Source organism: Citrobacter sp. A316, assembly GCF_002042945.1.
Classification (GTDB): Bacteria; Pseudomonadota; Gammaproteobacteria; order Enterobacterales; family Enterobacteriaceae; genus Citrobacter; species Citrobacter portucalensis.
Window position 1 is genome coordinate 1 of the sequence record NZ_MVFZ01000003.1, and the last position, 115,343, is coordinate 115,343.

At 51.6% G+C, this 115,343-nt stretch carries 99 protein-coding genes and 2 pseudogenes (1 of these 101 running past the window's edge); 43 read left to right on the forward strand and 58 right to left on the reverse strand.

All coding sequences use genetic code 11. From position 1 onward, the window contains the following. Positions 1-335 precede the first annotated feature (335 nt). Positions 336-1,424 carry a porin OmpD gene (gene ompD, locus BZK41_RS04075; RefSeq protein ID WP_079937272.1) on the forward strand — a complete coding sequence of 363 codons (1,089 nt, stop codon included), beginning with the start codon at positions 336-338 and terminating at the stop codon, positions 1,422-1,424. A gap of 143 nt (positions 1,425-1,567) precedes the next feature. Further along, positions 1,568-1,948: a GFA family protein gene (locus tag BZK41_RS04080; protein WP_103770614.1), complete on the forward strand. Its 381-nt coding sequence runs from the start codon at positions 1,568-1,570 to the stop codon at positions 1,946-1,948. Here the strand turns inward: BZK41_RS04080 and BZK41_RS04085 are convergent, their stop codons facing one another. Beyond that, complete coding sequence (locus tag BZK41_RS04085) at positions 1,949-3,436, reverse strand: MFS transporter (RefSeq protein WP_079937274.1); 1,488 nt, start codon at positions 3,434-3,436, stop codon at positions 1,949-1,951. It abuts the gene before it with no gap. 117 nt (positions 3,437-3,553) lie between these two features. Here BZK41_RS04085 and BZK41_RS04090 point away from each other — a divergent pair, with 117 nt between their 5' ends. From BZK41_RS04090 to BZK41_RS04120, 7 genes are all read left to right on the forward strand, one after another. After that, on the forward strand, positions 3,554-4,132 hold the full coding sequence (locus BZK41_RS04090; protein WP_079937275.1) for a TetR family transcriptional regulator: 579 nt from the start codon (positions 3,554-3,556) through the stop codon (positions 4,130-4,132). Between the two features lie 212 nt (positions 4,133-4,344). Continuing rightward, complete coding sequence (locus BZK41_RS04095) at positions 4,345-5,730, forward strand: NarK family nitrate/nitrite MFS transporter (RefSeq protein WP_079937276.1); 1,386 nt, start codon at positions 4,345-4,347, stop codon at positions 5,728-5,730. A gap of 96 nt (positions 5,731-5,826) precedes the next feature. Then, positions 5,827-9,567 carry a nitrate reductase subunit alpha gene (locus BZK41_RS04100; RefSeq protein ID WP_079937277.1) on the forward strand — a complete coding sequence of 1,247 codons (3,741 nt, stop codon included), beginning with the start codon at positions 5,827-5,829 and terminating at the stop codon, positions 9,565-9,567. Next, positions 9,564-11,108 (forward strand): nitrate reductase subunit beta, encoded by a 1,545-nt coding sequence (narH, locus tag BZK41_RS04105; protein ID WP_003833042.1) that lies wholly within the window; start codon positions 9,564-9,566, stop codon positions 11,106-11,108. The genes BZK41_RS04100 and narH overlap by 4 nt, the downstream gene beginning before the upstream one ends. Next, positions 11,108-11,803 carry a nitrate reductase molybdenum cofactor assembly chaperone gene (gene narW, locus BZK41_RS04110; protein WP_079937278.1) on the forward strand — a complete coding sequence of 232 codons (696 nt, stop codon included), beginning with the start codon at positions 11,108-11,110 and terminating at the stop codon, positions 11,801-11,803. The genes narH and narW overlap by 1 nt, the downstream gene beginning before the upstream one ends. Continuing rightward, positions 11,800-12,480: a respiratory nitrate reductase subunit gamma gene (gene narI, locus BZK41_RS04115; RefSeq protein ID WP_003833047.1), complete on the forward strand. Its 681-nt coding sequence runs from the start codon at positions 11,800-11,802 to the stop codon at positions 12,478-12,480. The genes narW and narI overlap by 4 nt, the downstream gene beginning before the upstream one ends. A gap of 98 nt (positions 12,481-12,578) precedes the next feature. Then, on the forward strand, positions 12,579-13,472 hold the full coding sequence (locus BZK41_RS04120; protein WP_079937279.1) for a PhzF family isomerase: 894 nt from the start codon (positions 12,579-12,581) through the stop codon (positions 13,470-13,472). A gap of 58 nt (positions 13,473-13,530) precedes the next feature. On the opposite strand, the gene nhoA is transcribed toward BZK41_RS04120, so the two are convergent. Continuing rightward, complete coding sequence (gene nhoA, locus BZK41_RS04125; RefSeq protein WP_079937280.1) at positions 13,531-14,376, reverse strand: N-hydroxyarylamine O-acetyltransferase; 846 nt, start codon at positions 14,374-14,376, stop codon at positions 13,531-13,533. Between the two features lie 157 nt (positions 14,377-14,533). Between nhoA and BZK41_RS04130 the strand changes: the two genes are divergently transcribed. Further along, positions 14,534-15,106: a flavin reductase family protein gene (locus tag BZK41_RS04130; RefSeq protein ID WP_079937281.1), complete on the forward strand. Its 573-nt coding sequence runs from the start codon at positions 14,534-14,536 to the stop codon at positions 15,104-15,106. A gap of 214 nt (positions 15,107-15,320) precedes the next feature. Then, positions 15,321-17,297 (forward strand): alkyl sulfatase dimerization domain-containing protein, encoded by a 1,977-nt coding sequence (locus tag BZK41_RS04135; RefSeq protein ID WP_003833056.1) that lies wholly within the window; start codon positions 15,321-15,323, stop codon positions 17,295-17,297. Positions 17,298-17,334: 37 nt separating this feature from the next. Here the strand turns inward: BZK41_RS04135 and pptA are convergent, their stop codons facing one another. Both pptA and BZK41_RS04145 read right to left on the reverse strand, forming a co-directional pair. Further along, complete coding sequence (gene pptA / locus BZK41_RS04140) at positions 17,335-17,562, reverse strand: tautomerase PptA (RefSeq protein ID WP_048227604.1); 228 nt, start codon at positions 17,560-17,562, stop codon at positions 17,335-17,337. Positions 17,563-17,595: 33 nt separating this feature from the next. Further along, positions 17,596-18,600, reverse strand: coding sequence for a LacI family DNA-binding transcriptional regulator (locus tag BZK41_RS04145; protein WP_172313073.1), 1,005 nt, complete (start codon positions 18,598-18,600; stop codon positions 17,596-17,598). Positions 18,601-18,919: 319 nt separating this feature from the next. On the opposite strand from BZK41_RS04145, the gene BZK41_RS04150 reads away from it, so the two are divergent. After that, complete coding sequence (locus tag BZK41_RS04150; RefSeq protein WP_032943493.1) at positions 18,920-20,116, forward strand: L-talarate/galactarate dehydratase; 1,197 nt, start codon at positions 18,920-18,922, stop codon at positions 20,114-20,116. Between the two features lie 74 nt (positions 20,117-20,190). After that, positions 20,191-21,501 (forward strand): MFS transporter, encoded by a 1,311-nt coding sequence (locus BZK41_RS04155; RefSeq protein ID WP_079937283.1) that lies wholly within the window; start codon positions 20,191-20,193, stop codon positions 21,499-21,501. Between the two features lie 70 nt (positions 21,502-21,571). Here the strand turns inward: BZK41_RS04155 and BZK41_RS04160 are convergent, their stop codons facing one another. The 7 genes and pseudogenes from BZK41_RS04160 to BZK41_RS04195 form a co-directional block, all read right to left on the reverse strand. After that, entirely contained in the window at positions 21,572-22,189 is a 618-nt protein-coding gene (locus tag BZK41_RS04160; RefSeq protein ID WP_079937284.1) for a glutathione S-transferase family protein, read from the reverse strand. An 80-nt stretch (positions 22,190-22,269) separates the two neighbouring features. Beyond that, positions 22,270-23,043, reverse strand: a complete 774-nt coding sequence (locus tag BZK41_RS04165; protein WP_079937285.1) for an amino acid ABC transporter ATP-binding protein — start codon at positions 23,041-23,043, stop codon at positions 22,270-22,272. Next, complete coding sequence (locus tag BZK41_RS04170) at positions 23,027-23,953, reverse strand: amino acid ABC transporter permease (protein WP_079937286.1); 927 nt, start codon at positions 23,951-23,953, stop codon at positions 23,027-23,029. Before BZK41_RS04170 ends, BZK41_RS04165 begins: the two co-directional genes overlap by 17 nt. 9 nt (positions 23,954-23,962) lie before the next feature. Beyond that, positions 23,963-24,472 carry a GNAT family N-acetyltransferase gene (locus tag BZK41_RS04175; protein ID WP_079937287.1) on the reverse strand — a complete coding sequence of 170 codons (510 nt, stop codon included), beginning with the start codon at positions 24,470-24,472 and terminating at the stop codon, positions 23,963-23,965. Positions 24,473-24,482: 10 nt separating this feature from the next. Further along, positions 24,483-26,741, reverse strand: a pseudogene (locus BZK41_RS27220) (NtaA/DmoA family FMN-dependent monooxygenase). A gap of 25 nt (positions 26,742-26,766) precedes the next feature. Next, the gene (locus BZK41_RS04190) at positions 26,767-27,888 is read right to left on the reverse strand and encodes an amidohydrolase (RefSeq protein WP_079937289.1); all 1,122 of its coding nucleotides are present in this window, start codon (positions 27,886-27,888) and stop codon (positions 26,767-26,769) included. Further along, positions 27,888-28,886, reverse strand: a complete 999-nt coding sequence (locus tag BZK41_RS04195; protein WP_079937290.1) for an MsnO8 family LLM class oxidoreductase — start codon at positions 28,884-28,886, stop codon at positions 27,888-27,890. Before BZK41_RS04195 ends, BZK41_RS04190 begins: the two co-directional genes overlap by 1 nt. Before the next feature lie 515 nt (positions 28,887-29,401). Between BZK41_RS04195 and BZK41_RS04200 the strand changes: the two genes are divergently transcribed. Further along, on the forward strand, positions 29,402-30,943 hold the full coding sequence (locus tag BZK41_RS04200; protein WP_079937291.1) for a PAS domain-containing methyl-accepting chemotaxis protein: 1,542 nt from the start codon (positions 29,402-29,404) through the stop codon (positions 30,941-30,943). A gap of 280 nt (positions 30,944-31,223) precedes the next feature. Then, the gene (gene ansP / locus BZK41_RS04205) at positions 31,224-32,666 is read left to right on the forward strand and encodes an L-asparagine permease (RefSeq protein WP_079937292.1); all 1,443 of its coding nucleotides are present in this window, start codon (positions 31,224-31,226) and stop codon (positions 32,664-32,666) included. Positions 32,667-32,707: 41 nt separating this feature from the next. On the opposite strand, the gene BZK41_RS04210 is transcribed toward ansP, so the two are convergent. The 4 genes from BZK41_RS04210 to BZK41_RS04225 all read right to left on the reverse strand — a co-directional run bounded on the left by BZK41_RS04210 (position 32,708) and on the right by BZK41_RS04225 (position 36,060). Then, positions 32,708-32,929 carry a YgdI/YgdR family lipoprotein gene (locus tag BZK41_RS04210; RefSeq protein WP_003020157.1) on the reverse strand — a complete coding sequence of 74 codons (222 nt, stop codon included), beginning with the start codon at positions 32,927-32,929 and terminating at the stop codon, positions 32,708-32,710. 137 nt (positions 32,930-33,066) lie between these two features. Next, positions 33,067-34,128, reverse strand: a complete 1,062-nt coding sequence (locus tag BZK41_RS04215; protein ID WP_079937293.1) for a YncE family protein — start codon at positions 34,126-34,128, stop codon at positions 33,067-33,069. 263 nt (positions 34,129-34,391) lie between these two features. Further along, a complete protein-coding gene (locus BZK41_RS04220) occupies positions 34,392-35,426 on the reverse strand; it encodes an NADP-dependent oxidoreductase (protein WP_079937294.1) in 1,035 nt (344 codons plus the stop codon). Positions 35,427-35,484: 58 nt separating this feature from the next. Then, on the reverse strand, positions 35,485-36,060 hold the full coding sequence (locus BZK41_RS04225; RefSeq protein ID WP_079937295.1) for an XRE family transcriptional regulator: 576 nt from the start codon (positions 36,058-36,060) through the stop codon (positions 35,485-35,487). 37 nt (positions 36,061-36,097) lie between these two features. Here BZK41_RS04225 and mddA point away from each other — a divergent pair, with 37 nt between their 5' ends. Next, complete coding sequence (gene mddA / locus BZK41_RS04230) at positions 36,098-36,616, forward strand: L-methionine sulfoximine/L-methionine sulfone acetyltransferase (protein WP_079937296.1); 519 nt, start codon at positions 36,098-36,100, stop codon at positions 36,614-36,616. Next, positions 36,613-37,062: a DMT family transporter gene (locus tag BZK41_RS04235; RefSeq protein ID WP_079937297.1), complete on the forward strand. Its 450-nt coding sequence runs from the start codon at positions 36,613-36,615 to the stop codon at positions 37,060-37,062. Before mddA ends, BZK41_RS04235 begins: the two co-directional genes overlap by 4 nt. Before the next feature lie 80 nt (positions 37,063-37,142). Here BZK41_RS04235 and BZK41_RS04240 read toward each other — a convergent pair whose 3' ends face one another. Together BZK41_RS04240 and BZK41_RS04245 are read right to left on the reverse strand one after the other, a co-directional pair. Further along, positions 37,143-37,376 carry a YdcY family protein gene (locus tag BZK41_RS04240; RefSeq protein ID WP_048211611.1) on the reverse strand — a complete coding sequence of 78 codons (234 nt, stop codon included), beginning with the start codon at positions 37,374-37,376 and terminating at the stop codon, positions 37,143-37,145. Positions 37,377-37,393: 17 nt separating this feature from the next. Beyond that, positions 37,394-38,992 carry an ABC transporter substrate-binding protein gene (locus tag BZK41_RS04245; protein ID WP_079937298.1) on the reverse strand — a complete coding sequence of 533 codons (1,599 nt, stop codon included), beginning with the start codon at positions 38,990-38,992 and terminating at the stop codon, positions 37,394-37,396. Positions 38,993-39,274: 282 nt separating this feature from the next. On the opposite strand from BZK41_RS04245, the gene BZK41_RS04250 reads away from it, so the two are divergent. From BZK41_RS04250 to BZK41_RS04260, 3 genes are read left to right on the forward strand one after another with little or no spacing between them, the layout of a single operon-like run. Further along, positions 39,275-40,582, forward strand: coding sequence for an SrfA family protein (locus BZK41_RS04250; protein ID WP_079937299.1), 1,308 nt, complete (start codon positions 39,275-39,277; stop codon positions 40,580-40,582). A gap of 4 nt (positions 40,583-40,586) precedes the next feature. Beyond that, positions 40,587-43,568 carry a virulence factor SrfB gene (locus BZK41_RS04255; protein WP_079937519.1) on the forward strand — a complete coding sequence of 994 codons (2,982 nt, stop codon included), beginning with the start codon at positions 40,587-40,589 and terminating at the stop codon, positions 43,566-43,568. Beyond that, positions 43,565-45,727: a virulence factor SrfC family protein gene (locus BZK41_RS04260; protein WP_079937300.1), complete on the forward strand. Its 2,163-nt coding sequence runs from the start codon at positions 43,565-43,567 to the stop codon at positions 45,725-45,727. The genes BZK41_RS04255 and BZK41_RS04260 overlap by 4 nt, the downstream gene beginning before the upstream one ends. 19 nt (positions 45,728-45,746) lie before the next feature. Here BZK41_RS04260 and BZK41_RS04265 read toward each other — a convergent pair whose 3' ends face one another. Then, entirely contained in the window at positions 45,747-45,920 is a 174-nt protein-coding gene (locus BZK41_RS04265) for a GhoT/OrtT family toxin (RefSeq protein WP_003020198.1), read from the reverse strand. A gap of 192 nt (positions 45,921-46,112) precedes the next feature. Here BZK41_RS04265 and yncL point away from each other — a divergent pair, with 192 nt between their 5' ends. Then, complete coding sequence (yncL, locus tag BZK41_RS04270; protein WP_071524268.1) at positions 46,113-46,208, forward strand: stress response membrane protein YncL; 96 nt, start codon at positions 46,113-46,115, stop codon at positions 46,206-46,208. 119 nt (positions 46,209-46,327) lie between these two features. On the opposite strand, the gene BZK41_RS04275 is transcribed toward yncL, so the two are convergent. Then, entirely contained in the window at positions 46,328-47,107 is a 780-nt protein-coding gene (locus BZK41_RS04275; RefSeq protein ID WP_079937301.1) for a helix-turn-helix transcriptional regulator, read from the reverse strand. A 100-nt stretch (positions 47,108-47,207) separates the two neighbouring features. Here BZK41_RS04275 and BZK41_RS04280 point away from each other — a divergent pair, with 100 nt between their 5' ends. Next, a complete protein-coding gene (locus tag BZK41_RS04280; RefSeq protein WP_079937302.1) occupies positions 47,208-48,335 on the forward strand; it encodes a multidrug effflux MFS transporter in 1,128 nt (375 codons plus the stop codon). Between the two features lie 194 nt (positions 48,336-48,529). Here the strand turns inward: BZK41_RS04280 and patD are convergent, their stop codons facing one another. From patD to BZK41_RS04315, 7 genes are all read right to left on the reverse strand, one after another. Continuing rightward, on the reverse strand, positions 48,530-49,957 hold the full coding sequence (patD, locus tag BZK41_RS04285; protein ID WP_079937303.1) for an aminobutyraldehyde dehydrogenase: 1,428 nt from the start codon (positions 49,955-49,957) through the stop codon (positions 48,530-48,532). A gap of 21 nt (positions 49,958-49,978) precedes the next feature. Beyond that, entirely contained in the window at positions 49,979-50,785 is an 807-nt protein-coding gene (locus BZK41_RS04290) for an ABC transporter permease (protein WP_003020204.1), read from the reverse strand. Continuing rightward, positions 50,775-51,719 (reverse strand): ABC transporter permease, encoded by a 945-nt coding sequence (locus BZK41_RS04295; protein WP_079937304.1) that lies wholly within the window; start codon positions 51,717-51,719, stop codon positions 50,775-50,777. Before BZK41_RS04295 ends, BZK41_RS04290 begins: the two co-directional genes overlap by 11 nt. Further along, positions 51,720-52,736 carry an ABC transporter ATP-binding protein gene (locus tag BZK41_RS04300; protein WP_079937305.1) on the reverse strand — a complete coding sequence of 339 codons (1,017 nt, stop codon included), beginning with the start codon at positions 52,734-52,736 and terminating at the stop codon, positions 51,720-51,722. Between the two features lie 16 nt (positions 52,737-52,752). Further along, on the reverse strand, positions 52,753-53,898 hold the full coding sequence (ydcS, locus tag BZK41_RS04305) for a putative ABC transporter substrate-binding protein YdcS (RefSeq protein ID WP_079937306.1): 1,146 nt from the start codon (positions 53,896-53,898) through the stop codon (positions 52,753-52,755). Positions 53,899-54,225: 327 nt separating this feature from the next. Next, positions 54,226-55,635 (reverse strand): PLP-dependent aminotransferase family protein, encoded by a 1,410-nt coding sequence (locus tag BZK41_RS04310; RefSeq protein ID WP_079937307.1) that lies wholly within the window; start codon positions 55,633-55,635, stop codon positions 54,226-54,228. Between the two features lie 92 nt (positions 55,636-55,727). Continuing rightward, a complete protein-coding gene (locus tag BZK41_RS04315) occupies positions 55,728-56,084 on the reverse strand; it encodes a type II toxin-antitoxin system HicB family antitoxin (RefSeq protein ID WP_079937308.1) in 357 nt (118 codons plus the stop codon). 389 nt (positions 56,085-56,473) lie between these two features. Between BZK41_RS04315 and BZK41_RS26835 the strand changes: the two genes are divergently transcribed. Further along, entirely contained in the window at positions 56,474-56,689 is a 216-nt protein-coding gene (locus BZK41_RS26835) for a hypothetical protein (RefSeq protein ID WP_139762570.1), read from the forward strand. A 4-nt stretch (positions 56,690-56,693) separates the two neighbouring features. On the opposite strand, the gene BZK41_RS04320 is transcribed toward BZK41_RS26835, so the two are convergent. Continuing rightward, the gene (locus tag BZK41_RS04320) at positions 56,694-57,344 is read right to left on the reverse strand and encodes a hypothetical protein (RefSeq protein WP_079937309.1); all 651 of its coding nucleotides are present in this window, start codon (positions 57,342-57,344) and stop codon (positions 56,694-56,696) included. Between the two features lie 542 nt (positions 57,345-57,886). On the opposite strand from BZK41_RS04320, the gene BZK41_RS04325 reads away from it, so the two are divergent. From BZK41_RS04325 to BZK41_RS04340, 4 genes are all read left to right on the forward strand, one after another. Next, positions 57,887-59,290, forward strand: coding sequence for a cytochrome ubiquinol oxidase subunit I (locus BZK41_RS04325; protein ID WP_079937310.1), 1,404 nt, complete (start codon positions 57,887-57,889; stop codon positions 59,288-59,290). Continuing rightward, entirely contained in the window at positions 59,290-60,300 is a 1,011-nt protein-coding gene (cydB, locus tag BZK41_RS04330; protein ID WP_079937311.1) for a cytochrome d ubiquinol oxidase subunit II, read from the forward strand. Before BZK41_RS04325 ends, cydB begins: the two co-directional genes overlap by 1 nt. Next, positions 60,300-60,425 (forward strand): DUF2474 domain-containing protein, encoded by a 126-nt coding sequence (locus BZK41_RS04335; protein ID WP_003020230.1) that lies wholly within the window; start codon positions 60,300-60,302, stop codon positions 60,423-60,425. The genes cydB and BZK41_RS04335 overlap by 1 nt, the downstream gene beginning before the upstream one ends. A gap of 189 nt (positions 60,426-60,614) precedes the next feature. After that, positions 60,615-60,845: a DUF2554 family protein gene (locus BZK41_RS04340; RefSeq protein WP_079937312.1), complete on the forward strand. Its 231-nt coding sequence runs from the start codon at positions 60,615-60,617 to the stop codon at positions 60,843-60,845. Positions 60,846-60,848: 3 nt separating this feature from the next. On the opposite strand, the gene rlhA is transcribed toward BZK41_RS04340, so the two are convergent. Both rlhA and BZK41_RS04350 read right to left on the reverse strand, forming a co-directional pair. After that, a complete protein-coding gene (gene rlhA, locus BZK41_RS04345) occupies positions 60,849-62,810 on the reverse strand; it encodes a 23S rRNA 5-hydroxycytidine C2501 synthase (protein ID WP_079937313.1) in 1,962 nt (653 codons plus the stop codon). Positions 62,811-62,889: 79 nt separating this feature from the next. Beyond that, entirely contained in the window at positions 62,890-63,426 is a 537-nt protein-coding gene (locus BZK41_RS04350; protein WP_079937314.1) for an XRE family transcriptional regulator, read from the reverse strand. Between the two features lie 104 nt (positions 63,427-63,530). Between BZK41_RS04350 and BZK41_RS04355 the strand changes: the two genes are divergently transcribed. Beyond that, positions 63,531-64,697: a benzoate/H(+) symporter BenE family transporter gene (locus BZK41_RS04355; RefSeq protein WP_079937315.1), complete on the forward strand. Its 1,167-nt coding sequence runs from the start codon at positions 63,531-63,533 to the stop codon at positions 64,695-64,697. Here the strand turns inward: BZK41_RS04355 and BZK41_RS04360 are convergent. Further along, positions 64,680-65,549 carry an AraC family transcriptional regulator gene (locus BZK41_RS04360; RefSeq protein ID WP_079937316.1) on the reverse strand — a complete coding sequence of 290 codons (870 nt, stop codon included), beginning with the start codon at positions 65,547-65,549 and terminating at the stop codon, positions 64,680-64,682. The genes BZK41_RS04355 and BZK41_RS04360 overlap by 18 nt on opposite strands. A 182-nt stretch (positions 65,550-65,731) precedes the next feature. Between BZK41_RS04360 and BZK41_RS04365 the strand changes: the two genes are divergently transcribed. After that, complete coding sequence (locus BZK41_RS04365; protein WP_079937317.1) at positions 65,732-66,640, forward strand: DMT family transporter; 909 nt, start codon at positions 65,732-65,734, stop codon at positions 66,638-66,640. 37 nt (positions 66,641-66,677) lie between these two features. Here BZK41_RS04365 and BZK41_RS04370 read toward each other — a convergent pair whose 3' ends face one another. The 3 genes from BZK41_RS04370 to tehA all read right to left on the reverse strand — a co-directional run bounded on the left by BZK41_RS04370 (position 66,678) and on the right by tehA (position 69,105). Continuing rightward, the gene (locus BZK41_RS04370; protein ID WP_079937318.1) at positions 66,678-67,352 is read right to left on the reverse strand and encodes a DUF3313 domain-containing protein; all 675 of its coding nucleotides are present in this window, start codon (positions 67,350-67,352) and stop codon (positions 66,678-66,680) included. Positions 67,353-67,507: 155 nt separating this feature from the next. Continuing rightward, on the reverse strand, positions 67,508-68,104 hold the full coding sequence (gene tehB, locus BZK41_RS04375) for a tellurite resistance methyltransferase TehB (RefSeq protein ID WP_079937319.1): 597 nt from the start codon (positions 68,102-68,104) through the stop codon (positions 67,508-67,510). After that, complete coding sequence (gene tehA / locus BZK41_RS04380) at positions 68,104-69,105, reverse strand: dicarboxylate transporter/tellurite-resistance protein TehA (protein ID WP_079937320.1); 1,002 nt, start codon at positions 69,103-69,105, stop codon at positions 68,104-68,106. The genes tehB and tehA overlap by 1 nt, the downstream gene beginning before the upstream one ends. 113 nt (positions 69,106-69,218) lie before the next feature. Between tehA and ydcK the strand changes: the two genes are divergently transcribed. Then, complete coding sequence (gene ydcK, locus BZK41_RS04385; protein ID WP_079937321.1) at positions 69,219-70,199, forward strand: YdcK family protein; 981 nt, start codon at positions 69,219-69,221, stop codon at positions 70,197-70,199. Here the strand turns inward: ydcK and rimL are convergent. Further along, positions 70,191-70,736 (reverse strand): annotated as a pseudogene (gene rimL / locus BZK41_RS04390) (50S ribosomal protein L7/L12-serine acetyltransferase). The gene ydcK and the pseudogene rimL overlap by 9 nt on opposite strands. 218 nt (positions 70,737-70,954) lie before the next feature. On the opposite strand from rimL, the gene alr reads away from it, so the two are divergent. Beyond that, a complete protein-coding gene (gene alr / locus BZK41_RS04395; protein WP_079937322.1) occupies positions 70,955-72,181 on the forward strand; it encodes an alanine racemase in 1,227 nt (408 codons plus the stop codon). 66 nt (positions 72,182-72,247) lie between these two features. On the opposite strand, the gene BZK41_RS04400 is transcribed toward alr, so the two are convergent. From BZK41_RS04400 to BZK41_RS04420, 4 genes are all read right to left on the reverse strand, one after another. Then, positions 72,248-72,472, reverse strand: a complete 225-nt coding sequence (locus BZK41_RS04400; RefSeq protein ID WP_003833168.1) for a YdcH family protein — start codon at positions 72,470-72,472, stop codon at positions 72,248-72,250. A gap of 166 nt (positions 72,473-72,638) precedes the next feature. Continuing rightward, positions 72,639-74,294, reverse strand: a complete 1,656-nt coding sequence (locus BZK41_RS04410) for a glucan biosynthesis protein D (protein ID WP_079937323.1) — start codon at positions 74,292-74,294, stop codon at positions 72,639-72,641. Between the two features lie 193 nt (positions 74,295-74,487). After that, a complete protein-coding gene (locus BZK41_RS04415; protein WP_079937324.1) occupies positions 74,488-75,831 on the reverse strand; it encodes a VOC family protein in 1,344 nt (447 codons plus the stop codon). 120 nt (positions 75,832-75,951) lie between these two features. Continuing rightward, positions 75,952-76,854, reverse strand: a complete 903-nt coding sequence (locus tag BZK41_RS04420) for a manganese-dependent inorganic pyrophosphatase (protein WP_079937325.1) — start codon at positions 76,852-76,854, stop codon at positions 75,952-75,954. Positions 76,855-77,085: 231 nt separating this feature from the next. Here BZK41_RS04420 and BZK41_RS04425 point away from each other — a divergent pair, with 231 nt between their 5' ends. After that, positions 77,086-78,009, forward strand: coding sequence for a LysR substrate-binding domain-containing protein (locus BZK41_RS04425; protein ID WP_079937520.1), 924 nt, complete (start codon positions 77,086-77,088; stop codon positions 78,007-78,009). A gap of 40 nt (positions 78,010-78,049) precedes the next feature. Here the strand turns inward: BZK41_RS04425 and BZK41_RS04430 are convergent, their stop codons facing one another. The 8 genes from BZK41_RS04430 to cybB all read right to left on the reverse strand — a co-directional run bounded on the left by BZK41_RS04430 (position 78,050) and on the right by cybB (position 86,064). Then, positions 78,050-79,738 (reverse strand): methyl-accepting chemotaxis protein, encoded by a 1,689-nt coding sequence (locus tag BZK41_RS04430; RefSeq protein WP_079937326.1) that lies wholly within the window; start codon positions 79,736-79,738, stop codon positions 78,050-78,052. A gap of 169 nt (positions 79,739-79,907) precedes the next feature. Then, positions 79,908-81,026: an S-(hydroxymethyl)glutathione dehydrogenase/class III alcohol dehydrogenase gene (locus BZK41_RS04440; protein WP_008784862.1), complete on the reverse strand. Its 1,119-nt coding sequence runs from the start codon at positions 81,024-81,026 to the stop codon at positions 79,908-79,910. A gap of 32 nt (positions 81,027-81,058) precedes the next feature. Further along, on the reverse strand, positions 81,059-81,334 hold the full coding sequence (locus BZK41_RS04445; RefSeq protein ID WP_003833178.1) for a metal/formaldehyde-sensitive transcriptional repressor: 276 nt from the start codon (positions 81,332-81,334) through the stop codon (positions 81,059-81,061). A 94-nt stretch (positions 81,335-81,428) separates the two neighbouring features. Continuing rightward, positions 81,429-82,217, reverse strand: coding sequence for a hypothetical protein (locus tag BZK41_RS04450; protein WP_139762571.1), 789 nt, complete (start codon positions 82,215-82,217; stop codon positions 81,429-81,431). 186 nt (positions 82,218-82,403) lie between these two features. Next, the gene (gene ompA, locus BZK41_RS04455) at positions 82,404-83,450 is read right to left on the reverse strand and encodes a porin OmpA (RefSeq protein ID WP_079937328.1); all 1,047 of its coding nucleotides are present in this window, start codon (positions 83,448-83,450) and stop codon (positions 82,404-82,406) included. Between the two features lie 148 nt (positions 83,451-83,598). Beyond that, a complete protein-coding gene (locus tag BZK41_RS04460; RefSeq protein WP_079937329.1) occupies positions 83,599-84,867 on the reverse strand; it encodes a Y-family DNA polymerase in 1,269 nt (422 codons plus the stop codon). Between the two features lie 2 nt (positions 84,868-84,869). Then, the gene (locus tag BZK41_RS04465; protein WP_079937330.1) at positions 84,870-85,289 is read right to left on the reverse strand and encodes a translesion error-prone DNA polymerase V autoproteolytic subunit; all 420 of its coding nucleotides are present in this window, start codon (positions 85,287-85,289) and stop codon (positions 84,870-84,872) included. 244 nt (positions 85,290-85,533) lie between these two features. Further along, entirely contained in the window at positions 85,534-86,064 is a 531-nt protein-coding gene (cybB, locus tag BZK41_RS04470; protein ID WP_008784870.1) for a cytochrome b561, read from the reverse strand. Between the two features lie 189 nt (positions 86,065-86,253). On the opposite strand from cybB, the gene gap reads away from it, so the two are divergent. Both gap and BZK41_RS04480 read left to right on the forward strand, forming a co-directional pair. Then, positions 86,254-87,255, forward strand: coding sequence for a type I glyceraldehyde-3-phosphate dehydrogenase (gap, locus tag BZK41_RS04475; protein ID WP_079937331.1), 1,002 nt, complete (start codon positions 86,254-86,256; stop codon positions 87,253-87,255). A gap of 126 nt (positions 87,256-87,381) precedes the next feature. Further along, positions 87,382-88,308 (forward strand): alpha/beta hydrolase, encoded by a 927-nt coding sequence (locus BZK41_RS04480; protein ID WP_079937332.1) that lies wholly within the window; start codon positions 87,382-87,384, stop codon positions 88,306-88,308. A gap of 41 nt (positions 88,309-88,349) precedes the next feature. Here BZK41_RS04480 and aldA read toward each other — a convergent pair whose 3' ends face one another. The 3 genes from aldA to hrpA form a co-directional block, all read right to left on the reverse strand. After that, entirely contained in the window at positions 88,350-89,789 is a 1,440-nt protein-coding gene (gene aldA, locus BZK41_RS04485; protein ID WP_079937333.1) for an aldehyde dehydrogenase, read from the reverse strand. A 199-nt stretch (positions 89,790-89,988) separates the two neighbouring features. After that, complete coding sequence (locus BZK41_RS04490) at positions 89,989-90,780, reverse strand: YdcF family protein (protein ID WP_079937334.1); 792 nt, start codon at positions 90,778-90,780, stop codon at positions 89,989-89,991. 85 nt (positions 90,781-90,865) lie between these two features. Next, complete coding sequence (gene hrpA, locus BZK41_RS04495) at positions 90,866-94,768, reverse strand: ATP-dependent RNA helicase HrpA (RefSeq protein ID WP_079937335.1); 3,903 nt, start codon at positions 94,766-94,768, stop codon at positions 90,866-90,868. A gap of 201 nt (positions 94,769-94,969) precedes the next feature. Here hrpA and azoR point away from each other — a divergent pair, with 201 nt between their 5' ends. Next, entirely contained in the window at positions 94,970-95,575 is a 606-nt protein-coding gene (gene azoR, locus BZK41_RS04500; RefSeq protein WP_079937336.1) for an FMN-dependent NADH-azoreductase, read from the forward strand. Positions 95,576-95,618: 43 nt separating this feature from the next. Here the strand turns inward: azoR and BZK41_RS04505 are convergent, their stop codons facing one another. The 4 genes from BZK41_RS04505 to BZK41_RS04520 form a co-directional block, all read right to left on the reverse strand. After that, entirely contained in the window at positions 95,619-95,810 is a 192-nt protein-coding gene (locus BZK41_RS04505; protein ID WP_043016219.1) for a hypothetical protein, read from the reverse strand. A 124-nt stretch (positions 95,811-95,934) separates the two neighbouring features. Further along, positions 95,935-96,261, reverse strand: a complete 327-nt coding sequence (locus tag BZK41_RS04510) for a YdbL family protein (protein ID WP_079937337.1) — start codon at positions 96,259-96,261, stop codon at positions 95,935-95,937. A 7-nt stretch (positions 96,262-96,268) separates the two neighbouring features. Continuing rightward, positions 96,269-96,460: a YnbE family lipoprotein gene (locus BZK41_RS04515; RefSeq protein WP_008784882.1), complete on the reverse strand. Its 192-nt coding sequence runs from the start codon at positions 96,458-96,460 to the stop codon at positions 96,269-96,271. After that, a complete protein-coding gene (locus BZK41_RS04520) occupies positions 96,457-99,096 on the reverse strand; it encodes a YdbH family protein (protein WP_079937338.1) in 2,640 nt (879 codons plus the stop codon). The genes BZK41_RS04515 and BZK41_RS04520 overlap by 4 nt, the downstream gene beginning before the upstream one ends. A gap of 616 nt (positions 99,097-99,712) precedes the next feature. Here BZK41_RS04520 and BZK41_RS04530 point away from each other — a divergent pair. Continuing rightward, positions 99,713-100,702, forward strand: coding sequence for a 2-hydroxyacid dehydrogenase (locus BZK41_RS04530; protein WP_003833196.1), 990 nt, complete (start codon positions 99,713-99,715; stop codon positions 100,700-100,702). A gap of 112 nt (positions 100,703-100,814) precedes the next feature. Beyond that, the gene (gene hslJ, locus BZK41_RS04535; RefSeq protein ID WP_048216300.1) at positions 100,815-101,234 is read left to right on the forward strand and encodes a heat shock protein HslJ; all 420 of its coding nucleotides are present in this window, start codon (positions 100,815-100,817) and stop codon (positions 101,232-101,234) included. Positions 101,235-101,247: 13 nt separating this feature from the next. On the opposite strand, the gene BZK41_RS04540 is transcribed toward hslJ, so the two are convergent. Then, entirely contained in the window at positions 101,248-101,514 is a 267-nt protein-coding gene (locus BZK41_RS04540) for a DUF333 domain-containing protein (RefSeq protein ID WP_003833199.1), read from the reverse strand. Positions 101,515-101,789: 275 nt separating this feature from the next. Here BZK41_RS04540 and nifJ point away from each other — a divergent pair, with 275 nt between their 5' ends. The 5 genes from nifJ to ttcA all read left to right on the forward strand — a co-directional run bounded on the left by nifJ (position 101,790) and on the right by ttcA (position 108,842). Continuing rightward, positions 101,790-105,314, forward strand: a complete 3,525-nt coding sequence (gene nifJ, locus BZK41_RS04550) for a pyruvate:ferredoxin (flavodoxin) oxidoreductase (protein ID WP_079937339.1) — start codon at positions 101,790-101,792, stop codon at positions 105,312-105,314. A gap of 365 nt (positions 105,315-105,679) precedes the next feature. Further along, positions 105,680-106,834 carry a porin OmpC gene (gene ompC / locus BZK41_RS04555; protein WP_079937340.1) on the forward strand — a complete coding sequence of 385 codons (1,155 nt, stop codon included), beginning with the start codon at positions 105,680-105,682 and terminating at the stop codon, positions 106,832-106,834. A 145-nt stretch (positions 106,835-106,979) separates the two neighbouring features. After that, positions 106,980-107,192: a KTSC domain-containing protein gene (locus BZK41_RS04560; RefSeq protein WP_079937341.1), complete on the forward strand. Its 213-nt coding sequence runs from the start codon at positions 106,980-106,982 to the stop codon at positions 107,190-107,192. Positions 107,193-107,273: 81 nt separating this feature from the next. Continuing rightward, a complete protein-coding gene (uspF, locus tag BZK41_RS04565) occupies positions 107,274-107,708 on the forward strand; it encodes a universal stress protein UspF (RefSeq protein ID WP_003833207.1) in 435 nt (144 codons plus the stop codon). 198 nt (positions 107,709-107,906) lie between these two features. After that, on the forward strand, positions 107,907-108,842 hold the full coding sequence (gene ttcA / locus BZK41_RS04570) for a tRNA 2-thiocytidine(32) synthetase TtcA (protein WP_079937342.1): 936 nt from the start codon (positions 107,907-107,909) through the stop codon (positions 108,840-108,842). A gap of 78 nt (positions 108,843-108,920) precedes the next feature. On the opposite strand, the gene dbpA is transcribed toward ttcA, so the two are convergent. The 4 genes from dbpA to BZK41_RS04585 all read right to left on the reverse strand — a co-directional run bounded on the left by dbpA (position 108,921) and on the right by BZK41_RS04585 (position 113,013). Further along, positions 108,921-110,294, reverse strand: coding sequence for an ATP-dependent RNA helicase DbpA (dbpA, locus tag BZK41_RS04575; protein ID WP_079937343.1), 1,374 nt, complete (start codon positions 110,292-110,294; stop codon positions 108,921-108,923). Positions 110,295-110,322: 28 nt separating this feature from the next. After that, complete coding sequence (locus tag BZK41_RS27680; protein WP_003833213.1) at positions 110,323-110,490, reverse strand: hypothetical protein; 168 nt, start codon at positions 110,488-110,490, stop codon at positions 110,323-110,325. A gap of 275 nt (positions 110,491-110,765) precedes the next feature. Further along, positions 110,766-111,749 carry a zinc transporter ZntB gene (zntB, locus tag BZK41_RS04580; protein ID WP_079937344.1) on the reverse strand — a complete coding sequence of 328 codons (984 nt, stop codon included), beginning with the start codon at positions 111,747-111,749 and terminating at the stop codon, positions 110,766-110,768. 154 nt (positions 111,750-111,903) lie between these two features. Then, the gene (locus BZK41_RS04585; RefSeq protein WP_079937345.1) at positions 111,904-113,013 is read right to left on the reverse strand and encodes a methyl-accepting chemotaxis protein; all 1,110 of its coding nucleotides are present in this window, start codon (positions 113,011-113,013) and stop codon (positions 111,904-111,906) included. A 411-nt stretch (positions 113,014-113,424) separates the two neighbouring features. On the opposite strand from BZK41_RS04585, the gene BZK41_RS04590 reads away from it, so the two are divergent. Then, positions 113,425-115,343 carry the 5' portion of an EAL domain-containing protein gene (locus tag BZK41_RS04590; protein WP_079937521.1) on the forward strand. It continues 196 nt past the right edge of the window, so 1,919 of the gene's 2,115 nt are visible here — the first part of the coding sequence; its start codon is at positions 113,425-113,427; its stop codon lies off the right edge, out of view.

A 115,343-nucleotide genomic window follows, 5' to 3' on the forward strand; every position in this document is an offset into this window, starting at 1 on the left:
GGTAATTAATTAACTCCCGAAAATATTTCATATTTACCTATAATCCTCAGTATGCATATATTACACATGCGTGACTAACGCCATTTAAACCATAGTTGCCATAATAGTCCCCTGCGTAAATATACCCATTCAGATTTGTCACATATAAAGATTAATACAATCAGCTATATTATGTAGATCTGGATCACACAACTTCAAATATTTCGCAATATTATGAAACTTATTATTGAACTTATACCACTGCGTCATTTAAAAATAGTTTGCCATTGACGAACCCCTTCGTTTAGCAATGGTTTAGGAAACACACCAAGAAAAAATTATAAGGATTATTTAGAATGAAACTTAAATTAGTTGCAGTGGCAGTGACTAGCCTGTTGGCGGCAGGTGCGGTAAACGCAGCTGAGGTATATAACAAAGACGCAAACAAACTGGACATCTACGGTAAAGTTCACGCTCAGCACTACTTCTCTGACGACACCAGCAGCGATGGCGACAAAACCTATGCGCGTCTGGGCTTCAAAGGCGAAACACAGATCAATGACCAGCTGGTTGGTTTCGGTCAGTGGGAATATGAATTCAAAGGTAACCGTACCGAATCCACCGGTGGTTCTGACAAAGATAAAACTCGTCTGGCATTCGCTGGTCTGAAATTCGCTGAATACGGTTCTTTCGACTACGGTCGTAACTACGGCGTAGCCTACGACATCGGCGCATGGACCGACGTTCTGCCAGAATTTGGTGGCGATACCTGGACCCAGACTGACGTATTCATGACTGGCCGTACTACCGGCGTTGCAACCTACCGTAACACCGACTTCTTCGGTCTGGTTGAAGGTCTGAACTTTGCTGCTCAGTACCAGGGCAAAAACGAAGACAGCCGTAATCCAAATGAAGCTAATGGTGACGGCTTCGGTCTGTCTACCACTTATGAATACGAAGGCTTTGGCGTAGGTGCTACTTATGCGAAATCTGACCGTACTGATTCTCAGGTAAACCGTGCAGGCGACCTGAACGCTCGCGGTAAAAACGCTGAAGTATGGGCTGCTGGTCTGAAATATGATGCGAACAACATCTACCTGGCGACCACCTACTCCGAAACCCGCAACATGACCGTGTTTGGTGATGCTAATAACATCGCTAACAAAACTCAGAACTTTGAAGCTGTTGCTCAGTATCAGTTCGACTTCGGTCTGCGTCCGTCCATCGCTTACCTGAAATCCAAAGGTAAAGACATCAACGGTTACGGCGACCAGGATCTGGTTGAATACGTAGACCTGGGTGCTACTTACTACTTCAACAAAAATATGTCTACCTTCGTTGATTACAAAATCAACCTGCTGGATGACAATGAATTCACTAGCAAAGCTGGCGCGAACATCAGCACTGACAACATCGTTGCTGTTGGTCTGAACTACCAGTTCTAATTTTGTTGTAGTCTGAATACAAAGCCAGTCCTTCCAGGGCTGGCTTTTTCTCTTAATGTGGACTCGGTCATAAGGAGTATGCCGTGCAGACATTCACTGGTCGTTGTCTTTGCGGACAGAGTCATTTTACCGTCGACGTCGAAATGCTGGATGTCTATGCATGCCATTGCACCCTGTGCCAGAAGTGGTCGGGTGGCATCGCTATGTATCTGGAAGCCAGCACTCACCCGCTGATGTCGCCAGATTCAGCAGAACCTTCGCACTTTCCTTCTTCAAATCGTGGTGAACGTTTCTTTTGTTCCGGTTGCGGGTGCCCGCTGTGGTTTACCCTAACGGGTAGCGATCGCTATTTTGTACCGTGGACGCTGTTGGAACTTAACGAGGTGGATCGCCGCCGCCTGGTGTTAGCGGCAGAGATCTATACGGAAACACAGCCTGCGTTCTGGAGATTGACGGGGCAATACGCTCGACTCAGTGGGAAAGAAGTCGAAGAGATGGATTACCCCTGTCATTTAGCCCATTAGTTACTGGCGCTGTACCTTTGCCAGACTGAACCACATTCCTATCGCTAATACGATAAGCATGCTGCCGGCGCTGCTTAAGGCCACGCTATGTGACCAGGTGAACGCTTCTCTGGCAGCCGTCAGCAATGCCTCACTCAGTGACGACGGGAGCGAGTGCGCCAGTTGTACCGCCTCCCCCATTGACGATGAGGCACGTTCCATTTCCTGCGCATTAAGTCCGGCTGGCGGCAGAATCGATGCAGAAAAGCTACGGCTCAACAGTAAGCCAAAGATAGCGATCCCAAGTCCTGCCCCCAGTTCATAAGCCATTGTCTCGATGGCACCCGCGGCCGCAGCTTTTTCGGCCGGGGCTGCTGCCATGATAGCCGCCGTTGAAGCCAGAAGCGCACTGGCGGCGCTGAAGCCGAGCAAAGCCATCAAAATCCAGGCTTGTACCTGTTGGCTACTGAAATCCGTCATCGCCAGGCCGTAAAAGCTAACGGCGCTCAGCGCCATGCCCGCCGTTGCCACACAACGTAATCCCAGACGTGAAACCAACATACCGGCAATCGGCCCGCTGAAACCACTTGCCAGCATCACCGGCAGCATGAACAACCCTGCCTGATACGGTGTTAAACCGTGAACAAACTGTAGCTCCTGCGCCATCAGCAACTCAAAACCCACCAGCGTTATCATCGCGGTCATGGCCATCACTACGCCGCTTAAAATGATGCGATGCGTGAACAACCGCATATCAATCATCGGGCGGGCTGCCGCAAGCTGGATGCGGACAAACTGCCACAACAGCAAAGCGCCGGTTAACAGCGTCAGGGCGATGGCAACGGTCGCCGTATGTCCCTTCAGCGCGGTTTTAGCGCTGTAAACCAGCAGCAGAATGGCGATAATTAGCATTATCGCATGACCAAAATTTAACGATTGATCGCGACGTCCGGCCTGGCGCGGCACTAAGCGTGCGGTTAAGACCATTACCACCAGGACAATCGGCACATTAATTAAGAATACGGAACCCCAGTAGAAGTGCTCCAGCAGCATCCCGCCAACCAGTGGGCCAAACGCCGCACCGCCAGAACCGACCGCGGCCCAGACGCCGAGCGCCATATTACGATGCCGTTGCTCAGCGAATGTGGCGCGAATACCCGCCAGCGTTGCCGGAACAATCATCGCCGCGCCAATCGCCAATACCGCCCGGGTGGCAATCAGCCAGTTTGCGCTATGGGCAAAAGCGGCCGCCAGCGATGCGAGACCAAATAATCCACCGCCTAACAGCAGCAGACGTTTAAAGCCGATGCGATCGCCCAGCGCCCCCATTGGCAATACCATTCCGGCCATTACCAGGGAATAAATATCAATGATCCACAGCAGCTCGTTACCGCTGGCACCCAGCGTCATACTCAGCGTGGGCGCGGCAACGTGCAGCACCGTTGCATCAATCGCAACAGGGATGTAGACCAGCACAATAATGACTAACGTTAACCACTGACGAAACATAAAACTCCCTAACGAAACCAAAACTGGACACATGTCCAGATTCAGCGATCCTACGGAAAATTGAACATATGTCCAACTTTTTGTTAGACTGCGTGATACACGGGTACAGGAGGAAAAATGAGCTATCTGAATCGGGATGAACGTCGGGAAGTTATTCTGCAGGCGGCAATGCGTGTCGCACTTGAAGAAGGATTTTCCGCCATGACGGTTCGACGCATTGCTGCAGAAGCTCACGTCGCGACGGGCCAGCTACATCACCATTTCGCCTCTGCCGGCGAACTCAAATCCCAGGCATTTGTACGTCTGATCCGTACCCTACTCGATGCGGAACTGGTCAGTGAAGACGCCAGCTTCCGTGAGCGACTGCATGCCATGCTGGGCAGTGAAGATGGCGGATTCGAACCCTATATTAAGCTGTGGCGCGAGGCACAGGTTGTGGCGGGTAAAGATCCAGAAATCAAAAGCGCCTACCTGCTGACCATGCGGATGTGGCACGAAGAAACCGCCAACATTATTACCCAAGGGCAGAAAGCCGGTGAGTTTTCCGCCACTCCAGATGCTGCCGACGTCGCCTGGCGCTTAATTGCATTGGTCTGCGGTCTGGATGGGATGTACATCTTAGGCATTGAGGAAATGGCCGATCCTGCATTCGATCGTCATCTTGATCGTATGATAACGCAGGAGTTATTTATTTGATGTAATAGATAGATTAACAATACATCTTTTATATTTACAATTAGTAACACTTGAGTAACGTGTAATTCTCCTATCACGCCGCGTTATTGCACTTTTTTATCTATTCTTTCAGTCAATATTCCTAAAGCTTTTCAATAGTTTCTAAAAAGAAGCCGCGCGGCGCTGCATGCGTTTATTTCTTTTTCATGAACGGCATGTGCATGGAGAATAATATGTCATCATCAAATGAGAAAAATAATCGTTATCTTTTAACGGACTGGAAACCAGAGAACCCCGGCTTTTGGGAAAACAAAGGCAAGCATATTGCACGCAGAAACCTCTGGATATCAGTGAGTTGCCTGTTGCTTGCATTCTGCGTCTGGATGTTGTTCAGCGCCGTTGCCGTCAATCTGAATAAAATTGGTTTTAATTTTACCACCGACCAATTGTTTTTATTAACGGCATTGCCTTCCCTTTCTGGTGCAATATTGCGCGTCCCCTACTCCTTTATGGTACCTATATTTGGCGGTCGTCGTTGGACCATTTTTAGCACGATTATTCTGGTTATTCCCTGCGTCTGGCTCGGATTTGCCGTGCAAAATACCGCTACTCCGTTCGGAGTATTCATAATCATTGCGCTGATGTGTGGTTTTGCTGGCGCTAACTTTGCCTCCAGCATGGGCAATATCAGTTTTTTCTTCCCCAAAGCGAAGCAAGGCAGCGCGTTAGGTGTTAACGGCGGTCTCGGCAACCTCGGCGTCAGCGTGATGCAGTTGATCGCGCCGCTGGTGATCTTTCTGCCCATCTTTACCTTTTTGGGCGTTCAGGGCGTACCGCAAGCTGACGGCTCGTTATTGTCGCTGGCCAATGCCGCATGGATTTGGGTGCCGTTACTGCTGATAGCCACCGTGGCAGCGGGCATGGGAATGAACGACATTGCCAGCTCGAAGGCCTCAGTTGCCTCTCAGTTACCGGTCCTCAAGCGTTTTCATCTGTGGTTATTAAGTCTGCTGTATCTCGCCACCTTCGGTTCATTTATCGGTTTTTCAGCAGGCTTTGCCATGCTGGCGAAAACCCAGTTCCCCGACGTGAATATCCTGCAACTGGCGTTCTTCGGTCCCTTCATCGGTGCGCTTGCACGATCCGCAGGTGGTGTTATCTCTGACAAGTTTGGTGGTGTGCGTGTCACCTTAATTAACTTCATCTTTATGGCTCTGTTCAGCGCCCTGCTGTTTCTCACGTTGCCCGGTTCGGGCGAAGGAAGCTTTATCGCGTTTTACCTGGTGTTTATGGGCTTGTTCCTGACCGCGGGTCTGGGCAGCGGTTCAACTTTCCAGATGATTGCGGTGATCTTTCGCAAAATCACAATTTACCGGGTGAAGCTGCATGGTGGTACTGAAGAGCAGGCTCAACGTGAAGCGGTAACCGATACCGCAGCCGCCCTGGGATTTATTTCCGCTATTGGCGCTGTGGGGGGCTTCTTCATTCCTAAAGCGTTTGGATCATCGCTGGCGTTGACCGGCTCTCCGGTGGGCGCCATGAAAATATTCCTCGTGTTTTACATCGTCTGCGTGCTGGTGACCTGGTTGGTCTATGGCCGTAAATCACAAAAAAAATAACAAAATGGATACCGCAGGAACGGACATTCAGGTAGGCCGGATCCGGCCTGACGTTCGATTCACCGTCGGCAATATTATCGAAGCAGGAGTTATGTCATGAGTAAACTGTTAGACCGCTTTCGCTACTTTAAACAAAAGGGCGATACGTTTGCCGAGGGGCATGGGCAAGTAATGCACACCAACCGGGACTGGGAAGACAGCTATCGTCAGCGCTGGCAGTTCGACAAAATTGTGCGTTCTACCCACGGCGTTAACTGTACCGGCTCATGCAGCTGGAAAATCTACGTTAAAAACGGGCTGGTGACCTGGGAAACGCAGCAAACCGACTACCCGCGTACCCGTCCTGACCTGCCGAATCATGAGCCTCGTGGCTGCCCACGCGGCGCCAGTTACTCGTGGTATCTCTACAGCGCTAACCGCCTGAAATATCCACTGGTGCGTAAACGCTTAATCGAATTGTGGCGCGACGCCCTGTCCCGCCAGCCCGATCCGGTGCTGGCCTGGGAATATATTATGAACGACCCGCAAAAATGCCAAAGCTACAAGCAGGTACGCGGGCGCGGCGGGTTTATCCGTTCCAACTGGAAAGAGCTTAATCAGCTGATTGCTGCCGCCAACGTCTGGACGGTGAAAACTTACGGTCCGGATCGCGTGGTCGGCTTCTCCCCGATCCCTGCGATGTCGATGGTTTCCTATGCCGCTGGCACACGCTATCTCTCGCTAATTGGCGGAACCTGTCTGAGCTTCTATGACTGGTACTGCGACTTACCGCCCGCGTCACCGATGACCTGGGGCGAGCAGACCGACGTTCCTGAATCCGCCGACTGGTACAACTCCAGCTATATCATTGCCTGGGGCTCTAACGTGCCGCAGACCCGTACCCCGGACGCGCACTTTTTTACTGAAGTACGCTACAAAGGCACCAAGACGATTGCCATTACGCCGGATTACTCGGAAGTCGCCAAACTGTGCGACCAGTGGCTGGCACCTAAACAAGGGACAGACAGCGCGCTGGCGATGGCGATGGGTCACGTCATCCTGAAAGAGTTCCACCTCGACAATCCCAGCGATTATTTCCTCAATTACTGCCGTCGCTATACCGACATGCCGATGCTGGTTTTACTGGATGCGCGGGAAGATGGCAGCTACGTGCCTGGACGCATGATGCGTGCTTCAGATCTTGTCGATGGTCTGGGCGAAAGCAACAATCCAGAGTGGAAAACGGTAGCCTTTAACAGCGCAGGTGAACTGGTTGTCCCGAACGGATCTATCGGTTTTCGCTGGGGCGAAAAAGGCAAATGGAACCTGGAACCCCTGGCGGCTGGCGCTGAAACTGAACTTTCTCTTTCGCTGCTCGGTCAGCATGATGAAGTGACCGGCGTGGCATTCCCCTATTTTGGCGGCAACGAAAACCCACATTTTCGCAGTGTAAAACAAGAACCGGTGCTGATCCGTCAACTGCCGGTAAAACATCTTACCCTCGCTGACGGTAGCCGTTGCCCGGTGGTGAGCGTCTACGATCTGGTGCTGGCGAATTACGGCCTCGACCGTGGTCTGGATGACGTTCATAGCGCACAAGATTACAGCGAAGTGAAAGCCTACACCCCGGCCTGGGGCGAGCAAATTACCGGTGTGCCACGCCGTCATATCGAACAGATCGCCCGTGAGTTTGCCGATACTGCGCACAAAACTCATGGCCGTTCGATGATCATTCTCGGGGCTGGCGTCAACCACTGGTATCACATGGATATGAACTACCGTGGCATGATTAACATCCTGGTGTTCTGTGGTTGCGTGGGACAAAGTGGCGGCGGCTGGGCGCACTATGTGGGTCAGGAGAAACTACGTCCGCAAACCGGTTGGTTGCCGCTGGCCTTTGCGCTGGACTGGAACCGTCCGCCGCGTCAGATGAACAGCACTTCGTTTTTCTACAACCACTCCAGTCAGTGGCGTTATGAAAAACTCACCGCGCAAGAACTCCTCTCTCCGCTGGCCGATGCGTCGAAGTTTAGCGGACATTTGATTGACTTTAACGTACGTGCAGAAAGGATGGGCTGGCTGCCGTCTGCGCCGCAGCTTAACCTCAACCCTCTGACTGTTAAAGCAAAAGCCGAACAAGCAGGGCTATCTCCTGCGCAATACACCGCACAAGCGCTGAAGTCGGGTGATATTCGTTTTGCCTGCGAACAGCCGGATAACGGCAAAAACCATCCGCGCAACCTCTTCGTCTGGCGCTCTAACCTGCTCGGTTCCTCCGGTAAAGGGCATGAATACATGCTCAAATATTTACTGGGTACCGAAAGCGGGATCCAGGGGGAAGCGCTCGGTTCAAGCGAGGGTATTAAACCTGAAGAGGTTGAATGGCAGTCCGCGGCGATAGAGGGCAAGCTCGATCTACTGGTCACGCTCGATTTCCGTATGTCCAGCACCTGTTTGTTCTCCGATATCGTTCTGCCAACCGCTACCTGGTATGAAAAAGACGATATGAACACCTCGGATATGCATCCGTTTATTCACCCGTTGTCCGCGGCGGTCGACCCGGCATGGGAATCGAAGAGCGACTGGGAAATTTATAAAGGCATCGCCAAAGTATTCTCTGAGGTATGTGTGGGACACCTTGGACAAGAAACGGATGTTGTGTTGCAACCGCTGCAACACGACTCTCCGGCAGAGCTGGCGCAGCCGTTTGACATTCTGGACTGGCGCAAAGGCGAATGCGATCTCCTCCCGGGGAAAACGGCACCGAATATCGCTGTTGTCGAGCGTGACTACCCCGCCACCTACGAACGTTTTACTTCACTCGGTCCGCTCATGGACAAGCTTGGTAACGGTGGGAAAGGCATTGCGTGGAATACCCAGGCGGAAGTCGATTTCCTCGGCAAGCTGAACTACACCAAACGCGAAGGCCCGGCAAAAGGCCGACCGCTGATTGACACCGCGCTGGATGCCTCTGAGGTGATCCTCGCCCTGGCGCCGGAAACAAACGGTCAGGTGGCAGTGAAAGCCTGGGAAGCGCTGGGGGCAATGACCGGACGCGACCATACGCATCTGGCGTTGAATAAAGAAGACGAGAAGATCCGTTTTCGCGATATCCAGGCACAGCCACGCAAAATCATCTCCAGCCCTACCTGGTCCGGGCTGGAAAGTGAACATGTTTCCTATAACGCAGGCTATACCAACGTCCACGAGCTGATCCCATGGCGTACCCTGTCCGGTCGCCAGCAGCTGTATCAGGATCATGCGTGGATGCGAGCGTTCGGTGAAAGTCTGGTGGCGTATCGTCCGCCTATCGATACCCGCAGCGTCAGTGAAATGCGCGAGGTTCCACCAAACGGCTTCCCGGAAAAAGCGCTCAACTTCCTGACGCCGCACCAAAAATGGGGGATCCACTCCACCTATAGCGAAAACCTGCTGATGCTGACGCTGTCGCGCGGCGGACCGATTGTCTGGATCAGCGAGACCGACGCCAAAGAGCTGGGGATTGAGGATAACGACTGGATCGAAGCCTTCAACGCCAACGGTGCGCTCACCGCGCGCGCAGTGGTGAGTCAACGCGTGCCACCGGGAATGACCATGATGTATCACGCTCAGGAGCGAATCATGAATATCCCTGGCTCAGAAGTGACCGGGATGCGTGGCGGGATCCATAACTCGGTGACCCGCGTTTGCCCGAAACCGACGCACATGATCGGTGGCTATGCGCAGCTGGCATACAGCTTTAACTATTACGGTACGGTCGGCTCTAACCGCGATGAGTTCATCATGATTAGAAAAATGAAAAATATTAACTGGCTGGATGATGAAGGTCGCGATCAGGTTCAGGAGGCGAAAAAATGAAAATACGCTCACAGGTAGGCATGGTTCTTAATCTGGATAAGTGCATCGGCTGCCACACCTGCTCCGTTACCTGCAAAAACGTCTGGACCGGGCGTGAAGGGATGGAATATGCGTGGTTTAACAACGTCGAGACTAAACCGGGGATTGGGTATCCGAAGAACTGGGAAGATCAGGAAGAGTGGCAAGGCGGCTGGGTTCGCGATGTTAACGGCAAAATAAGACCGCGTCTGGGCGGTAAGATGGGCGTGATCACCAAAATTTTCGCCAACCCGGTGATCCCGCAAATCGATGATTACTATGAACCGTTTACCTACGATTATCAGCATCTGCATAGCGCGCCGGAAAGCAAGAATCAGCCCACCGCGCGTCCGCGTTCGCTGATCGATGGTAAGCGGATGGACAAGATTATCTGGGGTCCAAACTGGGAAGAACTGCTTGGCGGCGAATTCTCAAAGCGTGCCCGCGATCGTAACTTCGAGAAGATGCAAAAGGAGATGTACGGCCAGTTCGAAAACACCTTCATGATGTATTTGCCGCGCCTGTGCGAGCACTGCCTGAACCCAAGCTGTGTCGCCACCTGCCCGAGCGGTGCCATCTATAAGCGTGAAGAAGACGGCATTGTGCTGATCGACCAGGACAAATGTCGCGGTTGGCGCTTGTGCATCAGCGGCTGTCCGTACAAAAAAATCTACTTTAACTGGAAGAGCGGTAAGTCAGAGAAGTGCATTTTCTGCTACCCGCGTATTGAATCCGGCCAGCCGACGGTATGTTCGGAAACCTGCGTTGGGCGTATCCGTTATCTCGGCGTATTGCTGTACGACGCCGACCGCATCGAAGAAGCGGCCAGCACCGAGCATGAGACCGATCTCTATGAGCGTCAGTGCGATGTATTCCTCAACCCGCACGATCCGGCGGTCATTGAAGAGGCGTTAAAACAAGGTATTCCGCATAACGTCATCGAAGCGGCCCAACGTTCGCCAGTCTACAAAATGGCGATGGACTGGAAACTGGCGCTGCCGCTGCACCCGGAATATCGCACCCTGCCGATGGTCTGGTATGTACCGCCATTGTCACCGATTCAGTCGGTCGCCGACGCGGGCGGACTGCCGCACAATGGTAACGTTTTGCCTGCGGTTGAGTCGCTGCGAATTCCGGTTCAGTACCTCGCCAACATGCTCAGTGCGGGTGATACCGGTCCGGTGCTGCGCGCGCTGAAACGTATGATGGCCATGCGTCACTATATGCGTGCGCAAACAGTGGAAGGTGTGACGGACACCCGTGCGATTGAGGAAGTGGGTTTGACCGTTGAGCAGGTTGAGGAGATGTATCGCTATCTGGCCATCGCCAACTATGAAGACCGCTTTGTGATCCCGACCAGCCATCGTGAAATGGCGCGTGATGCCTTCCCGGAGAAAAACGGCTGCGGATTTACCTTCGGTGACGGCTGCCATGGCTCAGATACCAAATTCAACCTGTTTAACAGTAGCCGTATTGATGCCATCGACATCACCGAAGTTCGCGATAAAGCGGAGGGTGAATAATGCAAATCCTGAAGGTTATCGGCCTGCTGATGGAATATCCCGACGAGCTGCTGTGGGAGTGTAAAGACGACGCGCTGGCGCTTGTGGCCAGCGATGCCCCCATGCTTACCGAATTTAGCCAGGGGTTGCTCAATGCGCCACTGCTGGATAAACAAGCCGAATGGTGCGAAATATTCGACCGGGGCCGGGCCACCTCTCTGCTGTTGTTTGAGCACGTGCATGCCGAGTCCCGTGACCGTGGCCAGGCGATGGTTGATCTGTTGGCGCAGTACGAAAAGGTTGGACTGCAGCTCGACTGCCGCGAACTGCCGGATCATCTGCCGTTGTATCTGGAGTATTTGAGCGTGTTGCCGGAGGCACAGGCCAAAGAAGGACTGCAGAACGTTGCACCGATTCTGGCTCTGCTGGGTGGGCGCTTAAAACAGCGCGATACGCCGTGGTATCAACTGTTTGACGCACTGCTGCTGCTTGCCGGAAGCCCTCTTTCAAGTGACAGTGTCACTAAACAGGTTGGCGCGGAAACCCGAGACGATACCCGTCAGGCGCTGGATGCGGTGTGGGAAGAGGAACAGGTGAAGTTTATCGAGGATAACGCCACCGCCTGCGACAGTTCACCGTTACAAAACTATCAACGACGCTTTAGCCAGGACGTGGCGCCGCAGTATGTCGACGTCAGCGCGGGAGGCCCGAAATGATACAGTACCTGAACGTCTTTTTTTACGATATCTATCCATACCTGTGCGGCACGGTGTTTATCCTCGGCAGTTGGCTACGCTATGACTACGGGCAATACACCTGGCGCGCCTCTTCCAGTCAGATGCTGGACAAACGCGGCATGGTGTTGTGGTCAAATCTGTTCCACATCGGCATTCTGGGGATCTTTTTCGGTCACCTGTTCGGCATGTTAACGCCGCACTGGATGTATGCCTGGTTCCTGCCGATTGCGGTCAAACAACAGATGGCGATGATTGCCGGTGGCCTTTGTGGCGTACTGACGCTGGTCGGCGGCGCGGGCTTGCTGGTGCGCCGACTGACCAACCCGCGCATTCGTGCAACGTCTTCCACCGCTGATATTCTGATCCTTTGCGTTCTGCTGATTCAGTGTATCCTCGGCTTAACCACCATCCCGTTCTCCGCACAGCATCCTGACGGCAGTGAAATGCTGAAACTGGTTGGTTGGGCGCAGTCAGTGGTGACTTTCCAGGGCGGCGCATCTGCGCATCTGGATGGCGTGGCGTTGATTTTCCGTGTGCACCTGGTTCTGGGGATGACTATCTTCCTGCTATTCCCGTTCACCCGTCTGGTCCACGTATGGAGTGCGCCGTTTGAATACTTTACTCGCCGCTATCAAATAGTACGTTCCCGCCGATAATTGACTCTGATGCCCGGTAGCGCTTGCGCTTACCGGGCCTGCATCGCTATCCCGCTTTTTGTACGCTATGATGCTTCTCCATTTCAGGGAGAACGCTAATGAAACCACAGGTTTACCACGTCGATGCCTTTACCTCAGTCCCTTTTCGCGGCAACTCAGCAGGTGTGGTTTTACATGCTGATGGACTGAGTGACGCGCAGATGCAGCTCATCGCTCGCGAGCTGCGTCATTCAGAAACCGCATTTCTGCTGACCAGTGACGACAGCGATGTTCGCATCCGCTATTTCACCCCGACGGTCGAAGTTCCTATCTGTGGGCATGCTACCGTCGCCGCGCATTATGTACGGGCCAGGGTGCTGGGTCTGGGTAACTGCACGGTCTGGCAAACCTCGCTGGCCGGTCGTCATCGCGTGGATATTGACGCTACCGGGAACGACTATCGCATTAGCCTTGAGCAAGGCCAACCTGGATTTGAACCTCCGCTGAAGGGCGCTGTTCGTGCCGCAATTCTCGATGCTCTGCACCTGAGCGAAGACGATATGCTGACAGGATTACCGATTCAGGTTGCCACCACCGGGCATTCAAAAGTGATGATTCCACTGAAACCCGAGGTGGATCTCGACGCCCTTTCCCCTGATTTACCGGCTTTGACCGCCATCAGCCAGCAAATTGGCTGTAACGGCTTTTTCCCTTTTCAAATCCGCGAGGGCGAAAACGCCACTGATGGCCGCATGTTTTCACCTGCCATTGGTATTGTGGAAGACCCGGTTACCGGCAATGCCAACGGTCCTATGGGGGCGTGGCTGGTTCACAATGGGCTGATGGCGCATGATGGGAAAACGTTACGTGTTCAGGGGCATCAGGGCCGTGCGCTCGGGCGCGAAGGGGTTGTTGATGTAACGGTGACTATCCGTGAAAACCAACCGGAAAAAGTCACCATTACCGGTTCGGCGGTGATTCTGTTTCACGCAGAATGGGCGATAGATTTTTAATCGTTTCCGTAGGCCGGATAAGGCGATGATGCCGCATCCGGCACTAATTCCGACGCCCCTATTTCCCCGCCTCCGGATGCGTATCAAACGCCGCCATGACCGTCGCCAGCTCACCCTGGGTAAACCCATGCTTCACGTCATCCACGCCCAGTCCAAACCGTTCTTGCAACAAAGCATACAGGCTGGCGACGTCAGGCAAATTAATCTGCTCTACCGCATGCCCATCCTGATAATGGGTAAAGTGAAAATTGGTTAACGTTAATTTCCCGCCGTCGGGCAGATGACGACACATTAGCAGATGATGGCGAAAATGCGATTGCGGCCAGTGTGCGGACCAGAAGTTTCCCATCAGATAATCGCTCTGATGCTGCACGACCAGGTCGAAATGGTACATTGATTGCCAATGTTCATGATGACGGAACTGCAGGATCCAGTCTTCACCGTCCTGAATCAGGCGATATTCACCGTGTGGCGTCTTCTGCTCAATGTTAGCCTGCAGACGAATCGGCGCCGTCAACGTTTGCCCGCCGAAGCCAACGTCGGCAATCCACAACTCTCCCTGCAACTCAACCAGCAACAAGCGATGCGTGCGCGGCGGCAGGCTTGACGGATTTGCCAGTACCACACGACCGAGCAGACTGCGTACGTTAAAACCGATTTCGCGTAACGCGCGCTCAAACACGCCGTTCTGTTCAAAGCAATAACCGCCACGACGCGCCGTTACCAGCTTCTCTTCCAGCGACAAATCGTCAAGCTGCATCTCTCTTGGCAGTAATACATCCAGGTTTTCAAATGGAATTGCGCTGTTGTGCAGTAGATGTAGCGCTTGCAAGGTTTCAAGGTTGACGTTGGCCGAACCTGACCAGCCAATACGGGCAAAATAAGCGGTTAAAAAAGGCGTCATAGGGAGTTCCTGTTCGATTAATGCAGTACTTATAACGTATTTTTCGTTTTACGCTGTCGATTTTGTGCGTTGTTAATTCCTGTAAGGCGACAAAATCGCTAATACCGTTAATATCTATGTTTATTGTGGTGTGTTATCTCTCAGCCAAGGAGCATCCATGAGCCATTTTCGTCCGATCGAATTAAAACATGCCAGTCGGCTACTCAATCACGGCCCAACGATATTGATAACCAGCCGGGATGAGCATACCGAGCGGCGAAATGTGATGGCTGCGGCATGGTCAATGCCCGTGGAATTTGAGCCGCCGCGGATAGCAATTGTTGTTGATAAGACCGCCTGGTCGCGCGAACTCATTGAACGTAGCGGTAAATTCGGCATCGTTATTCCGGGCGTTGCCGCCGTCAACTGGACCTGGGCAGTCGGCAGCGTTTCCGGTCGAGTGGAAGATAAATTCAATTGTTATGGCATTCCCGTGGTACACGGGCCGGTACTGGGTTTACCACTGATAGAAGCGAAATGCCTGGCATGGATGGAGTGTCGCCTGTTGCCAGCCACGGCGGCACAGGAAAAATATGACACTCTGTTTGGGGAAGTGGTCTCCGCTGCTGCTGATGAGCGAGCCTTCGTGGAAGGACGCTGGCAGTTTGATGATGGCAAGCTCAATACTCTGCATCACCTTGGGGCCGGAACGTTTGTCTCCAGCGGGAAACGCATTATCGCAGGTGAATGATAGTATGCTAACGGATGGCAGTTCTGCTCTGTCATCCGCAATTTTTTCTTAAAACTTCTGAAAAACCAGTTAGATAAATTACTCGCCCTTCCTTGCTGAATCATTCATGTGAATTATAGTTAATGTTGCACTAACTCAAATACCTAATCAAAACGCTATCCGTCAAAGCAGCATCCCCCCAACTGTACTTTTGAAGTGTCAGAGAGGTTTTACGATGCAACTTAATAGAATCGCACAAAGTTTTATACTTGCTGGGTTACTCACATCGTTTTCTGTTCCCGTTATGGCCGCTGAAGCCCCTAAAGACGCAACTGCCGCCACGCAACAAGCCAACAACGCGCTTTACAACCAACTGCCCTTCTCCGATAACACCGACTTTACCGACGCCCACAAAGGCTTTATCGCTCCACTCCCGCAGGACGTGATCAAAGGCGAACAGGGAAATGTTATCTGGAATCCGCAGCAATATGCGTTCATCAAAGAAGGCGACAAAGCCCCGGATACGGTAAACCCGAGCCTGTGGCGTCAGTCTCAGTTGATCAACATCAGCGGGCTGTTTGAAGTAACGGATGGCGTTTACCAGATTCGTAACCTCGATCTGTCGAACATGACCATTATTGAAGGTAAAGAAGGCATCACCGTCGTTGACCCGCTGGTCTCGGCAGAAACAGCCAAAGTCGGGATGGATCTTTACTTTAAAAACCGCGGTCAAAAACCGGTTGTCGCGGTAATTTATACCCACAGCCACGTTGACCATTACGGCGGCGTACGCGGCGTTGTTGATGAAGCCGACGTTAAAGCGGGCAAAGTGAAAATTTATGCGCCAGCCGGCTTTATGGAAGCCGCGGTCGCTGAAAATATTATGGCCGGTAACGTCATGAGCCGCCGCGCGAGCTACATGTACGGCAACCTGCTAAAACCTGATGCCAAAGGCCAGGTCGGCGCGGGACTGGGAACCACGACCTCCGCGGGAACCGTTACCCTGATTGCGCCAACAAATATCATAGAGAAAGATGGACAAAAAGAGGTCATCGACGGCCTGACCTATGACTTCATGCTGGCCCCGGGTTCCGAAGCACCGTCGGAGATGCTGTGGTACATCGAAGAGAAGAAACTGATTGAATCCGCGGAAGATGTTACCCACACCCTGCACAACACCTACTCCCTGCGCGGGGCCAAAATTCGTGAGCCGCTGCCGTGGTCCAAATACATCAACGAAGCGATTGTGCGCTGGGGTGATAAAGCCGAAGTGCTGATGGCGCAGCACCACTGGCCAACCTGGGGTAATGACAAGGTGGTCAGCCTGCTGAAAAGCCAGCGCGACCTGTATCGTTACATCAACGACCAGACGCTACGCATGGCTAACGAAGGTCTGACCCGCGATGAAATCGCTGCCAACTTTAAGCTGCCGGACTCACTGGCACATACCTGGGCTAATCGCGGTTACTATGGCTCCGTGAGCCATGACGTAAAAGCGACCTATGTGCTGTATCTCGGCTGGTTTGACGGCAACCCGGCAACGCTGGATGAGCTGCCGCCGGAAGAGTCTGCGAAGAAATTTGTCGACTACATGGGTGGTGCGGACGCCATTTTGCAGAAAGCAAAAGCCGACTATGACCAGGGTAACTACCGCTGGGTGGCACAGGTGGTAAGCAAAGTGGTGTTTGCCGATCCGAATAACCAGGCCGCTCGTAATCTGGAAGCAGATGCGCTTGAGCAATTGGGTTATCAGGCTGAATCCGGCCCGTGGCGTAACTTCTACCTGACCGGCGCGCAAGAGCTGCGTAACGGCGTGGTCAAAGGCCCAACCCCGAATACCGCCAGCCCGGATACCGTTCGTGCTATGACGCCGGAAATGTTCTTCGATTACCTGGCAGTGCATATTAACGGACAAAAAGCGGGCGATGCGAAGTCGGTGTTTAACATCGATCTTGGTAGCGACGGCGGTAAATACAAGCTTGAGCTGGAGAATGGCGTACTGAACCATACCGCCAATGCCGAAGCGAAAGATGCCGACGCCACTGTCACGCTAAATCGCGACACGCTGAACAAAATCATCCTCAAGGAAGTGACGCTGAAACAGGCACAAGACAGCGGTGATGTGAAGATAACCGGTGACGGCGCCAAGCTTGATGCCATGCTCGGTTATATGGATAAGTTCGAATTCTGGTTCAACATCGTTACACCATAAACACAACGAAAACGGGCGGAAATCCGTCCGTTTTTTCTTACATGCTGTAGCCAGGTTTTTTAATCAACCTTGCCATCTGCGGCGCAATTTCCGCATCCCACACACCCTGCCACGCCTCTGGCTCAACTTCATTGAGCGCCACGCTGACTGAACTGTCTTTGCTTTGCAAATGACGAATAATAACCTCGGTAATATCCGCCGCCAGGGCGGTTTTTTGTTCGTCAGTAAGAGCGCGAGGAAAACATTTAATATCAACGTGCGGCATAGCAGATTCCTTATTGTTTTGGTTGCAGGTAACTTATGCGGACTCTCGTTCTACCAGATGAAAACCGACATCAATAATATCGTCTTCACGCGGAATTTGTTCGATACGATCGGCAAGCAGAGAGGCGGCGCGATGCCCGATTGCCCGTCTGTCGACGCTGACGGTGGTGATGGCCGGCCGATTGCTGGCAGCAAAATCCAGATCGCCAAAACCGATTATCGCTAACTCTTGTGGCACGCGTATACCGCGACTCTCGGCCTCCATGATCGCCCCCTGAGCTAACGTATCTGAGCTACAGACAATGACATCAAACTCGCGATCCGCCAATAGCTGCGCCAATCCAGTGCGTCCCAATGCCAGAGAGGCCGGAAGTGGGACATCCACCTGTGCGTCAGCCGCAATACCATGACGACTCAGCGCATCGCACAGCCCTTGTTTACGCTGGCCTGCCCGGCGATCGGCAGTCCATAACAACCCCGGACGGCGATAACCTTTTTTCAGCAGATAGTCTGCCACCGCTTGTCCAACTTTTTCATGCGAAAAACCGACCAGCATATCGATGGGTGTTGGGGTTAAATCCCAGATTTCCACGACCGGGATGGCAGCATTAAGGATCACCTTTTTCAGTTCGGCGGTATGATGAATACCGGTGAGTACTACACCGTCCGGGCGACGAGAAAGTAGCGTCGCCACCAGCTCCGCCTCTGTTTGCGGCGTATAACCCGACACGCAAAGCAAAATGTGGTATCCGCGTTCTGCCAGTTCATCACTTAATGACTGGATGGTATCGACAAACATATTGTTGTTAATTTGCGGAATAACCACGGCGATAAGCTTACTGCGACGCGATGCCAGTCCCCCGGCTAGTGCGTTGGGAATATAGCCGGTGGCGCGCACCGCCTGCATCACTTTTTCCACCGTTTTCGGGCGCACCAGCTGCGGGGTATTCAACGCCCTGCTCACCGTCATGGGTGATAATCCCGCGGTACGGGCAACATCTTCCAGCGTGGGTGCGCGCGAAGGTCTGGAGTTTTTCACTGTCGATGCCCTTGTCAAAAATCGCCGATTTATCCTGGCATTATTCATCATGATTTTGGCTATTGCCAGCGTTGCTCAGTGATAACGCAGGGAAAACAGCAGCTTAGTTAATTATCGCCACTCAAAATGATAGCGCAATCACAATGATTTGTGCATTTCTCCATAAAATATTGGAATGTGACATCGTTTACAGGTTACTGCCCTTTTATCTCAGTATTTGTGAGCAATTGTTCAAATCACAATCAACTCACTGGCGTAATGATTGCGCAAACATTAAAAATGATAGCGCAATCATTTGTTATCACCAGGAGAGAACAATATGTCTTTAAGTGCCAATTCCGATGCCGTGACTTATGCCAAATCGGCCAACGCCAAAACCGCAGCAGAAACCGGTGACCGTATTGAATGGGTAAAACTGTCCCTGGCTTTCCTTCCGCTGGCAACACCCGTGAGCGATGCCAAAGTGCTGACCGGTCGCCAGAAACCGCTAACCGAAGTCGCCATAATCATCGCCGAGATCCGCAGTCGTGACGGGTTTGAAGGCGTGGGATTTAGTTACTCCAAGCGGGCTGGCGGCCAGGGAATCTATGCGCATGCCAAAGAAATTGCCGATAACCTGTTAGGCGAAGATCCAAACGATATCGACAAGATCTACACCAAGCTGCTGTGGGCGGGCGCTTCCGTGGGACGCAGCGGCATGGCGGTACAGGCTATCTCCCCTATCGATATCGCCTTATGGGATATGAAGGCCAAACGTGCAGGATTGCCGCTGGCAAAACTGCTTGGCGCGCATCGGGACTCCGTTCAGTGCTACAACACCTCCGGTGGATTCCTGCATACCCCGCTGGATCAGGTGCTTAAAAACGTGGTTATTTCTCGTGAAAACGGCATTGGAGGTATCAAACTCAAGGTTGGTCAGCCAAACTGCGCCGAAGATATTCGCCGCTTAACCGCGGTGCGTGAAGCACTGGGGGATGACTTCCCGCTAATGGTCGATGCCAATCAGCAGTGGGATCGGGAAACCGCCATCCGTATGGGACGTAAAATGGAGCAGTTCAATCTAATCTGGATTGAAGAGCCGCTGGACGCCTACGATGTTGAAGGCCACGCCCAACTGGCCGCCGCGCTTGATACCCCAATAGCCACCGGTGAAATGCTGACCAGCTTCCGCGAACATGAACAGCTGATCCTCGGCAATGCCAGCGATTTTGTGCAGCCCGATGCACCGCGTGTGGGGGGTATTTCACCGTTCCTGAAAATTATGGACCTGGCGGCTAAACATGGTCGCAAACTGGCTCCACACTTCGCTATGGAAGTTCACCTGCATCTGTCCGCCGCTTATCCGCTTGAGCCATGGCTGGAACATTTCGAATGGCTGAACCCGTTATTTAATGAACAACTTGAGCTGCGCGATGGTCGGATGTGGGTTTCCGATCGTCACGGTCTGGGCTTCAGCATCAGCGAGCAGGCGCGCCGCTGGACGCAATTAACCTGCGAATTTGGCAAACGTCCTTAATTTATTTGGCGGGTAAGTAATACCCGCCCTCCTCCCCTACAAAAACGCTCTCAACCTTATGAAAGGAGTGGGTGATGAACACAATAATAAAGCGCACAAAAGTGCGTTACGGCATTCTGATATTTCTGTTTCTTGCTACCGTATTTAATTACGCCGATCGCGCGACGTTATCCGTCGTGGCGCCGATTATGAGCAAAGAATTAGGTTTTGATCCTGAAGCAATGGGGCTGGCCTTCTCTGCTTTCGGTATTTCTTATGTCATTATGCAACTGCCCGGCGGCTGGCTGCTGGATCGCTATGGTTCTCGTCTGGTATACGGCTGCGCCCTGATTGGCTGGTCGCTGGTGACTATGTTTCAGGGCACCATTTATCTGTACGCCAGCCCGCTTGTCGTATTGATTATCTTACGACTACTGATGGGGGCGATTGAAGCACCGGCCTTTCCAGCCAACAGCCGATTAAGCGTGCAGTGGTTTCCTAATAACGAACGTGGCTTTGTTACCTCTGTCTATCAGGCCGCACAATATATCTCGTTAGGGATTATTACGCCGTTAATGACGATTATTTTGCATAATCTAAGTTGGCACTTTGTTTTTTATTACATTGGGGCGATTGGCGTTATTCTTGGCATTTTCTGGCTGGTGAAGGTCAGAGACCCTATGCATCACCCGAAGGTAAACCAGCAGGAAATTGACTATATCAGGGAAGGCGGTGGCGAACCGTCGCTGGGTAATAAAAAAGAGCCACAGAAGATTACCTTTACGCAAATTAAAAGCGTCTGCGTCAACCGCATGATGATTGGCGTATATATCGGACAGTTCTGCGTAACATCTATTACCTGGTTCTTCCTGACCTGGTTCCCTACCTATTTGTATCAGGCGAAAGGCATGTCGATCCTCAAAGTGGGGTTTGTCGCCAGTATCCCTGCCATTGCCGGTTTTATCGGTGGATTATTAGGCGGCGTTTTCTCCGACTGGCTTTTAAAACGCGGCTACAGCCTGACGATTGCCCGTAAGCTGCCGGTTATCTGCGGAATGTTACTTTCCTGCGTCATCGTTATCGCCAACTACACTTCGTCAGAATTTGTGGTGATCGCCGCGATGAGTCTGGCATTTTTCGCCAAAGGCTTTGGCAATCTGGGATGGTGCGTACTTAGCGATACCTCGCCAAAAGAGGTGCTCGGCATTGCAGGTGGCGTATTCAATATGTGCGGCAATATGGCCAGTATCATCACGCCACTGGTGATCGGCGTCATTCTGGCGAATACCCAGTCATTTGATTACGCCATTCTGTACGTCGGTTCGATGGGGCTGATTGGCCTGATCTCTTATCTGTTTATCGTGGGTCCATTGGATCGTATTACGCTGACCCCTTCCGTCGCGTAATTTAAAACTTATGGCGATAGTTCGCCCGCTGTTCCGGGATTTGCACTCCTGCGGAACAGCGTTTTTTTATTCAAATAATCTTATTGCTTTTCAGTACAGTACGCAGCCTCGGATGCTGACAAACCGCATCGGCGATAGCGCTAATATTCGGGGTGTTGTCCTGAAACCAGTCATGCCCTGGCCCCCAGGTGCGCATAACGGCAATATAAACGTCCAGCAGTGTTAGCTGATCCCCGAATGCGTACGGCTCGGCGCTTAGCTGGTCGTTCAGCCATATATAGAGGGATTTACGGTACTCAATGCAGTTCTTTTTCAACTGCGCCGGGGCGTCCGGTACCCATCGGTTAGGATAATCGGCATAGGTAAACGTGGGATAGACATTTGCCACCAACCATATCAGCAGACGCTGAAACTGCTGGCGCTCAGGGTGTCCAACGGGTGGCGAAAGTTCAGGGCGACGATCGAGTATCATCAGGGCGATCGCCGCCGTTTCCGTCATCACGCTGCCATTTTCCAGTACCAGCGTGGGCACCTGGCATAGCGGATTCATTGTTTTAAGCAACTCTCGCGCAGGACTATCGCTGTCAAAACCGTCCACATCAATAAAGCTGTAAGGGATATCCGCCAGCGTGAGCATCACTTCACTGATGGCCGATCCCCAGCCCGGCACCCCATAGACCTTAATCATGCTGCAACCCCAAAGTTAAAACCCTAAGTGTAGAGCAGCATTCGACGACCTATGCAGACATGTCCATCTTTCCCTGAAACTCACAGCACTTTTGACAAAAACTGCTGGGTGCGCGTGTGGCGTGGATGATTCAATACCTGCTCGCTGCTGCCCTGCTCGACGATTTTTCCATCGACCATAAACACCACCTGATCCGCCACTTCCCGGGCGAAGCCAATCTCATGCGTTACCACAACCAGCGTGGTTCCCGACCTCGCCAGTGCTTTAATGACATCCAGTACTTCACCGACCAGTTCAGGATCCAGCGCAGATGTAGGCTCATCGAACAACATGACGCGCGGATTTAGCGCCAGCGCACGGGCAATGGCGATACGCTGCTGCTGACCGCCGGATAAGTGACGCGACCAGGCATCGGCTTTATTACGCAACCCAACTGCATCAAGCAGAGTTAATGCTCGCTCGGTGGCGGCTTTACGCGATGCCAGTCCGTGCGCAATGGGCGCTTCAATCAGGTTCTCCAGTACCGTTAAGTGCGGGAACAGATAAAAGTTCTGGAACACATAGCCAACGTTAACGCGCTGGCGCAAAATTTCCGCCTCTTTCAACTCATACAGCTTGTCTCCCTGCCGACGATAGCCAATGTAATCGCCATCGATTTGAATAAACCCCTCATCGACGCGTTCCAGATGGTTGATGGTTCGCAGGAGTGTTGATTTCCCTGAACCGGACGGCCCAAGAATGACCGTTACCGTGCCGGGGGGGATCTCCAGCGACACATTATCCAGCGCTTTGTGGCGACCAAAGTATTTGCTGACACCGGTAATAGAAATATGGCCTTCAGGCGAGTGGGACATGGACGGCCTCCTGCTGTGGACGTTGACGACTGCGTTTTTCTGCACGACTCACTCGGGCTGTGTTGATCGCTGAACGTCGTTCGCTGCGTGCCAGCGCGCGTTCAACCAGGTGCTGAATTAACGACAGGACGCTGGTGATCACCAGATACCACACCGCACCCACCATCAGCAGCGGGATCACTTCCTGCGTGCGGTTATAGATCATCTGGATGGTGTAGAACAGCTCCGGCATTGCCAGCACATATACCATCGCCGTCCCTTTCGCCAGGCTGATGATTTCATTGAATCCAGCAGGCAAAATGGTGCGCAGCGCCTGTGGCAGAATAATCCGCAGCGTACGTCGCCCTGCCGGTAAGCCCAGCGCTGCCGCTGCCTCGTACTGACCGTGATCGACCCCTAAAAATCCACCGCGAATAATTTCAGCGGTATAGGCGCTTTGCACCAGCGTCAGGCCAACCACCGCAGTGGAAAACTGACCGAGCACATTGATGGTCTCAAAACTGCCCCACTGAATGGGAGTGAACGGAATACCAATCGTCAACGTGTCGTACAGATAGGAGAAGTTGTATAAAACGATCAGCACCACAATCAGCGGTAACGAACGAAACAGCCAAATATATCCCCATGCCAGACCGTTCAACAGCCAGGAAGATGAAAGCCGCGCCAGCGCCAGCAGACCGCCAATGAAAATACTCAACAGCGTCCCAATAAGCGTCAGTAACAGCGTTTGCCCGAGGCCGGACAAGATAACCGGATCAAAGAACCAGCGGGCAAACACGCCCCATTCCCAGCGCGGATTAAACGCTACGGACTGGAGAATCACCGCCAGGGCAAACAAAGCAATGACCGCGCCTACGGTGCGCATGGGGTAACGTGCCGGTACGACTTTAATGCTATCTGTCGTTTTCATCTTCTCTCCTCAGGCGATTCTGGCCTGACCGGCAATAGTCAGCAGTTTGGTAAAGCGCAGCCGACCATCAAACGGCGGCAGGCTGTACTCTTCGGGATCGCGCGTCGTATCAAATTGCGGATCGTAGCCCTGGCTTAAATAAAGTCTGACGGCCTCCGGCTGGCGAAATCCCGTGGTCAGATAAATCCGGCTGTAGCCTGCGAGCAGCGCTCTACGTTCCAGCTCCTGCACCACGCGCGCCGCCAGCCCCTGCTGACGCAGGCTGCTTTTTGTCCAGATACGCTTAATCTCGGCGGTGTCCTTGTCGTAAGGTTTGTAAGCCCCGGTGGCGATAATTTCGCCGCGGCGCTCCAGTACCACAAAAAGTCCCTGCGGCGCCAGATACCATTCGGTCAGTTCCACTTCAGCGTCGCGAGAAAAGTAATCGCCATAGCGGGCAGCATACTCACCGAACAGACCGTTCAAAATAGGCTGCAGCTCGATAGCTTCAGGTGAGAGCACGCGAAATTGATCGCTCACGATGACCTCCTTAGTCGCCTAAACCGGCCGGGTTGATTTCAGATTGTGGAATGCGTTCCACCCCTTCACCCCAGCGATTCAGCACCTTGTCATAGTCGCCGTTGCCAATCACGCCGTTGAGGGCGGTTTGTACCGGCAGAACCAGACCGCTGTCTTTTTTCAGCGTCACAGCGATGTGTGCCGCTTTTGGCCAGCCGCCATCAACGCTACCCACTAATTGCGTTTTACCGTTGAGTGCAGCTTTCCACGCGCCGATTACATTAGGACCGAAGTAGGCATCGGCGCGGCCTGACTGTAGGGCCAGGGTTTGCGCGGCATCATCTTTGGTATACACCGGCGTAAACGGCTGTAGCCCTTTCTTCACGTTCTCATCGTTCCAGGCCAGCAGGATGGCTTCCTGGTTAGTCCCCGAACCGACGATAATGCGCAGTCCGGCGATATCTTCCGCCTGCTCGATTTTCTTCAGCTTGCTGCCGGTTTTGACATAAAAGCCAAGAGAGTCTTTCCGGTACGTCGCGAAATCGAATTTCTCTTTGCGTGCTTTGGTGACGGTAATATTGCTGATCGCGGCATCGTATTTGCCGGAAGTGACGCCCAGCGGCCAGTCTTCCCATGACGTAGGTACAACGTTGAGTTCCAGTCCCAGGCTGTCCGCCACCAGACGCGCGATGTCCGCCTCGCTGCCGATCAACGTCTTATTGTCATCGGCAAAGACGGTCAGCGGTGGCTGGCTGAGCCCGGCAATCGCCACGGTGAATTTACCCGGTACGGCCAGGTGCAGGTTTGCGGGCAACTGCGCAATCGCCTGCGGATTCTTTGCCGTATTGATCGGCGCTTTATTGGCTTCCAGGCTTACGCCGGTGCCGTTAATCGTCACCTCATTTGCCCAAACGGTCGCGCTGAAAGCCAGTGACAGCGCGAGAAATACTGATTTTTTCTGCATAGCGTTTTTCTCTTATTGTGTGAATTGATTTGCAGGTGTCGCTAATCCCAGGCTTGCGCGCAGGGTCGTACCGGGATATTCATGGCGGAACAGGCCGCGCGTCTGAAGCACAGGGACAACCTGTTCGACAAAACGCGGGAAGGTATCAGGCGTACCTCCCTGGATGATAAAACCGTCTGCGGCTTTTTCGTCGAACCACTGCTGCAGGCCGTCGGCAACCTGTTGTGGCGTGCCGCTGAAACGCGGACGTGGACTGGCCGCTTCCAGAGCGACCTGACGAAGTGTTAAGCCTCGCTCACGCGCGTTGCGCTTGATCTCATCAGTCGTACTGCGAAAGCTGTTTTGTCCGAGGGAACCCAGATCCGGGAACGGTGCGTCCAGCGGATATTGGGCAAAATCATGATGTTCAAAGTAGCGGCCAAGATAGTTCAGCGCGTCAGTAACGGAGACCAGCGCAGCGGTAGTCTGATACTGCTGCTCCACGTCCTCTGCGCTGTCGCCAACAATAACGCTGACACCCTGGAATATATGCAGTTGATCGGGATGTCGTCCGGCGATTTCCAGCTGGCTTTTTACATCCTGATAGAACGCTTTAGCCTCTGCCAGCGACTCCTGATGGGTAAAAATGGCATCAGCATGCTGCGCCGCTAATTTTTTGCCATCTGCTGAAGCTCCCGCCTGAAATATAATCGGACGGCCTTGTGGCGTACGCCCAATATTTAACGGCCCGGCAACCTGGAAATAATCACCATGATGGTTAAGCGTATGCAGTTTTTGCGGATTAAAAAATTCCCCGCTTGTTTTATTACGGGTAAAAGCATCGTCTTCCCAGGAATCCCACAGCCCTTTCACTACCTGTAAATATTCATCAGCAATACGATAACGCTGGGCATGCTCTGGATGCTGAGCGCGAGAATAGTTTTTTGCCGATCCTTCCAAAGGCGACGTAACCACGTTCCACCCGGCGCGCCCCTGGCTGAGATGGTCCAGGCTAGCGAACTGCCGTGCGGTCGTAAACGGCTCGCTGTATGATGTGGACACTGTGCCAACCAGTCCCAGATTCTGAGTGATACTGGCCAGAGCAGATAATACCGTCAGCGGCTCAAAACGATTTAAAAAGTGCGGGATTGATTTTTCATTAATATACAGACCATCGGCGACAAAAATAAAATCCAGCTTCCCTTTTTCCGCAATAAGCGCCGTCTCTTTGACAAAATCAAAATTAATACTGGCATCGGCCTGAGCCGCCGGATGACGCCATGCGGACATATTTCCCGATGCGCCATGCAGAATCGTGCCGAGCCGTAGTTGTCGATTTTCAGCCATAATAACCCCTACCCAACAGGTAAACTTAAAGGTGTGCGAATGCCGTTTTTGCTAACTGCGCAAAGTAATGCGCGGCAGGTTCAATTAAACGCTCGTCCGGATTGAACCCCGGGTGATGTAATCCGTATTCACTGGCGCTGCCAATACTGACAAATGCGCCGGGCGTATTTTGCAGGTAGACGGCAAAATCCTCCCCGCCCATATGCAGGTCGGCATGGTGGGTGGTATAGCCTGACTGTTTCGCCACTGCGGTGGCAATATCGGCCCAACGATCGTCATTTACCAACGCGGTTGGTCCCGCATGCCAGATTACGTCGATTTGTGCGCCAAAGGCGTGGGCAAATCCGGCGGCGATGTCATTAACCCGAGCCTTAACCTGCTGCTGTACCTGAGTCCGGTGCGTTCTGAGCGTCCCTTCCAGCTCTACGGATTCTGGCAGTACATTCCAGGTATTTCCTCCATGAATACGGGTCACGCTGAGCACGACTGAATCCAGCGTGTTAACGTCGCGGCTGGCAACGCTTTGCAGCACTGTTACCAGTTGGCTGGCAAGCAGGATGGCATCCTTACCTTCATGAGGACGCGCTGCATGTGCGCCCTTGCCATTTATGCGCAGCACGAAGCGATCAACATTGGCATAAAATGCGCCGCCACGTGTGGCAAATTCACCCACCGGAAAACCGGGCTCATTGTGCATACCGAAAATAGCCGCTACGTTTTGCAGCGCACCGGCGCGGATCAACGTTTTTGCGCCGCCGAAACTCTCTTCAGCTGGTTGAAATAAAATACGTACTCGCCCCGGTAAGGTTGTTTCCTGTTGTTTTAGCAGCAGTGCTGCACCAAGCATGACGCTGGTATGGACGTCATGCCCGCAGGCATGCATCACGCCCGGCGTGAGGGAGCGAAACGGAACGTCGGCGCTTTCTTCTATCGGTAGCGCGTCGATATCCGCCCGCAGCGCAATGACATCTTCTCCCTGGCCGATTTCCGCGACCAGACCGGTTTTCAGTTCGAACGGCAGAATGTCGACGTCCGCGGCGTGCAACCAGGCGTGAATGCGCGCCGTGGTTGCTTCCTCCTGCAGAGAAAGCTCCGGATGCTGATGTAGTTCACGACGCCAGTCGATAAGCGTTGAGCCGAGAGTCATCAGAGCACCTCCACGGCGTTATGGGCTTGCGCCAACAAACGCAGCGATGTCAGACGCGCATGCCCTTCCGTCACTGGCGTGTCAATAATGAACTCGTCAATGCCAAATTGCGTATGCAGAGCATTTAGCTTTGCTATCACCTCCTGAGCGGTGCCGTATAACAACGCCTGCTCACGGCGCGCAATTTTGCGTGGTGGGCTGCCCGCCTGAGCGGCAAACGCCAGCGCCTGTTCTTCGCTGGCTACCGTGACACGTTGACCATCTTCCAGCTCCACGCCCCAGATTTGTACGTTTTCCGCCAGTCGTGCTGCGGTGTCGTAACCGTCAGCCGCAATCACCTGGACGGCGACTATCGTCGGGCGTGCACTGTGGGTCTGCCAGAAAGACAAAACGTCACGCAATAACGTTTTGTCACCGTTGAGATGCGCTGCGAAGATGAAATCCCAGTCGGATTGCGCTGCTAACTGCGCGCTTTGTACACTGGCTCCCAGTACAAACTTTTCCGGTGGTATCGGTGGAATTGGCGTCGGGAATACCGTTTCCCCGCTTTCAGTTCCGCTCAGCGCCAGCCAATCGTTAAGCTGAGAAAGCTGGTCGGCAAAACTACCTTTTTCTTCCTGATGCAGTCCATGCTGTAACGCCTGGGTCGACAGCGGTAAGCCGCCAGGAGCTTTCCCTACGCCGAGATCGACACGTCCAGGGGCCAGCGATGCCAGAAGATTGAAGTTTTCCGCCACTTTGTACGGGCTGTAATGTTGCAGCATCACGCCGCCGGAACCTACGCGGATATGCTGGGTTTGCCCGAGGATCCAGGCGATCACCAGCTCCGGCGATGGGCTGGCCAGCTGTGGCGTATTATGGTGTTCCGCGATCCAGAAACGATGGTACCCCCACTCTTCTGCCAGTTGCGCCAGGCGCAACGTCCGTGAAAGCGCGGTCGCGGCAGTTTCACCTTCCCCGATGGGGCTTTTATCCAGAATACTCAGGCGATATGACATGTTACGAGCCTATGTTTGTTAACATGTCTTCATTATTAATTTATCAAATAGCCATACTGAAACATTTAATTCACATTTGTTCAGCTAAAAAGTAGATAACAAACCCTGTCGCTGTCAGGGTTAAAATTTGGATCGTCCAGTACTGGTCGTAACGCTAAACTGAAAAACACCCGCAATTAATAGCCTACAAAATATAATAGGGTCGTTGCTATCACGGTAATAACATTAAAATCATTTCATGCCAGTTTTCTTTTTACGAAAAGGTTTTTTAACGCGATTTACGTTAAGTCAGTTTAAACAACTTGTAACGTTATGCGCTTGTGTTAATTGTTTCACTTTTATGACGCAGGGTGAATGATTTACATAGAAATTTTTATTTTAACTACTTCCACAGAAATGATGATTAGTAGAGAATGCACGTTTCTTATTAAAACGGTTTAAAACAGCTTTCTAATATCCCCCTATTTTATTGCGGGGATTTTTGTATGGATTATACATAGCACCATGGGATCTCTATGAAAAGTAACATGCCCGTTACACAAATTGAGCACGCACTTAACGATAAAGCGACGCTGCTTTCTACGACGGATAAAGAAAGTCATATTACCTACGCCAACTCCGCGTTTATTGATGCCAGCGGATTTAACGAACAGCAATTAATGGGCGAACCGCATAATATTATTCGCCATCCCGATATGCCTCCCGCGGCGTTCGCCGATATGTGGTACACGCTACAGCAGGGAGACAGCTGGACGGGGATGGTGAAAAATCGTCGGCAGAATGGCGACCATTACTGGGTTCGCGCCAACGTTACGCCGGTCTGGCACAATGAAAAACTCACCGGCTACATCTCGGTGCGTACCGTTCCTTCGCGCGATGAAATAACTCAAAGCGAAAGCCTATATCATAAAATTAATAATCAGCAGCTTAAAGGATTTCGACTTTTTAAAGGCATTGTCATTCGTCGCGGAATATTGTCATGGGCATCAATGTTTAAATGGCTGAGCATTAGCCAGCGCGTCAATTATTCTTTAGGGGTAATCGCCCTGCTCGCTGTTCTATTTCTCTTCGCTCCTGTTAATCCATTTATTCAGGCGGGAGGGTTGCTGTTCTTATTTCTGATGCTTGCTATTTACCTTAAGTATCAAATTTGTCAGCCAGTTAATACGCTACTGACGCAAATGAAGAAAGTGGTATCCGGGAGAAAACCTGATAACTGTCATTTAAATCGGGTAGATGAAATCGGAATGCTGATGCGTCTGGTTAATCAGTCCGGGCTTAATCTGAATTCACTGGTCGATGATGTCAGTACGCAAATATCCGGTATTCGCGCCATCAGTCAGCGGGTATCAAAAGAAGGTACGGCACTGCACAAGCGTTCAGAAGAAACCTCCGCCGACCTGCAGCAAACCGCTGCCGCCATTGAAGAAATTGGTAGCGCAGTACAGCAAACTGCTGAGACTGCGGCACATACTATGACCATGGCCGATAAAACCAGCGCCAATGCGGCAGAAGGCGGCGACATTATGAAACAAACTATCGCCATGATGCAGGCGATATCGCGTGACAACGGGCAGATCGTCGACATCATCGGCGTTATCGACAGTATCGCTTTCCAGACCAATATTCTGGCGCTCAATGCCGCGGTTGAGGCCGCGCGAGCCGGGGAGTCCGGGCGTGGTTTTGCCGTTGTAGCGGCAGAGGTTCGTAATCTGGCGCAGCACTCGGCGTCTGCAGCAAAAGAGATCAAACAGCTGATTGAGAAGAATGTCGCCAACGTGAATAGCGGCGTCAAAATGGTGGAGCAAACGGAGACGCATCTTACCGGGATGATTGGCGATGTCCTGCAGATGTCGATGATGATCAAAGATATTAGTCTGGCGACGCGTGAGCAAACCCAGGCGCTGGATCTGATTAACGATTCGATTTCCCGCGTTGGCACCATGACACACAATAACGCCGAGATGGTGGAGCGTGTCACCGATGCTACCGCCGATCTGACTCAACGTTCATCGCGCTTACAGCAGGCCGTTCAGGTCTTTGGCGTATCAGCATAACCTTACGGCGCTTATCGGGTGAATGTCTCGATAAGCGCACTCCTCTCCACGTATTTATGCCCTTCTCTTTTACTGGCTGAATCGAGGCCACACCGCGCCAGTGCTGGCTGTACAAAAATGCTGAATTCTTGTTATCGGGGCTTTGCGGAACCGAACAATTGAATGTAGGATGCTCGGCCGGCAGTTTTCCCCCGTAACACAATGAAGGGTAAGGCTGTTTTCGCCGCAGCAGGTGCGGCAAAAAGGATTTTGTATTTTTGTCAGGTCAACAGGAAAAGTAATGAACACAAACAACACGCAAGCCGCGGAACAACATGCGGCGAAACGACGCTGGTTGAATGCCCACGAAGAGGGGTATCACAAAGCAATGGGAAACCGACAGGTACAGATGATCGCCATTGGCGGCGCAATTGGTACCGGGTTGTTTTTAGGAGCTGGCGCACGCTTGCAGATGGCGGGTCCTGCTTTGGCGCTGGTTTATCTGGTGTGCGGTATTTTTTCGTTCTTTATACTGCGTGCGCTTGGTGAACTGGTTTTACATCGCCCTTCCAGCGGCAGTTTTGTCTCCTACGCCCGTGAATTTTTAGGTGAGAAAGCCGCCTATGTTGCTGGCTGGATGTACTTCATCAACTGGGCGATGACCGGCATTGTCGATATCACCGCGGTGGCGTTGTATATGCATTACTGGGGCGCATTTGGTGATGTACCGCAGTGGGTGTTCGCCCTCGGCGCGCTGGCTATTGTCGGCACCATGAACATGATCGGCGTGAAGTGGTTCGCGGAGATGGAGTTTTGGTTTGCGCTGGTCAAAGTGCTGGCGATTGTGATTTTCCTGGTGGTGGGTACCGTCTTTTTAGGCACTGGAAAGCCGCTGGATGGTAACACCACCGGTTTCCATCTGATCACCGACAACGGTGGATTCTTCCCACATGGCCTGCTGCCCGCGCTGGTACTGGTTCAGGGGGTAGTTTTCGCATTTGCCTCCATTGAACTGGTGGGCACCGCTGCTGGAGAATGCAAAGATCCACAAACCATGGTGCCGAAAGCGATCAATAGCGTTATCTGGCGTATTGGTCTGTTCTATGTGGGTTCTGTGGTGCTGCTGGTTCTGTTACTGCCGTGGAATGCCTATCAGGCGGGGCAAAGCCCGTTTGTTACCTTCTTCTCCAAACTGGGCGTGCCGTATATCGGCAGTATCATGAATATTGTGGTGCTCACCGCGGCGCTTTCCAGCCTCAACTCTGGACTGTACTGCACCGGACGTATTTTACGTTCCATGTCGATGGGCGGATCGGCGCCGAAATTCATGGCTAAAATGAGCCGTCAACAGGTACCCTGGGCTGGGATCCTCGCCACGCTGGTCGTCTATGTCGTCGGGGTATTTCTGAACTATCTGGTGCCGTCACAGGTGTTTGAGATCGTGTTGAACTTCGCGTCGTTGGGCATTATTGCGTCGTGGGGCTTTATCATGGTCTGTCAGATGCGTCTGCGCCGGGCCATAAAAGAAGGTAAAACGGCAGACGTCAGCTTTAAACTGCCGGGCGCTCCGTTTACCTCGTGGCTGACCCTACTGTTCCTGCTGAGCGTACTGGTGCTGATGGCGTTTGACTATCCAAACGGCACCTACACCATCGCGTCATTACCGTTGATTGCCATCCTGCTGGTTGCAGGCTGGTTCGGCGTGCGTAAACGCGTCGCGGAAATCCACCGCACCGCGCCATAATGGCTGAAGGCCTGACAGGTTAACCCTTCAGGCCTTCATTTTTAGTTCGCTTCAATCAACTGCGCTACATCGTTGCTGTTAATTTCCCGCGCATTTCCATCCTGATCGGTATAACTGGTCATTCCCGTATCTTTATCCAGTTTTGGCTTACCCTGGGTAGTAATGGTTTGTCCGCTTTTGGTCGTCATGACGTAATCGGTGGTACATCCTGCCAGGGTAAACAGCATTACGCCTGCACACAGACAGATAAATGGCTTTTTCATGGTATTCCCGTGTTATTCAGTTAGCCGTTGAGGGCGTAGTGTAAGTCCCTGAAGTGGGTCGGGCTACTGGCGGGGTGTAACGAGGCGTATCGTGGGGTTTAGAGAAATGACAGGAGGGGTTTCCCCCTCCAGATTTTTTACAGCGCAATACGAATAATATCGTCCGGCTGAGTAGCTTCCTGCTCGCGGGTAGATTTCTGTTTAACGCTGACGTACAGGGTTTTACCGTCGGCGGAGAGCGCCAGGCTATTCGGGAACGTTGGGGTCTCGAATGTTTTGACGACTTTATAGCTTTTCGCGTCGATCACACTCACTTTACCGGCCTGGCGATGAGTTACGTAGGCTTCATTACGCGTTGGGTTGAACAGCACAGCAAGAGATTCCGGCGCGGCGACTTTTGCCAGTACGTTGCCATTACGGGTGTCGATGACCAGCACTTCCGCCGCTTTAGAGTCGGTGACAAATGCGCGGTTGCCAGCGGTGTCCAGGCTCAGGTTGATGAAGAAATGCTCTTTCCCATCATCCAGCAGTTTTTTGCGGCTGATAATTTTGTTGGTGGCGGTATCGATGGTGATAAATTCACCGTCGGCATTGGCGGTGTACAGGCGTTTAGCCTTGCTGTCGACAGCCAGAGCGGTGCTCATTTTGCCGGTATTTTGGATGGTATCCTTCAGCTTGATCGTTTCACCGTCCACCACCCAAATCACGCTCTCTTTACCAATACCGCTAATGTATACCGTGTTGGTAGCATCATCGGCGACCAGCTCACGCGGCTGGAGCGGGCGAACATCTTCAGAGCGCTTACGCGCATCCAGCACCAGACGTCCTTTCACCGCACCCGTTTTGGCATCCATCGCCGTTACCGCGCTGTTTACCGTGTTGCCGAACCACAGCGTTTGCGTGGCGTTGTTGATGGTGGCACCAAACGGTTTGAGATCGTTATGAATAACCTGGGTCACTTCGAGGGTGACCGGGTCAAGACGATAAACCACCCCGCCGGTATCCAGTTTGCGGCTCTGTGAGGTCGCCAGCCACAGCGCGTTCTCTTGCTGGCTGTACGCCATTTCATAGGCGCCTTTGCCGACGGCTTTGCGCAGCAGTTCTTCTGCGGCCTGCGTAGTAAAAGATGATGCAACGAGCAGTGAACCTAACAGTAAAGAACCACGCAGACGCGGTGAAAACAGATGACGTAAAGACATGACGACTCCCTTTGATAAATTCGTTTGTTACTGCTTCACATAGCTTCAATGAGCAAAATCATGGTTTTGCCTTTTTAAGAATGAGAATAGTAATCATTATTTATCTCAATGTGGAGTGTTTATTCGCTTTCGGGTAGTAACCTTCTTATTTTCTCCATGAATAATCGCTTTTCATCCAGATAACGACATTGGGATTTACCAGGCCTACATTTTGTACGAAGCAGGCCTGGTTACAGGCATTCACGGTCTTCCACCTTTACACATCAATCCTCAGCAAGACGAATCACTACCTTGCCAAAGTTTTTGCCGGTCAGCAGACCGATAAAGGTTTGTGGCGCATTTTCCAGACCGTCGGTTATCTGCTCGCGGTAGTGGATTTTGCCCTCTTTAACCCAGCGCCCCATCTCCCGCTGAAACTCATGAATGCGGTGCCCGTAATCCTGACCAATGATAAAGCCCTGCATACGGATACGCTTTTTCAGCAGCGTTGCCATTAACAGCGGTAATCTGTCAGGTCCGGCCGGAAGCGACGTTGCGTTATAACCACTGACCAGGCCACAAAGCGGAATCCGCGCTGAGGTATTGAGCAATGGCAGAACGGCATCAAATACTTTTCCACCGACATTTTCGTAATAAATATCAATTCCCTGCGGGCAGGCTTTTGCCAGTTGTTGCGCAAAATCTTGCGCGTGGTGATCGAGACAGACATCAAAACCCAGGACTTCGGTGGCATGTCGGCATTTCTCTGCCCCACCCGCCACACCGATCACCCGACAACCTTTAAGCTTACCGATCTGCCCAACCGTTGCGCCAACCGGCCCGGTTGCGGCGGCTACCACCAGTGTTTCTCCCGCTTTTGGCTGACCGATATCCAGCAGGCCCATATAAGCGGTAAATCCCGGCATACCCATAACACCCAGCGCCCAGGAGGGATGCTCGGGATGATCGCCAAGCTTCACCAGTCCGTTACCGTCGGAGATGTCATAGTCCTGCCAACCGCTGTAGCTCAATACCCATTCACCAGGCTGGTAGTCCGGATGGTGGGATGACACCACGCGACTTACTGTACCCCCCACCATAACACCACCAATCTCTACTGGTGGTGAGTAAGATGGCTCATCGCTCATGCGGCCACGCATGTAGGGATCGAGAGAAAGATAAACGGTGCGCAGCAAAATCTGGCCTTCACCTGGCGTTGCCACCTCATCTTCTTCAAGACGGAAGTTCTCCGGGACTGGCGCGCCATGTGGACGGGAAGCCAGTACCCAGCGACGGTTACGATTAGTCTGTTGACCCATGATGTGCTCCTCTGCTTTTGGCATGAATCCATCAATAGTAGCAGTCTGCGCCTGCTATTTAGCTGACGATGTGGTTTAACCGCACAACCAGGTAAACGCAGGGGTGCGCGGTTTCATTGATAAACCGACAGTCATTCGGCGGGCCAAGTTCCAGGCAATCACCAGCCTGCATTTCATGACGTACGTCCCCTTCCACAAACACTAATTCCCCCTGCTGTAACCAGATAAGTTGTCTGGCCTGCACATAGGAAGAGGCTGGCATCGGGATGTCGCTTCCGGCGGGTAATTCGATCTGCACCAGATCGATAGGCAGATCGCTGCGCGGTGAAACATGGCGGCGCAGATAGTGGCTTTGCGGGTCGTGCCAGACGGGCTGGTCAGCGAAGCGCAGCAGCTTGCCCTCCTGCATTTCAGCTCGCGCAATCAGAGTAGACATGCTGATGCCAAATGCACCGGAAAGCCTGCCCAGCAGCGTAGCTGTTGGACTACTCTCACCGCGCTCTATTTTATGGATCATCGCCCGCGACACGCCCGCGCGCTCGGCAAGTTCCGTGAGTGACCAACCGCGAGATTCCCGCTCAATGCGAATTCTTGCACTGATCCGTTGATTTATGCTGTCTTCAATAGTATTCATATTGTAATACTATAGTGAACAAGCCCTGAGGTTCAACATGTCAATTCGATTTGCCAGCAAAGAAGACTGCGCCGCCATTGCAGAAATCTACAACCATGCGGTACTGCATACGGCGGCTATCTGGAACGATCAAACGGTCGATGCCGAAAACCGTATTTCCTGGTATGAAGCCCGACAATTGATGGGGTATCCGGTGCTGGTGAGTGAAGAGAATGGCGTGGTTACGGGATACGCCTCCTTTGGCGACTGGCGTAACTTTGATGGCTTCCGTCATACCGTTGAACATTCGGTGTATGTCCATCCTGAACATCAGGGAAAAGGGCTCGGTCGGGCACTGCTCAGCAGACTGATAGACGAAGCCCGCGCATGCGGCAAGCATGTGATGGTGGCAGGTATTGAGTCTCAGAATCAGGCATCACTGCATCTGCACAGCTTGCTGGGCTTTAAAACCACCGCGCAAATGCCGCAGGTTGGCACCAAATTTGGGCGGTGGCTGGATCTGACCTTCATGCAGTTGCAGCTAGACGATCGCCGCGATCCGGATGCCGGCAGATGAACCAGACGCTGACCCTCTCCTTTCTAATTGCGGCGGGTATTGGTCTGGTGGTTCAAAATACCTTGATGGTACGCATCACGCAGACGTCCTCGACGATCCTCATCGCCATGTTGCTTAACTCGCTGGTCGGGATCGTGCTGTTTGTCAGCATACTGTGGTTTAAGCAAGGAGCTGCGGGATTTGGAGAACTGGTCTCCAGCGTGCGCTGGTGGACGCTCATCCCCGGTTTGCTGGGATCGTTCTTTGTTTTTGCCAGTATCAGTGGATATCAAAATGTAGGTGCCGCCACGACGATCGCGGTACTGGTTGCCAGCCAGTTAATCGGCGGGCTGGTGCTGGATATTCTGCGCAGCCATGGCGTGCCGCTGCGGGCGCTGGTAGGCCCCATCTGTGGCGCGGTAATGTTGGTCATCGGAGCGTGGCTGGTGGCGAGACGTTCGTTTTAATTGCCTGATGAAGCTTCGCTTATCAGGCCTACAGAATTTATCCGGCCTGAACATACAGGCCGGATAGCAGTAATAACGAATTAAAGAATAGAGCCGCCTTTGGTCAACTGTTCGCGACGGGCTTCCATATCCTCTTTATGTTGACGACCATGATGTGCGATAGCCGTACGCAAACGCTGTTGCTGGGTATAGCGGTCTTCCCGGCTCAACGCGACATCATCGCTGAGCTCAATCAGCAATTCATTCATATGCGTAATGACGCTCTCTTCAATGGCGGCATCAACACGTGCGCTGACCTCATCCAGATGCGACATAACCTCTCCTTAACTCATTAATTTAATTTTGCTTTTGAAAAATCACTACCCATCAGGCTGACGCTGTATCCGCTGACGTTGCTGCGCGTAGCATAGAACGTTTTACCGTTTGCCAGGGCTATCCACGGAGCCTGCTGGTAGAAAATCTCTTGCGATTGCTGGTAAAGCGCGGCGCGCTCTTCCGGTTTACTCACCAGCTTCGCCTTTTCAACCAGCGAATTATACTCTTTATCGCACCAACGCGCGGCGTTAGATCCGGTTTTTATGCTGTCGCAGCCCAGCAGTACATCGGCGAAGTTATCCGGATCGCCGTTGTCTGACATCCAACCAAACAACGCGGTGTCATGCTCACCTTTACGCATTCCGGAGAGATATTCCCCCCACTCGTACGACACAATTTTCGCCTTCACGCCCACCTTTGCCCAGTCGCTCTGGATCATCTCAGCAATCCGACGGGAGTTCGGGTTGTAAGGGCGCTGAACCGGCATTGACCACAGTGTCGCTTCAAAGCCATTTTCCAGCCCTGCCTGCTTCAGCAGGTCTTTCGCCTTTTGCGGGTCGTAAGCGTAATCCTGCAGATCTTTATTGAATCCCATCATATTCGGTGGAATCGGCGATTTTGCCACCGTACCGGAACCTAAGAAGACGGCGTTAATAATGGCTTTTTTATCGGTCGCGTAGTTCAAGGCCTGACGCACCAGTACGTTATCAAACGGTTTTTTCTCGGTATTAAACGCCAGATACCCAACGTTCAGCGCTTCAACCGAATGCAGCGTCAAATCTTTATTCTTTTTAATCTCGTCAAACTGTACGGGGGCTGGCGCCGGGATTATCTGGCACTCATTGGTTTGCAGTTTTGCCAGCCGCGTCTGGACGTTTGGCGTGATTGAGAAGATCAGATGCTTAGTTGGAACAGCGCCATCCCAGTAGTTCGGGTTAGCGAGATAACGGATTTGCGAGTCCTGCTTGTACTGCTGCAGCACATAAGGCCCGGTGCCAATCGGCCAGTTATCGATGTTTTCCGGAGTGCCTTTTTTCAGCATCGCGTCGGCATATTCCGCAGAAAGGATGGAGGCAAAATCCATACCCCAGTCGGCAAGAAACGCAGCGTTAGGTTCATTGAGGACAAACTGAACGTGATATTCATCGACCTTCTTCACTTCTTTAATCAGTTTATCCAGACCAACATCGTTAAAGTATTCGTAGCTTCCCTGAGAAACCTTGTGATACGGATGATCGGCATCTTTCTGCCGTAATACCGAGAAAATCACGTCATCAGCGTTGAAATCGCGGGTCGGTTTAAAGAATTTATTACTGTTGAATTTTACGCCCTGACGCAGGGTAAAGGTGTAAGTCTTACCGTCCGGGGAAATCGTCCAGTCCGTTGCCAGAGACGGTATCGGGGTATTCTTTACCGGATCAAAGTTGATGAGTCGGTTGTAGAGAACTTGTGAACTGGCCACAAATGAGGGACCGGAACTGGCGATTTGCGGGTTAAATGACTCCGGCGATGCTTCAGAGCAATAGATGATGGTATCAGTATTGGCCGCAAACGCTGCACCTGACGGTAAGACGGCGCTGAGAGCCAGCGCGAGTATCGTTTTCCTTGCAATCATGGTTATAAGCCTTCTTATTTTATTATTAACAGGGATATCAGAGCATAGCTGACAAAAACTGACCAATAACAAATCACTATCAGGTTATTCTAATCCGGTGTATTTCGCTGAATAATTCATCACCCTAAGCGAATTAATTTACCTTAAGTCTTTTTCAAAACGTCAAGATTTTTCCCGGCACTCTATGCCGTGAAAATTAGCCCCTTTTTGCCTCTCTTTCGCCGTTTGCTCGTTTTTATAAAACGTAAAGTAGATACGTGAAGAAGTCTAAGGGGTAACAACGTGGCAAAAACTCTCTTGCGCAGCGGCAATTTGGATGACTATCAGGCCGTGGGCGGCGGTGGTCAGGCCGTGTTTGATTCAGCATTGCAAATTCGTGAAACGCTTCGTCTGCGTAAACAGCAGGCGATGGTGGATTGTCTGGCGATCCCACAAATTAACGACAACGGCGATCGGGTTGACTGGTATTCCCCGATAGAAGGGAAAGCCGTGGCGTGGAAATCCGCTGATGAAGAGGCACGTTTTCGTGCGCTGCGCTATCTGGGAAGCACGCTGGAAAATGCGGCGGTCCTGAGCCGTAAAAGTCTGCAATCGGGGAAAACCTCCCTACAGCTGTTTGGCTCGCTGCTCGAAAAAGCCATCCAGTTTCCCGGTGAAAACCACGTGTTTCTGGTTGATGGCAAACCCGTTATTACGTTCTGGGGCTTCGTCAATCTGAATGAAAATCCTCGCGACGATGTGCTCGACTGCCTGCGCATTGCCGATGTCCCTCCTGTGGTTACCGTAACAGAGCCGGAACAGGAAGAAGAAATCGCACCGGAAATTACCTTTGTCGAGGCCGATGCCCCCTTACTGACTCCGGTCGTTGATCTGCCAAAACCGGCTGAACCTGAACCTCAACCCCCGGTCATTGTTAACGAACCTGAAATCACTGCGCCGCCGGTACAGGAGAAGCCCATACGCCGCCTGCCGCTGTGGAGTCTGCCCGTTGCCGCAGTGATTATTGCAGCCATCGTTGGGCCGCTGCTGTGGAAGCAACAGACCACCCAGCCCGTACCCGCAGCCGCCGCTATTGAAGTCGCTAAGGTTGATATGGCACCGCTGCCAGCACTGACATCTGCACTGCCCCTGCATCGTGCTGAAGTGACTCCAGCAGTAAAGAAAGAGAAACCTGTAGAAGGACCGGTGGTGATTGCCGCGATTCCAAAAGATGCGCTGGTGATGGATGCCAACCAGATGAAGGCAGGAACGACGCGTTTTCTCAACGGTAACTGGCGCGTCATGGTCGATGTTAAAGATCCGGTGAGCGGCAAAGCGCCGTCGCTGCGCTATCAGATCCAGGCCAATAAAGGCACTGCGCGCGTAGTTCATGGTGACAATATTGTTTGTCGTGCCGAGATTTTCTCCGGTTTGCACCAGTCGGGTGAATTAATGATTAAGAGTCGTGGCAATGCCCGCTGTACCGACGGGTCACGTTATCCGATGCCTGAAATTACCTGCAAAGCGGGAACCAATGACGTCGCCGCCTGTACCGCGCGTTATGACGATCACGCGGAAATCCCTCTGACGATCAAAAAGATAGGTGCCTGATTTTATGTTGGTGAATCTGTGTGATTACAAACAGAGCGTGACGCTCATCGCCAATAGCGGTGTGCAATTCCTGGATTTCGGCCTCACGCCGCAGGAATCTGCGCACCATGGACGCTTTGTGCGCAAAACGGCAAACGGTCCACTACTGAGACTAGACTTCGATCTTACGTCAGGACGCTATACCTTGCCGGGCAGCACCGGCGCGCAACCCGAAGTGGTGAAGCCGGAAAGTACTCAGACGCTGCACTATTCGCTGGACGTGCTCGACGGTGTCTGGTTGCCGCTGCCGTTTTTGCGCTTTAACCCGCCGCGTACATTTGTTGAAGGCCCGGATAACTGGGCACGCGTGCAGGTGCGAAAGCTGGCGCAGCCGGACAGCGCGGGCAACACCCACCGTGTTACCGTAGCGCTTGACAGCCAGCTTACTGAAAATGCCCCTGCGGCGTTAACCCCCAACGAAAATGATCTGCTTAACGGTACGCGGTTTGCGCTGGCCTGGCATGACAACGAAATTGCTGATTTCCTCGACCAGACCTGGATTGACGGCTGGTTGCGCGAATCTTTTATGCACCATGTCACCCAACATGAGAACCGCTCAGAACAAGAGATCCAGCAGGCACTGCGAAACTTTGAATACCAGGCGCACTGGCTGAATGTGCTGACCCTGTTAGGCGAGCAGCTCTCTGTCCCGGAAGTGAAACTGGTTACGCACACCCTTAGTACGCCCGCCATTCCCGTCGATCTTATTTTGGATATCGGTAATACCCATACCTGTGGCGTTCTGATTGAAGATCACGGAGATGCCAATGACGGGCTGCGTCAGACCGCTGAATTGCAGGTCCGTTCATTAAGCGAGCCGCAGTTCCTCAACGATCCGCTGTTCACCAGTCGGCTGGAGTTTTCCGAAGCGCGCTTTGGTAAACAGCACTTTTCCGTTGAGAGCGGACGTGATGACGCCTTTATCTGGCCGTCGATTGTGCGAGTGGGTGATGAAGCCCGTAAGCTGGCGATGCAGCGTATGGGCACCGAGGGCAACAGCGGGATTTCCAGCCCACGCCGTTATCTGTGGGATGAAACGCCGGTGCTGCATGACTGGCGCTTTAGCCAGATGAATGGCAAAACCCAGCGCGAACCGCTGGCTACCGCCTTCCCGCTGATGAACCTGATGAACGATGACGGGCAACCGCTGTTCAGCCTGCCGCAGGACGATCGTCTGCCAGTGTTCTCACCGCAATACAGCCGCAGCACGCTGATGACGCATATGCTGTGTGAAATACTGGCCCAGGCGCTGGGGCAAATTAACAGCGTAGCGACGCGTTTGCGCCTCGGATTCCCGGCGTCTCCGCGTCAGTTGCGGACGCTGATCCTGACCCTACCGTCGGCGATGCCCAAACAGGAGCGCGAGATTTTCCGCCTGCGCATGTTTGAAGCTATTGCCCTGGTCTGGAAAGCGATGGGCTGGCACCCGCAGGATGAAGACTTCACCACCCGTAAGCAGCAGGAAAAGAGTGTGGTTCCCGTACCTGAAATTCAGATGGAATGGGATGAAGCCAGCTGCGGACAACTGGTGTGGCTGTATAACGAGGCTATCTCTCACTACGATGGCCACACCGAATCGTTCTTTAACGCCCTTGCCCGCCCGGACCGTTTGCCGGAGCCTGGTGAGACTAAAGGCCGTGCGCTGCGCGTGGCATCGATCGACATTGGCGGCGGGACAACGGATATGGCCGTCGTTCATTACCAGCTTGATGACGGCGTTGGCGCGAACGTCAAAATTACCCCGCATCTGCTGTTCCGCGAAGGCTTTAAAGTTGCGGGCGATGACATGCTGCTGGACGTGATTCAGCGCTGTGTGTTGCCTGCGCTGCAAACCCGCTTACAACAGGCTGGCGTGACCGACGCCGCCGCATTGCTGGCCACGCTGTTTGGCGATTCCGGGCGCATCGATACCCAGGCGATTTTGCGCCAACAAACGGCATTGCAGCTCTTTATGCCGCTCGGTCATGCGGTCCTCTCTGCCTGGGAACAAAGCGATATTAACGATCCAGTCGCCGGTCTGCATGCCACCTTTGGCGAACTCCTGAGCCAACGACCCACGCGCAACGTGATGAACTACATTCAACAGGCTATCGACCATGCGTTACCAGCAGGGTCGCCAGCGTTTGATGTTCTGAGCGTGCCGTTGCAGGTACAGTTCAGGCAGTTACAAGAAGCACTACTAGCGGGGCAATTTACCCTGACCTCCCCGCTGCACGCGGTTTGTGAGGCCATTTCACATTATCGCTGCGATATCTTATTAGTGACCGGCAGGCCCGCGTGCTTGCCGGGCGTGCAGGCGTTGATCCGCCATCTGCAACCTGTTCCGGTTAACCGTATGATCTGGATGGATAACTATCGCGTACATGAATGGTATCCGTTCAGCCAACAGGGGCGGATTGGTAACCCTAAATCCACCGCTGCTGTAGGCGCCATGCTGTGTAGTCTGGCGCTGGATTTGCGCTTGCCGCGTTTTAACTTTAAAGCTGCCGATATCGGCGCTTACTCAACCGTACGCTTTCTCGGTGTGCTGGATAATACGGTCAATACCCTGCGCGATGAGAACATCTGGTATCACGATATCGATCTGGATAAACCCGGTGCGAAGCTGGATGCCCGGTTGCACTTCCCGTTACGTGGCAACGTGACGTTAGGATTCCGGCAACTGGCAAACAGCCGCTGGCCTGCCACACCGCTGTATACGCTCAGCATAAACTCTGCCGAACTGGCAAAAACTATCGCCGGAGATGGCGTGTTGAATGTTCGGTTGCAGCTACGCGGCGGCAGCAAAGAAAATGGCCCGGAATTCTTCGTCCTGAGCGATGCCTGGTTACAGGATGGCACCCCCGTTGCCGCCAATGCCTTAACGTTAAAACTGAATACGCTGGCAGACCGTCGCCATAGCGGTAGCCATTACTGGATTGATAGCGGGAGCGTGTACCTGAAATGAGTAAGATGTTAAATACCGCGCAGGCCGCCATCGAGTGGGTGGTAGATACCCGTCAACGTGCGGCGCGTCTTGATGATGAAGCGGATGCCCTGCTGGCACAGCTTACGCTAGCCGCAGTGAGTGAATCTGCGCTGAAGACGACTTTTTCATCGCAAGGATGTATAGGCTTATACGGACATTCACAATCGGCAAAAGCACATCTGCTTGCGGCATTGTGCAGCAATGCTGCTGGCAAAGTGAATATTGTTACCCCGGATCGTAGCTTTGATTATTTCTCGCATATTAATCCGGGCCATGCACCAACCAATATGGCGATCCGCTTTACGTGCGATGAAAATCCGCATGATAGCGAATGGCCGTTGCGTCTGCGGTTACTCAGTGAAGCTGAACTGGTACAGCTATTTATCGCCCAGTTCAGCGCGCTCCCGGACAACCGACAGGTCGATAAATCGATTATTGAGGCGCGCCTGGAAAAATGGCAAACGCTGCGTCAGCGTCACCCGGTGCCGGGCATTACCGCACATGATGTCGCGGCAATCGGTCGTTTCTGGCGCTCCTGCGTACCGGCAAACCAGCAGCAAATTGACGATGCGCTATGGCATCAGTTTGCCACGTTGCTGCCCGCACTGGATCTGACTACCCGGGCAAACGCCTGGGCGTTACTGTGGGGAGAACAACCAGAGCTGACGCAGCAGTGGCTGGCACTGGCGCACACGTTGCAACAAACTGGACACGCGCAAGAATTAGCGGCCCCGCTGAGCCTGCTGGTTGACCATTTTGGTTTACCTGCCGAAAGCTTCCTGACTCAGGTGGCATTGACCGGCAATAATGAGGCGCAAAGCGATGTGGTGGTTCATCCCATTGAAAACCATCAGTTGCTCAATGCGGTCAGCCTCTCTCAGGCGTCACTGGCGCTGCTCACACGCGAGCTGGTCCTGACGGTTGAAGACGCGGTGCTGGAGAATGTCGATCTGCTCGATATTCCCCTCGCCCCGGATGCTCATTCGCATCCACTGTGGCAGGCAAAATTAGGCTGGATGCTGGAACATTATCGCCAGCACCTGCAACCGGATGTGCTCTTAATCTGCAACGCAGTCTCTACCCGCGCCCAGACGCCCGCCATCACCCGCAAGCTGTTGGGCTGGGTCAACGATACCCAACCCGTTCATGATGCCGCATTACCGGGCGTGGTTTGGGCCATTACCCCGCAGGATGCGCGTTTTAGTACCCAGCAAAACCTTGATGAATCCGTGCAGCAATTGATGGGCAAGCCCGGGCTGCATTGGGGTACATTGCAGGCGCTGGATAAACATAGCTTACAACGCCTTGTCGAATGGCTGACACAGGCAACTTCACCACAACAGCGCCAGGCCAGGTTGACTTCTCTACGCGAGCAGTATCAACAGCGCATCCGCGAAACCCTGATAAGCTGGATTAATCCCGCTCAAGCCGAATCGGGTAGCCACGAGTCGGTGATCCGCCAGTTACAGGCACAAGCGGCAAAACATGGCGAACTGCTGGATGGTTTGCTCCCGCCGATGCGCATTTTTGAGTCGCTGCTGCGTATTCAACAACCGCGCGAGGAGCAGGTAAGCGGTTTATTTAATGAAGAGATTGACCTGTTTGCCGAGGTGCGTGACACACTGCACTCGCCGGAAAGCCAGGAGACCGGATATCAGGCACACAAAATGTGGATTAACCACGTGCGTCAGTGGTGTCGCGATGAAAATAATGCCCGCCGTTTACGACTCGATCCTCGTACGCTAAGGCAGGTTGCCGACATCCTCATCACCACCAGCTATCGACTGGAGATGCCACAGCGCTTACAGCGCATTATGCAGCGTGAAAACGTCTGTGCCGCGCAACTACACGCCGATATTGGTGATTTTATTACCTGGCTTGGATTTGCCGACGTTGCTGAGGAACTGCGCCCTGCCAGCAGGATCCAAAAAGGATCGGCTATTTTTAGCGCGCCGAAGCAACAACCGATGTTACGTCTGACGAAGCTGGATGAACAACCTTCCCACGGTGCAAGCCGGTATGTTTACGACTGGCTGGTTGCCTTGTACACCCGCGCGAATGAGAATGTGGGATATCAGCATCCACAGGATGTCACTGAAACCGACAAAAAACGATTAGATGCCCTGCTTTCCTCCTGAAACGGCGTATACGCCGTCATCAGAAAAGAGAAAACATCAGCGCAACGGGAAAACTCATCGGCCAGGTCGCCCCAACTAATACTGCGCTAAGAAAGCGGATCCGCTTTTTATCGCGGGAAAGAAACCAGGTGATGATTGCCGTGATGACGGCCATCACCGCATAAAAAACCAACATTTTTTGGTATAGGGACATTTAAGGCATCCTGGCCGGAAGGGAAAATCGCGCGCAATATGCTCTTTTTCATGACTCACATCAAGTTTTATTAATTAATTTAAGAAAAACGGCCGTAAAACACCTCATTTTCATTATGTTCAGAATTCGTACTATTGCGGATAGTTATAAGCCGTACTATACCCATAAGGGTTAAAACGAAAGGTGGCAAAAATGAATGTTTCCAGTAAAACTGTGGTGCTGATAAATATATTTGCTGCTGTAGGACTTTTCAGTCTGATATCCGCAAGGTTCGGCTGGTTTGCTTGATGTAACTCTTCTTGATTAATTGCAGCGTCCGCTGGCAGAGAGGATCATCTCTCTGCCATCAGTAAACGATCTTCCCACTCTGTCATCACCGGGTAAATTATCCTTAATATGTAATACCCCTAATCCTTCTGCGGCATTATATTGCCCGAATAACGGCCTGGTGTTGTGCCGGTATGTTGATGAAAGAAAGCAATAAAAGCACTGTCGCTGACAAACTCCAGATATTGCGCGACCTGGCTGATATGGCATCCGTCAGCCAACATCTCCATGGCTTTTAACAGCCTGAATTGCTGCCGCCAGTCCTGATAATTCATCCCGGTATCCCTGATAAATATTCGGCTGATCGTCCTCTCGCATGCTCCAACCTGTCGGGACAATTGATTCAGTCGTGGTGGCAATTCACCCATGCGTAAGCCCTTGAGCCACACGTTAAGCCGCGGATCTGAGGGATACTGCAATGTCCAGTTTTCACTGCGGGCGGCACGGATTTCCTCGCAAAAAACGGTAATGAGGCTGGACTGCTGTGCGGCAGGCATTTCCCATGGCCAGAAGGCCATACGTTCAATCACTTCAAAAAAAAGTGGATTAACTTCAACTATCTGCAGCGGTAACTCAGATAACGGCAATGTGGTTGAAAAGTACAAAGAGCGATAAGCCATGACACCACGCATTATGGCGCGATGTACCGTGCCTGCCGGGATCCAAACCGCACGACGTGGCGGTAGCAGACACAGGGCCTGCTCCAGTTCAATCGTAATGCTTCCCGCTGCCGAAAAAAGTAGCTGATGACGAAGATGACTGTGCCGCCCGGAATCATGTACACCCATATCGGCAGCAATACCGATTACCGGTTTATCAAAGCTATCCGCATCAAAAGCATCATCGGGGGCAATTTTCATTATCTGTCCGATATTTGATATTTAAAGTCCTGACAATGGTAATGCGACATATCCTTTTCAGCAATAATGCCACCTGTTTTATGCCTCTCTGGATATTGCTATGAACACACTTCGTCGCCCACCCCTGTGGCTTCTTACGCTACTGATTATGTTTCCACAACTGGTGGAAACCATTTACAGCCCAGCATTGCCGGGTATCGCTACCTCTTTTCACGTAAGCAGTGAGCGCGCGGCTCAAACGCTCTCCGTTTATTTTGTTGCTTTCGCCGTTGGCGTAGCGATGTGGGGTTGGCTGAGCGACTGCATCGGACGACGTTGGGCGATGCTGGCAGGACTTATCTGCTATGGAACAGGCTGCGCAGCGGCTGTTGTTGCCACCGACTTCAGCGTTTTACTGCTGGCGCGGATGATCTCCGCCATAGGTGCGGCTGCCGGGTCAGTAGTGGTACAGACCATGCTAAGGGACTGTTATGAATCAACTGCACTATCCCGCATATTTTCCGTGATGGGGGCCGCGCTGGCATTGAGTCCGGTTTTTGGCCTGCTAAGCGGCGGTTGGCTGGTAAGCCTGTATGGCCATACCGGTGTATTTGTTACTCTTGTGCTGTTAGCGCTGCTACTGCTAATACTAACAGTGACCATGCTGCCAGAAACCCGGCCCGAACATACGCTCAGCCCGAAACTTGCCGGATTGTTCTCCCGCATGATGCGGGACAATGAGTTGCGGAAAAATGCCTTGCTGGTTGCCCTACTGAACACCATGCTGTTTAGCTATTACAGCCTGGCGCCGTTTCTTTTTGGGCAATTAGGATGGAGCTCCAGAGCCTTTGGCTGGACGGGGTTGCTACTTGCGTTTGCTTCTCTGTCGGGTAGTCTGCTGAACCGAAGACTGTTAACGACAGGTCTGACGCCGGAGCGACTGATACGTTATGCCTGTGTGCTGGCAGCGTTGTCAGGTCTCGTCGCGTGGTGTTTACAGCACTCCGCGTGGATCCTGATCCCGGTGTTCGGCGTGGTGATTGCCTATGGTGTCGCCATTCCCAATGTGCTGAGTCAGGCGCTGCGTCACTACCGTGAACAGGCCGGGGCCGCCGGTGCATTATTCGGATTAAGCTATTATCTGTTACTGGGAATGATGCTGGGTTTAGCAGGCATGGTGCAGCAACTGGGGCTGGTTCTGAGCGTCAGTGCCCTACTCGCCTGGCTTTGCAGCCTGGGCCGCAGATAAACCCGATGGCGCTCCTGAAAGCACAAAGCCCCGGCGATATGCTGGGGCTTTATTTTATCAATTAGCCTGACCTCGCGGATATTTCCAACTTACCGCCGTCCGATGGCGACGAGGCCAGTGGCGCGAAATAGTATAGACACACGCTTGCCAATATTTAGCTATCCGTGCCCCATTTACCGCTCGCGCTTAAGATATTACTCGTGCTTGATCATGACATGGCGAATAACCGTGTAATCCTCCAGCCCATAAACCGACATATCCTTACCATAGCCGGACTGTTTTTGCCCACCGTGCGGCATCTCGCTAACCAGCGTGAAATGGGTGTTGACCCAGGTGCAACCATATTGCAGGCGAGCGCTAAAGCGATGCGCGCGCCCAACATCCCGGGTCCAGACGGAGGATGCCAGACCGTATTTCGAATCGTTGGCCCATGCCAGCACCTGATCTTCATCATCAAATACGGTCACGCTGACCACCGGACCAAAAACCTCCCGCTGTACGATGGCATCTTCCTGCTTCGCCCCAGCGAGCAGCGTCGGGGCAAAATAGTAGCCTGAACCATCCACTTTTTTACCGCCAGTGATGACCTTAATATGGCCCAGCGCTTTAGCCTCATCGACCGCTTTAGTCACGCGATCGAGATGTGCCTGCGAGCTCACTGGTCCCAGCTCGGTCGATTCGTCATTCGGCGGACCGATTTTCAGGCTGGCAACCGCAGCGCCAAGTTTTTCGACCAATGCATCATAAATGCCTTTCTGGGCATAAATTCGGCAAGCGGCGGTACAGTCTTGCCCGGCGTTGTAATAACCAAAGGTCCGTACGCCGCTCACTACTGCATCCAGATCGGCATCATCAAAAATGATCACCGGAGCTTTTCCGCCCAGTTCCATATGCGTACGCTTAATTGACGGCGCGGTGTGCTGAATAATGTGTTCGCCGGTTGCAATGGAGCCGGTCAGCGAAACCATACGCACTTTTTCATGGCCGGTCAGCGGATCGCCCACCGTTTTACCACGACCAAACAGCACGTTGACAACGCCTGCCGGATAAATGTCTTTGGCAAATTCGGCCAATTTAAGCGCCGTCAGCGGGGTAATTTCTGACGGTTTAATCACCACGCAGTTTCCCGCCGCCAACGCTGGAGCCAGCTTCCACGCCGCCATCATCAGCGGATAGTTCCACGGTGCAATAGAGGCCACCACGCCCAGTGGATCACGGCGAATCATCGAGGTATGCCCTTCCAGATATTCACCGGCCGCCTGTCCTTGCAGCGTACGCGCCGCGCCGGCGAAGAAGCGGAAAACATCGACAATAGCGGGAATTTCATCGTTGAGAACGCAGTGCAGCGGTTTACCGCAGTTGAGTGATTCCAGCTCAGCGAAGGTTTGCGCGTTATCAGCAATAGCGTCCGCCAGTTTCAGCAGCAGTTCAGAGCGGACTTTCGGCGTGGTTTGCCCCCAGGTGGCAAACGCGGTGTCTGCCGCACGTACCGCGGCATCAACCTGCACGGCTGAGGCCTCGGCAATTTCCAGAATGAGTTCACCAGTGGCAGGGTTATAGACTGGCTGCTTTTCACCTTCACCGTTGACCAGCTCGCCATTAATCAGTAATTGATGTTGCATAGCAATTTCCCATATCGTCGTTTATTTACCGTTTCCGGCGAGAGTGTCGCCTTCACGCGTTAGCCACCAGGCCCCTAAAATTGGCAGTGTTGTCACCAGCATTACCAGCAATGCCACAACGTTGGTGACCGGCACATCCCGTGGACGGCCCAATTGATTGAGCAGCCACAGAGGAAGTGTTCTTTCATGTCCGGCGGTGAACGTTGTCACGATGATTTCATCAAACGACAAGGCAAACGCCAGCATCCCCCCCGCCAGCAGTGCCGATGCCAGGTTTGGCAGCACGACATAACGAAAGGTTTGCCAGCCATTGGCGCCAAGATCCATAGACGCTTCGACCAGACTCCATGAGGTACGGCGAAAACGCGCCACAACGTTGTTAAACACCACCACCACGCAAAACGTCGCATGGCCCACTACGATTGTGAGAAAACCCGGTTCCAGGTTGATGGTTTTAAACGCCGTCAACAGCGCAAGTCCGGTAATAATGCCCGGCAGAGCGATCGGCAACAGTAGCAACAGCGATATTGCACTTTTGCCAAAAAAGTCCCTACGCCACAGCGCGGCCGCGGCCAGCGTCCCCAGAACAAGGGCAATAGCTGTCGACAACGCAGCAATTTTAAGTGACAACGTCACAGATTCCAGAATATCGCTACGCTGCGCCGCAACGCTAAACCACTTCAGCGTTAATCCCTGCGGTGGAAAACTAAAAGCAGCCTCCTCAGTATTAAAAGCATAGGTGGCGATGATGAGGATGGGAAAGTGCAGGAAAATAACCCCGCCCCATGCCGCCAGTTTGAGTAGCCAGGGTGCGCGTTCAGAGTGCATCGAATGCTCCCAGACGCTTCACGAACGCCAGATACAGTGCGATTAACACAATCGGCACCAGAGTGAATGCCGCCGCCATCGGCATATTGCCGATCGCCCCTTGTTGCGAATACACCATGTTGCCGATGAAATAGCCCGGCGGCCCCACCAGTTGCGGCACAATAAAGTCACCCAACGTCAGAGAGAAGGTAAAGATCGAACCCGCTGCGATACCGGGTATCGCCAATGGAAGCACCACATAGCGGAAGGTTTGACGCGGACGCGCGCCCAAATCAGCAGAAGCCTGTAATAGCGACGGCGGAAGTCTCTCCAGCGCGGCCTGTACCGGCAGGATCATAAACGGCAGCCAGATGTAGACGAACACCAGGAAACGCCCTAACCCTGAAGTCGACAGCGTATTGCCTCCTACCGCAGGCAGCGTCAGGAACGAAAGCAGCAGCGGCTCCAGCCCGAGGTGGGTTAAAAACCACTGCGCCACGCCGTCTTTAGCCAACAGCAGCGTCCACGCATAGGCTTTAACGATGTAGCTGGCCCACATTGGCAACATGACGGCAATGTAAAAAAAAGCCTTCATTTTGCCGCTGGTATAGCGCGCCATATACCACGCCATCGGAAACGCCAGAATCGCGCTGGCGATGGTGACCGCTACCGCCATCGTCAGGGTGCGCAAAATGATGTCGTAGTTAGCGGGATTAAACAGCGCCTGCAAATTCGCCAGCGTCAGCTCTGGTGTGACCGACATGGTGAAATCGTCGAAGGTATAAAAACCTTGCCATAACAGCGTCAGTAATGAGCCGAAGTAGACGATGCCAAACCACATCAGCGGTCCGAGGAGCAGCAAAAACAGCCCCAGCGCCGGATTACGCCAGAAGTAACCTGAGATCCGGTTCAGACTTGTCGACTGTGGAGGCGAATGTAAGACGTTCATAGCCATTCACCTCTCCTCAACCAGCGGTACCATCACGTCGCGTGACCAGGATGCCATCACCTGCTGACCCGGCGACAACGTTGACGGCAGCATATCTCCCGTCAGGTTCGCCTGGCTAACCAGCAATTTTTCCCCTCCGGCGAGTTTTAGTTCAAACCGCGTCGCCGCCCCCTGATACTGCACCGCCTGGATAACACCCCTGGCCTGAACTTCTCCTCCGGTATCATTCAAGCGAATGTGTTCCGGACGCAGGGAGAACATCCCCTGTAGCCCGCAAACGTTCGCCGACATCGTCGCATCGAAGACATTTGACGTCCCGACGAAACTTGCCACAAACGGCGTACGTGGACGCATATACAGTTCACGCGGAGAATCCACCTGTTCGATGCGACCGTTATTAAACACCGCCACACGATCGGACATCGACAGGGCTTCACCCTGATCGTGGGTAACAAAAATGAAGGTGATGCCAAGGGATTGCTGTAATTTTTTCAGTTCCAGCTGCATCTGCTCACGCAGTTTGAGATCCAATGCCCCGAGCGGTTCATCCAACAGCAGAACGCGCGGTTCATTGACCAGCGCCCGGGCAATCGCCACACGCTGCCGCTGACCTCCGGAAAGCTGCGACGGTTTACGTTCATAAACAAAACCGAGCGCGACCTTATCCAGCGCCTCACGTGCTTTCGCGTGGCGCTGTTTTTTATCAATGCCTTTGACCATCAGTCCATAGGCGACATTGTCGAGAATCGACATGTGCGGGAATAACGCGTAATCCTGAAATACCGTATTGACGTCCCGTTCCCAGGGCGGCAATTCACTGGCCTGTTTGCCAAATATGGTGATTGCGCCGCCTGACAGTTGCTCAAACCCGGCAATCAGGCGCAGACAGGTGGTTTTGCCGGAGCCGGATGGCCCCAGCATAGAGAAAAACTCACCGTCGTTAATCGCAATACTCACCCCATCTACTGCACGAACATCCCCATACAAACGCGAGACGTTATGAAACTCCACTGCGTACGTCATAAAACCCCCAGCGGAATTAACGACCGCCCATAATGGCGATGTAATCCTGCGTCCAGCGACTGTAAGGAACGAATTTTCCACCTTCGGCAATCGGCGTTTTCCAGAAGGCAATTTTGTCGAAATAGCTATAGCCGTTGGTTTCACAGCCTTTTTCACCTAACAGAGGGCTGGCTTTACAACCTTCAGGCACCACGGGCAGAGAACCAAACCAGGCCGCTACATCGCCCTGTACTTTCGGGGTTAATGACCAGTTCATCCATTTGTAAGCACAAACCGGGTGCTTCGCTTCACTGTGCAGCATGGTGGTATCAGCCCATCCGGTAACCCCTTCTTTTGGGAAGACCGTGGCAATTGGCTGACCTTCGCCTTTCAAGGCGTTAGCCTGATAAGGCCAGGCGCTTGACGCCACCACGCCTTCGTTTTTGAAATCGCTCATTTGCACGGTGGTATCGTGCCAATAGCGATGGATCAGCGCGTGCTGATCGCTCAGGACTTTGATCACCGCCTGATACTGTTTTTCAGTGAGCTGATAGGGATCGGTAATACCCAACTGCGGCTGAGTGGCTTTAACGAATAACGCGGCATCGGCAATATAGATCGGGCCATCGTAGGCCTGAACGCGCCCTTTATTGCTTTTCCCATCCGCAAGTTTTTGCTCAACAAACACCACGTTCCAGCTATCCGGCGGCGTTGGGAAAATTTTGGTGTTATACATCAGCAGGTTTGGTCCCCACTGGTACGGCGTGCCGTAAACTTTTCCGCCAACGTTAAACCATTCGCCTTTTACCACCCGCGGATCGATGGTTTTCCAGTTAGGGATCAGCGCGGTATTAATGGGCTGAACGCGTTTTCCCATAATCAGGCGCAGTGAGGCATCACCAGAAGCGGTAACCAGGTCGTAGCCGCCTTTTGCCATCAGGCTGACCATTTCATCAGATGTGGCTGCCGTTTTTACATTAACCGCGCAGCCGGTATCTTTCTCAAACTGCGAGACCCAGTCATATTGTTTATCGGTTTGTCCACGTTCGATATAACCCGGCCAGGCAATAATATCCAGGCGGCCTTCCGGTTTATCTAATGATGTGGGGGGTTCGGCTGCCTGCGCAGTCATCAGCGTCATACTGAGTGCGCACAGGCTACTGAGGGCAAACTGCTTGCTCATAACGTCTTACTCCTGTCTAAAAAATATTGAGCGGCAGCCTTGCCGTAAATATATGTCCTTTTCTAAAAATAGTCGGGGTGTTGTAAGCGTTCCTGCTGGCGCAAGGAAATTTAATCAGGTTGTGAGCTAACGCTCATTACGCTACAGACTCTGACCTGGGGGTAATCTTCTGGAGTATAGACAAGGAGTTAGACGCAGAGGTGGCAATAGTATTAACTATTGATATTTTGTATGGTCGCACCCGTTCTAAATAATAACGTGGTTCAGCATTCACTATTTCGAAAATAAGAACGCGCTATTCATTTATATTGAATAGCGCGTTCTGGTTTATTTCATCATTTCACGAATTAATTTGCCAAGCTGTTTTACGGCCTGCTCTTCGCGATCTCCCCAGTGCCATGCAGTATTAAAACGAAAAAAACGTGTCCAGCTTCCCGAGGTCGAGAACATTTTCCCCGGTGCAATGCTGATGTGATGTGCCAGCGCATGGGTACTGAGCACACCGGCATCAAGCGGTTCCGGCAGCTCCAGCCACAGAAAATAACCGCTGTCGTTGTGGTGAATTTTGACCTCCGCCGGAAGATGACGCAGCAACGTTTGCCAGGCCTGTTGTTTACGTTCCGCCAGTTGCCGACGCAAGCGGCGCAGATGCGCGTCATAACGCCGGGTTGAAAGATAATCAACCAGTGCAAGCTGCATGGGGGAACTGGTAGATAAGGTGCTCATTAGCTGGAGTCGCTGAATACGCCGGGCATGTTTCCCTGCTGCCACCCAGCCAATACGAAATCCTGGCACCAGACACTTCGAGAAAGATGAACAATGCAGAACACTGTCGGTACGATCCCAGGCTTTGGCAGGCAGCGGTTTTTCGCGGCCAAAGTACAGCTCGCTGTAAACATCATCTTCAATCAGCATTACGTGGTATTTTTCCAGCAAGGCAACCAGATGCGCTTTTTTCTCTGCGCTGAGCGTAAAACCCAGCGGATTTTGGCTGTTGGTCATTAGCCAGCAGGCTTTTACCGGGTACTCCTGCAACGCCTGCTCCAACGCGGCAAGATCGATCCCCTCGTTAACGTCGGTGGCCACCGACAGCGCCTTCAGACGTAATCGTTCCAGGGCCTGCAACGCCCCGTAAAAACAGGGGTTTTCGACAATCACCCAGTCACCCGGTTCAGTGACCGCTTGCAGGCTCAGGTTAAGGGCTTCCAGCGCACCGGTGGTGATGACGATTTCGTCAGGTGAAATGGTCATCCCCTGTTGAGCATAGCGACGGGCAATGGCATGACGCAACTCAGCATTTCCCGGCGGCAGGTTTTCGATCACGCTCATGGCAGTAGCAGTTTTACTCACCTGCGCCAACGAGCGGTTCAACTGTTGAAGTGGAAACAGACGCGGGTCGGGGAATGCGGAGGCAAAGGGCATCACTGACGCATCCCGGCTGGCCTGCAGCATATCAAAAATATAGGTATTGATATCCACCGCTTCATCGCGCATGACCTGCACCTGCGGCGCTGCCAGTTCACGTTCGGGACGCGCGGCGACATAGTAACCCGACTGTGGCCGGGCAATAATCCGCCCCTGACTTTCCAGCAGCTGGTATGCGTGTCCGACGGTCATAAAGCTCATTCCGCTGCTGACCACCTGCTCACGTAAGGATGGCAAGCGATCGCCTGGCTGCCATACGCCAGACGCAATTTGATCGCGAATTTGCTCTGCCAGTCGCTGGTACTTTTTCATTTTTTGTCCTGATTACCGGTGTCGGTGACAACCACTGTGTATATCAGTTTACATAATCAGAATATTTTATATAACTGTTATAGTTAACAGTTTTACAACATCGTCAATGACAGTTCTTTGCCTAAGGCGCGGGCAGCTATCTGCACAGCATCAATTTTTGTCGCGTGCTGTAAATCGAATAAGCGAGTGATTTCCTGCTTAGGCCTGCCGATCCTGTTTGCCAGTTCCTGCTGGGTAATATTCGATTCAAGGAAGGCATTTAACAACAGAACTTTAGACGCAACGCTCAGTGGTATTTCCACATAGTCAGCTTCAGTACCTACTGCAGAAGGTAAAGGAATCGGTTCGTTATCGTCGAAATAGAATTCAAAAGCGGTAACCAATGCACCCTGCGCAGCTTGCAAAGCCTCATGGCGGGTTTCTCCCTGAGTTAATATAACAGGAACCAGCTTCCAGACTTCATATCAGCCAGGCACAGAACACTCAACCCACGTTCACGACGCGTTGCAGCATCACGGATGCCTGCGTCATTTGACACCATAGTGGAGTTTTTGCTTTCTATAACGTGACCTGCTTTCGCTTTTGTGGTTTTCGCAGTAACAGGAATAAAGCAACTGCAATTTCTGCAAATCCCACAGGGAGTATTTAACGACACACCGAAAGTGAGAGGTTGCCGATGGAGTTTGCGGAAAAATATCCACAGATAATCAGCGAGTTACAGCATGACAATTCAATTAATTAGGCTAAATGAATTTGTTACATCTAATTATTTACTCATTAGTTTCGATTCAGTACACTGCCAGATAAAAATATCTGGCAACCGATAAGAGATTAGTAAATGAAACAAGTATTATCTTTCTTAATCTGGGTTGGGATCGCTTTAGCAGCATTTTTAGCAATAGCATCAACATTATCAAATGTAATACTAATGTTTAGTGCTTATCCTGATTCTTTCGGTGACAAATATGCTTATATGTTTATATTTGGACGTTGGACATTTACGGCAGCAATGATTCTTATTTGCTGGTTGCTTTATCGCTTAACAAAAAATTGATGAGCTACATCCCCTTAAAAAAATACTCTACCGCTTGTTTGAACAAAGCAGGATTTTCTTTTGATAATCTGGTTGCTTTCTCAAATGGCTCAACCCGCTCCTGAATAGCAAAATAGAGAAGATCTAAATCTCCCAAGTCCTTAAGCTTCCGGTAAACTTCATAGTTTGATATTTTTAGGTATCTCGAAGCATGTATAGCACTTGATACTCCACCACCAATCATTAACAATGTGCTGACAGACATACTAAAAGCAATAGACACGGTGATCCGTGAAGAGATTAAGGCTCCAATTTTTAAACCAGAAAATTCACCGAAAGTATAACTACCCAATGTAGAAGCTACAGTGTCTTTTGCTACATTTGTTACGATATCAGATAAATTAACGTGCTGCATGAAATCATCAATGAATACATTGACCGCTTTTTCCACAATGTTAATATTTTTCGTTGATGTTGCCCGCTTCACTAGTCCCGCAATCCTCATATTATCATCCATGTTTTGCCGTCTGTCATCGGTATGGATAAAATCGGATGCGAGAGAATACAAGTCTACAGGAAAGTGAATCAAGCCTTTAATGTATGCAACCAGCATCCCTTCATTTTCTAAATTCAGAGCTGAGAGCATTTCCTTTGCCAAATTTTTTGCGTATCCCATCCCTTAAGGTCCATATGGTATTATTTTAAACACAATCATAGCGATCATTTTATGTACACTCCATAATTAGACAGCTCGGGACTGTTCATTTTAAGAATAACGCTCACCAGGGATAAAAATTCCAGGCAGATACCGGGCAGTTCCGTTGTTGGTCGCAGATCGCTATTTTCATTTCAGTCTGATTGATACGATAACCGGATGTCACCCGAAACTCAGTAATGCCATTCCCCCTCTTTCCCTCACTACACCGTCATGAGAGCTCAACCGTATGAATAGCTAGCCGGCGGTAATGCAAGGACAACGCTGCACGCAGGACTGCTGGGTCATAAATCGGCCAAAATGACCGAGAAATATCACGATGAACGGAATGATGGTTAGGTGATTCTGGCGACTTAATTTTAGCCATTATTGGGGAGGAGTTTTGGGGAAGGCCCATAACAGTCGGGTAACTGTTATGGGAAAAAAGACTGGTTCTGTTTCTGCAACCCAGATGTGGCGCGGCTTAGAATTGCGCTAAATCAATTTTGCCTGCGGAGTTAAGCATGTTCGGTCTTGACGCGTTTCACCTGGCAAGGATCCAGTTCGCGTTTACGGTATCCTTTCACATCATCTTTCCGGCTATTACTATCGGGCTCGCCAGTTATCTGGCTGTGCTTGAAGGGCTATGGCTAAAAACGAAAAATCCCACTTGGCGATCGCTATACCATTTCTGGTCGAAAATATTCGCCGTTAACTTTGGGATGGGCGTGGTTTCCGGGCTGGTGATGGCTTATCAGTTCGGTACCAACTGGAGTGGTTTTTCCGAGTTCGCCGGGAGTATCACTGGGCCGTTACTGACCTATGAAGTGTTAACCGCTTTCTTCCTCGAAGCAGGTTTCCTTGGGGTGATGTTGTTTGGCTGGAACCGGGTTGGTCCAGGACTTCATTTCTTTGCCACCTGCATGGTCGCATTGGGTACCATTATTTCGACCTTCTGGATCCTCGCCTCCAACAGTTGGATGCAGACACCGCAAGGCTATGAAATAGTTAACGGGCAAGTCGTTCCCGTCGACTGGTTCGCCGTTATTTTCAATCCTTCATTCCCCTATCGTCTGCTGCATATGTCGGTCGCCGCCTTCCTGAGCAGTGCTCTGTTTGTCGCGGCGTCGGGCGCATGGCATTTACTGCGTGGGAATAACACCCCGGCTATTCGCGCAATGTTTTCGATGGCGCTGTGGATGACATTAATCGTCGCTCCGCTGCAGGCCTTGATTGGCGATATGCACGGTTTGAATACCCTGAAGCATCAACCGGCAAAAATTGCCGCGATTGAAGGACACTGGGAAAATCCCCCCGGTGAACCGACTCCGCTGCTGCTGTTCGGCTGGCCGGATATGGAGCAGGAACGCACCAGCTATGGGCTGGAAATCCCGGCGCTGGGCAGTCTAATCCTGACCCATAGTCTGGACAAACAGGTCCCGGCTCTAAAAGAGTTTCCTAAAGAAGACCGGCCTAACTCAACTATGGTGTTTTGGTCGTTTCGCATAATGGCCGGGCTAGGCATGCTGATGATCCTGCTGGGCGCGTTTGCCCTGTGGCTGCGCTATAAGCAGCGTTTATATACCTCGCGCCCTTTCCTGCGCTTTGCCTTGTGGATGGGTCCTTCCGGTCTGATTGCCATCCTTGCCGGTTGGGTGACCACTGAAGTTGGCCGTCAACCGTGGGTGGTTTACGGTCTGCAACGTACGGCGGATGCGGTTTCCGCACATGGCGATTTACATATGAGCATCAGCCTGCTGTCTTTCTTTGTGGTGTACAGCTCAGTGTTTGGCGTGGGTTACAGCTACATGATCCGCCTGATCCGTAAAGGGCCACAGGAAGATGACCCGACCATTCCGCCAACCGGCACGCCTGCACGGCCGCTTTCTGCTGCCGTCCTCGATTCTCAACCGGAGGCACACCGCTAATGGGTATCGATTTATCAGTTATCTGGTTTGTAATTATCGTGTTCGCCACGCTGATGTATATCGTGATGGACGGCTTTGATCTTGGGATCGGTATCTTATTCCCGGCGATTCAGGACTCTGATGACCGCGATGTAATGGTCAACAGCGTCGCCCCGGTATGGGACGGCAATGAAACCTGGCTGGTGTTGGGCGGAGCGGGATTATTTGGCGCGTTCCCCCTGGCCTATGCGGTGATTGTCGATGCGCTGACGATCCCGTTAACTCTGATGCTGATCGGCCTGATTTTCCGCGGCGTCGCGTTCGAGTTTCGCTTCAAAGCCACACCTGCACATCGACCCTTCTGGGATAAAGCCTTTCTCGGCGGTTCCATCCTTGCGACATTCACGCAAGGTATCGTGGTGGGTGCCGTACTTAACGGATTTTCCGTTACCGGACGCAGCTACAGCGGTGGTCCCTTCGACTGGTTGACACCGTTCACGTTGTTCTGCGGCGTTGGTCTGGTCGTGGCTTACGCTCTGCTGGGGGCAACATGGCTGGTGATGAAAAGCGAAAATCCATTGCAGGATAAAATGCGTCGTGTGGCCAAAAAACTGCTGCTGGCAATGTTGGTGGTGATTGCCATTATCAGCCTGTGGACGCCGCTGGCACACAGTGCAATCGCCGAGCGTTGGTTTAGCCTGCCGAATCTGTGGTTCCTGATGCCGGTTCCACTTCTGGTTGCGCTTATCAGCATCTGGCTGTGGCGCTCACTGGGCCAGCAAAACAGCCATACACTACCTTTTGTATTGACGCTGGGGCTGATTTTTCTCGGGTTTAGCGGGCTGGGGATCAGTATCTGGCCACACATCATTCCACCGTCTATTACGCTCTGGCAGGCGGCGGCTCCGGCACAAAGTCAGGGCTTTATGTTGGTCGGCGCACTGCTGATTATCCCGATAATCCTGGTGTACACCTTCTGGAGCTACTACGTTTTCCGCGGGAAAGTTCAACATGGTGAGGGGTATCATTGATGCAACAAACAATCTGGAAACGCCTGATGTGGCTGGTGATCCTCTGGGGCGGCAGCGTGCTGGCCCTCGCCGCTGTTGGCATGTTCTTTCGTCTCCTGATGACGGCCGCAGGATTTAAGTCCTGATTCCCTGCTTGCTAACAACCGGGCAGCGCTGCATTGCTCGGTTGTGACAAATCCTAACGTTAGCTAAACAAAAATGTAAAAAACATCGAAATGGCAAAACAGAGATTGTCATTATCCCGATTAAAATATTGAATAGTCACCAGGCGAAATTATCGCCAATTCCGTAGCTAACGTACCAGAGGGTGCATGATGTTTAAGAAAGGGTTAACGGTGTTATTGCTGGCCAGCGCGCTTTTTTCTGGTCAACTTTTCGCTACTAATCAGGGACATGAATATCTTCAGGTGCAGGACGCCGATCACTTATTACGACACACAGCCGACAGCGATGAACTGCGAGTGACGGCGGAAGAATCCGCCGCCAATCTTCGTGAACACCATCACTGGCAAAAATCACGCAAACCCGATACACATCTGAGCTAACGATTACCCTTTGCGCTTCGGCAGTGTCTTCATCAGTTCTTCCGGACTGACCGAAGCCACGACGCTGCCCGGCAACGGCATCTTCAGAATGTGATGTTTCATCTTGCCGATTACGTGCATTTCGCACGGTCGGCAATCAAATTTCAGCGTCAGAACTTCATCACCGTTAACCAGTTGCATCGGTGTCGCTTTCCAGCTCTTGATGTTCCCTTTCGCCTGTTTCGGACACAGGTTAAAGGCGAAACGCAGGCAATGTTTGGTGATCATCACCGGCACTTCGCCCTTTTCTTCATGCGCTTCATAAGCAGCATCAATCAACTGAACGCCATAACGGTGATAAAACTCACGCGCTTTTTGGTTGTAGACGTTAGCCAGGAAACTCAAATGCGTTTGCGGATAAACCGGCGTTGGCTGAGATACCGGTTTGCGGCTACCGCGCTGATAGCTTTGCAGGCGCGCTGCATCCAGCATATCAACGGCTTCACGCCGTAACTGATTTAGTTGACCGTTTGGCACGAACAGCGCGCCCGGCAGATTCACCTGAATATTGCGGGCGTAGTACATTGTCTGCCCAAGTTTTGCCAGTCCGTCCTGTAGGTTACTCAACGCTTTTTCCGCATTGTTCGCATCCTCAAACTGGCCGTCCAACGTATGAGTGATACTCACGCCCTCTTCACTGGTGAGCGTCAGAATCAACTGCTCCTGCCAGCCACCGAGCTCAATATCGACCGCAACACGGCGTTCGCTGGAAGTTTTGGTCAATGCCTGCTGCCAGTTATGATCGAGGTTGCGATTCAGTGGATGATGCGGACGCACTTTGTGCAGATCGGCAGGCATTTCATTCGGCCATACCCGATAACGATTGTTCCCCGTTTTTTCCACGGTGTTGGCGCGGAATCCCACAACCTCACGTTTGATTAACACGTTCAGGCCATCCCCGTTTGCCAGCGGTTCGGTCACCTCAACATCGAGATGATCTTTCGCCACCTTCAGGACTTCGCCAACCGGCAAGCCGATAAACTTTGGTGAGTCGAATGCGCCAATATCCCCTTTACGGGCATTCACAAAATAATCGGTGCTGCCGCGATGGAAGGTTTTCTCTGTGGATGGGGTAAAGAAATGTTCGGTACGTCCCGCTGATGAACGGGCCAGATCGCCGCGCTCTTCAATAATGGCGTCGAGCATCTGGCGATAATGGGCGGTAATATTCTTTACATAACTCATGTCTTTGTAGCGCCCTTCAATTTTGAAGGAACGCACACCTGCATCAATCAACGCACCGAGGTTGGCGGTCTGATCGTTATCTTTCATCGACAGCAGATGTTTTTCATAGGATACCACGCGCCCCTGATCGTCTTTCAGGGTATACGGCAACCGGCAAGCCTGGGAACAGTCGCCGCGGTTTGCGCTGCGTCCGGTTTGCGCATGTGAAATATAACACTGGCCTGAATAGGCAACGCACAGCGCACCATGAATGAAAAACTCAATAGTCGCATCGGTAGCCTGATGGATAGCGTTAATCTGCTCAAGGCTCAGTTCGCGCGCCAGCACAATCTGGGTGAATCCCACATCGGATAGAAACTTAGCCTTCTCAACGCTGCGAATATCGCACTGGGTGCTGGCGTGCAGTTCAATCGGGGGAATATCCAGTTCCAGAATCCCCATATCCTGCACGATCAGGGCATCAACGCCGGTCTGATACAGATCGGTAATTAATCGTTGTGCGGGCTCCAGCTCATCATCATGCAAGATCGTGTTTAGCGTCACAAAGATTTTTGCCCCGTAACGATGGGCAAAAGGCACTAATTCGGCAATATCTTTCAGGCTATTACTGGCGTTATGACGCGCGCCAAAACCCGGTCCACCAATGTAAACGGCGTCTGCGCCGTGTAAAATGGCTTCGCGCGCAATGGCGGTATCCCGAGCCGGGCTTAACAATTCAAGGTGATGAGGCTGCTGGCGCATACAGTTGTTACCATCCACAAGCGGTAAAAATGGCGGTTATTGTAGTCACAAGCGCGGCGTTTCGAAATAGTTTTCCCGATTAACCACGTGGGTAATGGATCAGCGAGTGAAAATGAACCGTTTGGTCGCTACTGTTACGGTAGCTATGTGCCGTATCTCCGGCGAAACGGACACCCTCACCGGATTTAAGGGTACGCCACTGGCCCTCAATACACATATCCAGTTGCCCATTTATCACCACCACGTGCTCTATTACGCCGGTCTCATGCGGAGTTGATTCACTGAGCGCACCGGGTGCCAGCAATATCGAAAAATGATCGAAGCACAGTTGCGGATCCCACGGGAACAACGGCGTGACGACCATCGCCTGCTGCTGGGGATCGAATGTTGGCGCGCAGTCTGACTCCGGCGGTGAAATAAACGTTGAAAACGGGACGTTCAGTCCGGTGGCAATTTTCCACAATGTTGCCACCGTTGGACTGGATTCGTTGCGCTCAATCTGCCCCAGCATCGCTTTTGAAACGCCAGTTTCCTCCGCCAGACGCGAAAGGCTCCATTCACGCTGGTGACGTAGCGTCTTGAGCGTTGTGGCCAGATAGTGGGTTAAGTTGTCCATTTTTCTCCTTCCTGCTCTCCCTTCTCAGGGTTACAGCTTAGCACTTGTACGTTATAACGCACAGTGTTACAGTAATTGACCGTTATAACGCACGCGGAGTTGCTATGCGTACATTTTCCATCCCCCTGCCTACCGTATTATCGGGTTTTGTGGCGGTCCTGGTCGGCTATGCCAGTTCGGCGGCCATTATCTGGCAAGCGGCGCTCGCCGCAGGTGCGACGACCGGACAAATTGCGGGCTGGATGACTGCACTTGGGCTAGCAATGGGGGTCAGTACGCTGGCTCTGACATTGTGGTATCGCGCCCCTGTGCTTACCGCATGGTCAACGCCCGGTGCCGCGCTGCTGGTGACGGGCCTGCACGGGGTATCTATTCAGGATGCCATCGGCGTTTTTATCGTGGCTAATGCGTTGATTGTGCTGTGCGGAGTAACCGGACTGTTTGCCCGCCTGATGAAAATCATTCCCCACTCGCTGGCATCAGCCATGCTGGCCGGGATCTTGCTGCGTTTTGGGTTGCAGGCATTTATTAGCCTGAACAGTGAGCTTATTTTGTGCGGTAGTATGCTGGTAGCATGGCTGGTGCTAAAAGTGATTGCCCCAAGATATGCCGTTATCGCCGCGATGCTGGTGGGTATTGCCATCGCTCTGGTTAAAGGTGACATTGTCACCGATGGTGTTAATCTGTCACCGGTTATGCCAGCGTTTATTGCCCCACACTTTTCATTAGCCCACAGTATCAGCATTGCGCTACCGCTGTTTCTGGTCACTATGGCTTCGCAAAATGCCCCCGGTATTGCAACTATGAAAGCATCGGGATATTCGTTACCCGTTTCCCCCCTGATTGTTTTTACGGGTCTGCTGGCGCTGCTATTTTCGCCGTTTGGCGTCTATTCCATCTGCATAGCCGCCATAACCGCCGCAATTTGTCAAAGCCCCGAAGCCCATCCGGATGCCAATCGACGCTGGCTCGCCGCTGCTGCCGCGGGTGTTTTCTATCTTCTGGCTGGAGTGTTTGGCGGTTCGGTCACAGGACTGATGGCAGCCCTGCCCGTAAGCTGGATCCAGATGCTGGCTGGTCTGGCATTGCTTGGCACGATTAGCGGTAGTTTATATCAAGCCTTACATAATGAAGCAGAACGCGACGCAGCCGTTGTGACTTTTCTGGTTACGGCCAGTGGTCTGACGGTATTTGGCGTTGGCTCGGCATTCTGGGGGCTGGTCATCGGCGGTATCTGCTACGCAGTGTTGACGTTATTTCGCCGCGCGTAGCTGCGTTGGCGTTTTACCCATCACTTGTTTAAACCGGTTGCTGAAATGACTCGCTGAACTGAATCCACAGGCCATTGCAATATCTGACAGGCTGCGTGATGAATAGCGGACCAGTTGCTGCGCCAGCGCCATACGGCGTTGCATGACGTACTGGTGCGGCGCCATATTCATTGACTGGCGAAACATTCTGGCAAAATGGAATTCGCTTAGCGCTGCCTCGCTTGCCAGATCGCTCAACGTTATGGGATACGCCAGATGCGCTTCAATATAGGCCAGCACGTTACGCAATGTGGCAGGCGCAAGCCCCCCGGTGACAACGGGAAGTCGCCATTGCACATTGCTGTAATGCTGGATCAGATGTGTTAACAGTAGTGAAGATGCCGCGCTAAGCGTGAGGTGATTAGCGGGTTGCTGCCAGTCGTTACCAAGCAAAAACTGACGGTAAACCGCCGTGATCCCCGGATCGCTGCCAAACGTGTGCTCGTCCAGCGTGAAGCTATAGGGGCTTTTGTCCCAGACTTTTTCACCCACTTCGCGCAGATGAGCGTCCGTACAATAGAGATGGACAAAGGAAAGATCGTCACGAATATCCCAACTGGACTCACTCTCTTTCGGCATCAGGCAAAAACGGTCCGGCCCGCCGCCATTCTTCCAGCCTCCCGCCGTTTTGTGGTAACTCTCGTAGCCATCTGCGATGTATAAACTGAGCGTATGATGATCGCAATACTGGGTGATGGTATCGCGCTTGTTCGACCAGGCCGCCAGTTGGATCCCTGAATGTAACGCAACCGATTCATGCAACACGGCATTATGTTTGCGTAAGTTTTCAAAGGCATCGTAGGACTGAGGCATACCATCACATTCAAATAAGTTAGCAGGCTTTCAGTCTATAACAGCCACATATTGTTAACAGCTGCCTTTTCGCTTTAACGCTAAAAAAGCGCAAGATTTTGCAAGTCCGCCGCAAGCCGATGAAAGCCTCCTGCAGCCAGACATGACACAGTGTGAGCCTGACTACAAAAAGAGAGAGTTGTATGAACGCACTGTTGTACTGCCTGGTGGTGGTTATTTGGGGAACGACATGGATTGCGATTTATTTGCAGCAAGGTCCGGTTTCTGCGCCGGTTTCTATCTTTTGGCGCTTCGCCGTTGCCAGCTCAGTGATGATAGTGATCCTATTGTTAAGCGGTAAATTACGCAAACTGTCTGGTCGCGATCATCTGTTTTGTCTGTTACAGGGCGGATGCGTTTTTTGCTTCAACTTCTGGTGTTTTTATACAGCTGCGGCGTGGATAAATACCGGACTGGAGTCGGTGATTTTCTCAATGGCTGTCCTGTTCAATGCAGTCAATAGCTTCATCTTTTTTGGGCAAAAACCACCGCTGCGTTTCTATATTGCAGCGGGTCTGGGACTGACGGGCATTGTGACTCTGTTCTGGCAGGATTTGCTCAACAGCGGGTTTAATCATTCACTGCTGCTCGGTATCGGTTTGAGCGCTCTGGGAACCTTCGGCTTCTCACTGGGCAATATGATAAGTCTGCGTCACCAGAAAAAAGGGTTGGAAGTATTAACGACCAACACCTGGGCCATGCTGTACGGTACGCTGCTAATCGCTGCCATTGCATTGGTTCGTGGGGACAACTTCACGCCACAGTGGACATTCAGCTATCTTAGCGCACTGTTATATCTGGCTATTTTCGGCTCGGTGATTGCCTTTGGCGCTTATTTCACACTGGTCGGTCGCATTGGCCCCAGCAAGGCGGCATACAGCACGCTGCTGTTCCCTCTGGTGGCGCTGACGCTGTCAACATTGTATGAAGGATACATCTGGCAAGTTAACGCGATTGCCGGACTCGTGTTGATTTTACTGGGTAACCTGGTGATGTTTGCCCGACCGGAAGCGCTGATGGGTAAACTATTCTATCGTCGTCGCGTAGCATAAAAAAACGCACCATCCTGAGATGGTGCGTTCATCATTTTTATTGTGGTTTTTGGTTCACATCAAACATGGAAGCATCGGTTGCCATGTCATCAACAACTTTCTTCAACGTTTCGAACGCCATCGGCGTACTTTCGTTGTTCAGGTCTTTACCTTCACCCTTACGTACAACCTTAATCACCGGTTTATTGGTCGCCGCATCAATCAACTCACCCTCGAAATAGAGGTTGGTATCCATGGTACGGTGACCCGTCGCCATTTGCGTTCCCGCAACAAGCAGTGCGACCGGGACCACTTCATAGAACTGCAGCCCTTCTTTGCTGGTCGCTACACCGGTAATCGCCCCGCGGAAAATCAGGCTACGCGGTCCAGGGGTCGTAACCAGAGGCTTACGCTTGCTGATGGCGGATTTCAACTGTGTATTGGTATAAGTCAGTAATTGATCAAGAACCTGCTGCCCTACCTGCGTAGTAGGTTTAGGAACCGGATAATACGTTACCGGGTTATATACGATGTTGTCATATTTGGATTCGTTGTAGCTCGGATCAACCCAACGGAGTACCGTTTGTCCCGATGCTGATTTTGTTTCCTTCAGATCAGAGTAATTTTTTAAAAACCCAGAATATTTATCCGGCTCGGTCACTTTTGACGCACAGCCGGATAATGCCAACAAGCCAGTAAGCACTGCAACTTTAAATAAAGTTTGAGTACGCATGAAACGATCCCTTTAGTTTTCGCAATGATGCCTAAAAAGGATAGCAAAACAGTTTCATGTTGGATGTACTAAAAATGGTAAGCACCGCACAATTTTATCTCTGCGCTCAGCACAAAAAATGCTGAACGCAGAAAGAGTTAAGCCAGACGGGAGGTTCAGGAAGTTTTGCGTGCCAGCATGGTGGCAAAGCGCAGTTTAATTCGGTTACCGTTTTCATCCGTACGATGAAGTTCACCTACATCCTCGTTATATTTCAGCAGATCCCACCCGTTGTAATAGTTGCGTAATTCTCCGGTTTTAAACGCAAACGGAAAACCAACTGTGCACGGAAAATCATCGGTATCCATCGCCGCAACGATTAAGTTATATCCACCCGGTTTAGTGCAACGTTGCATATTTTCAATAAGGCCAGGGATAGTTTTGGCTTCAAGAAACATCAGCACAACGGTAGAAAGAATAAAATCGTATTCACCATCAAAACGTAACGCATTTAGGTCAGCGACCTTCGCGTTCAGGTTGGTCAGCCCTTCTGCCGCTTTGATGCGCTCAAGGTTAGCGATGCTCATGGGGTTTTTATCCCATGCAGTCACGTCATAGCCATTTGCCGCCAGGTACAAGCTGTTACGACCGTTACCGCAACCCAGGTCTAACGTTTTGCCCGGTTTGACAATTTTTGCCGCTTCAACGACATCGGAATGCGTACGGGTTAAATCGTATTTTTCAGTAAAGTAGTTTTCGTCGCAAAGGGTCATTATTTATCCTCAGATTTCAGTAATGCAGCACGCTCTGTGCGGATGAGCAGTTTTCCCTGCATCAACAGTGCAAACGTACGTACCAGTAATAATGCAATGATAAAATTGGTAAAAATAAACAATGGGATCGATAGCGTATGAAAAAATCCTGATTCGCTGCCGTGTCCCAGATGCAATCCTGTCGTCGCCAGGGCCGACACGCCAAACGAGAAGCTCCAGAAAGACGCATTAAACGGCTGTGACAAATACCACGGCATGAGGCGTAGCATGAACAGAAGTTGCAGCAAACCATAGCCGAACAGCATTTTGGCTAACGTATCCCCCTCACCACCGTTCACACTAAGCCAGGCGCTACAGGCCACCAGCGCGGGGGCCAACTGAATACCAAGTGAAGTCCGTAAAACCGTCGGCAGCTCGCCGCAGCTTCGTAAACGTTGCAGAATCACTGGCTCCAGGCTGAGCCAGGAAAATACTCCTGCGCCCAAAAACACCAACCCGGCATCGTTGAAACCAAGCGCACCGCAGGCCATGGCGCTGATAAAGTTATTGGCAACGGTTGGCAGATACAGACCCGGTGTGGTGGCCTCTTCCGGGTGCTCGCCACGCCATAATCCTGCCGTTTGCCAGGCCGCGTACGCCAGCTGTATCACCACGCCGATGCTGAACAACACAATCGCCAGCGGTCGATACCACGGGACAAAACCAATCGCAACCAGCATCGTTGTGGCTGGAAACAGACTGACAAAACTGCTCATCACCGGGTGACGAATTTCCGCCAATACGCTATGAGGAAAACGCAGTAAACGGCTAATAAAGGCCAGCGTCAACAGCCCCCAAATGACCATTGCGAGGATCACTAAACCGTCGCCAATCCAGTGGCTTACAGACCATACATGGCTGGCATAACGCCACGCAAACCCCATCCCGATGATACCCAGTACCATGCCAAAATAACCGGCCGGAAGATTGAGGACTCGCTCACTTTGCTTGTTCTTACTCATTTTGTTTATTTTTTAAAGTATATTTGAAATACATTTTATGGAATTTCCACGAATTTAGCCAGTGCGGAAAACTTTGCTACGTTTAACTAAGGTGCGCAACATGGAAATGAGCTATGACCAAATATCGTCTGGGCGATGAACCTCGCGCCTTTAGTTACCAGGATAATGGCAATAAAAAGAGCGTATTACTACGCCAGATAATTGCGATCATTGATTTTAATGATGTTAGAGCCGGTACGCCCGGCGGTTGGATTGATGATGAAAGCGTGCTATCGCAAAGTGGCGATTGCTGGATTTACGATGAGAATGCGCTCGCCTTTTCCGGCGCGACGATATCCGGAAACGCACGTATTACACAGGCAAGCGTGGTCAGAGATGGCGCGCAGATTGGCGATGCCGCATGGATTGACCGAGCAGAAATCAGCCATAACGCACAAATACGTGACAACGTCACCGTTCGGGATTCTATTGTTCGCGGCGAGTGCCTTCTCTACGGTGATGCGTGCGTTGTGTGTGGCTCTGAAATCATCGCTGCCAGAGGGTTAACGCGTGAAAGCGACCAGCTCCTGCAAATTTACGATCGGGCGACCGTCAGCAATTCACGCGTGGTGCATCAGGTGCAGATCTATGGTGATGCGATGATCAACTATGCCTTTATAGAACATCGGGCTGAAGTTTTTGATTTTGCACAGGTAGAAGGCAATGAAGAGAATAATGTCTGGATCTGCGATTGCGCTAAAGTCTATGGCCATGCGCGTGTCATCGCCGGAACTGATGAAGACGCCATTCCTACCCTGCGCTACAGCTCGCAGGTGGCGGAACACGCGGAGGTTGAAGGTAACTGTGTGCTGAAACACCATGTGCTGGTCGGGGGACATGCAAAATTACGTGGCGGTCCTATTCTGCTGGATGGTCACATCCTGATTGAAGGCCACGCCTGTATTCTGGGTGAAGTGCTGATCGAGCATCATATTGAGATAACCGGTCAGGCCCAGGTTGAAGCCTTTGATGGCGATGCGATCCATCTGCGCGGGCCAAAAGTGATCAACGGCGAACAGCGTATTACGCGCACCCCCCTCGCCGGTTTATTCTGAAGAGCCATCAATGATGCGGGCGTAGAGATTCACATCATAGTAATCGCCATTGAGGAACTCCGCCTGTCGTAAACATCCTTCCAGCCGGAAGCCATTGCGCAGCGCAACCTGATTGCTCCTGGCGTTATCTACACGACATTTAATCACGAAGCGGCGAATCTCCTGGCGCTGCGCATAATGATGAATCATTGCCTGTAGCGCCTGAGACAGAATACCTTTGCCCTAGTGCTCTTCGTCCAGCCAGTAACCAATATAAGCGGCTTTGTTCAGCGGCTCTATCTGGTTAAACGAGATAACGCCAGCCACCTCCCCCTGTTCGAAAATAAGGAACATTTTGGCGTAGCCGCGCTGGTGCAACATCATATTCCCCTGCACGTTTTTGCGCGTGTCGTCCTCGGATTCGACAAACTGCGGCCAGTTCAGTGACTGCTGGAGCCAGATTTTATTCTTGAGCACCAATTGATGCAAAGGCGCGACGTGGTGTTCTTCTACCGCCCGAAGTTCCAGCGCGTCACTAACGATAATTATTTCTGACATGTTTATCTCCTTTGCGATCGTAAACGGGGCATTTCTGACTGGCAGTAGCCGATATTACTCTGTTTAGAGCCGGGGATTTCTTATTTTTATTCTGTAACAGCAATCACTTAGAAAGAATCTCTGGCGTGGAACCCGTTACTCTGGTGATCCGGGTATCCCCTCATGGATAGACCGTAATGATGACAATAACACTTTCATTCTATTGCTAAGGAGCAAGCATGGCAGCACCTTTGGGTCGTTTAGCACTTATTCCGCTTTTACTGATTACCGCCTGTCACCAACCTGTTTCCACCACGCAAGCGGGCCCCGTTCCCTTTGCGGTCAATAAGCAACAGGTTGTGGATAATACCACGCTGGAAATTTCCCGCAGCGCGCTGGAATATAACATTCATAAAGTTCAGCAACTGCTGGGAGATAAAACCCGGATGTGCGCCATTCTTAAAGGCGACGCGTATGGCCACGATCTCTCACTGGTAACGCCGGTGATGATGCAAAACGGCGTGCAATGTATTGGCATCGCCAGTAACGAGGAAATCAGTACCGTTCGCCAGTCAGGCTATACATCGCAGCTCATACGCGTGCGTAACGCGACGGAGAAAGAAATGCGCCAGGCAGCGGATTTCGATACCGAAGAGCTGATCGGTAATCTGGACATGGCTAAGCGTCTAAGTGCAATCGCTCAGGAGAAAGGTAAAACTATTCGAATCCATCTGGCGCTGAACTCTGGCGGTATGTCGCGTAACGGTCTGGAAGTCAGTACCGCCGCAGGTCTGGAAGAAGCACGCGCTATCTCCGCATTACCCGGCCTGAAAATTGTTGGCATTATGTCGCATTTCCCGGAAGAAGATGCGGCAGTGGTAAAACGCGATCTGGCCCGTTTCAATACGCAATCGGCCCAGGTCCTCAAAATTACCGGGCTTAAGCGCGAAGATGTCACCCTGCATGTTGCGAATACATTCGCCACCCTGACCGTTCCAGAATCCTGGCTCGACATGGTGCGTGTTGGCGGTATTTTTTATGGGGATACCATCGCCAGTACCGAATACAAACGCGTCATGACGTTTAAATCCGCCATCGCGTCGGTCAACCATTACCCCAAAGGAAACACCGTCGGGTATGACAGGACCTATACCCTTAAACGTGATTCCGTTCTGGCTAATATTCCGACGGGCTATGCCGATGGTTATCGCCGTGTGTTCAGTAACGCGGGACACGTGCTGATCCGTGGTCAGCGGGTTCCAGTACTGGGTAAAACATCCATGAATACCGTGATCGTTGATGTGACCGATTTGCCGCAGGTTGTATCCGGTGATGAAGTGGTGCTGTTCGGTAAACAGGGAAATGCGCAGGTTAGCGCAGAAGAAGTCGAAGAAATTAGCGGCGCGTTGTTCACTGAAATGTCGATCCTCTGGGGGGCGACAAACAAACGCGTGATGGTTGATTAACACCTAAAACAGGAAGGGCTTCCGTTTCTCACAGGAAGCCCTTTTACACAGCAAGCGCCGTTCTACTTAGCTCTCACTGACACTCTCTTTTTGCAATATTTTGAGCAGATCTTCCTTCAGGTGGAGTTTCTGTTTCTTAAGGCGAACAATGTCCAAACTATACCCCCGACCATCCGAACCTTCCAGTCTGGAGATCTCATGATCAAGGCTGTTGTGTTTTTCGAATAAGGACAGAAAGCGAGGGTTCTCGGATTTCAGTCGGGAAATAAGGTCTCTGTATTCTGGAAACATACTTTCTCCCTGTTAGTGGACAAGACGTGTATAAGAAATACACATCCACAGAGTACCCATTTGCCATACAGAAAAATGCGAACAGGATCGAGTAAATAGTGTACAGAGTCGTTATGAGGAGGATTGCAGATACGGCTCCCCATCAGGAGAGCCGTAAAGGGTATGATTAACGCATCTCGCGGTCGTCAACGTACTGACGTTTATCCGGCGCTGGCGGGAAATACTGATACAGCCAGGTTTCGCTGATGGCGTCACCCTGACAACGCAGGAACATACGCATATCTACCGGATCGGTTGAGTCAGAGGTCGGATACCAGTCAAACTGAATGCGATAACCGTCGATAGGTTCCACGTAGAGGATCTCAATCTGTTTCGCTTCACCGCTGGAGAGCGTAATCACCGGTTCAATGCCTTTCGGTGCAGCCGCTTTTAGATCGCCACCGACGAAGTCAACGGCAAAACGACGCGCCCATTTTTCCGGGTAATGTTCGCCCGGAGCCCATCCTTCCGGGAAACCGCCCATGCCTGTCCGGGTTGCCATTACACGAGCCAGCGGTGAACGCACCGGCGGCTGAGCACTCCAGTACAGGCGATATTTGAACTCCAGCTCATCGCCGGCTTTGATCTTCTTGTCCGGCTGCCAGAAGCAGACCACGTTATCCAGCGTTTCGCCGGTCGTCGGGATCTCCATCAGGCCGATAGCCCCCTTGCCCCACTGGTTGCGCGGTTCGACCCACAGGCTTGGGCGCTTGTTGTACCAGCCCATGATGTCCTGATAATGGGAGAAGTCACGATCGAGTTGCAGCAAGCCAAACCCTTTCGGGTTGTTATCGGTATAGGCGTTGAACTGCAGCTTCTGCGGGTTATTCAGCGGGCGGCAGATCCACTCGCCATTGCCCCGCCACATCGCCAGACGATCGGAGTCATGAATTTGCGGGTGAATAGTGTCGCACATCCGACGCTCATTGTTGCCGCAGCTGAACATGCTGGTCATCGGCGCAATGCCGAGCTGTTTAATGTCTTTGCGCGCATAGATGTGGTTTTGTACATCCATAATCACCTGCGTTTTCTCACAGTGGATCACGAACTTGAATGCGCCGGTTACGCTTGGGCTGTCGAGAAGCGCATACACGGTAAAGGAAGTCGCGCCCGGTTTAACCGTTTCAAACCAGAAAGAGGTGAAATCAGGAAACTCTTCTTTGCTGTCGGTGTAGGTATCTACCGCCAGACCACGGGCCGATAAACCATACTGATAGGTGTCATCCACGGCGCGGAAATAGCTGGCGCCCAGGAAAGAAACGACATCGCGGCGGGCCAGTTCTGGCGCTTTAAACACGCGGAATCCGGCGAATCCGAGGTCAGTCTGCCCTTCCAATTGTTTGGTATCCACGCCCGCATCGTTGTATTTAAACAGCTCCGGACGGAAGTGGATTTCACGTGCCATATGCGTACTGCCATCAACCGAGAACATACGTACACGGCGACGAAAACCCATTCCCACGTGGAAGAACTGCGCATCAAGCTGACGATTTTCAACATTGTTCCACAGAGACTGTCCTGCGTCATATTGAATGCTGTTGTAGGCCTGCGGCGTCAGTTTTGCCAGCGTATCCGGTAACGCGCGCGGTGCGCCGCCCCAGGGTTTCTGTGCTAAGTCATGGGCCATCGATTGCAGAACGGAAAAATCAAAACGTACAGTTTTTCCGTCTGCAATGTCAGACTCTGCCGCAATGGCGGCGCGGGAAAAGAGTGATGCAATACCACTGGTTCCGCACACGGCGGCCACTGCCATTGAACCTTTAATAAATCGTCTGCGATTCATGCCTGAAAGTGAGTCCTTCTGGTCGTGTAAATGGTCCCGCGCCGGTCAAAATCAGCGGCAAGAGAGTGCACATTTCTGACCGCTCACTCTAGACAAAATTCATTAATAATCCAATTGTTGGTCGTCGATTATCTGTACAAAATCGAAAATATTTTATGTCGATGGGAACAGACCGAATCCCATGTAAATTCCATTAAAGTAAACCACACCGACGTTTACTTCGCTCTTGAGCCTCCTGATACAGCACAAACTCATCATAAACCGCGCAACCCAGCGCCTGTTCAAACGCGTCGCGGCTGGAATTTCCGTGGCTGCGAGCCTGTGTTTCATTGCCCAAATTGGACTGGAAAATTCCTGCGGCGCTCACCGGTAAAAAATCTTCGTAGGTGATGGGTTGTGCAACCAGCCAGCCCCGTTCAATGAGCGGCTGCGGGTCGTCATCCGGGCGAATAGCCTGCCGATGTGCTTCACCCGATGGCGTCAGACGGTAGCGGAACCAGGCGAGCCCCTGCTGGCGCAGCAGGAATTCGCTATCCGGGAAGGCCTTGAATACTTCCTGAAGGTGTAGTTGGTGCGTCAGATTGTCTTTCCCCGTTCCCGCTTTACTCAGCAATTCGTCGTACAACGCTCTGCCTTTCGGCGTCAGGGCCACGCCGCGCTGTTCGATTTCACCAAAACGCGCCGTGTGAGTGCCACGCATTTCACCGGCAAACAACACAGGTTCTTCCAGCGCTTTGAAACTGGTCTGACGTAATAAAATCGGCACCTCGCGGCGCGGCGGCCCTTCAATCAGTATTTTCGGTTCAATGCCGCATTCCGGCATCATCGACTGTACCCGGTCAATATCCAGCGTTCGCGGCGTCAGATGGTTGATATGACAACCGGGGAAGCACACTACATCAGCAATCAGCCGGTGTTCGTTATGTAATGCGTGATAGGTCTCTTCATCGACCGTGGCGTGCTGATGCCAGCGGAATGTTTCCAGTGCTTCATGCACAAATTCTTGCGCCTGTTCAGATGTAAAACTGCCCTGTGCATCAAATTCATCCAGCAGCTCGTGGCAACGGCGAGTGAAAATATCGCGTTTCGCGAGGATCTCAGCGGCTTTTTGCCGCAGCGCGGCGTTTTCGATGAGTTCGAGCCGTAATAACGAGGTGAATACCCGAAACGGGTTGCGCGATAGCGAGGCATCGTCGATGGGACGAAAGGCTGTAGAATGTACGGGGACGCCGGCCTGGGAGAGATCGTAGTAACTCACCGGATACATGCCCATAACGGCAAACATCCGGCGCAGCGTAGAAAGCTCCTGCGCGGTACCCACTCGAATGGCGCCATGACGTTCAACGTTTAGCCGGGCCAGTTCATCCGCATTCGCCAGTTTTTCATGCAGCGTCGGATTATTTTCCAGTACCGCCAGATTCACATCAGCGACAAGTTCCAGCAACGTGCCGTATTGCGGGACTTCCTGCTGGTACATTGCTGACATTGCCTGCGAAAATTGTTCCCGAATCTCATCTGCCGTGATGGTGTTCGCCATAATGTCATGCCTCCAGTGAATATTACCTGGAGTGTAGAAAACACCGCTGACTCCGGTGGGAAGAATTTACAAAGTGTGACCCCGCGTAAACTTCCCACCCATACAAACGATGAACAGTACCTACTGGCGTGGTTTCAAATGACTTTCCAGCCAGGGTAGCATCTGTTTTTTACGGCTAAGCATACCTTCTACCTTGCAAGGCTGCGGGATGTCTGAAAGTTCTGCTCCAGCAAACCAAAGGCTGGTGTCACCCAGATTGATGTCAGTGAGCATCAGCACGACCAACGCAGCATTCTTTTCTTCTGCATAGCGCGCCATTTCCTGACGGAGATCGTCCAGCACCTCATCCACCTGTTGCAGCGCATACAGTTCAAGCTGCGCTACACAGACTGAATGTCCATGGATGGTGAAGGTTTTAATGTCTTTCTGCAAAAGTTCGCGGGCGCTCATCCCTTCCACGCTTGTTTTGGCTGACAGCAGGTCGCGACTGAAAGCGTCAAGATCCACTCCGGTTTTTTGGGCCAGCGCATCAACCGCCTGGCGATCGTCAGAGGTGGTCGTAGGTGAACGCAGCGTGACAGTGTCACTCAATACCGCACCGAGCAGTAAAACAGCTTCAGCGGAAGATAACTGGTTGCGTTCATCTTCCGTCATCAGTTGCCACAGCAGGGTTGCGCTACTACCGACGGGCTTCACCCACACTTCCGGTGGCAGACGGGTGACTAATCCACCGAGTCGGTGATGATCGATAATTCCCACCACGTTACTTTCTGCCAGCGATTCCGGCCCCTGGGCAGGTTCGGTAAAATCAACCAGCCAGACATCACGATCGGTCAGTTCAAACATCAACCGTTCAGGCATCGTCAGCCCGGCATGCTCAAAGATAAACTGCGTTTCGCGGTTAGGCTCGCCCAAACGCCATGCCGTCGCCTGCTGGCCACGTAAACTAAGCCAACGCGCCGTCATTGCTGCGGTGCAGATGGCATCGCTATCGGGATTAAGGTGCCCTATTACATGTATCATTCATCAGTGCCTTGTGAAGAGAAATCGTTCAAAAGTAAACAATAACCAAAGTATAACGACTGAACATACTCCCTTCCATGATCCCGCCACCCAGCAACGCTGTACAAAACATAAGCAAAATAAATCAGTTGTAAGTAAAACATGATAAATGTTAATAATATTTTGCTATCAGGTTATCAAAAACAAACAACTTTACTTGTCACCGATACGGCTCTGTTTTTAACATCGCTTATGGAAAAAAATGTTCTGTTCAATCAGCGCATTCGCTTGCGCCACCTTCATACTTTTGTCGCCGTTGCACAGCAGGGAACGTTGGGGCGCGCGGCTGAGACCCTTAACCTGAGCCAACCGGCTCTCTCCAAAACGCTAAATGAGCTGGAGCAACTGACCGGTACCCGACTCTTTGAGCGTGGCCGCCTTGGCGCGCAGTTAACGCTGCCCGGAGAACAGTTTCTTACCCACGCTGTAAGAGTGCTGGATGCGCTCAACACCGCCGGACAAGCGTTAAATCAGCGCGAAGAATCGCAGACTGATGTCGTACGGATTGGGGCCTTACCCACCGCGGCACTGGGCATTCTGCCTGCGGTAATTGGTCCTTTCCACAAACAGCAAATGGAGACCACGCTACAGGTCGCCACCATGAGCAATCCGATGATTTTGGCAGGTTTAAAATCCGGGGAAATCGACCTTGGCATTGGTCGCATGGCCGATCCGGAATTGATGGTCGGTCTGAATTATGAATTGTTGTTTCTGGAATCACTTAAACTGGTTGTACGTCCTAACCACCCGTTGTTACAGGAAACCATCACGTTAAGTCGGGTAATGGAGTGGCCGGTGGTAGTTTCGCCAAAAGGAACCGCGCCTCGCCAGCACGCAGAAGCATTGTTGCAAAGTCAGGGTTGTAAACTGCCGCCAGGCTGCATTGAAACGCTGTCAGCATCGCTTTCCCGCCAGCTGACGGTTGATTACGACTATGTGTGGTTTGTCCCTTCAGGCGCGGTTAGAGAGGATTTACGCCAGGCGACGCTGGTGTCGTTGCCGATACCTACCCACGGTGCGGGTGAACCCATCGGTATTCTTACCCGTGTTGATGTGCAACTCTCTCAGGCCGCGCAGATCCTTATCGCCGCAATACGCAAAACCGTACCGTTTTGATGCCAAATATTAAGGGACCATCAGGTCCCTTAATTTATTGTTAAAACGTTTCCCAGTTATCGCCACTGGCCGTTGCTGTCTGCGGACGCGACTGGTCAGGCGTAGTGGTCACGGGAGCGCGTTTAATAGCGCTTGTTCCTGTTAAGCGGAATGTTCCTACAGCTTCCGTTAAGCGCGCCGCCTGTTCTTCGAGAGAGGCCGCTGCAGCCGATGCTTCTTCAACCAGCGAGGCATTTTGCTGCGTAACCTTATCCATTTCTGATATTGCCTGGCTCACCTGGACGATACCTCGGCTCTGCTCATCAGAGGCCGCCGCGATTTCCAGCATGATATCGGTCACGCGTTTTACCGCGTCGACAATATCCGTCATCGTATTGCCCGCCGCGACGACTTCTCCGGAGCCCTGGTCAATCAGTCGGACCGATTCGCTGATCAATCCTTCAATCTCTTTTGCCGCCTGAGCGCTGCGGCTTGCCAGCGTACGGACCTCACTGGCCACCACTGCAAATCCACGCCCCTGCTCTCCTGCCCGCGCCGCCTCAACCGCCGCGTTCAGCGCCAGGATATTAGTCTGGAAAGCAATACTATTAATAACAGCGGTGATTTCGGAGATTTTCTTCGAGCTCGTTGAGATATTGCCCATGGTTTTCACCACGCCAGAAACCATCTGACCACCCCGGCTGGCCTTGCCGGACGCATCTTCCGCCAGCTTGCTTGCGTGATGCGCATTGTCGGCGTTTTGCTTCACCGTTGCCGTCAGCTCTTCCATGCTGGCCGCCGTTTGTTCAATCGCCGCCGCCTGTTGTTCGGTACGTGAAGACAAATCGGTATTACCCGCCGAAATCTCACTGGTACCGCGGTATATTTCTTCCGCGCCCTGACGTACCGTGCCCACCGTTTTCCCCAATGATCGTTGCATTGTCTGCAGATGACGGCTCAGGCGACCAATTTCGCTACGCCCGGTTGCTTCATCTTGCATGGTCAGATCCCCCGCGGAAATTTGCTCAATACGCTTGGCCGCGCGTAACAGAGGATGAATGACCGTGCGGCGCAGAACAATGAACGTCATTACGGTCAGCGCCAGCGCAAGAACGAATGCACCCAGCATAAAAGCCATGCCGAGTTGTGTACGCTGATGCGCCTGTTCGCTTAACTGGTTCGCCCTTGCGGTACGAATGTCGATCGCTTTTAACAATACCTTATTGTAAGCAGAGTCCAGCGGTCGGGCCTGTTCATTTTCATGGTTGATGATCGCTTCAAACATGCCGTTTTTAGCGTACTTCAGCATGGGCTGTAAGCCGTCGGTATAGGCTTTGAAGCTGGCGCTCAGTTCAGCATCTAGCGCTTCATCAGCAGACGTTTTTACCGCACGCGACATATACGCGTTAAAACCGTCCTGCGACTGCTTAATCCGTTTTTCCGCCTCGGCAATATTGGCCTTCATGTCATCCATTTCGGCGATACGGCTCGCCGCGCCGGCGTGGATCATATTGATACGCGCAGTGCGTAAGTGGTTAGAGCTGTTAGATAACCCCATCCTGACCTGAATCTCATCGGTCACGTCGCGCTGATCGCGATCGGCCTGCATAAGAAAATAGCCTGCCAGCCCGGAACTTAAGGCGAATAGCAGAAGGATGCCACCGAGAATGGAGGAAAACAGCGGAACCAGCCGGATTTGATGCAAAAAGCCCAGTTTATGCTGGGCTTGCATCGATGTAGTGTTGTCCATGACCGTCGACTCTCTTGTAGGGTTTATGCGTGAAAACACGCCCGTTAGATAGTCATCGGCAATCCGGGAAGTTTACTTACCGTGAAAAGCGCCGGATTCGTCACACTTTCACAACATAATTCTAAAAAATTCAGGAAAGTGCCAGCGGTGAAATCCGCTGGCCAATGAATCAGTTATCGCCAAAGTGGATAACGGTACGGATGGACTTACCCTGATGCATTAAATCGAACGCTTCGTTAATCTGCTCCAGCGGTAAACGGTGGGTAATAAAGGGATCCAACTGAATTTTCCCGCTCATTGCTTCTTCAACCATGCCAGGAAGCTGAGTGCGCCCTTTCACGCCGCCAAACGCGGAGCCGCGCCAGACACGCCCGGTAACCAGCTGGAACGGACGCGTTTTGATCTCTTGCCCTGCTCCCGCCACGCCAATAATGATGCTTTCGCCCCATCCTTTATGGCAACATTCCAGCGCTGCGCGCATCACGTTAACATTACCGATACATTCAAAGCTAAAATCCACGCCGCCGTCAGTCAGTTCGACGATTACATCCTGAATCGGTTTGTCGTAATCCTTCGGGTTGATGAAATCGGTCGCGCCCATTTCACCTGCCAGCTTAAATTTTTCCGGATTGGTATCAACGGCCAGAATACGCCCGGCTTTCGCCTGCACCGCGCCCTGAATTACCGCCAGACCAATACCGCCCAGGCCAAATACGGCTACGGTGTCGCCTTCTTTCACTTTTGCGGTGTTATGGACTGCTCCAATACCGGTGGTCACGCCACATCCCAGCAGACACACTTTGTCCAGCGGAGCCTGCGGGTTAACCTTCGCCAGAGAGATCTCCGCGCAAACGGTGTATTCGCTGAAGGTGCTGGTGCCCATATAGTGATAAATCGGCTCACCGTTATACGAGAAGCGCGTTGTGCCATCCGGCATCAGACCTTTGCCCTGGGTCGCACGTACGGCCTGACACAGGTTGGTTTTACCCGATTTACAGAACTTACACTCGCCGCACTCTGCGGTGTACAGCGGGATCACATGGTCACCCGGTTTCAGGCTGGTTACGCCTTCGCCTACTTCAACCACAATGCCGCCACCTTCATGCCCAAGTACCGCCGGGAATACGCCTTCCGGATCATCGCCAGACAGCGTAAAGGCGTCGGTGTGGCACACGCCGGTATGGGTAATTTTAACCAGCACTTCGCCTTTCTTTGGCGGTGCGACGTCGATTTCGACAATTTTTAACGGTTGGCCGGGGCCGAATGCAACTGCTGCACGTGATTTCATTTGTCTCTTCCCATTATTGCGAGGTGATGGTGTTATTTTAGATAAGCACGCAGAAGATGGCCGATTTCAGCCATGCGCACGGCACGTTGGTCTGGCGTAGTTTCCCCGCTGACCAGCTCGTCTTTCAGATGGATCTCAACCATTTCGCCCATCAGGCCATTGGATGCACCGCGCACGGCGGCAATTTGTTGCAGGATAGCCAGACACGGTTCGCCGGACTCCAGTGCGCGCTCAAGCGCATCAACCTGACCGCGAATACGGCGTACACGGGTGAGAATGCGTTTTTTATCTTCGGGTGAATGCGGCATACGCCCTCCAAATACTATAGGGGGGTATACTATCAGATTTGTTATTTGGCTGTAAAATATATGATTACTGATTATGTTAACGCATTGATTTTTATTATATTAGCTTGAACAACACCCTGATTGGCTTTAACTGTGTCAGATGCTCCCAAAGATTATGTAGATTAATAAGGCCTGCCTGAGCAAGTATCGCCAGGGTGATCATCAATGTGGACGCGGTAATCACAAGCATCAAACGACTAATATTTCTCTGGATCCTGATCTGCTGCTTTTCCCGTTTATCTTCAGATTCCCATGAAACAATTGTTGAAATAGCCTTACCCTGAATATAATATTTTTCATCGTTAAATTTAATCTCCTCTGTAATGACAAGAGATTGTAATAGCAGAAAAACCTTTCTTCTGAAATCTTCGTTCTTGATATGTTTGTACCAAAGGGTACCGTAAAATAGATCGATCACTTCTTCACACGTTACTCCGGTGTGAGTTTTCTGCGGTGATTGATGCACATATTCATTAACTAACACCTGTAATAACATTATACGATCAAGTCCGGTCAATTCTCTGGTGCTGGCGAAGGTAGAAAAAACTCTACTCTTTGCTCTCGCGAGCATATTTTTCACATAAGCTATACGAGTAAAATAACTTATTGTAAAAAGGAAAATTGAGTCAAATCTTAATGGCCCTTGTTTTCTCCAATGAATGATCTCAACATTCATCTTTTCAAGGTCATTGAGTGGAAGGTTTATTTTCTCCACATAGGCGTGCTGCTCAGCATGCCATTTTTCAAGCACAACATTTTTGCCTCTTAGACTCACAAGCTGATATTTTTCTTGTTTTACACCCGAAAAATAAACACTATAGTAATTATATACTTGATCATCCACATGATTTTTCAGAGTAAACCGTGGCAGAAAATAACGCCATAATTTATCTTTGGCTCTCGAAACTAACGATTCTATGAACATGATTACGCTCTAACATCTTTAATTTTCCACAGTTAATGATAGTTCACTGCGCGAATAAAAAAGCCCTCCCCATTCGATAATGAGGAGGGCTTTTTGTACACCTGTTTAGTGCTTATCAGTGATCTCAACAACGACATGGCGATCAGGAGCAAGACAATTAATCAGCTGCTGTCCGGTCTGCCCATCACAACTGGATCCCGTGACAGAATCACTCGAACCGTGTCCTTGTGCAGTAATATTTGCAGCCGGCATACCTAACGCGACTAATTCATCGGCAACAGCCTGCGCGCGCTGGGCTGACAGTTGCTGGTTATAATCTGCGGCTCCGGTGCGATCGCTATAGCCAATAACAACGGTCGCTTTGTCTTTGGCTGGTTGCAGACCGGGGTTTCGGTATAGCTGCGCAATCGCTGCTTTCCCTTCTGGGGTTAGTGCTGCTGAATCATAAGCAAACATCACATCAGATTTTAAGTTAAAACGCTGAGGTTCAGGCGCAGGAGTGGCGGCAACTGCCGGAGCAGGCGTAACCTCCGCGTCGTCATGCTGGCCAAAGCGATATGACAACCCAGCGGTAACGGAACTAACATCGCTTGATACGCCAATCTGGTTTTCATTACCCACGTTGCTCACCCATTGGTATTCCACGCGACCAGCCCAGTTCTTGTTAAAGGCATATTCCGTACCAACAGCCACAACCGGACGCACACCGGTATCAAAGCGGTTATTGCCTTTAATATCTGACTCCGCGCGATATCCCATTGCCCCTGCACGGCCGTAGAGATCCCAATTATCAGTCAGACCGTAATTTGCCTTCAGAGATAATTGCAGGCCCTGACTTTTCATTTGAGAACCAGATGAGCCATTTTTACCGTTGAATTGCATATTACCTAAATAATCATAACCACCTTCAACAGCCAGCCATGGAGTAATCTGGTAGCCTGTAAATACACCACCACCAACGTTATCGCTATCAAAACCAACATCACCATATTTATTACCATTGGCCCCCGTTTGCTGGCTTGCGCTGGTATCAAAGTAATGCGACCAACCAAATTTTCCACCAGCATACCAGGTTCCCGCATCCGCTGCGGCAAATGCCGTAGTCGCGGTCAGCGCATTTGCAATAATGAGTGTAATAAGCGTCTTTTTCATAAATTTCCTATTATAGACTTGCCGTTTGTCAGTTAGTTATCTATTAGTCGGCGCTACAATAAAATTTTTAATGGCGGCTGATAATCGTTTTTTTATTTATTTCTGGACAGTTTTAGAATCGCTCCAAAGACTTATTTACGATACCCCCCTACCCAACTTGCAGTAAGTCACTGTATCTCGTTGTATAACGCGGTGAGAGCATATCTCGCTTCATCGCCCACGGTTGTTGTATACCTTGTCCGGCAAAATAGAGCGTTCCTTTACCCTTTTCAGCATTGAGCGTATCCAGAACGGCCATCAGTTTATCGCTGTTATGCCGTGGCGCGTTGTCATCAAAAAGATTCAACTGTGCAACGCCTGAGCTAAAAAAATCGCCCAACATGACCCCTGCTTTTTGATAACGTAGCCCCTCTCGCCATATTGCGTCCAGGCTACGTGTGGCCGCCCTTATAATTTCCCGACTATCCTGGGTTGGTGTCAGCAGTTTTATCGATGCGCTGTTACCGTAATACGGCTCATTCATGGAAAATGGGCTGGTTTTGATAAACGTGGAGATAAACCGACAAAACTGGTGTTCTCTGCGTAGCTTTTCCGCAGCACGTGCAGCATAGGTACAAATAGCCTCTCTCATCGCATTGTAATCCGTAAGTTTTTCACCAAACGATCTTGAACAAATGATCTCCTGCTTAACTGGCGCAAACTCCTCCAGCGCCAGGCAAGGTTCACCGCGCAATTCCCGCACCGTGCGCTCAAGCACCACGTTGAAATGTTTGCGGATAAAGCGAATATCGGTATCCGCCAGGTCGCAGACCGTTTTAATGCCCATAGCATCCAGTTTTTTACTGATACGGCGTCCGACACCCCAGACTTCATCAACCGGAAGCGCAGCCATCAGCTTACGCTGGCGCTCAATATTCGAGAGATCCACCACCCCGCCAGTCTGTTCCTGCCACTTTTTGGCCGCATGGTTCGCCAGCTTGGCCAGGGTTTTGGTCTGGGCGATACCGACCCCAACCTTAAGATGTGTTTTCTGTAAAATGGTTTCTCTGATTTCACGACCAAAATCCGTAAGATCCCTGCAGTTTCGCACACCGGTTAAATCACAAAAGGCTTCATCGATACTGTACATTTCCACGCGCGGAGACAGCTCCTCCAGAATCGACATCACTCTGCTGCTCATATCCGCATACAGTTCGTAGTTTGAACTAAAGCAGAACACGCCGCAGCGCCTGAACAGATCTTTCTGTTTGAAGTATGGCGCGCCCATATTGACGCCAAGCGCCTTCGCTTCCGCACTGCTGGCAATGACACAGCCATCGTTATTTGAAAGAACAACAACGGGTTTACCTTTAAGGTCCGGTCGGAATGCCGATTCACAACTGGCATAAAACGAATTAACATCCACCAGCGCAAACATAATCAGCCCGCGGCTTTGATGATAAATGTCACAACGCCAAATATATCCAGCGTGTCCTCGCTGCCGATCATGATCGGCGCGTAGGCGCTGTTCTCTGGCTTCAGCATCACCACCGGATGCAATTGCAGGCGCTTAACGGTGAATTCGCCTTCAATTGCAGCAATCACAATGTCTCCGTGGGCCGCTTTTCTGGCACTGTCGACTACCAGCAAGTCGCCAGCACCGATCCCTGCCCCCATCATGGAGTCGCCAGACGATTTAACAAAATAGGTGGCGCTGGGATGCTGCACCAACAGGTCGTTAAGATCGATACGTTTCTCAACGTAATCCTGCGCAGGAGAAGGAAAACCACAGGGTACGAGATCGCTAAATAGCGGGAAGTGTTTGATTTCGCGGTGTTCAACTGGCTGGAAAAACAACATAATAATCTGCCTCTCATATAACTGTATTTATATACAGTAGTTTTAATGAGGACAGTGATCAAGTGACGGGAGTGATGAACTGAGCGTTGTTTAACCATCTCGTCGGTAAGTTTTTATGATGTCTGGGAAAATAATTTACGATTTTATTCCATGTTAGCGATCGCCTTACGGCAAACTCGCGGCATGGTGGATTGTCGCCATTGCAGCGGCCTAAAAAAACGCCCCGCATTTGCGGGGCGTTACCTCAGGAGCGTTTACGCGGCATCATGCGCAGCAGCGTATTATCCTTCCAGAAATAGTGATGCATCAGGGCCGCAACGGCATGCAGACCAATAACAAAATACCCCAGGTTTGCCAGCGTCACGTGCCAGGACTTCAGCATATCCACTAAATCAAAGTTAGCTTCTGCCGCATGTGGCATAACGATGCCGAATGCAATCCACGGGTTACCCCGGTTGTACATCATCACCAGCCCAATAATCGGCAGGACAATAAACAACAGATAGATAACCAGATGCCCCAGATGCGCCATGCCGGTCATCATTGGCTTCGGTTTCGGCACAATCGGTGGAGCCGGGTATTTCAGCCTGACCAGCAGACGCGCCACCATCAGCGTTAAAATAGTGATACCGCAGGAGACGTGCACCATGTTGAACAAGGGGCGATAGCTGCGCGGGAAAAATCCGCGAAACTCCATGGCGCTGTAGGCCACAATAACCAACAAAAAGACCAGCCAGTGAATACCAATTTGCAGGCCAGAATACTTATTCCCCATAACACTTCCTGAATAAAAACAATAATGCGTCAACATAACGGGCTTTTATTAAAAATTCATTAACTTTTGTTCACCCATTTTCAGTCGCTTACGCTTAACCGCAAGAACCGCTATTGCCGAGGATGACTGTCTGGACTAAGCCTGGTAGGGAAAATATGTCGTACCGCCTCATCCTGACAGGAGAAAACCATGAGTAAAATTGGCATTAACGGTTTTGGTCGTATCGGTCGTCTGGTATTGCGTCGACTGCTGGAAGTCAAAAGCAACGTGGAGGTTGTGGCCATTAATGACCTCACCTCGCCCAAAATTCTCGCCTATCTGTTAAAGCACGATTCAAACTACGGCCCGTTTCCCTGGAGCATCGACTTTACCGAAGACGCACTGATTGTCGACGGTAAAAAAATCGCGGTTTACGCAGAAAAAGAGGCTAAAAATATCCCGTGGAAAACCACTGGTGCTGAGATAATCATCGAATGCACCGGTTTTTATACCTCGACAGAAAAAGCCAACACGCACCTGGATGCAGGGGCCAAAAAAGTGCTGATATCCGCCCCGGCTGGCGATATGAAAACCATCGTCTTTAACGTCAACGACGACACAATGGATGCGAACGATCGGATTATCTCAGTCGCATCGTGCACTACCAACTGCCTGGCACCGATGGCGAAAGCCCTGCATGACAGCTTCGGTATTCAGCTTGGCACTATGACCACCATCCACGCCTACACGGGAACACAATCACTGGTTGATGGCCCTCGCGGGAAAGATCTGCGCGCCTCACGGGCAGCGGCGGAGAATATCATTCCCCATACCACCGGAGCCGCCAAAGCCATTGGTCTGGTTATTCCGGCGTTGAGCGGAAAATTAAAAGGCCACGCCCAGCGTGTTCCAGTGAAAACCGGATCCGTTACGGAACTGGTTTCGATATTGGGGAAAAAAGTCACTGCTGAAGAGGTCAACAACGCGCTGAAAAAAGCCACGCAAGATAATGAGTCATTTGGTTATACCGATGAGGAAATTGTCTCATCAGATGTCATTGGCTCGCATTTCGGTTCGGTATTTGATGCGACACAAACCGAAATTACCGAAGTGGGCGATCTACAACTGGTAAAAACCGTCGCCTGGTACGATAACGAATACGGTTTTGTCACCCAACTTATTCGTACGCTGGATAAATTTATCAAGCTCTAATGTTCTGGCGGAGGCCCGCCTCCGCCCTCTTTCATTTCCCGCGAATTCAATACGTTGTGAGTCTCTCCCCGTTTTCGATTCACTGACTGTGCTATAGCTAACCTTTGCCACTGAGGGAGCATAGTAATGGAAGCACTGAGCCGTGAAACATTAGAAAACATGATGGAGCAAGCTGTTGCTAAGGCCGCCACCGTCTCATTCTGGCCGCAGGGTGAAGCCCCCGGAGCAAAAAACAGCGATGCGGTGTGTACGCCTGAACCCCGACATACAGGAACATCTCAGTATGATCGCGCGGTCACCGGGATTCGCGCCCCGGAAATTACCGTTTATGCCCCCGCAAAACCTAACGGCATAGGGATCCTTGTCACGCCAGGCGGCTCTTATCGTCGCGTGGTGATGGATAAAGAAGGCAGCGTACTGGCACCATTCTTTAACGCTCGCGGTTATACCCTGTTTGTGATGACCTACCGCATGCCGGGTGATGGCCATGAGGAAGGTGCAAACGCGCCGCTGGCCGATGCCCAACGCGCCATGCGCTACATTCGCGCCAACGCCCATGAATGGAAAATTAACCCTGATCGTATTGGCGTATTAGGTTTCTCTTCTGGTGGTCACGTGGCCGCCAGTCTGGGAACCCGGTTTGCCGAACCGGTTTATACACCAATTGATAGCGTAGACGAGCAACCTGCGCGCCCTGCGTTTATGGCGCTGGTGTACCCGGTGATCACCCTGCGCGAAGACATCGGTCACCCGGGATCTCGTCTTGAGCTGGTTGGCGCTACGCCTGAAAAGGAAGATCTGCACCACTATTCTCTGGAAGAACGTGTGGATAGCACAACGCCGCCGACGTTCCTGCTACACGCCATCGACGATCCGGCGGTGAAAGTAGAAAACAGCCTGGTCTTCTTTAATGCGCTACGTGAGCAGGGAGTTTCGGTCGAAATGCATCTGTTTGAACGCGGTAAGCACGGATTTGGTATTCGCGATGCGCAAGGGTTACCGCTGGCCATCTGGCCGGAAATGATGATGAACTGGATCGCCACCAAAGTGTGAGAATGGCGCCGGGTGACCTACAGGCTCACCCGGCGAAAAACTTAAGACTGCAAATACACTACCTGCGTTTGCAGGTATTCGTTCAGACCGTGTTTACCGTCTGCCCCGCCAATCCCGGACTTGCGCCAGCCAGCGTGGAAGCCCTGCATCGCCTCGAAGTTTTCACGATTAATATAGGTTTCGCCAAACTTCAGTCCCTTAATCGCCTTCATTGCCGTATTCAGATTCTGCGTATAGATCGATGAGGTCAGACCGTAGTCGCTGTCATTGGCCATCGTCAGCGCCTGTTCCAGCGTGTCAAACGCCACCACCGGCAGCACCGGACCAAACGTCTCCTCGTGCATAATCGCCATTTCCTGACGCACGTCTAACAGTAACGTCGGTGGATAGTAATAACCTTTGCCGACAACAGCCTTACCGCCCAGCACCACTCTGGCCCCTTCCTGCACCGCTCGCTCGACTTTTTGCTGTACACGCTCCAGCGCAGCGGCGTTAATCAGCGGTCCCATCGCAATGTCATTGCGTTCGGCCGGATTGCCAAACTGCACGGCTTTCATCGCCTCACCCAGACGATTAACGAACTGGTCATAGATACCTTTCTGAACGTATACGCGCTCGGCACAGTTGCATACCTGTCCGGTATTAATCACCCGCGAATCAACAATGGCCTTCACCGCCAGCTCAAGGTCAGCATCGTCCATCACGATAGCCGGGGCTTTTCCACCCAACTCCAGACAAACTTTGGTGATGTTTTTGGCCGCCGCGGCCATAATTTTCTCACCTGCACCGACGCTACCGGTCATGCTCACCATGGCGACCTTCGGGTTTCCGGCCAGCTCCTGACCGACCGTTTCACCGCGTCCCAGCACCAGGTTAAAGACCCCGCGCGGTAAACCAATGTCATCAACAATTTTGGCAAAGGCGATGGCGTTATTCGGTGTGAATTCACTCGGCTTAATGACGATGGTATTCCCCGTCAGCAAGGCGGGAGCCAGTTTGCGGGCAATCAGGAAAAACGGGAAGTTCCACGGCAGAATGCCCGTCGTCACGCCCAGTGCACGCTTAAACAGCAGGATATTCTCACCCGGGCGATCGCTTTGCAGGATCTCGCCTTCATAGCGACGCGCCCACTCTGCCATGTAATCGATATAGTCGGCGGTAAACGCGACTTCAACGTCAGCCAGTTGTTGAATTTTTCCACCTTCCGCCACAATCAACGCGCTGATTTCATCGGCTCGCTGGCGGATACCCGCAGAAATTTTGCGTAACCAGTTTGCCCGTTCAATGGCAGGCAACGCTTCCCATTGCGGCTGAGCGCGATCCGCAGCATCGATCGCTTTACGCGCATCTTCGGCACGTCCATCGGGAATACGCGAGATAATCTCTTCCGTGGCCGGATTGATGACATCAATCCAGGCGTCATCGTGCCAGGTCACAAACTGCCCATCGATATACATAGGATGTTGTACGGGTACTGACATGCGGCTCTCCTGTGATTGATTTGTTTTTAACAAGTAAAACTATTGTTAATTAATATCAATCATGCATGACGCATTATCGCTGGAGTGGCGGTTCTGTGAACTGCTTCATAAAAGCGTCTGGAAAAGTGATGATGAAGAGAAAAAACGGATGGGCTTTCTGCCCGTTTGCCATAAAACGCCGACAAACGGGCAGCAAGAATTACAGAGAACGGCTCTCCAGTAAGTCGGTCAGCGCGGTATCATTTTTTAGCTGCTGCCAGGCTTGCTCAACGTCCTGGGGAATATCGACATGTACGATAAAATCGTGTCCACAGGGCCCATACCCGGCAGCATCATCCCGCAAGCGCGGAAGTTCACCGGTAATGAGAGAAAGATAGCGTTCTACCGACCACAGACCTTCTGCGGCGGGCACAAAATCCACGCCGTTGTGCTGTTGGGCCAGTTCAGGAATGAAACCAGGGAAACTCAACCAGTGCGGCGCATGTTGCTCATCGCGGGTTACGCGCTGAAACGTGGCCATTGTGCGGCGTTGCATAGTGGGATCCTGCACCACAATGACGGTATGAATGCTTTCTGCCGCCTGATTCAGTAACGCACAGCTAAACCGGGCATTTTCACCGCAGTTTGTCGACTGATCTTCCACCCAAATTTTCTCACCCGGAATTTGCCAGAACTGATGAGCAATATCGGCAAGGATTGCCGCTTCCGCGCGTCCGGTAGTACGAATGATGTTATAACGCGGATGCTGGGCAATCGCATCATACAGAAAGCGCGTGGAATGACCGATACCACCGCTAATCAGCAAGGGAACCTGTTGCTCTTTCGCGATCCGACAGGCAGCGTCGATGGTCGGAATAACCGCGTTCCCTGCCAGAATCACGCAATCTGACTGAACGGAGATATTCCCCGTAAAATCATTCTGCGCCAGCCATCGCCCTACGATATTGATAGCCGCAAGAGTGGTTGCGGAAAGTGTCGGAAACTGACTCATATTGATGACTCCTGGTGTTTATCTTTATCGGGTACAGATGCCGGATGGCGGCTACGCTTCATCCGGCCTACAGTCCTGCACCGATTTATCCCGAAATCTGCTCCATCGCCTGCAGAATACGTTTATCGGAGATCGGATACGGCGTACCAAGCTGCTGGGCAAAATAGCTGACGCGCAGCTCTTCTATCATCCAGCGGATCTCTTTAACATCGGCATCTTGACGGCGCGCGGGAGGCAGTTTATTGAACCACTGCTGCCAGGCCTGCTGCACACTGTCGACTTTCAACATCTGCGCACGGTCACGGTGCGGGTCGATAGCCAGTTTTTCCAGACGTTTTTCAATAGCCTGCAAATAACGCAACGTATCGCCCAGACGTTTGAAACCGTTGCCGGTAACAAACCCACGGTACACCAGTCCGCCCATTTGCGATTTGATATCCGCAAGACCCAGCGCCATGGTCATATCCACGCGCCCTTTCAGACGTTTGTTGATATTAAACACTGCGGTCAGGATCTGTTCGACCTGCTTCGCAATCTCCACCACCGTATCGTTCAGTTCAGCCCGCACTTTTTCATGCAACGCCGCAAAGCCTTCTTCGGTCCACACCGGACCACCGTTGGCGTCAATTAACTGATCCACACCGCAGGAGATACAGTCGTCAATCAAATCCAGAACTTTACCGTATGGGTTAAAATACAGCCCCAGTTTGGCTTTATTGGGCAGCTTCTCGTGCAAATATTTGATTGGCGAAGGAATATTCAGCAGCAACAGGCGGCGTAAACCGCACCACATCGCCTGCTGTTGCTCCAGCGGATTATCAAACAGTTTGATGGCAACGCTATCACGCTCATCGACCAGCGCTGGCCACGCTTTTACCTTATAGTTACCGCGTTTTTGCTCGTAACTTTCCGGAAGCTGGCCAAAGCTCCAGATGTGCAATCCGCTCTGTTCGATACCGTCATCGGCCACCGCAGACAATGTTTCCTGAACTTTGCCCTTCAGCGCGTCTTTCAGGTCCTGTAGCGAACGCCCTTCCTGTAGTCTCTTGTTCTTATCATCCACCACCCGGAAGGTGATTTTTAGGTGATCGGGCACCTGATCCCAGTGCCAGTCTTCACGGTCAACTGTGACACCGGTCATACGGCGCAGTTCACGCTCCAGTGCGTCCAGCAGCGGCAGTTCCAGCGGCGTGACGCGGCCTAAAAACGCTTCCGCATAGTTCGGCGCGGGCACAAAGTTGCGGCGTACCGGTTTCGGCAACGACTTAATCAGGGCGATCACCAGTTCGCGGCGCAGTCCTGGAATTTGCCATTCAAAACCGCTCTCTTCGATCTGATTGAGCAGCGGGAGTGGAATATGTACGGTCACACCGTCCGCATCGGCTCCCGGTTCGAACTGATAACTCAGGCGTAGCTTAAGGTTGCCCTGATGCCAGAAGTTCGGATAATCCAGCTTGCTGATTTTCTCCGCGCCCTCTTTGATGAGCATGCTCTTTTCAAAGTTGAGCAGATCCGGCGTTTCACGGCTGACCTTTTTCCACCAGCTATCAAAGTGACGAGCAGAAACCACGTCATGACTGATACGTTGGTCGTAAAACTCAAATAACGTCTCATCATCGACCAGAATGTCGCGACGGCGTGATTTGTGCTCTAACTCTTCCACCTCGGCCCGCAACTTCAGATTGTCACGGAAAAACGCATGGCGAGTTTGCCAGTCGCCTTCCACCAGCGCATGGCGGATGAACAACTCACGCGACAGTGCGGGATCGATCTGGCTGTAGTTCACCTTACGGGCGGCAACAATCGGTAAGCCGTAGACGGTGACTTTTTCTGTCGCCATCACAGCACCCTGCGCGCGTTCCCAGTGCGGCTCACTGTATGAACGTTTGATCAGATGCTGGGCTACCGGTTCCACCCATTCAGGATCGATACGCGCGGCAATACGTCCCCACAGACGGCTGGTTTCCACCAGCTCCGCTACCATCGTCCACTTCGGCGGTTTTTTGAATAAACCCGAACCCGGGAAGATCGAGAAGCGAGCGTTACGCGCCCCGGTAAACTCCTGTTTATCTGCATCCTTCATGCCGATATGCGACAGTAAACCAGTCAGCAACGCGACGTGGATCTCCCGATATTCAGCAGGTACGCTGTTGACCGGAATACCCAGCTCTTTCACTACCTGCCTCAGTTGCGTGTAGATATCCTGCCACTCGCGCACGCGCAGATAATTCAGGAAATCGACTTTGCACTGGCGACGGAACTGGTTTGACGACAGTGCTTTTTGCTGTTCGCCGAGATAGTTCCACAGGTTCACAAATGCAAGAAAATCAGACTCTTTGTCGTGGAAGCGGCGATGTTTCTCGTCGGAAGCCTGCTGCTTGTCCATCGGACGCTCGCGCGGATCCTGAATGGATAACGCTGAGGTAATGATCATCGCTTCGCGCACACAGCCATGTTTTTGCGCTTCCAGCACCATGCGCGCCAGCCGTGGGTCCACCGGAAGTTGCGACAGCTGACGGCCCAACGGCGTTAACTTGTATGCGGTTGCCTGTTCGTCGGTGGTTATCGCCCCCAGCTCTTCGAGCAGGCGTACACCGTCCTGAATATTGCGCTTATCAGGCGCTTCAACAAACGGGAACGCCGCGATATCGCCCAGCCCCAACGCGGTCATCTGCAAAATAACGGATGCCAGGTTGGTACGCAGGATCTCCGGGTCGGTAAACTCCGGACGCGACAGGAAATCATCTTCGGAATACAGACGAATACAGATCCCTTCCGAAACACGACCGCAGCGGCCTTTACGCTGGTTAGCAGAGGCCTGCGACACCGGTTCAATCGGCAAGCGCTGAACTTTAGTGCGGTAACTGTAGCGACTGATACGCGCGGTGCCCGGATCAATTACATACTTAATTCCCGGAACGGTCAGCGAGGTTTCCGCCACGTTGGTCGCCAGCACGATACGGCGACCGCTGTGCGACTGGAACACACGATTCTGTTCGCTGTTGGAAAGGCGTGCATACAGCGGTAGCACTTCGGTATGGCGCAAATCCAGCTTATTCAGCGCATCGGCGGTATCGCGAATTTCACGTTCACCGCTCATGAAGATCAGAATGTCGCCTGGCCCTTCACGTCCCAGTTCATCTACGGCATCAAAAATCGCCTGCAACTGGTCACGTTCAGTGTCATCTGCATCTTCAACAATCGGACGATAGCGAACTTCCACCGGATACGTCCGGCCGGAGACTTCGATAATCGGCGCGTTATTGAAGTGCTTTGAAAAACGTTCTGGATCGATGGTCGCCGAAGTGATGATAATTTTTAGATCCGGACGGCGCGGCAGAAGCTCTTTTAGATAGCCGAGCAGAAAATCGATATTCAGACTGCGTTCATGCGCTTCATCGATGATGATGGTGTCGTACTGCATAAGCAGCCGATCCTGTTGGATTTCCGCCAGCAGGATACCGTCCGTCATCAGCTTGACCATGGTGTTATCACTGACATGATCGCTAAAACGAACCTTATAACCGATACAGCCGCCCGGCTCGGTCTGCAGCTCTTCCGCAATACGGTTCGCCACGGTGCGCGCCGCCAGACGACGCGGCTGGGTATGGCCGATCAGCCCTTTTACCCCGCGCCCCAGTTCCATACAAATTTTGGGTAACTGGGTGGTTTTCCCCGAACCGGTCTCACCGGCGACAATCACCACCTGATGGTCGCGAATAGCGTCCAGAATATCCTGTTTTTTCTGGCTGACGGGCAGGTTTTCCGGGTAGCTGATTTCCGGACGCGCCGCTTCACGCAGCACAACTTTACCGGCTGCCTGCTCAATCTCTTTCGCCATCTCCTGGTAAATGGCCTGTTGTGCATCAGGATTTTTAACCTTCTTCACACCGTGCAGGCGGCGGGCAAAACGCTGTCTGTCACGCAGCATCAGTGAGTCCAGCTGTTGCTGCAACATGTTGAAGGTTAATTTTTGTTGTTCTGTCATAGCGTTAAAAGGCAGTGCTCTGCCGGGTTAAATCTCTTTTAGATGATGGGTATAGAGTACCACATCGGCGCTTTTCATGTGTTGTTCAATAATTTCGAACATAGGATTCGATATATTGCGCTATCACTGCGACAGGATTGTGAATAAAGTGTCAACAAGCAACGGGGCACTCCCCCTTCAAACACATAAAAGGAAACACCCATGAGCAAGGTATTAGTTCTTAAATCCAGTATTCTGGCAGGGTACTCTCAGTCTGGTCAGTTGTCTGATTATTTTGTTGAACAGTGGCGTGAAAAGCACTCTGCTGATGAAATCACTGTCCGTGACCTGGCTGCAAATCCTGTACCGGTACTGGATGGCGAACTGGTGGGTGCGATGCGCCCGAGCGATACACCGCTGACGCCGCGTCAGCAAGAAGCGCTGGCGCTGTCCGATGAGCTGATTGCTGAGCTGAAAGCGCATGATGTGATTGTTATCGCCGCGCCGATGTACAACTTCAACATCCCAACGCAGCTGAAAAACTACTTTGACCTGATTGCCCGTGCTGGTGTGACTTTCCGTTATACCGAGAAAGGCCCGGAAGGTCTGGTGACGGGTAAACGCGCTGTGGTGCTGACCAGCCGTGGTGGTATTCATAAAGACACACCGACCGACCTGATCACGCCGTACCTGAACGTATTCCTCGGTTTTATCGGCATCACCGACGTGAATGTTGTCTTTGCTGAAGGTATTGCTTACGGCCCGGAAGTGGCGACCAAAGCACAGTCCGATGCGAAAGCCGCTATCGACAGCGTCGTCGCTGCCTGATAATTCCCCCTCTCACCATCCGGTGGGAGGGTTTCTCCAGTATTTACTTCTTAACCTGCACCCGAACCTGTTTGCCGTGAATGCGATTAATATCACGCCAGATGGTTGCATAATCCCTGCATTTCGCCAGATTCTCTTCCCAGCAATGAAGCAAAAATTGTTCAGGCTCCGCGACATCCCGGCTTAACAGCTTGAATACCCAACGATTCCAGACATACCACTTGAGAAGCCACATGATTTCACTCCGCAACGCGACCGGTGTAGAACTATATCAGCCTCAATTTGATGCCGTGTGGCAACTATTGCGATGTCGAAGAATAATTCAGCGTCGTGTCCCTCTGGCTGTGTGAAAAAGCGATTTACTCTTTTCTCAACCACTTACCATTTATACCCTGGACGTATTCACCCGGTTTAGCACGAGCAACCAGCTTTTGCCCGGCCATTTTCGCCACTTCATCTGGCGGAATCTTATTGCTCTCTGCCAGTTGCTGATAGCTGGCGTGGCGCGCTTTATTAATCTCACTCACCAGTGCCTGCGTTTCGGCATCGGTTTGCAATGCAACCAGATAGCCATTGAGCGTTTCCCCTACTCGACCCTGCGTTCTGGCTTCATTCAGGGTCAATGCCCACGCATTGCTACTGAGTAAACCCAGGACGACCAGCGCCACTGCAAACTGTTTTCTCATCATGACCTCAGAACAAATCGCTACGCGATTTCAATAAACTTTCGACGTCTTTATCAACTTTGATATGGATCTCATGCTCGATTTTGACGTTCATATTAATGGTGATGGGCTCTTTTGGCGCAGCCACTTCGATTCTGGGAGTGCACCCTACCAGCAGAGATGAAGTCAGCAGGCCCAGCATGGCAGCTATCGTTTTCATTGTTGTTCCTCACATTCCTTGCCTTCCGGGCAATGGGTTTCCGGCAGCGCTGCATTTTGTTCAAGCCATGCCTGTAAATTGTCGCCAAAACGCAAACTGCGCCATAGCGTAAAGACGTTTTCCTCGTGGGTATAATTCAAATTAACCGTACCTACTTTGCCATCCACCCGACTATTGCCAGTCACGGTTGACTGCATGGTTAAGACACCGAGGTTATCCAGATTTATTTTCGTCCACGAATGGCTTATTTCCATATACCGCAGCCAGTTAATGGCCGCCCCCGCCGCCATGTTATCTTTGACGACCGCATCCGCCGTGTCCTTATCAATACGCAACGTCATCGGCCCTGGATTAGTCAACCAGCCGTCTTTAATGATCCATTTTTCGTTATCCAGCCATAATGGCAACGCGCCACTGACCGGGCCAGACATGGCGAACTGTTTGGGGTTAACCGCACTGATAAGCTCGCTGGAGGAGATATTCTGCACCCGCAATAAGGCCGGGTCGTGCTGCGGCATCCGCAGCTGCTGCATGATGATTTTGCCCCCCAGCAGGTCGGCACTGACATCGCTCAACAGTAATGGGTTGTTTTCACTCCAGGGGTACGCCCCCTGCAGATCGGCGGCGATATTCTTCACCGTCACCTGATTCACCACTTCCGCAATACGCAGTGAAATAGGCCCACGCGTTCCCAGTTGCCACGCACCTTCACTGAACCGGAAAGGCAAGACAAAATCGACACCGTTGATTTGGTTATCGGGCATCCAGGCGCTACCGCCTTTTAACACCCCATGACCGCCCGCTTCAAAGCCCTGCTCCGGAGCTGCCGAAAACGCGACCTGCGCATACAGATCACCTTCACGTAGCTTCATTTTCCAGTCAGGTGGGATCAGAGGCTGGAATACGGTGAGCGATTGTTTTGGCCACCAGGCCTGTCCGCGCAGGCGGATCCCGTCCCAACGACCATTCAGTTGTACGGGGCCAATCGCCCCCGCGTGAAGCTGACCTTTGAACTGGAAAATTGTCGGATCGCTACCTTCCACGCTGAACTTCAGCGTCGACGGCGGTAACACGCTTCCCCCGGTGAAGGTGGTGTTCCCTGCGTCCAGCGACAGCGCGCCGCTAAATGTCGGTTTGGTTGCATCCCGTACCCAGACGATTGGTTCGTCCATCAACAGACGTGGGTTTTCCACCTTCATCGTGCCGTATTGCAGATGATCAAATCCGGTGGAAAGATCAAATAGCTTCAGGGTGTTGTCATGCCATTCTCCCTTACCCGCTACGTCCCAACGGGCATGCATCGGCGTAAAGCTGCCTTCCCCCCAATATCGCCACTGCCAACGACCGGCATCAGGAAGAAAATCATTTGCCAGGCCATCCAGATGTAGTTCAAAGCCTCCCATCTGGTTTTCATGCGCACGTAAAATAGCCTGCAGACGTCCATCCACACCGCGTTGTGTGACTTTTACACCTGCCAACGGCCAGCGAATCTCGTCAATATCCAGCGAATCAATCACCCGCCCACGTGAGCGCAGCAGCGCCCCAGGCTCGAAAGCTAATTGTGGATCGTTCAGACTTCCGGTAAGTCTGGCGGGTAATTTTGCGTAGAAGATCAGATCGCCCTGTTTCGCTTCACCGGTCAACTGTAGCGGCATATCGCTACTATCCATACCAAGCTTACCTGGCCCCAGCGTTAATACGGCATTTCCTTTACCCGCATCGCCATGCGTCAGAACGTTCAGACGCCCGCTCACCACCGCGTTTTCCAGTCCGGCCTGCCAGTTTTCAACTTTTATGCCCATCCGGCCACTTAACGGGAATCCCTGATAAGGCCAGTTCCAGCGTCCGTCGCTTATGGTCAGTTGCTGACGTGTTATTTCCCACGGAAGGTCAAGCAGCGGATCGGCATTATCCCGCGCCATGACGATCAATTGTCCGCTGTTTTCTTGCCACTCCAGTTCGGCGTCCACAAGCGTAGGCTCTTGCGGCAAGCTTAACGTCGCAACCGCATGACCGCTTACCGGTAGCCCATCGGGAACCAGTGGCATAGTAAATTCACCGACCAGTTTTACCGGCGGTTGGCCTTCAAATGCCGCAACATCCAGCTCCGTTACCGTGAGGTTTTGCCCGTGTAAACGCCCCTGGAATTTAACTTTTTCACCCTGGTAACGCAGCTGTTGAGTGGAAGGAGTGAGCGAGAGTGACAGTTTCCCCTGCCATTCCTGCCATGGAGAGAGGATAAGTTTGTCGATGTTAATCCAGGTATTGGGCAGCATTGACTGCCATTCAGCCAGCGTTTTGGGCGCCACTGGCGACGGCTCTGTCTGCGGCAATTTGGCCAGGCAAGCTGAATCCAACTCGATGGTCCCGACATTCAGCAACCAGCGGCTGGGGTGAGACAGATCCGCTTGAGTAATGCGCGCTAGCGGGCAATCTTCCACCAGATAGCGGAGTTCAGGTATATGCAACCCATGCCGTGTCAGGCGCGGGCTCTCATCCAGCGCGATGCGAGTTCCAACGGGTAACCAGATACCCACCAGCGTAGGCACCCACAGGCCAAGCGTCATCACTAGCGTCAGCGGCACGAGAATCAATAATAAGAGGAGTGCCAGAACGGCTTTATATTTACCCTTCATGGGTAGTTAATATCCTGATTTAGCAAAAATTTAAGCCGGTTTAGGCCTGTATTGTGGCATGTTTAACTGGATATGCCCACATTAAGGATAGATAACCGATTTATAGGCACGCTGTTACACGTGCCGTCGGGGATATTAAGATTCAGACTCAATGAGGCCTCAGTTGTCCATCACTATGTTTAGGTCCTATACGACCTGCTTCTATCAGAATTTCCTCAATGAGTTCTTCGAGGCACTCTCTACCATGATGATCGCAGACCAAATGTACCTGCCGGGAAATCTCATCAGGTTTCATACCATCGCATAATGCCGCCTTGAGCATTAGGGTGGCCCATCGTTTTGCTTCAGAGTGAGTTAACATGACCCCTCCCGATATTTGCTACCTGTATAAGCGTAGCCTTCCGGATGTGATTCGGCTGACTTTTTACCTGCCGCGATATCCGGGCGTTGAGTTGGATAGAAAAATATCCAGTTGTTGAAATTGTGTAACCTGCCCACACTAACAACAGATACGCTGAAATTATTCATTACGCCTATGACTATCAATAACTTTTTAGATTTTGTAAAATAATTTGAATTAGATTAATGTGACGTCAAAATCACTGGAGAAAGTCTTATGAAACTCGCCATCTATAGTACAAAACAGTACGACAAGAAGTATCTGCAGCAGGTTAACGAGGCTTTTGGTTTTGAACTTGAATTCTTTGACTTTCTGTTGACGGAAAAAACAGCTAAAACCGCCCATGGCTGCGAAGCCGTGTGCATTTTCGTCAACGACGATGGTAGCCGCCCTGTTCTGGAAGAGCTGAAAAAGCATGGCGTGAAATACATCGCGCTGCGTTGTGCCGGTTTCAATAACGTCGATCTCGACGCAGCAAAAGAGCTGGGTCTGCAGGTGGTGCGTGTTCCAGCTTATTCACCAGAGGCCGTTGCTGAACATGCGATTGGCATGATGATGACGCTGAATCGCCGTATTCACCGCGCCTATCAGCGTACTCGTGATGCCAACTTCTCTCTTGAGGGGCTGACCGGTTTTACTATGTATGGCAAAACCGCTGGGGTGATCGGTACGGGTAAAATCGGTATTGCTGCACTGCGGATCCTGAAAGGTTTTGGTATGCGTCTGCTGGCGTTCGATCCTTACCCGAGCGCTGCTGCGCTGGAGTTAGGCGTTGAGTATGTCGATCTTAAAACGCTGTTTGCCGAGTCCGATGTCATCTCTCTGCACTGCCCGTTAACACCGGAGAATTATCATCTGCTCAATCACGAAGCCTTTGAGCAAATGAAAAACGGCGTGATGGTCATTAACACCAGTCGTGGTGCATTAATCGACTCGCAAGCCGCTATCGATGCGCTGAAAAACCAGAAAATTGGTTCTCTGGGTATGGACGTGTATGAAAACGAACGCGATCTGTTCTTTGAAGATAAATCCAATGACGTGATTCAGGATGATGTGTTCCGTCGTCTGTCAGCCTGCCATAACGTGCTGTTTACCGGTCATCAGGCATTCCTGACCGCCGAGGCGTTAACCAGCATTTCTGAGACCACGCTGCAGAATCTGGCACAAATTTCCAAAGGCGAGACCTGTCCAAACGCCCTCTTCTAATCCCAGTGCTCCCCTGACGCCAGGGGAGCATTTTCAGACAATCACCGATGATAAAACATTCAGTATCATTATTATATTGAATGTATTCCCGTCACAAACGTAGAGAAATTTAATGAAGAAAGTTGTCACGTTGATTGCGCTCAGCATGCTGATGGCTGGCTGTGTGAGCAATGGAAAAGTTTCCGTCAATCGCGAACAGTTGCAGCATCATCGCTTCGTTTTGCAAAGCGTGAATGGTAAAGCCGTCACCGCCACCAACAACCCACCTGAGTTAAGTTTTGGTGAAAACATGACGGTATCAGGAAAGATGTGTAATCAATTCCACGGCCAGGGCAAGCTGTCTGACGGTGAGTTGAAGGTAAAAGATATGGCGATGACGCGTATGATGTGCGCCGATCCACAGCTTAACGCGCTCGACGGGATCGTCAGCGAAATGTTTAAGCAAGGCGCACAGGTCGATCTAACTGCTGACCAGTTAACGCTGGCGACAGCAGAACAAACGCTGACGTATAAACTCGCGGATTTAATGTAGGAAACGCGGGAGCTTAATAGCTACCACAACTTCCGGCGGCAAGCGACTGCTCACTACAGCGTTTGCCGTTGGGTAGCGCACACATCCCGATGGCTGAACCATCCAGTTGACGAGCAACAGAGAGTGAACCGCCAATCATGGCGCAATTAGCTTCTCCAGAACTGGACATTGCTGCCTTCATGCCCGGCGCGACATGCGCGGCAGTTGCCTGCTGAACAGGTTCGCTGCTACAAGCCGATAATAATAACGCGGCACATCCTACCCAAAACGCTGCGCGCATCTTACTCCCCTCTGAATATTAACCAAACGATACAGCCATAAATAATAGGCAGCGAAAACAGCGCCGTCGAGAGGCAAAATACGCATTTATGCGTACTGTTTACATTTTCTGGCAATTTTTTGCCTGCTCCTTTGATCAAACCATTCATTCTGTTTATTCCAAGGACACAAAAGCGAAAATCTCTCTTTAGCGCTTTTGCTAAAATAGAAAGATAACAACCAGGATTCGCCGCCGTTATGCGAGTCCCTCTTTTTGCGCAATGTAAGGGTGTCAGTATGATCACAATTGACGGTAATGGTGCGGTTGCTTCAGTCGCATTTCGTACCAGCGAGGTTATCGCCATCTACCCGATTACGCCCAGTTCGACGATGGCTGAACAGGCGGATGCCTGGGCCGGGAACGGGCTTAAGAACGTGTGGGGGGATACCCCTCGCGTCGTAGAAATGCAGTCAGAAGGCGGCGCGATCGCAACCGTTCATGGCGCGTTGCAGACGGGTGCGCTCTCTACATCGTTTACCTCATCGCAGGGCCTGTTGCTGATGATCCCAACGCTGTACAAACTGGCCGGTCAGTTGACCCCGTTTGTACTGCACGTTGCGGCTCGTACAATTGCTACTCACGCATTATCGATCTTTGGCGATCATTCCGACGTGATGGCGGTGCGCCAGACAGGATGTGCGATGCTGTGTGCCAGCAGCGTTCAGGAGGCACAGGACTTTGCGCTGATTTCGCAAATAGCCACCCTGAAAAGCCGGGTTCCGTTTATTCATTTCTTTGATGGTTTCCGTACATCCCATGAAATCAATAAAATTGTGCCACTGGCCGACGACACGATCCTCGGACTGATGCCGCAGGCGGAAATCGATGCTCATCGCGCTCGGGCGCTTAATCCAGAGCATCCGGTTATTCGCGGTACGTCTGCGAACCCGGACACCTATTTCCAGTCACGCGAGGCAACAAACCCGTGGTACAACGCGGTTTACGATCATGTAGAACAGGCGATGAACGATTTCGCCGCAGCGACAGGTCGCCAGTATCAGCCATTTGAATATTACGGCCATCCTCAGGCTGAGCGCGTCATTATCTTAATGGGCTCGGCGATTGGAACCTGTGAGGAAGTCGTTGAAGATCTGCTGGCACGTGGCGAGAAAGTTGGCGTTCTGAAAGTACGTCTGTTCCGTCCATTCTCTGCCAGACATTTACTGCGCGCGCTGCCGGAAACCGTACGCAGCATCGCCGTCCTGGATCGCACCAAAGAGCCAGGCGCACAGGCAGAACCGTTGTATCTGGACGTGATGACCGCGTTAGCGGAAGCCTTCAACTGTGGCGAGCGAGAAACGCTACCGCGCGTGATTGGCGGACGTTATGGTCTTTCTTCCAAAGAGTTTGGTCCAGACTGCGTCATGGCGGTCTTTAATGAGCTGAATAGCTCAAAACCGAAACCTCGCTTTACGGTCGGCATTTATGATGATGTCACCAACTTGTCGCTACCGTTACCGGAAAACACCCTGCCCGGTACGGCTAAGCTCGAAGCGCTGTTTTATGGGTTGGGCAGCGACGGTAGCGTGTCCGCCACCAAAAACAATATCAAGATTATTGGTAACTCTACGCCATGGTATGCGCAGGGTTATTTCGTTTATGACTCGAAAAAAGCAGGCGGTCTGACGGTTTCCCACCTGCGCGTCAGCGAGCAACCTATTCGCTCTGCTTATCTGGTATCGCAAGCCGATTTCGTTGGCTGTCACCAACTGCAATTTATCGATAAGTATCAGATGGTCGAGCGCCTGAAACCAGGCGGTATCTTCCTGCTCAATACCCCGTACAGTGTGGATGAAGTCTGGGCGCGTTTGCCGCAGGAAGTTCAGGCGGTACTGAATCAGAAGAAAGCCCGTTTCTACGTGATTAATGCAGCCAAAATCGCCCGCGAATGCGGTCTGGCAGCGCGTATTAACACCGTTATGCAAATGGCCTTCTTCCATTTGACGCAAATCTTACCCGGCGACAGCGCGTTGGCTGAATTGCAGGGAGCGATTGCGAAAAGTTACAGCAGTAAGGGACAGGACCTGGTTGAACGTAACTGGCAGGCTCTGGCCCTGGCGCGCGAATCCGTCGCCGAAGTGGCACTCCAGCCGGTTGATCCGCACAGCGCAAACCGCCCACCGGTGGTTTCTGATGCCGCGCCCGATTTCGTGAAAACTGTCACCGCGGCAATGCTCGCCGGTCTGGGTGATGCCCTTCCCGTATCCGCGCTGCCGCCAGACGGCACCTGGCCAATGGGCACCACGCGTTGGGAAAAACGCAATATCGCCGAAGAGATCCCCATCTGGAAGGAAGAGCTGTGTACCCAGTGTAACCACTGCGTTGCCGCTTGCCCGCACTCGGCAATCCGCGCCAAAGTGGTTTCACCTGAAGCGATGGAAAACGCTCCTGCCAGCCTGCATTCTTTGGATGTGAAATCTCGCGATATGCGCGGTCAGAAGTATGTCCTGCAGGTTGCACCAGAGGATTGCACCGGCTGTAATCTGTGCGTCGAAGTTTGCCCGGCGAAAGATCGCCAGAACCCGGAAATCAAGGCTATCAATATGATGTCGCGCCTTGAGCATGTTGAAGAAGAAAAAGTTAACTATGACTTCTTCCTCAATCTGCCGGAGATCGACCGCAGTAAGCTTGAACGCATTGATATCCGTACCTCGCAGTTAATCACTCCGTTGTTTGAATATTCCGGCGCCTGTTCTGGCTGTGGTGAAACGCCGTATATCAAACTGCTTACGCAGCTGTATGGCGACCGCATGCTGATCGCTAACGCGACCGGCTGTTCATCGATTTATGGCGGTAACCTCCCCTCAACACCGTATACCACCGATGCCAACGGCCGTGGACCTGCGTGGGCAAACTCTCTGTTCGAAGATAACGCCGAGTTTGGTCTGGGCTTCCGTCTGACGGTGGATCAACACCGTGTGCGCGTCATGCGGTTACTGGAACAGTTTGCCGATAATATTCCGGCTGAACTGAATGACGCCCTGCATGCTGAAGCGACGCCAGAAGTACGTCGTGAACAAGTTGCAGCGCTGCGCCAGCACCTGAAAGATGTTGAAGGTGCGCAGCAATTGTTAACCGATGCCGACGCGTTAGTTGAGAAGTCCATCTGGCTGATTGGCGGCGATGGCTGGGCTTACGATATTGGTTTTGGCGGGCTGGATCACGTCCTGAGCCTGACCGAGAACGTCAATATTCTGGTACTGGATACTCAGTGTTACTCCAACACGGGCGGACAAGCGTCGAAAGCTACACCGCTCGGGGCGGTTACCAAATTTGGTGAACATGGCAAGCGCAAGGCACGCAAAGATCTGGGCGTCAGTATGATGATGTACGGACATGTTTATGTCGCGCAGATTTCTCTGGGTGCCCAGTTGAATCAGACGGTAAAAGCTATCCAGGAAGCGGAAGCCTATCCGGGTCCGTCGCTGATTATCGCCTATAGCCCATGTGAAGAGCATGGCTATGATCTCGCGCTAAGCCACGATCAGATGCGTCAGCTGACGGCAACCGGATTCTGGCCGCTATACCGCTTTGACCCGCGTCGTGCAGACGAAGGTAAATTGCCGCTGGCGCTGGACTCTCGCCCACCGTCAGATGCGCTGGCTGAAACATTGCTTAACGAGCAGCGCTTCCGCCGCCTGAATGCCCAACAGCCAGAAGTTGCAGAACAACTTTGGAAAGACGCCGCAGCTGATTTGCAAAAACGCTATGACTTCCTGGCCCAACTGGCGGGTAAAGCAGAAAAGAGCGGTACCGAGTAACACCTTTCGTTCAGCATTAAGCTGGAATCAAAAAAAAGCCCGAACAGTTGTTCGGGCTTGTCAATTTATTCGTTGGCTAATTAATAATTTCCATCAATATACCAACGAAAAATAAAACGTGACAATAAAGGCATATAACACGCGCAGAATAGCCCAACACAATTCACTTGTATAATTTTTATTTTATATATATTCGATATATACATTCACGAAAATTATCACCATTTCCGTAGAATTATTTATTTAAGGTTTTACTTAAGACGTAACAATTCATATTTATCTCTTTACGGAACTTCTCCTTTAGCATGCTTTTACTCCCTACATGGGTAGTCACAGGTTAATAAAAAAACTAAAGGATTATTTCAATGAACAGAAAAGTACTGGCTCTCGTAATTCCTGCCCTGCTGGCTGCAGGCGCGGCTCACGCTGCTGAAGTTTACAATAAAGACGGCAACAAATTAGATCTCTATGGCAAAGTAGACGGCCTGCATTATTTCTCTGACGACGCTAACAGCGATGGCGATCAGACTTATATGCGTATGGGCTTCAAAGGCGAAACTCAGGTTAACGATATGATCACCGGTTATGGCCAGTGGGAATATCAGATTCAGGCCAACGGCACCGAAGGCGATAAAGGCGACTCCTGGACTCGTCTGGCATTCGCAGGTATTAAAGTCGGCGACTACGGTTCATTCGACTACGGCCGTAACTACGGCGTCATGTACGACGTTGAAGGCTGGACCGATATGCTGCCAGAATTCGGTGGCGACTCTTACACCAAAGCAGACAACTTCATGACCGGTCGTGCAAACGGTGTTGCAACCTACCGTAACACCGACTTCTTTGGTCTGGTTGACGGTCTGAACGTTGCGCTGCAGTACCAGGGTGCGAACGAAAATCAGTCACCAGAGCAAGAAGGCACCAATAACGGTGGCGACGATCGTAACATGAAGAACTCTAACGGTGACGGCTTCGGTATCTCCTCTACCTACGATCTGGGTATGGGCGTGAGCTTCGGTGCCGCATACACTTCTTCTGACCGTACTAACGAGCAGGTAAACCATTCGACTGCAGGCGGTGATAAAGCTGACGCATGGACTGCTGGTCTGAAATACGACGCGAACAATATCTACTTGGCAACTATGTACTCTGAAACCCGCAATATGACTCCGTATGGTGGTTCTGACGGTAGTGATAATACTATTGCCAACAAAACTCAGAACTTTGAAGTGACTGCGCAATACCAGTTCGACTTCGGTCTGCGTCCGGAGGTTTCTTTCCTGATGTCTAAAGGTAAGGATCTGTCCTTGTCCGGAAATGCGGCAAATCCTGCAGGAACTAGCGGCGATAAAGATCTGGTTAAATATGCTTCTGTAGGCGCTACTTACTACTTCAACAAAAACTTCTCCACCTACGTTGATTACAAAATCAACCTGCTGGACGAAGACGACAGCTTCTATGCTGGCAATGACATCTCTACTGATGACACTGTAGCACTGGGTATGGTTTACCAGTTCTAATTTGTCAGCCCGCTGGCAACAGCGGGCTCTCTTTATGTTCTAACAATTCTGTTTTATCCAGATCAAAACATTATATCTGTTGCGTTAAAACATCTCTCTGATAGATGATATCTTGCATTAAGACCCGTAGTAGAGGATACCTGCAATGAATCATCATCCTGTAAAATCATCCCGTATTGCATCCGTCGGCTATGACGAATCCTCTCGCACGCTAGAAATTCGCTTCCATCAGTTGGTTACCCTGCAATATCAGCAGGTCCCTGCCCGTATTTTTCGTGATTTCCTGATCGTGGTCTCTAAAGGCCGATTTTATGATGGGGTAATAAAAGGCAAATTTCCCGAAATCAAAATAAAGTGATGCCAAAATGTGATCGTTGTCATTGTACATAAAGTGCCATTACGCGGTAAGCTTTAAGAGGATGCTTAAACAGGAGGTTTTATGAACAGAACGATTCTTGTACCCATCGATATTTCAGACTCAGAATTAACTCAACGCGTTATTGCCCATGTTGAAGCAGAAGCAAAGATTGACGATGCGCAGGTCCATTTTTTGACCGTCATTCCGTCACTGCCCTATTATGCTTCTCTGGGACTGGCCTACTCGGCAGAGTTACCGGCCATGGACGATCTGAAAGCCGAAGCGAAATCTCAACTGGAAGAGATTATCAAGAAGTTCAATATCCCAACGGACAGAGTGCACGTTCATGTCGCAGAAGGTGCGCCGAAAGACAAGATTCTGGAGATCGCTAAAAAATTACCGGCCGATATGGTCATTATCGCCTCACACCGACCTGACATCACCACCTACCTGCTGGGCTCTAACGCTGCAGCTGTGGTGCGTCATGCGGAGTGTTCGGTACTGGTAGTCCGCTAAGCTGTCTGGCCCGCACATCGTTGCGGGCTTTTTGCTTCTACCTCTTATACCCCTCGATTCCTGTCCTAAATGTGCTGACATTTTTCCCGCTTATCCGTACCATACACGCCACAGTTTTTATATCAGACTTCTTTTGCCGGACTATCCGGCGTGATGCATACTCTTCTGATGCCACACTATGAATTGAGCCTCTATTAAATGTCGCAAAATCAAGATATTAGCAAGAAAGAACAATACAATCTGAACAAATTGCAAAAACGTCTGCGTCGTAACGTGGGCGAAGCCATTGCCGACTTCAATATGATCGAAGACGGCGATCGCATTATGGTGTGCCTTTCCGGCGGGAAAGACAGCTATACCATGCTGGAGATCCTGCGTAATTTGCAGCAAAGCGCCCCGATCAGTTTTTCCTTAGTTGCGGTTAACCTCGATCAAAAACAACCCGGTTTCCCGGAGCACATTCTGCCGGAGTATCTGGAAAAGCTGGGCGTTGAGTACAAGATTGTCGAAGAAAACACTTACGGGATCGTCAAAGATAAAATCCCTGAAGGCAAAACGACCTGCTCGCTTTGCTCTCGCCTGCGTCGCGGCATTCTGTACCGTACGGCAACCGAGTTAGGTGCCACCAAGATTGCGCTCGGCCACCATCGCGACGACATCCTGCAAACGCTGTTTTTAAACATGTTCTACGGTGGGAAAATGAAAGGTATGCCGCCGAAGCTGATGAGTGATGACGGTAAGCACATCGTGATCCGCCCGCTGGCTTACTGCCGTGAAAAAGATATCGAGCGTTTCTCCGAGGCGAAAGGCTTCCCAATTATTCCGTGCAACCTGTGCGGCTCACAGCCTAACCTACAGCGCCAGGTCATTGCTGACATGCTGCGTGACTGGGACAAACGCTATCCAGGCCGTATTGAAACCATGTTCAGCGCAATGCAGAACGTTGTGCCTTCACATCTGAGCGATATCAATCTGTTCGATTTTAAAGGCATTAAGCACGGTTCAGAGGTTGTGGACGGCGGTGATTTAGCGTTCGATCGTGAAGAGATCCCGCTGCAACCTGCGGGCTGGCAGCCAGAAGAAGATGATGCTCAACTGGATGAATTACGCCTGAACGTGGTGGAAGTGAAGTAAGCATCTGTCAGGCCTACAAAGTGCATAAGCGCCTGTAGGCCTGATAAGCGGAGCGCCATCAGGCACTCCAGCGGGCATTTATTTCAATAAACGGACCCGGCAAGTCTTGCCTTTAATCTTCCCGTTTTGTAATTGCTTCCACGCCTTATGCGCTACAGTCTGGCGAACGGCGACATAGACGTGCGCCGGGTGAACGGCAATTTTGCCGATATCAGCGCCATCCAGGCCAATATCACCGGTCAGAGCCCCCAGAACATCGCCAGGACGCATTTTAGCCTTTTTACCACCATCAATGCATAACGTCGCCATCTCTGCTTCCAGCGGCAGGATTGAGACGTTAGCTGGCGCTGGCAACCAGTTCAGCTTCAGTTGCAGCATTTCAGAAAGAATGTTGGCACGCTGCGCTTCTTCCGGTGCACAGAAGCTAATCGCCAGACCGCTATTGCCGGCACGCGCGGTACGTCCGATACGATGGACGTGAACTTCCGGATCCCACGCCAGTTCGAAGTTAACTACCAGCTCAAGTGATTTGATATCCAGGCCACGTGCGGCCACATCGGTTGCGACAAGGACGCGTGCGCTACCGTTGGCAAAACGAACCAGCGTCTGATCGCGATCGCGCTGTTCCAGGTCGCCATGTAATGACAGTGCGCTTTGCCCTGCCGCATTCAGTGCATCACAAACGGCCTGACAATCTTTTTTGGTGTTACAAAAAACCACACACGATGCGGGCTGATGCTGGCTGAGTAGCTTTTGCAGCAGCGGAATTTTTCCGTGGCTGGAAATTTCGAAAAACTGCTGTTCAATCGCCGGCAGCGCATCGACCGTATCTATTTCAATCGTTAATGGATTTTGCTGTACCCGACCACTGATAGCAGCAATGGCTTGCGGCCAGGTTGCAGAAAACAGCAAAGTCTGACGTGACGCAGGCGCAAAGCGGATCACATCATCAATCGCATCGCTAAAGCCCATATCCAGCATGCGGTCAGCTTCATCCATAACCAGCGTATTCAGGGCATCCAAAGAAGCGGTGCCTTTTTGCAGGTGGTCAAGTAAACGACCCGGTGTGGCCACAATAATATGTGGCGCATGTTGCAGGGAGTCACGCTGTGCGCCAAAGGGTTGCCCGCCGCACAGCGTTAAGATTTTAGTGTTTGGCAGAAAGCGCGCTAAACGTCGCAGTTCACCCGCCACCTGGTCGGCAAGCTCTCGCGTTGGGCACAGCACCAGAGACTGCGTCTGAAACAGCGCGGCATCAATATGCTGTAATAGCCCAAGACCAAAAGCAGCCGTTTTGCCACTGCCGGTTTTAGCCTGCACGCGAACATCTTTACCCGCCAGGATTGCCGGTAATGCAGCAGCCTGAACAGGCGTCATTTCAAGATAACCCAGCTCGTTAAGGTTCTCGAGTTGAGCAGCAGGTAAAACATTCAGGGTTGAAAAAGCGGTCACAATTTAATCTCGCGGTAAAAACTCACATTCAGCAGGCGCGTATCCTCGCAGATCTGTGCCCGTGATGCGACAATTTAATCGGTTCTTCATCCGGCGGCGGATCCGGCATTGGCTGCGGACGAGGAATGGGGTCGGGAATGGGAACCGGGTCAGTCGGTAGCGAATCAGTGTGCGACGTTGCAATCAGACAGGTCATATGCCCCTCCAGACATTCAGGTTGACTCTTTTAGGGTAGACGCTGATTTCCTGCAGGCAAAAAAAAGCCGACTAATCTAAGTCGGCGTCGTACGAATCAATTGTGCTATGCAGTAATTCAAAAAAGGAAGTAAGACAATATGGAGCGCAACGCCCATCGCTTGACGTTGCATTCACCTGCGAGAGAGATATTGCCCCGAATAGGTAGATGGTTTATTGACCTTGCTCAAAATTCAGGACGTTTTCATGCGCAAAAGCCACTAAAAAACGTTGTTGTTACAACCATTTACTACGATGCAACCATAAAGTAACACCACCAATCAGGACCACTAACAGAATACAAAAAAGTGAGAAACCAAACTGCCAACCACCGCCGGGGATACCGCCGAGGTTAACGCCGAAAAGCCCGGTTAAAAATGTGCTGGGAAGAAAAACCATTGCCATCAATGACATTGTATATGTTCGGCGAGCCAGAGACTCCTGCATCACCTGCGCAATTTCATCCGCCATAATACCGGTCCGGGCAATACAGGCGTCTATTTCATCCAGCCCTCTCCCCAGCCTGTCAGCGATATCCTGCATCCGTCTCCGATGGTCGTCGGTCATCCAGGACAACCGTTCACTCGCCAGACGGGCATAGACATCACGCTGTGGCGCCATATAACGGCGCATCACAATTAACTGCTTACGCAGTAAAGCCAGAAAACCACGCGGTGGGATCTGCTGATCGAGCAGGTTATCTTCCAAATCAATAATCTTGTCGTGCAGCTGTTCGATAAATTCGCTGGCATGGTCGGTTAGCGCATCACAAACATCCACCAGCCAACTACCACAATCAGCCGGTCCTGTCCCTTCCTGGAGATCGCTGACCACATCATCCAGCGCCAGCACTTTACGCTGGCGGGTTGAGACAATCAGACGTTCATCCATATATAAGCGCATCGCCACCAGTTGGTCAGGTCGCTCATCGGTGCTGCCGTTGATACAGCGCAGTGTGATCAGCGTACCTTCCCCGACTCTACTGACGCGTGGGCGTGTACTTTCGCCTGCCAGGGCATCACGCACATTATTGGGAAGTAAAGGCGTTGTCGCCAGCCATTGTGCGCTTTCAGGATGGGTATAATTAAGATGTAGCCAACAGGGATGCTGACTGTCGATAACATCGTTATCTTCCAAGGGTTTGACCCCACCCAGGCCATCCAACAGCCAGGCAAACACGGCATCCGGCACATTAACATCCGTTCCCTTAATGGCTTCCACAGCGCCTCCACAAACATTCAGCTTTTTTCGTTAGTCTAGCTGTCAGAATATGTTAAGCAATATCTCATTGTCCCATTATGCTGAAATGATTCATAAAAGTATCTGATAATACAAAAAGCGCCGACGAATGCGGCGCTTGTTTCGAGATCCCCTGTTAAGCCCGCTGCCATCTCTCTGACTCAAAAGTGTTACTTAAGCGAAATTTATGTGTTCGCGACTGGAGATCAATCACCTGGTTTTTCAGAATACCTGAGGAATCAGAAAGCTCATCAACCATAATGGCATTACTTTGGGTTACATTCTCCAGTTCGGCCAGTGCATGAGTAATTCTGATAATTCCTTTCTCCTGTTCCTGTGTAGTGGTTAATATCTCGCCCATCAGTTGGTTTAATTGACCGGCACCACCGACAATATCATGCATATTTTTTTCTGCTTCACGCACAATAGCTGCGCCTTGCTGAACATTTTGATGGGTTTGGGCAATCAGTTGCTTAATATTCTTAGCAGCATCTGCACTACGGTGTGCAAGCATTCTTACTTCACCGGCCACCACGGAAAAACCTTTGCCATGCTCACCGGCCCTCGCCGCTTCCACGGCAGCATTCAATGCCAGAATATTTGTCTGGAATGCGATACCATCGATTAGCGTAATAATTTCCGTCATCTGCTGTGCACACTCGGTGATTGAACGCATATTTGTCGCAACCTGTACCATTAATTCTCCACCCTGAATGGCGCATTGCGTGGCAACTGTTGCCTGGACGCTGGCGATTTGCGTGTTGTCAGCATTATTTCGCGTATTAATGGCTATTTCATCCATATTTGCCGCCGTCTGCATCAATGCTCCGGATTGTTGTTCCGTTTTCACTGAAAGCTCGGCGCTGCGTTCCGCAAGCTGTTCAGAGAGCGCCATCGCCGTTTGCGAGGATGTTCTGATCTCATTAACGAGTGTTGAAATATTACTCGATAAACTATTGATGCCCGGTATTAGTCTACCCGCACAATTATTACCAAACTCTGGAATACTGATCGCCAGATTCCCCGACGTCACTTCCTCAATGCTCCTTTTAACCGTATTGATCGGCATGACCAGATATTTCGTCATGTACCACCATAAGCATAATATAGAAATAATGCTTACCACATTTGTACTAATTATAATTTCTGGAGTGGCTGAAAAAGTTATCTCAACAATATTGAGAGCAACTGCCGTAATGAGTAGAAATAAAATAATAAAGGTTCTGACGCTAATATCATTTAACATTTTAGTCCTGTGCACAAAGAAATTATGTAGATATTATTTTTTATAGCACCTGCAATGCAGAATGCCATTGCTCTGCGACGAAAGCTGAACTTTCAATGAGAGTCTGCAGTCCTTTTACTTAAGGCAGGAAATTGCACCTTTTATTTCTATTAGTTCAGTGTTTTATCCCATCAAATGGCTGTAATGGCGCCAGGCATCAGGTTATTGTGATGACAAGCACATGGAGAGCATAAAACGCACAGAACTATAAATTTGGTGAATGTTTATATAAGTAATGGCTCGTTAATTTCACTATCTCCCGGCCCCCTCTAATACCTGTGTAAAAACACAAGAACATTCCTGGTTTTATCATGTTAACTGGACAAAACCTGCTAGATTTATTATCACGGCTTTTTTCCGATAGGTAGTATGATGTTGAACGTGTCGTGGGACCCTGTATTGATTGGGATTTCCTTTGTTGTCGCGTTTATTGCCTCTTTTATTGCTCTCGATAGTGCGGGCAAGGTGGCGATATCCAACCGACGAGAATCTACCTTCTGGCGACTGTCTGGCGGGGCTACGCTAGGGATGGGCATTTGGTCGATGCATTTTATCGGTATGCTGGCCATGAAAATGAGTATGCCGATCAATTACCATTTTTCGCTCACGGCATTTTCTTTCTTTATTGCGCTCATTTCTGCAACTCTCGCCATTAATATCGCCATTTCAGGTAATACGCTTTCAACAAAACGATTAGTCTTAGCCACAGGAATATTAAGCGCCGGTGTCGTCACCATGCACTACGTTGGCATGTATGCCATCATTGAGCATGTTGCCATTCTATGGAATCGTTCACTGATACTGCTCTCAGTGATGATTGCCATCGTTGCATCTGGTGTGGGTTTGTGGCTGGCTTTTCATTTGCGCCAAAATACCCGTCGAGCCCTGATCAATCGACTTATAGCCGCCCTTATTATGGCGCTGGCGATTGCCTCTATGCATTACACCGGGATGGGAGCAGCAACGTTCACCCATTTTGGACACACTGCACACGATGGACTCAGCACGCTGGAACTCTCTGTCTGGGTCTGCGCCGTCACGCTGGTTATTTTGGGCATCATGCTGGTGGTCTCAATGGTGGATTCGCAACTGCGTACCTCCCGACTGGCTGACAACCTGCACCAGGTGAACTGTCAGCTTGAACACCAGGTCCACTTCGACGCACTGACAGGGCTTGCCAATCGCACACAAATAGATGCCTGCTTACAGGCCTGTCTGCAGCATTCCAAACTGCACCAGCATCAATTTGCTCTGGTATTCATCGACCTCGATCGCTTCAAAGTCGTTAACGATACCTGGGGACATCACATCGGCGATCAGTTGCTGATCGCCAGTACGCAGCGAATCTACAGCAGCCTTGATGACACCATGACGCTGGCGAGGCTGGGGGGAGATGAGTTTATTCTCCTGATTCCTGACTGCAATAAAGAGGATATCCCCGCTCTGCTGACCCGAATTGCGGCTGCGATTGGTGATCCTTTCACGCTGTTCGGGTACACCATTCGGGTTTCGTTAAGTGCAGGAAGCAGTATTTATCCAGAGCATGGTTCCACGTTGCATGAGTTAAAAGTAAAGGCTGATATGGCGATGTATCATGTCAAACAGGCTGGCAGAAACGGTTGGGCTATTTATAGCCCGGAAATGGAAGCTATCGCCGATACACCGCCGACATTTTTACAGGAACTGTCACAAGCACTGGAACACGATCAATTTGAGCTCTGGTATCAACCCAAATACACCGCCGGAGATCATTCCCTGACCGGTTTTGAAGCGTTATTACGCTGGCATCACCCGGAACGCGGCATGCTGTTACCTGCTGAGTTTCTGCCTGCACTGGAAGAAACAGGCCTTATCATCCCGGTCGGAAAATGGGTTATTCAGCAGGCATGCCAGCAGTTACATCAATGGAAGTTACAGGGCCATGCGGAATGGACCCTCGCCGTTAATCTTTCCCCTTCCCAGTTTGAACAACATGATATCGTTGATGTGGTTTGCAGCGCCCTTGCACAATATCAACTATCACCTGCATATCTCACGCTGGAATTGACTGAAAGTACAGCACTTAAAAATTTAAAACGTAGCGCTGAGGTCTTGAATGCATTTTCAGCTTTAGGGATCACCGTTTCTATTGATGATTTCGGTACCGGTTATTCAAATATATTGATGTTGAAGTCTCTTCCGGCACGGGAATTAAAAATTGACAGAGTATTTGTCAAAGATATCAGCGAGAACAGCAAAAATACAAAGATTGTGTCTACTATTATTGACATAGCCCACTCCATGAATATGCA

Excerpts from the sequence above, each read along its gene's own strand:
- ompD (WP_079937272.1), top strand. The coding sequence starts at position 336 with ATGAAACTTAAATTAGTTGCAGTGGCAGTGACTAGCCTGTTGGCGGCA.
- BZK41_RS04080 (WP_103770614.1), top strand. The coding sequence starts at position 1,568 with ATGCTGGATGTCTATGCATGCCATTGCACCCTGTGCCAGAAGTGGTCG.
- BZK41_RS04085 (WP_079937274.1), bottom strand. The coding sequence starts at position 3,436 with ATGTTTCGTCAGTGGTTAACGTTAGTCATTATTGTGCTGGTCTACATC.
- BZK41_RS04090 (WP_079937275.1), top strand. The coding sequence starts at position 3,554 with ATGAGCTATCTGAATCGGGATGAACGTCGGGAAGTTATTCTGCAGGCG.
- BZK41_RS04095 (WP_079937276.1), top strand. The coding sequence starts at position 4,345 with ATGTCATCATCAAATGAGAAAAATAATCGTTATCTTTTAACGGACTGG.
- BZK41_RS04100 (WP_079937277.1), top strand. The coding sequence starts at position 5,827 with ATGAGTAAACTGTTAGACCGCTTTCGCTACTTTAAACAAAAGGGCGAT.
- narH (WP_003833042.1), top strand. The coding sequence starts at position 9,564 with ATGAAAATACGCTCACAGGTAGGCATGGTTCTTAATCTGGATAAGTGC.
- narW (WP_079937278.1), top strand. The coding sequence starts at position 11,108 with ATGCAAATCCTGAAGGTTATCGGCCTGCTGATGGAATATCCCGACGAG.
- narI (WP_003833047.1), top strand. The coding sequence starts at position 11,800 with ATGATACAGTACCTGAACGTCTTTTTTTACGATATCTATCCATACCTG.
- BZK41_RS04120 (WP_079937279.1), top strand. The coding sequence starts at position 12,579 with ATGAAACCACAGGTTTACCACGTCGATGCCTTTACCTCAGTCCCTTTT.
- nhoA (WP_079937280.1), bottom strand. The coding sequence starts at position 14,376 with ATGACGCCTTTTTTAACCGCTTATTTTGCCCGTATTGGCTGGTCAGGT.
- BZK41_RS04130 (WP_079937281.1), top strand. The coding sequence starts at position 14,534 with ATGAGCCATTTTCGTCCGATCGAATTAAAACATGCCAGTCGGCTACTC.
- BZK41_RS04135 (WP_003833056.1), top strand. The coding sequence starts at position 15,321 with ATGCAACTTAATAGAATCGCACAAAGTTTTATACTTGCTGGGTTACTC.
- pptA (WP_048227604.1), bottom strand. The coding sequence starts at position 17,562 with ATGCCGCACGTTGATATTAAATGTTTTCCTCGCGCTCTTACTGACGAA.
- BZK41_RS04150 (WP_032943493.1), top strand. The coding sequence starts at position 18,920 with ATGTCTTTAAGTGCCAATTCCGATGCCGTGACTTATGCCAAATCGGCC.
- BZK41_RS04155 (WP_079937283.1), top strand. The coding sequence starts at position 20,191 with ATGAACACAATAATAAAGCGCACAAAAGTGCGTTACGGCATTCTGATA.
- BZK41_RS04160 (WP_079937284.1), bottom strand. The coding sequence starts at position 22,189 with ATGATTAAGGTCTATGGGGTGCCGGGCTGGGGATCGGCCATCAGTGAA.
- BZK41_RS04165 (WP_079937285.1), bottom strand. The coding sequence starts at position 23,043 with ATGTCCCACTCGCCTGAAGGCCATATTTCTATTACCGGTGTCAGCAAA.
- BZK41_RS04170 (WP_079937286.1), bottom strand. The coding sequence starts at position 23,953 with ATGAAAACGACAGATAGCATTAAAGTCGTACCGGCACGTTACCCCATG.
- BZK41_RS04190 (WP_079937289.1), bottom strand. The coding sequence starts at position 27,888 with ATGACTCTCGGCTCAACGCTTATCGACTGGCGTCGTGAACTACATCAG.
- BZK41_RS04195 (WP_079937290.1), bottom strand. The coding sequence starts at position 28,886 with ATGTCATATCGCCTGAGTATTCTGGATAAAAGCCCCATCGGGGAAGGT.
- BZK41_RS04200 (WP_079937291.1), top strand. The coding sequence starts at position 29,402 with ATGAAAAGTAACATGCCCGTTACACAAATTGAGCACGCACTTAACGAT.
- ansP (WP_079937292.1), top strand. The coding sequence starts at position 31,224 with ATGAACACAAACAACACGCAAGCCGCGGAACAACATGCGGCGAAACGA.
- BZK41_RS04210 (WP_003020157.1), bottom strand. The coding sequence starts at position 32,929 with ATGAAAAAGCCATTTATCTGTCTGTGTGCAGGCGTAATGCTGTTTACC.
- BZK41_RS04215 (WP_079937293.1), bottom strand. The coding sequence starts at position 34,128 with ATGTCTTTACGTCATCTGTTTTCACCGCGTCTGCGTGGTTCTTTACTG.
- BZK41_RS04220 (WP_079937294.1), bottom strand. The coding sequence starts at position 35,426 with ATGGGTCAACAGACTAATCGTAACCGTCGCTGGGTACTGGCTTCCCGT.
- BZK41_RS04225 (WP_079937295.1), bottom strand. The coding sequence starts at position 36,060 with ATGAATACTATTGAAGACAGCATAAATCAACGGATCAGTGCAAGAATT.
- mddA (WP_079937296.1), top strand. The coding sequence starts at position 36,098 with ATGTCAATTCGATTTGCCAGCAAAGAAGACTGCGCCGCCATTGCAGAA.
- BZK41_RS04235 (WP_079937297.1), top strand. The coding sequence starts at position 36,613 with ATGAACCAGACGCTGACCCTCTCCTTTCTAATTGCGGCGGGTATTGGT.
- BZK41_RS04240 (WP_048211611.1), bottom strand. The coding sequence starts at position 37,376 with ATGTCGCATCTGGATGAGGTCAGCGCACGTGTTGATGCCGCCATTGAA.
- BZK41_RS04245 (WP_079937298.1), bottom strand. The coding sequence starts at position 38,992 with ATGATTGCAAGGAAAACGATACTCGCGCTGGCTCTCAGCGCCGTCTTA.
- BZK41_RS04255 (WP_079937519.1), top strand. The coding sequence starts at position 40,587 with ATGTTGGTGAATCTGTGTGATTACAAACAGAGCGTGACGCTCATCGCC.
- BZK41_RS04260 (WP_079937300.1), top strand. The coding sequence starts at position 43,565 with ATGAGTAAGATGTTAAATACCGCGCAGGCCGCCATCGAGTGGGTGGTA.
- BZK41_RS04265 (WP_003020198.1), bottom strand. The coding sequence starts at position 45,920 with ATGTCCCTATACCAAAAAATGTTGGTTTTTTATGCGGTGATGGCCGTC.
- yncL (WP_071524268.1), top strand. The coding sequence starts at position 46,113 with ATGAATGTTTCCAGTAAAACTGTGGTGCTGATAAATATATTTGCTGCT.
- BZK41_RS04275 (WP_079937301.1), bottom strand. The coding sequence starts at position 47,107 with ATGAAAATTGCCCCCGATGATGCTTTTGATGCGGATAGCTTTGATAAA.
- BZK41_RS04280 (WP_079937302.1), top strand. The coding sequence starts at position 47,208 with ATGAACACACTTCGTCGCCCACCCCTGTGGCTTCTTACGCTACTGATT.
- patD (WP_079937303.1), bottom strand. The coding sequence starts at position 49,957 with ATGCAACATCAATTACTGATTAATGGCGAGCTGGTCAACGGTGAAGGT.
- BZK41_RS04290 (WP_003020204.1), bottom strand. The coding sequence starts at position 50,785 with ATGCACTCTGAACGCGCACCCTGGCTACTCAAACTGGCGGCATGGGGC.
- BZK41_RS04295 (WP_079937304.1), bottom strand. The coding sequence starts at position 51,719 with ATGGCTATGAACGTCTTACATTCGCCTCCACAGTCGACAAGTCTGAAC.
- BZK41_RS04300 (WP_079937305.1), bottom strand. The coding sequence starts at position 52,736 with ATGACGTACGCAGTGGAGTTTCATAACGTCTCGCGTTTGTATGGGGAT.
- ydcS (WP_079937306.1), bottom strand. The coding sequence starts at position 53,898 with ATGAGCAAGCAGTTTGCCCTCAGTAGCCTGTGCGCACTCAGTATGACG.
- BZK41_RS04310 (WP_079937307.1), bottom strand. The coding sequence starts at position 55,635 with ATGAAAAAGTACCAGCGACTGGCAGAGCAAATTCGCGATCAAATTGCG.
- BZK41_RS26835 (WP_139762570.1), top strand. The coding sequence starts at position 56,474 with ATGAAACAAGTATTATCTTTCTTAATCTGGGTTGGGATCGCTTTAGCA.
- BZK41_RS04320 (WP_079937309.1), bottom strand. The coding sequence starts at position 57,344 with ATGGGATACGCAAAAAATTTGGCAAAGGAAATGCTCTCAGCTCTGAAT.
- BZK41_RS04325 (WP_079937310.1), top strand. The coding sequence starts at position 57,887 with ATGTTCGGTCTTGACGCGTTTCACCTGGCAAGGATCCAGTTCGCGTTT.
- cydB (WP_079937311.1), top strand. The coding sequence starts at position 59,290 with ATGGGTATCGATTTATCAGTTATCTGGTTTGTAATTATCGTGTTCGCC.
- BZK41_RS04335 (WP_003020230.1), top strand. The coding sequence starts at position 60,300 with ATGCAACAAACAATCTGGAAACGCCTGATGTGGCTGGTGATCCTCTGG.
- BZK41_RS04340 (WP_079937312.1), top strand. The coding sequence starts at position 60,615 with ATGTTTAAGAAAGGGTTAACGGTGTTATTGCTGGCCAGCGCGCTTTTT.
- rlhA (WP_079937313.1), bottom strand. The coding sequence starts at position 62,810 with ATGCGCCAGCAGCCTCATCACCTTGAATTGTTAAGCCCGGCTCGGGAT.
- BZK41_RS04350 (WP_079937314.1), bottom strand. The coding sequence starts at position 63,426 with ATGGACAACTTAACCCACTATCTGGCCACAACGCTCAAGACGCTACGT.
- BZK41_RS04355 (WP_079937315.1), top strand. The coding sequence starts at position 63,531 with ATGCGTACATTTTCCATCCCCCTGCCTACCGTATTATCGGGTTTTGTG.
- BZK41_RS04360 (WP_079937316.1), bottom strand. The coding sequence starts at position 65,549 with ATGCCTCAGTCCTACGATGCCTTTGAAAACTTACGCAAACATAATGCC.
- BZK41_RS04365 (WP_079937317.1), top strand. The coding sequence starts at position 65,732 with ATGAACGCACTGTTGTACTGCCTGGTGGTGGTTATTTGGGGAACGACA.
- BZK41_RS04370 (WP_079937318.1), bottom strand. The coding sequence starts at position 67,352 with ATGCGTACTCAAACTTTATTTAAAGTTGCAGTGCTTACTGGCTTGTTG.
- tehB (WP_079937319.1), bottom strand. The coding sequence starts at position 68,104 with ATGACCCTTTGCGACGAAAACTACTTTACTGAAAAATACGATTTAACC.
- tehA (WP_079937320.1), bottom strand. The coding sequence starts at position 69,105 with ATGAGTAAGAACAAGCAAAGTGAGCGAGTCCTCAATCTTCCGGCCGGT.
- ydcK (WP_079937321.1), top strand. The coding sequence starts at position 69,219 with ATGACCAAATATCGTCTGGGCGATGAACCTCGCGCCTTTAGTTACCAG.
- alr (WP_079937322.1), top strand. The coding sequence starts at position 70,955 with ATGGCAGCACCTTTGGGTCGTTTAGCACTTATTCCGCTTTTACTGATT.
- BZK41_RS04400 (WP_003833168.1), bottom strand. The coding sequence starts at position 72,472 with ATGTTTCCAGAATACAGAGACCTTATTTCCCGACTGAAATCCGAGAAC.
- BZK41_RS04410 (WP_079937323.1), bottom strand. The coding sequence starts at position 74,294 with ATGAATCGCAGACGATTTATTAAAGGTTCAATGGCAGTGGCCGCCGTG.
- BZK41_RS04415 (WP_079937324.1), bottom strand. The coding sequence starts at position 75,831 with ATGGCGAACACCATCACGGCAGATGAGATTCGGGAACAATTTTCGCAG.
- BZK41_RS04420 (WP_079937325.1), bottom strand. The coding sequence starts at position 76,854 with ATGATACATGTAATAGGGCACCTTAATCCCGATAGCGATGCCATCTGC.
- BZK41_RS04425 (WP_079937520.1), top strand. The coding sequence starts at position 77,086 with ATGGAAAAAAATGTTCTGTTCAATCAGCGCATTCGCTTGCGCCACCTT.
- BZK41_RS04430 (WP_079937326.1), bottom strand. The coding sequence starts at position 79,738 with ATGGACAACACTACATCGATGCAAGCCCAGCATAAACTGGGCTTTTTG.
- BZK41_RS04440 (WP_008784862.1), bottom strand. The coding sequence starts at position 81,026 with ATGAAATCACGTGCAGCAGTTGCATTCGGCCCCGGCCAACCGTTAAAA.
- BZK41_RS04445 (WP_003833178.1), bottom strand. The coding sequence starts at position 81,334 with ATGCCGCATTCACCCGAAGATAAAAAACGCATTCTCACCCGTGTACGC.
- ompA (WP_079937328.1), bottom strand. The coding sequence starts at position 83,450 with ATGAAAAAGACGCTTATTACACTCATTATTGCAAATGCGCTGACCGCG.
- BZK41_RS04460 (WP_079937329.1), bottom strand. The coding sequence starts at position 84,867 with ATGTTTGCGCTGGTGGATGTTAATTCGTTTTATGCCAGTTGTGAATCG.
- BZK41_RS04465 (WP_079937330.1), bottom strand. The coding sequence starts at position 85,289 with ATGTTGTTTTTCCAGCCAGTTGAACACCGCGAAATCAAACACTTCCCG.
- cybB (WP_008784870.1), bottom strand. The coding sequence starts at position 86,064 with ATGGGGAATAAGTATTCTGGCCTGCAAATTGGTATTCACTGGCTGGTC.
- gap (WP_079937331.1), top strand. The coding sequence starts at position 86,254 with ATGAGTAAAATTGGCATTAACGGTTTTGGTCGTATCGGTCGTCTGGTA.
- BZK41_RS04480 (WP_079937332.1), top strand. The coding sequence starts at position 87,382 with ATGGAAGCACTGAGCCGTGAAACATTAGAAAACATGATGGAGCAAGCT.
- aldA (WP_079937333.1), bottom strand. The coding sequence starts at position 89,789 with ATGTCAGTACCCGTACAACATCCTATGTATATCGATGGGCAGTTTGTG.
- BZK41_RS04490 (WP_079937334.1), bottom strand. The coding sequence starts at position 90,780 with ATGAGTCAGTTTCCGACACTTTCCGCAACCACTCTTGCGGCTATCAAT.
- hrpA (WP_079937335.1), bottom strand. The coding sequence starts at position 94,768 with ATGACAGAACAACAAAAATTAACCTTCAACATGTTGCAGCAACAGCTG.
- azoR (WP_079937336.1), top strand. The coding sequence starts at position 94,970 with ATGAGCAAGGTATTAGTTCTTAAATCCAGTATTCTGGCAGGGTACTCT.
- BZK41_RS04505 (WP_043016219.1), bottom strand. The coding sequence starts at position 95,810 with ATGTGGCTTCTCAAGTGGTATGTCTGGAATCGTTGGGTATTCAAGCTG.
- BZK41_RS04510 (WP_079937337.1), bottom strand. The coding sequence starts at position 96,261 with ATGAGAAAACAGTTTGCAGTGGCGCTGGTCGTCCTGGGTTTACTCAGT.
- BZK41_RS04515 (WP_008784882.1), bottom strand. The coding sequence starts at position 96,460 with ATGAAAACGATAGCTGCCATGCTGGGCCTGCTGACTTCATCTCTGCTG.
- BZK41_RS04520 (WP_079937338.1), bottom strand. The coding sequence starts at position 99,096 with ATGAAGGGTAAATATAAAGCCGTTCTGGCACTCCTCTTATTATTGATT.
- BZK41_RS04530 (WP_003833196.1), top strand. The coding sequence starts at position 99,713 with ATGAAACTCGCCATCTATAGTACAAAACAGTACGACAAGAAGTATCTG.
- hslJ (WP_048216300.1), top strand. The coding sequence starts at position 100,815 with ATGAAGAAAGTTGTCACGTTGATTGCGCTCAGCATGCTGATGGCTGGC.
- BZK41_RS04540 (WP_003833199.1), bottom strand. The coding sequence starts at position 101,514 with ATGCGCGCAGCGTTTTGGGTAGGATGTGCCGCGTTATTATTATCGGCT.
- nifJ (WP_079937339.1), top strand. The coding sequence starts at position 101,790 with ATGATCACAATTGACGGTAATGGTGCGGTTGCTTCAGTCGCATTTCGT.
- ompC (WP_079937340.1), top strand. The coding sequence starts at position 105,680 with ATGAACAGAAAAGTACTGGCTCTCGTAATTCCTGCCCTGCTGGCTGCA.
- BZK41_RS04560 (WP_079937341.1), top strand. The coding sequence starts at position 106,980 with ATGAATCATCATCCTGTAAAATCATCCCGTATTGCATCCGTCGGCTAT.
- uspF (WP_003833207.1), top strand. The coding sequence starts at position 107,274 with ATGAACAGAACGATTCTTGTACCCATCGATATTTCAGACTCAGAATTA.
- ttcA (WP_079937342.1), top strand. The coding sequence starts at position 107,907 with ATGTCGCAAAATCAAGATATTAGCAAGAAAGAACAATACAATCTGAAC.
- BZK41_RS27680 (WP_003833213.1), bottom strand. The coding sequence starts at position 110,490 with ATGACCTGTCTGATTGCAACGTCGCACACTGATTCGCTACCGACTGAC.
- BZK41_RS04585 (WP_079937345.1), bottom strand. The coding sequence starts at position 113,013 with ATGTTAAATGATATTAGCGTCAGAACCTTTATTATTTTATTTCTACTC.